The sequence below is a fragment of the Spiroplasma endosymbiont of Melieria omissa genome, from assembly GCF_964031175.1.
Classification (GTDB): domain Bacteria; phylum Bacillota_I; class Bacilli_A; order Mycoplasmatales; family VBWQ01; genus Spiroplasma_E; species Spiroplasma_E ixodetis_A.
Genome location: NZ_OZ035012.1, coordinates 57,672 through 173,014 on the forward strand (window position 1 = coordinate 57,672; position 115,343 = coordinate 173,014).

Sequence of the window (115,343 nt, forward strand, 5' to 3'; positions counted from 1 at the left end):
TAGAATCTAAAATTAATTTTATTGAACTTACAAAATCAGAAATTAACAAGGAATCTTTTAATAAAAGTAATATTAAATCATATAATAATCAAGTTTTTTATAGTAATTAAAATAATTATAGTAAATTATTTTTTCTAACTTCGAAGAGAAAAAAAATATAATATAAATACAATTTTTTTTGGGTACTAAGTTTTCTAAGTTTTTTTATGTTAAAATAATAAAGATTTTATTACTTTACAAGTAATAATAAGTATAAGTAATAATAAAGAAAAAAATGGTGATTTACTTTATGTGAGATCGTAAAATTTTACGAAAAATTAATAAACAAGTTAAGGAAATAATTAGCCTTGATGAAACAATGAGAAAAATTAAAGATGAAGAATTAGCAAATAAAACAGTTGAATTCAGAACCAGATTGGCAGAAGGTGAGACTTTAGATGATATTTTAGTTGAAGCTTTTGCGACAATTAGAGAAGCAGCACGAAGAATTAGTGGATTACATCCATATCCTGTTCAATTAATTGGTGGTATTGTTCTTCATAATGGCGATGTTGCTGAAATGCGAACTGGTGAAGGAAAAACTTTAACTGCTGTGATGCCAATTTATCTAAATGCTTTAAGTAGTAAAGGTGTTCATGTTATTACTGTTAATGAATATTTAGCAGCAAGAGATGCTGAATTAAATCGACCAATTTTAGAATTTTTGGGAATTACTATTGGCGTTAGTCTTCGTGATCATTCTACTAATCAAAAACGTGAAGCGTATTTAAAAGATGTTACCTATACAACTAATTCAGAATTAGGCTTTGATTATTTGCGTGATAATATGGTTAAGGTTTATCCAGAAAAAGTTCAACGTCAGCTTAATTATGCTATCATTGATGAGGCGGACTCTGTTTTAATTGATGAATCAAGAACACCTTTAATTATTTCTGGTGGTTCAAAAAATCGTACTCCTTTATATCAAGCATCAGATGTTTTTGCAAAAACTTTAATACCTGAAGATTATAAAATTGATTGAGAATCACGTCAAATTGCATTAACAGTAACGGGTGTTAATAAAGCTCAAAAACAGTTTAATTTAAAAAATTTATTTGATATTGATAACTCGGAATTATTTCATCATATTCAAAATGCACTTCGTGCTAATCATGTTTTCAAATTAGATGTAGAGTATGTTGTTAAAGATGGTGAAATTGTGCTAGTTGATCAGTTTACTGGTAGATTAATGCCTGGTAGAGTATATAGTGATGGACTTCATCAAGCTTTACAGGCTAAAGAAAATGTTACAATTCAACAAGAAACAACAACAGTAGCTACTATTACTTATCAAAACTTTTTCCGTTTATATAATAAACTAAGTGGTATGACAGGAACTGCTAAAACCGAAGAAGAAGAGTTTGTAAAAATTTATAATATGAGAGTAATTAAGATTCCTACTAATAAACCAATTATTCGAGAAGATAAACCCGATCATGTTTTTGCTTCATTAAATGCTAAATTTAAATCTTTAATTGCAGAAGTTAAAGAACGACATACTAAAGGACAACCAATTTTGATTGGTACTGCTAATGTTGATGTATCAGAACGAATTGCTAATATGTTAACTTTGGAAGGAATTAAGCATGAGATTTTAAATGCTAAAAATCATGCTCGTGAAGCTGATATTATTGCTAGAGCTGGTGAAAAAGGATCAATTACTTTAGCAACCAATATGGCAGGACGTGGAACAGATATTAAACTTGGTAAGGGTGTTATTGAACTTGGTGGCCTTGCTGTATTAGGTACTGAAAGAAACGAAGCACGAAGAATTGATAATCAATTACGCGGAAGAGCCGGAAGACAAGGTGATCCTGGATTTTCACGATTTTATGTTTCAATTGAAGATGATTTGATGTTACGTTTTGGTGGTGAAAAATTAAAAAAAGCTTTTGCAAGTTTAGGTGAAGACTATATTAGATCAAAAATGTTAACTAGATCAATTACTAGAGCACAACAAAAAATTGAAGGTATGAATTTTGATGCACGAAAAAACTTATTAGATTATGATAATGTTATTGCTCAGCATCGTGAAGCTACATATCATCAACGTGATAATATTTTACTTGCTGATGATTTATTAGATTTAATCAAAAATATGCACAGAACAGTAGCACGTGATTTACTAAATATTTTTAATAAAGTTGTTGGTAGAGAACAGTTTATTGATTATGATGAATTAGTTAAAGGTATTGAAAATAAATTAATTAATCCTAATGATTTAATAGCAGAAAAGTTAAATCGATTAAGTACTGAAGAAAATATTGATTTAATTGTTGAAAAATCTTATAATTTTTATCTTGAAAAAAGAGAAAAATTAAATGATGTTATTATAAAACAAATTGAAAATAGTGTTATTTTACAAACTTTTGATCAATATTGAACTAATCACATTGATGCTTTAAGCAAACTGCGTGCAGGAATCCATTTGCGTGGTTATGCGCAGTTAAATCCCTTACAAGCTTATATTGAGGAAGCTTCAAAATTATTTAATCGTATGAAAATCAATGTTGCTCATCAAGTTATTATTATGTTACATAGCATTGATCCAGAACAACATCAGGTTCGTGGTGGTCAAGATGTATTGGATACAGTATTAGCAACTAATGTTGAAACTAAAACTAAAATTGGATAATTAATCTTTATTTAAAAAACTAAGTATTTTAATACTTAGTTTTTTAAATATGTTTTTTTATTCTATTTGATTTTTTTCTTTATGTTTTCATGACTTCTTTTTAAATATGTTTTTATTTTTTTTACTGTCATAAGTGACTGAAGTTGTTCAATGGGGGAAATTATTACCTTTAGTAACAGCATTATTATTATTCATGGGTACTAAATTTTTAATATAATTAGTTCCATCTGCTGTGGTGGGGCGTTCATAAATAATAGTTCAATTTAAACTTTCAATTGGATCATTAAGCTTCGGTTGTGCAATAAAATTATGTCAAAACATTAAGGCACCCGCATAATCTCGACGGTATAATTATGGATTAAAATTATTGATAATTTCTCCTTTATTTCATACTTCTTCAATTTGTTGTGGCGTTCATATTGCTTGTTCATCATCATTATTATTTGTTGAAGAAGTTATGTTTTGATTAATTTCACTTTGTGAATATAGTGCTTTTCCTTCTAGTGACATATAGCTAACTAAAGTAATATTTACTCATAAATAATGTAAAATAATAATATGTAATTTAAACAGTTTTTGAATTTAAAAGTACAATTCAGCAATAATTAAAATAGATTAGGAAGATTAAATTATGCCAAAACCATACAGTGAAGACTTACGAAGAAAAGTAATAGAAGCTTATGAAAGTAAAAATATGAAAATTAAAGAAATTTGTAAAGTGTTCAATATCACTAGAAAGACTTTATTTTTATGAAGAAAAAGAAAAAAAGAAACTGGGCATATAAAACCAATTTTGAATTATCAAAAAGGACATAGCCACAAAATAAAGGATTTAGATGAATTAAAAAATTATTTAGCAGAAAATAAAGATGTTACAGTTCAAAAAGTAATTGATAAATATGGAAATATGACTAAAGAAACAGTTTATAACTATTTTAAAAAACTAAATTATACATATAAAAAAAACTTTTCTATATGAACAAAGAGATAAAAATAAACAAGAAGATTTTTTAAAAGAAATAGCTAAAATAATGAATGAAGATTTAGTATATATTGATGAATCTGGAATTGATGATAATGAATTTTATAAATATGGTTGATCTGAAAAAGGTAAAAGATTATTTGATAATAAACCCGCATATAAAATAAAGAGAATGAGTATAATTGGTTCACTAAATAAAAAGGTAAATTAAAAGCCTTATGAGCATTTGAAGGACATTGCAATAGTAAAATTTTTGAATCATATGTTAAAAATAAACTAATTCCAGTATTAAAGCGTGGACAAATTATAGTTTTAGATAATGCAACGTTTCATAAATCTAAATTAACACAACAATTAATTGAAAATGCTGGATGCAAACTATTATTTCTTCCGCCATATTCTCCTAATTTAAATCCAATTGAACATTTTTGATTTGCTATAAAACATAATATAAGAAAAATATTACCAAATTATTGACCAAATATTAAAAAAGCGATTGATTTTGTTTTTCAAGATATGAGTAAACATTACTTTAGTTAGCTATATATTTCTTTTTTCTACTTTTTTTAATAAAGCATATACAAGAAATTATTAAAACTATAAAATAAAAAAATTCTAATCCTCATGGAATAATGAAAAATAGTTTTTTACGAATAGTTATCACAGAAGCAAATTTATAAAAAGCAGCATATCCACCAAAGGAAAAAAATAAAATTGATCCAATAATAAAAAATAATTATATTCATAACATAATTCTAGTTAATATTAGAGAAATAAAATCATTATTTTTTTAAAAAGATAAAAGGAAAGGCAACAATACCTAAAATTATGAAGCCAAACCCCAATACTGCAATTGTCAGAGTTGGAAAAGTTAAATTGAATTTAAAAAATTTCTTAGTGATTAAATTATCAATAAGGATTAATAAATCAGTAGTTTCTCTTTTAAAGAAAATAATTCATAAAACTCAACTAATTATTAAAGTTATACTTGTTAATCATGAAAAAATTATAATAATTCAATTATTATAATAGTTAATACTTTTCTTTGTTGAATAATTATCATCAACAGTTTCTTTAAATATCTTTTTTTTCATTTTTAAAAACCTTATAATATTTTATTGTTAATCAGTTCTATTAATTTATCTTTTTTCATAATATCTCTCCAAAACTAACTTATTATTTTTATGTATATTTTGTTACTGTATTATTGAATGCTTGTTGATAACATTTACCACTGCAATATATAAATTTATCACGATATAAAGAGTCAAATGTATATTCTTTCTCACATGATGAAATATAGCATTTAGTTGTAATAATTGGCATAATCTAATTAACTCCCTTTAAATTTATATTATACATTTTACATGATTTCTGTTTTATCATTTTATTAATTATTTTTTTATATTTTAAGTGTTTTATATATTAAAATTTATATTATTTTAAATAGTGCAATAGATTTAGTTAATAAGTTATTAGTATACAATTTTATGAAAAAAGTGTTAAAAAATAATTAAAAGTATGTAAAATATATTTATCTTCTTAAACTTAAGAAGTTATTGGTAAAAATTGAGGAGGATTAATTTATGAAAAAATATTTATCATTATTAATTGCAATATCATTAGTGCCGGTATTTTATTTTATTTACTAATTTAATAATAAAAAATAATTTCAATTTAAAAATAGTTTAGTTATCGGTGAACATTTTGCAAGTACATTGATAACTTTTTATTTAATTTAAATTTAAAGATAATTGTAATGCTTTGTTTTTTATAACTTATTGTTTATTTATTTTTTTAAAAAATACTAAAATATATTTATCTTCTTAAACTTTAAGAAGTTATTGGAGAAAACTTGGAGGGTGATTAATTATGAAATCATTATTAACAACATTAAGTATTTTAGCAATTACAGGTAATTTAACTAATGTTATCTTAAATACAAGTTCACAAAAAATTCAACTTTTAGATAATAAAATTCAGCAAGATACAATTTACATTGACAAAGATGGAAAACAAGTGAAAACGAGTGAAGTAGATTTATCAAATATAAATAGCAAAGAGGTTATTCAAATTGGATTTTTTCAAAATCGAGAAGGAATAATTCAAGTTGTTAAAATGCCAGTAACAATAGAAAAAGTATCTGATCAATTACCATCAGAAATTAGATCTTTGAAAAATATGTTTATGGATGCAAGAGAATTTAATCAAGATATTTCAAAATGAAATACATCAAATGTGGTAGATATGAGTTATATGTTTAGTAATGCTTCATCATTTAATCAAAATCTATCAAGTTGAAATATTGCACACGTAACAAATATGAGTTCGATGTTTGCTGGAGCAAAAAAATTTAATCAAGATATTTCAAACTGAGATGTAGTTAATGTAACAACTATGCATGCAATGTTTTATGGTGCTTTATCATTTAATCAAAATTTATCTTGAAATATAATTAATGTGAGAGATATGAGTTCAATGTTTTATGGTGCTTCGTTATTTAATGGTAATATTACAAATTTACTCTATGATAATAATGTAACAAATATGAATGATATGTTTCGAAATTGTTTATCATTTAATCAAGATATTTCAAAATGAATTGTAAATGATGTTACAAGCATGCGTTGTATGTTTGCTGGAGCAGTGGCATTTAATCAAGATATTTCAAAGTGAGATACTTCAAAAGTGGTGGATATGGGTTATATGTTTTATAAAGCTTCGTTATTTAATCAAAACTTATCAAAATGAAATGTAAATGAAGTATTATGACATGGATGATTTGCTAAAAATTCAGGATTTGAAAATGATCCTAACAAATGACCCAAATTTAAAAATTAAAATTTTAAAATAATAAATATTTTTTTGTGCCATTTTATTTAATTAGTAAAGTCACTTGCTAATTAGCATCAGCAATATTTTTGTTTTTAGTTGTAATTTTAATTAGATAAAATTTAATATTATTGTAAAATTAAAATAAACAATAAAGGAGTCATAATTATGGCAAGTAAATTTTATGCAGTAAAAAAAGGTAGAGTCATTGGAATATTTGAAAACTGGAATGAATGTGAAACACAAATTAGAGGTTTTGCTGGTGCTCAGTATAAAAAATTTGCAACTAAAAAAGAAGCTCAAGATTATTTAGATGATAAAATTCAAATAAAATCTGAAAATCACTATAAATATGAAGTAATAGCATATACTGATGGTAGTTTTAAAGAAGAAATTAATCAATTTTCTTATGGACTTGTTTTCTTAAATAATGGCAAAAAAGATATATTTTATGAAAAATTTGATGATGAAAATTGAGCAAAATTAAGAAATGTTGCTGGAGAAATAATGGGTGCACAAAAGGCAATGCAGTTAGCTTTGGAAAATAATATAAAATCAATTTTAATTTGTCATGATTATGTTGGAATTAGTAAATGATGTACTGGTGAATGAAAAACTACTAAAGTAGAAACAAAGGTATATAAAGCATTTTATGATAAAATAGCAAAAGATGTTAATATTTATTTTAAATGAGTTAAAGGTCATAGTGGTAATATATATAATGATGAAGCAGATGCTCTTGCTTGAAAAGCATTTAATTTAAAAAAAATATCTAAACCAATAATTTAAATATTAAAAAGGTGGTAAATAACATGATTAATAAAAAAATAATATTAGCAACTTGTTTAGGAAATATTATTGGAGGTAGTTTGTTTGCTCTTTCTGATTTATATCAAAAAAAAGAACAAAATATTTTTGAATTTGATATTACTTCAGCTGTAACAGTGTTTTCGGGATGTTTTGCTGGTGCTCTTTTTGGCTTTATTTCAGGTCTTTTTTGTTGTTTAAATGATGGAGAAGATAATGGTGATTATAGAGAATTTTTTGAAAGTCAACAAATCATTGATAACACTCATTCTTTTCAATCTTCAAATGAATTTGAGCCTTTATTGCAAGAATATATTCTTGAAATTAATGATGAACAATTCATTCCTAATAATAATGCAGATCTTGTTTTTAATCCTCGTTTAGTTTATTAAATATAATAAAAATTATTCAAAAAATTTAATACTTTGATCATTAATAACTTTATTAATATCAATTTTATTATTAAGGATGTCTCTAATTTTTAAATCAATAGTATTAGCACAATATAAATTAATAATTTCTCTAGTTTTATTATCGTTTAATTGAGTTGGAAAAAAGCGACTTTCAGCTTGCTCATTTTCGGTTGGGTTTAATTCACGATCTAGAAAAATCATAACATCACCTTGATCTAATGTGATACCAACATTAGTAGATTTAATATTACATAAAATAATTTTAACTTTTTTATTTTGAAAATCACTAATAGCTTTAAGTCTTTGTTCATGATTTACTTTACCAGTAATTAATTGATGATTTAATTTATGTTTATCTAAAATGTTACTTAAAATGTTAATTCCTTTATTACTAAAACTACTATAAATAATAATTGAATTATTTTCATTATCATGTAAGTAGTCTAGTAGTCAATTAAATTTTGCTCCTAATTCTTTCATTCCCTCATTAATAGGTGTTGAACAAATAGTTCTTAATTTGGTAAATATTTGTAAAAAAGTTATTTTAGATTTTTTATTATAAAATAATTCTTGTTTCATAGTTTCAAGAGTAGCATAATAAATTGCAGTTTGTGCTTTGGGCATAGTTAAAATTAAATCATTTTTAATAATTTTTGGCATTTCATTACGTACATCAATTTGTTTACGCATAATTGATATTTTTTTAACTAAATAATCAAATTCTACTGCTAGTTGTGGTTTAACATTTGGTTTTGGTATATTAATAGTTACAAAATTGGTAATACGTTTTCTAATTATTCCAAAGTAACGAGCAACAAAATCTCAATAATCAATATTTTTATATAGTTTATTATCAATAATTTTTAATATACCAAAAATATCACTAGGATGATTGTTGGCGGGAGTACCAGTTAAACAATAAACTGATGATACTTTATTTGCAACTTCCAAAATTGTTGAACTTTGTGCAGTTTTGTAGTTTTTTAAAAAATGTGCTTCATCAATAACTAATGTAAAATCAAATTTAGTTAATAATTTATTTTTTATATCATTTTTAAAAGTGTTTTTAGAAACTACTAAAATACAATTATTACTATTTTTAAATTGATTATATTTTTCTGTTCGCACTTTAGTAATATCATCTTTAATAGTAATACAATTATAGGTAGTTCATTTTTTAATTTCAGGAACCCACGTTAATAAAATAGTTGACTTAGGAACAACAAATAATATTTTATTAGTTTTCATTTCTGATAATGCTGTTAAAATAGTCGGTGTTTTACCAGTACGCATTTCATTAAATAAGCCAAATCTTTTATTTGCTTTTAAAATTGCAACATCAACACGTTGATAATGTCTTAGTTTAGGATTACCTGGATAATCATTTAAGTTTTTTTCTTGTTGGATTTTTTTTCATGATATTAGTGAGTGTTCATATATTTGTTTTAATTTATCATTATTATTTGTATATTTAAGTAGTATTTCAAGAGCAAACGGAGTATTAAATATTTTAAATTCATTAGTATTATTGATATCAATAATACCTAGTGCATTTAAAATTTCTTTTTTATTTTTTTTCACTTTAATTGTAATATGTTCATTATTAAGACTTATGATTTCTAACATTATTAACCTACTTTAGTGTTTGTATATGATATTAAATATTATAATAAAATTAATATAAATTAAAAAATAATTTATTTTTGTTAGTAAATATTAGATTATTAATAATTTATTTTAAAAGAATTATAAGTTATTGAATTGTATATAGAAAATAGTATTAATGTATATATCATGTAAATTTATTATATTGGAATGGCAACTGGTAAAAGATATACAAATCAAATTATGGGAATGGAATTTTATGAAAGTGGAATGGCAACACTTTTTAGGACTATTTTTTGGTAGACATTTGTTTTTGATAATTAACTGGAGTTAAGTAGTTTAAAGTGCTGTGGATTCTTATGTTGTTGTATCAATTGATGTAATCAAATAATTCTAATTTTAATTGGATTAATGATCTAAAATTTTTATCATTAATAAATTCAGTTTTGAAAGTTTTAAAAGTTGCTTCAGCAACAGCATTGTCATAAGGACAACCTTTTTTGCTTAAAGAGCGAGTAATATTGAATGCTAGTAAAAGTTTATCAATAATTTTATTATTAAATTCATTACCACAATCACTATGAAATATTTGAATATCTTTTAAACAGCGATTTGATTGCATAAATGCTTGATGTACTAATAAGGCATCTTTTCTAGTACCTACACTATGTCCAATAATTTCGCGGTTAAATAGGTCAATTAATAAGCAAATATAGTTTCATTTACCATTAACTTGAACATAAGTTAAATCACTGACAATAACTTCATTTTTAAGCCTATTATTAAAGTTTCTATTCACAAGATTAGTGATTTTTTCATCATTTACTTTGTTATTATGATTTTTGAATGATAATTTAGTGTATTTTGATATTAAATTATGCTTATTCATAATTTCTTTAATTTTTCGTCTTGATAAATAAATTTCTTGGTTTTCTAATATTACTTTTAATCTTCTTGTTCCATAAACACATTTATTTTCTTTAAAAGCACTAATAATAGCTTCATCATAAATATTATTTTGAATTTTATTTTCTTTTTTCTTTAAATTAAAATAATATGTTGATTTAGAAATTTTTAAAAAATGACACATTGTGCGAATTTTATATTTAAACTTATTGTTTGTAATAATTTCTATTTTCTGCCTATTATTAGTGCTGCTTGCTTTAAAATATCATTTTCCATTCGTAATTGTTTTAATTCTTTTCTTAATTTAATTAATTCATTTTCTTCAACAGAACGATTATCTTTAGCTTTAAAACTACCTGAATTAGTAAATTGCTTAATTCAATTATAAGTAGCTGCTCTTGTAACATTATATTCTTTAGCAAGGTAAGATACTGATTTGCCGCTTTGATATAAAGCTACTATTTGTTTTTTAAATTCATCGGTATATGAATTAATATTGGCCATAATTATAGTTCCTTTCTTTCAACTAATTTGTTCACTTGTCTACGTAATTAGTGTCCAATAAAGTGTAACCCATCCAAAGTTTTTATTTAGAACAAGATTTTATTCATGATACTGTTTCTGGTATGCATTTAGAAAAAGATTATAAATTATTAGATTTATTTGGAGTAGTTTATAACAGATATATGTGAGGTATGCCTATTTCATTTACTAAAGTAAGAAATAAATTAGATAATGCTACAGATAATATTCGTATTATTGGTAAAGCATTATATTCATTACCAGCAGCAATAAGACCTAATTTAATGTATATAATTCAAGAAAAAATGCCTACACTTGATGAAATTAAAGAAGCAAGAGCAAAAAATTATAAAGTTGATGCAACTAATATTAATGCAACTTATCAATCAACTGATTATGATAATATGAATATTTTAGATTTACAAGATGTAATTTATTATAAAAATTTAGGAAAAATTACTATGGCAGGAACTACTCCTACTAATGATGAATTAGAAACTGTAATATTAAATATTGGTAATAATGGTTATGAAAAAGGTAAAGTAACATTTAGTAATATTACATCAACAAGTGCTACTATTTCTGGTAATAATAAAGATTATTATGGAACAATAAAATTAGAATTTACTAAAAAATAATTATGGAATTTATATATAAATATTTTGATGAAAAAGCACATATTACTATTTATTCACCAAAACCAGAAGATTTAACTACAAGTAATGATTTAAGAGCAATTTTATTAGATGAATATCCTAAATTAAGAAATGATTATTTTATTGTTAGTGATGTACATGATAGTTATGCAATATGTGTTGGAGATAATATACATTGTGAAGGTAAAGTAATTATTAAAATAGAAAAACAAACTAATTTATTAAAAGGAGTAAATGAAAATGCCAAATGATATCACTATACAATCAAGTAATTATACTTTATTAAAGATAATTCGTTCTTCAATAAGTCCATTATCTGCAATGATAGGTACAAGTGCTTATTATGGTCAATTTATAGGCAATCCAGTATTATAGCTAACTAAAGTAATGTTTACTCATATCTTGAAAAACAAAATCAATCGCTTTTTTAATATTTGGTCAATAATTTGGTAATATTTTTCTTATATTATGTTTTATAGCAAATCAAAAATGTTCAATTGGATTTAAATTAGGAGAATATGGCGGAAGAAATAATAGTTTGCATCCAGCATTTTCAATTAATTGTTGTGTTAATTTAGATTTATGAAACGTTGCATTATCTAAAACTATAATTTGTCCACGCTTTAATACTGGAATTAGTTTATTTTTAACATATGATTCAAAAATTTTACTATTGCAATGTCCTTCAAATGCTCATAAGGCTTTTAATTTACCTTTATTTAGTGAACCAATTATACTCATTCTCTTTATTTTATATGCGGGTTTATTATCAAATAATCTTTTACCTTTTTCAGATCAACCATATTTATAAAATTCATTATCATCAATTCCAGATTCATCAATATATACTAAATCTTCATTCATTATTTTAGCTATTTCTTTTAAAAAATCTTCTTGTTTATTTTTATCTCTTTGTTCATATAGAAAAGTTTTTTTTATATGTATAATTTAGTTTTTTAAAATAGTTATAAACTGTTTCTTTAGTTATATTTCCAAATTTATCAATTACTTTTTGAACTGTAACATCTTTATTTTCTGCTAAATAATTTTTTAATTCATCTAAATCCTTTATTTTGTGGCTATGTCCTTTTTGATAATTCAAAATTGGTTTTATATGCCCAGTTTCTTTTTTTCTTTTTCTTCATAAAAATAAAGTCTTTCTAGTGATATTGAACACTTTACAAATTTCTTTAATTTTCATATTTTTACTTTCATAAGCTTCTATTACTTTTCTTCGTAAGTCTTCACTATATGGTTTTGGCATAATTTAATCTTCCTAATCTATTTTAATTATTGCTGAATTGTACTTTTAAATTCAAAAACTGTTTAAATTACATATTATTATTTTACATTATTTATGAGTAAACATTACTTTAGTTAGCTATAAATATCTTAAAGTCATTACTAGTCTATCTTCTATTGACATTTTATATGGCCTTCCACCAGTGGTATTTTTTAGATTTTGATGATCTAATAAAATATTTAAAATTTCATTAAAAACTAGTTTATTAATACCAACTATTTTACGAAAATATTGATCCGGTTTATCTTTTAATTCAAAATATGTCATAAAATTTATCCTTAACTATTCAAATTTTATTTTAATAATAACAAAAAAATGAAAAGTTAACTAGTTATGCAGTAAGTCTAATATAGAAACTCATAATCAAAAAATATTTTATTTAAAGTATTAAAGGAAATTAAATATAGCTAACTAAAGTAATATTTACTCATAAATAATGTAAAATAATAATATGTAATTTAAACAGTTTTTGAATTTAAAAGTACAATTCAGCAATAATTAAAATAGATTAGGAAGATTAAATTATGCCAAAACCATATAGTGAAGACTTACGAAGAAAAGTAATAGAAGCTTATGAAAGTAAAAATATGAAAATTAAAGAAATTTGTAAAGTGTTCAATATCACTAGAAAGACTTTATTTTTATGAAGAAAAAGAAAAAAAGAAACTGGGCATATAAAACCAATTTTGAATTATCAAAAAGGACATAGCCACAAAATAAAGGATTTAGATGAATTAAAAAATTATTTAGCAGAAAATAAAGATGTTACAGTTCAAAAAGTAATTGATAAATTTGGAAATATAACTAAAGAAACAGTTTATAACTATTTTAAAAAACTAAATTATACATATAAAAAAAACTTTTCTATATGAACAAAGAGATAAAAATAAACAAGAAGATTTTTTAAAAGAAATAGCTAAAATAATGAATGAAGATTTAGTATATATTGATGAATCTGGAATTGATGATAATGAATTTTATAAATATGGTTGATCTGAAAAAGGTAAAAGATTATTTGATAATAAACCCGCATATAAAATAAAGAGAATGAGTATAATTGGTTCACTAAATAAAGGTAAATTAAAAGCCTTATGAGCATTTGAAGGACATTGCAATAGTAAAATTTTTGAATCATATGTTAAAAATAAACTAATTCCAGTATTAAAGCGTGGACAAATTATAGTTTTAGATAATGCAACGTTTCATAAATCTAAATTAACACAACAATTAATTGAAAATGCTGGATGCAAACTATTATTTCTTCCGCCATATTCTCCTAATTTAAATCCAATTGAACATTTTTGATTTGCTATAAAACATAATATAAGAAAAATATTACCAAATTATTGACCAAATATTAAAAAAGCGATTGATTTTGTTTTTCAAGATATGAGTAAACATTACTTTAGTTAGCTATAATTGAATATAAACTAAAAAGCAAAAAAAATATGGAAAAAAATAAAAAAAAATAAAAAAAAGTAAAAAAAAATAAAAAAAAGTAAAAAAAATAAAAAAAAGTAAAAAAAAATAAAAAAAAATAAAAAAAAGTAAAAAAAAATAAAAAAAAGTAAAAAAAAATAAAAAAAAGTAAAAAAAAATAAAAAAAAGTAAAAAAAAATAAAAAAAAGTAAAAAAAAATAAAAAAAAGTAAAAAAAAGTAAAAAAAAATAAAAAAAAATAAAAAAAAATAAAAAAAAATAAAAAAAAATAAAAAAAAATAAAAAAAAATAAAAAAAAATAAAAAAAAATAAAAAAAAATAAAAAAAAATAAAAAAAAATAAAAAAAAATAAAAAAAAATAAAACTATTAAAGAAGATATCATAAAGAAATGTAATCAAAATAAATATAAAATAATGATAAAAAATCAGAAAAAAATTTCAGACAAAGTAGTTCAAATATTAAAAATAATTTAATCATTAGATTCTTTAATATCATTAAACAATTATGCCGGTGAATTCAATTATCATCATAGGCTGTTTGATTTGCTTGTATTTTAATAAAAAACAATTCTGGGTACCCAGAATTGTTTTTAAAGAAAAATTAAAAGTTATTAACGATCGTCACCATTATTAATAGTACCTTTAACAATAACATAATCACATTTTGTTAATGCAGATAAATCTTTACCGCCAGCATAAGAAATAGCAGATTGTAAATCTTCTTCCATTTCTTTATAAGTATCAGCAATTGAACCTTTATATGGAACAAGTATTTTTTTACCTTCAATATTTTTCGCTTCCGCTTTGTTAAAAATACTTGCTGATCCAAAATATTCTTTGTAAGATTGACCATTTATTGTAACAATTTTGCCAGGTGATTCATCATAACCCGCTAAAATACTTCCTGCCATAATCATAGTGGCACCAAAAGCTATTGCTTTAGCAATATCACCATTACATCTAATACCACCATCTGCAATTAATGGTTTAGTGGTGCTATTGGCAACATCTTGTAAAGCATTTAATTGTCAACCACCTGTACCAAATCCAGTTTTTAGTTTAGTAATACAAGCTTTTCCTGGACCAACACCAAATTTAATTGCATCAGCGCCTCATTTTTCTAAATCTTTAACAGCGGTTTTTGTCATAACGTTACCAGCAATAATAAAAGGTTTAGTATTTGTTTTAGCAAAAGTAGTTTTTATAAATTTAATCATTTTTTCCATAGCATTACTATGACCATGAGCAATATCAATAGTAATAAATTCAGGAATTAGATTCAGTTTGATTAATTGTTCAAGTAACTCTTTATCCTCTTTTTTAACACCAATGCTAATTGAAACATATAACTTTTGTTCATGCATACTTTTAATAAATTTAATTTGATCGATATTAAAACGGTGCATTACATAAAAGTAATTATTTTTAGCCAATCAAATACATAATTCTTGGTTAATGACAGCACTCATATTTGCCGGAATAATTGGAATTTTAAAAGTAAAACCATTTAGTTTAACACTGGTATCACATTCTTTTCGTGATTTAACTATTCCTTTATTTGCAATTAGATTTATATCTTCAAAATCAAATTTCACATTCATTTTTTATTTATTCTCCTTAGTCTTTACTAATTGTAATAGTCAAAATATGTACATATTATTTTATAACGTTTTAAATAAAATGCTAAAGGACTAAAACACCATTAGTATTATATATTATTTTTTTGCAATTTAATTATCTTTATTATTAATTAAGTCTGATAATTGGTTAATCATTTTCTTTAAATTAGTAATTAATGGGTTATAAACATCAATTTGTGTTAAATCAACACCCGCATCTTTTAAAATATCTAATGGATATTTGCTGCCACCAGCTTTTAAAAAGTTAAGTAAATTTTCTTTTTTACCATTTTTAACATCTTCATAAAGCTTATAAGAAACGGTAATTGAAGTAGCATATTTATAAACATAATAAGGTGAGTGGAAAAAATGAAGAATTCGTGGTCATGAGTATCCTTTTGCTTTTTCTTCGTATTTATCTAATGCTTTTTGTCCATATTTATTAGCTGTATTTTCAAATAAATCAGCCAAAATATCGGCGTTTAATGGCACTTCTTTTTCTACTAATTTATGTGCTTCTCATTCAAATTCAGCAAATTGAATTTGACGAAAAAAAGTACCAATTACAGTTTCAATATGAGTTTGTAGTAAGTAAATGCGTTCTTGATTATTTGACGCTTTATTATATAAATAATCAAATGCTAGATGTTCATTAACTGTTGAAGCAACTTCAGCTAAAATAATTGGATAGTCAGCATTTGGATATTTTTGATATTTTTCTGAAAATAGGGTGTGAACAGAATGACCTAATTCATGAGCTAGTGTATTAAGTGAATTAATAGTATCATCTCAATTCATTAAAATAATGGGCTCTACGCCATTACCACCTGTTGAATAAGCACCAGTTCGTTTATTTGTGTCTTCATAATAGTCAATTCTACCTGGTAATAATGCTAAGTTTAATTGTTCTAAATATTCATCACCTAAGATACTTAAAATTTCTTTGATTGAATTAATACCTTCTTCAACACTGAATTTTTTGGTTGGTATTGTTGTCATTTTTAAACTAGTATCGGTACTATAAAATTTTTTAAATTTAAAAAATTTACGTTTTAAATTATAAAATTCTTCTACTAAAATAGCGTGTTTCTGTCCCGTTTTTATTAAATTTTCATATAGTATTAATGGTACATCATCACTTAATAAATTATATTCTAAAGTAGTTAAATGTTTTTTATTATCTTTTTCTTTATCGTTGTTACGAATTTTTATTTCTTCAACAGCTACTTCTAAAATACTTTCATAAACTTGTGCTAATGAATGTTTTTTATTTTTAATATCTTCATAAAATTTTTTTGAAATATCAATTCTTAATTGTTGATCTTTTACTGGATTGCTATTTTCTAAAATGTCTAAATATAAAGTTTGTGTTAATTCTTGTTCTTTATTTTGATAATTAAACATTGTTTTTTGTTTATCAGCATAAACCAAACTGTCATATAAACCACCACCAGCACTTCTTGATTTACTAACTTTGCTTAGTAAAGTTTCATCGTGCTCACTTAAAATAAATTTTTCAAATTTAAAGAAAACTTCCATATCATGTTTATATATCATTAATGAGGGATCATTATTAATCCAGTTTTTAATAGTTTGTAAACCAATAGTTTTAATTTCTGGTTCAATCCATGCTAACTTTTCCGATAACTTACTTTGTTGAGTCGCAAATAAACTAGATAATTGTTGCAATTCTAAGTTAGTTTGATCTAAATCTCCATAATGTAAATATTGTACAACTTTGGAGCCTAACATTGATATTTTTTTGCTAATTGCTAAATATTTTTTAAAGTTATCAATATTATTTAATTTTCCTTTAAAAGTTAAAAGTTGATTGGCAAATTTATCAAACTCAGGTAAAGCTTTTTTTCAAGATTCATTATTAATAAATAAATGCTTAAAATCTCAGCAGTACTTTTTTTTATCTTTTTCATTTAATTCAGAACGCTTCATAGTTTTTGCTCCATTCTATGGTAATATTACAATACAATAATAATACAATAATATTGTTTAACTTATCTATTTTTGTTGTAATTTTCGAAAATATTAATTCAGATATATTGTAATTATTTTAATATTACCATTTAGGAGTGAAAATATGGATAAAAATATTCTACTTAATGTTAGTAGTAAACTTGAATTAAAATTAAAATTAACAGCGGTATTTGCTGATAAAGTTCCTCATGAATTGATTGCTAAAGAAAAAAATAAATTAACATTAATTTCTGAAGATAAAACTTATTACCTATATTTAGGTGATAGTAAGGGCTTAACTCGTAATGATGTTTATAATTTTTTTGTAAATTTTAGTAGTAATAATAGTCAAGATTTGGATATTGATGTCAAATCTTTTGTTACGAGTAATTTAGATGAAAGTATATTTTTACAAACTATATATGAAGCATTATGATTCGGTACTTTTAAAGAATATACTTTAAAAAGTAAAAAAAATGAAGAAAAAAAAGTTAAATATAATGTTGTTTCAACAGCAAAATTCCCTAACTATACTTCACAACAACAAATCGAAATTCAAGGAGAAAGTATTAATTTAGCACGTAATTTGCAAGATATGCCACCTAATTTATTATATCCCGAAGTTTTTGCAAAAAAAATTCAAGATGCAGCAAAAGGTATTAAAAATTTATCAGTAAAGGTTTTAGGGCAAAAAGAAATAACAGAACTAAATATGAATTTATTATTAGCAGTTAATGCTGGAAGTAATTTTGATGCTCGTGTTGTTGTTTTGGAATATAAAGGTGATTCACAGCATGCCGATGATATTTTGGGATTAGTTGGTAAAGGAATTACTTTTGATAGTGGTGGTTATTCACTAAAACCTTCTTCAGCAATGAAAGGTATGAAATTTGATATGTCGGGTGCAGCTAGTGTCTGTAATGCTGCCATTGCTGCTGCTAAATTACAATTAAAAATAAACTTTGTCGCTGTTGCTTGTTTAACAGAAAATAAGATTGGTGGTCATGCTACTTTAGTAGAAACAGTCTTTACTTCAATGAATGGTAAAACTGTAGAAATTAATAATACCGATGCAGAAGGAAGGTTGGTATTAGCAGATGGTATGACATATGCTTTACGTAAAGGAAAAGCAAATCGTATTATTGAATTATCAACTTTAACTGGCGCAATGCTAGTGGCATTAGGTAGCTATATGACTGGTGCTTTTGCTACTGATGATAAATTATTTAATGATTTTGATTTATCATCACAACAAACTAATGAGGAAATTTGAAGAATGCCAATTCATCAACAAAATATTTTAAATATGCGTTCATCTAAAATAGCTGATTTAAGTAATCTTTCTAAAGATCCATATGGTGGTTCATCAAATGCTGCTGCATTTTTAAAAGAATTTAGTGAAGATAAACCATTTTTACATTTAGATATTGCGGGAACTGCTTATAAAAATGATCGTGGTATGGGTGTATTAATTAAAACATTAGTTCAATATATGAAAAATTATAGTACAAGTAAATAAAGTTATAAAAAGGAATAATCATAACAATTATTCCTTTTTTATTTTATAAAAAAGTTATTTGACAATATTTTTAGTTAATTGGTATTGAAAAAATATTTGATTCTATTTTTTGTAGTGTTTTTAATAATGGTGGTAGTTGAGAATTATTAATTTTATTAATATTTAATCGATTACTTGTATTAATAGTATCATTTAATTTAATATTTATTTTTTCTAAGATTTTAATATTTTTATCAAATTTTTCATAATAATTTTTTTGACTAATTTTTCTAAATTTTCTTCAGTAATATTTGAATTTAATTGGAAAATTGAATTGTTTGAATAAACAGACTGATAATATTTTAGGAAAATTACATATAGCTAACTAAAGTAATATTTACTCATAAATAATGTAAAATAATAATATGTAATTTAAACAGTTTTTGAATTTAAAAGTACAATTCAGCAATAATTAAAATAGATTAGGAAGATTAAATTATGCCAAAACCATACAGTGAAGACTTACGAAGAAAAGTAATAGAAGCTTATGAAAGTAAAAATATGAAAATTAAAGAAATTTGTAAAGTGTTCAATATCACTAGAAAGACTTTATTTTTATGAAGAAAAAGAAAAAAAGAAACTGGGCATATAAAACCAATTTTGAATTATCAAAAAGGACATAGCCACAAAATAAAGGATTTAGATGAATTAAAAAATTATTTAGCAGAAAATAAAGATGTTACAGTTCAAAAAGTAATTGATAAATTTGGAAATATAACTAAAGAAACAGTTTATAACTATTTTAAAAAACTAAATTATACATATAAAAAAAACTTTTCTATATGAACAAAGAGATAAAAATAAACAAGAAGATTTTTTAAAAGAAATAGCTAAAATAATGAATGAAGATTTAGTATATATTGATGAATCTGGAATTGATGATAATGAATTTTATAAATATGGTTGATCTGAAAAAGGTAAAAGATTATTTGATAATAAACCCGCATATAAAATAAAGAGAATGAGTATAATTGGTTCACTAAATAAAGGTAAATTAAAAGCCTTATGAGCATTTGAAGGACATTGCAATAGTAAAATTTTTGAATCATATGTTAAAAATAAACTAATTCCAGTATTAAAGCGTGGACAAATTATAGTTTTAGATAATGCAACGTTTCATAAATCTAAATTAACACAACAATTAATTGAAAATGCTGGATGCAAACTATTATTTCTTCCGCCATATTCTCCTAATTTAAATCCAATTGAACATTTTTGATTTGCTATAAAACATAATATAAGAAAAATATTACCAAATTATTGACCAAATATTAAAAAAGCGATTGATTTTGTTTTTCAAGATATGAGTAAACATTACTTTAGTTAGCTATATAATTTAGTTTTTTAAAATAGTTATAAACTGTTTCTTTAGTTATATTTCCAAATTTATCAATTACTTTTTGAACTGTAACATCTTTATTTTCTGCTAAATAATTTTTTAATTCATCTAAATCCTTTATTTTGTGGCTATGTCCTTTTTGATAATTCAAAATTGGTTTTATATGCCCAGTTTCTTTTTTTCTTTTTCTTCATAAAAATAAAGTCTTTCTAGTGATATTGAACACTTTACAAATTTCTTTAATTTTCATATTTTTACTTTCATAAGCTTCTATTACTTTTCTTCGTAAGTCTTCACTGTATGGTTTTGGCATAATTTAATCTTCCTAATCTATTTTAATTATTGCTGAATTGTACTTTTAAATTCAAAAACTGTTTAAATTACATATTATTATTTTACATTATTTATGAGTAAATATTACTTTAGTTAGCTATATATTAGTTTAAATGCTTATGGTATTTCAAATATTATTAGTGGAATTCTAGAATTAATACCTAATAGGTTTCAAAATATAAGAAAGATAGCAAATATGGGTACTGGTGGGTGTTTGATTTCAACTGGTGTAGCAATGGGTATTAATAATGATTTTAATAATGCTTATGCAATTCCTACTATTGTTGCTGGTGCTTCTGAAATTATTCATAATTTACTTCCAATAGAAACAAATCATAATAGAGAAATGCAAGAAACTTTATTTACAAATGAAACTGCAAGATTAATTAATGATAATAGATTCACAATTAATAGTGAAACAAGTAGTCAATATGGAAGCGATTTACATGAAGTACCATTAAATAATGATAATGCTTCATTAACTTGAGATTATAATCACATGAGTTTATAAAGGAGGTGAATAATTTATGAATAAAGAAAAATTACTTGAATATTATGATGTTAAATTAAAACAACATGAAAAAGATTTAGAAGACATACGACTAAATGAACGTTTAATTGCAAATCTTTTAATGGATGCAAAATGTATAATTGAAAGAATTAATAAAGGTGAATTTGATGAATAATCAAAAATAAACAATAAATAATTGAAAGGAAAATATTCAAATGAAAGAATTTTTACATGAATTAATAATTATTGGAACAAGTGTTGGAACATTAATTTGCAGAGAAATTATTGTTTTATTAAAAAGATTTATCACAACTCCAAAACATGTTAGAGCAAATAACAAAATTATTAAACATCAAAAAAAATTAGCAAAATTAAATGAAAAGATTAATAAAGGAGAAAAATAATATGACAAAAATCGAATTTAATGAAAAATATAGAAAACAAGATATCAGTATTGATAGAGATTTTGATTTACATATTGATAATTGTTTTAAATTTTCTGATATTGATATATTAGAAAATGCAGTTAATGATTATAAAAAACTAATAAGTGAAATGCCAGAATTAGTTAAAGATTGATTATTGGGATAAGATTAGGAGAATGTTAAATGTTAGAAAATGAAAATAATGTTCAACAAACAACTGAACCTTTAACTGAAAACAATGCTTCTTCACAAGAAATAGAAAATAAAGTTAATGAAGCAGAAAATAAGTTAAATAAACTTAATCAAGAAATTAAAGAAAAAGAAATGATTAATATATTTAAAAAATATCAAGTTAAAACTGAATTTTATGATTATTTAAAATTTAAAACTAATAATCTAGAAAATTCAAAAATTGAAGAAACTATTAAAAAAATGATTAAAGAACAACCAGTATTTAAAGAAACAATTAATACAGGTGGCAATAAACAAATAATTATTAATAATAAAACAAATGATAAAGAAAATTTTTTAATTAATTATAAAAAGAAAAATTATTTATAAACGAAAGGAAGAAATAAAATGTCAGTACCATTTAATCAAAATTTAGACAATACAGAGAGATTAGTAGAAGCGCCAGAATTTATAGAGTTTTTTAAAATTTCAAATAGTCCATGGGCAAACTTTTTCCCTACTGAAATTGTTGACTCAGTAAATATTGAGTTTATTGTTAAAAAACCAAAAAAACCAGAAGTAAAAATTATTGCTTGAGATGATAAAAGTAAAAGATATGAATTACCATATGTTGATACAGATAAAATTAGTAAAAAAATAACTAAAAAATATCTTGCAGGAGAAATTATTGCAGATGTAGATTTAAAAGCAAATAATGGACAAAATTTATTAGATAGTATGCAATATGAAGTTGCAAATGATTTAGCAGATAAATTGGCAATTGATGATACACAAGCAATTGCAAAATTTGCTACTAAAATCGATATTGAAGATACAACACCAGTAGGCTATTTAAAATCAATGTTATCTGCTTGAAATACTTTGTTTCAATTTAGAAACATTGCAAATAGTAAATTTTTTATTACTAATGGTCTTTATGATAGTTTAGTTTATTTAGCAGATAATAAAGGTTTAATTACCGATAATCAGTTGGCACAACAATTACGTTTAAATGGAAATAATTTATATGTAAAAGGTGTATTATGTGAAATCGTTCTTGATGACTATATGATTTTTACTAATGATAAAAATGAACAACAATTAATGACCTTTATTTTAGCAACACCAAGAGCGATGAAAAGATACATGATAGAAAATACAGTTATTTATGTAGATTTTATTAAAGATGATAAAGCAGGAAGAGCATATAAAGTTGCTGGTGAAGTTGTTGGAGAAGCAATACCATATATTTCTAATAATGAAACAACATCAAGATGAATGTTATGTGGAATTATTAAAACAGAAAAAACTGATTTAAAAACTAAAATTACAAATTTAACAACAAATATTACTGCAAATGTTAATAACAATAATAAAGAATTAGATACACAAATAAAAAGTACAGATGAACTTAAATCATTAAATCCAAATTTAACAAATCCAACTATTAAATATTTTAGTGATGCACAAGGTAAAACTAATGTAAGTAATCAAAAACAAAAAGCAGGTGACTTATATATAGCTAACTAAAGTAATATTTACTCATAAATAATGTAAAATAATAATATGTAATTTAAGCAGTTTTTGAATTTAAAAGTACAATTCAGCAATAATTAAAATAGATTAGGAAGATTAAATTATGCCAAAACCATACAGTGAAGACTTACGAAGAAAAGTAATAGAAGCTTATGAAAGTAAAAATATGAAAATTAAAGAAATTTGTAAAGTGTTCAATATCACTAGAAAGACTTTATTTTTATGAAGAAAAAGAAAAAAAGAAACTGGGCATATAAAACCAATTTTGAATTATCAAAAAGGACATAGCCACAAAATAAAGGATTTAGATGAATTAAAAAATTATTTAGCAGAAAATAAAGATGTTACAGTTCAAAAAGTAATTGATAAATTTGGAAATATGACTAAAGAAACAGTTTATAACTATTTTAAAAAACTAAATTATACATATAAAAAAAACTTTTCTATATGAACAAAGAGATAAAAATAAACAAGAAGATTTTTTAAAAGAAATAGCTAAAATAATGAATGAAGATTTAGTATATATTGATGAATCTGGAATTGATGATAATGAATTTTATAAATATGGTTGATCTGAAAAAGGTAAAAGATTATTTGATAATAAACCCGCATATAAAATAAAGAGAATGAGTATAATTGGTTCACTAAATAAAGGTAAATTAAAAGCCTTATGAGCATTTGAAGGACATTGCAATAGTAAAATTTTTGAATCATATGTTAAAAATAAACTAATTCCAGTATTAAAGCGTGGACAAATTATAGTTTTAGATAATGCAACGTTTCATAAATCTAAATTAACACAACAATTAATTGAAAATGCTGGATGCAAACTATTATTTCTTCCGCCATATTCTCCTAATTTAAATCCAATTGAACATTTTTGATTTGCTATAAAACATAATATAAGAAAAATATTACCAAATTATTGACCAAATATTAAAAAAGCGATTGATTTTGTTTTTCAAGATATGAGTAAACATTACTTTAGTTAGCTATATTTTAAAATCAGAGGTATATATTATGCATAAAAATTATCCAAGTCATGTCACCAAAGAACAATTTGAGAACATAAAATCAATTTTAGAAAATAGCAAAAAGAAAACAAAACCAAGAAGTTTAGATTTATATGAAGTATTTTGTGCAATTTTATATGTATTAAAAAGTGGTTGTCAATGAAGAATGCTACCAAAAAATTTTCCAAAATGACAAACTGTATATTATTATTTTCAAATTTGAAGTAAAAATAACGGTAAAGAAGCTAGTGTATGGCAATTAATTTTAAAAAAAATTGGTTAAAAAAGTTCGTATCAACAATAATCGCAAAGAACAAACTAGTTTTTGTATAATTGATTCGCAAAGTGTTAAAAATACAGATACTACTGAAAATAAAGGTTATGATGCTGGTAAAAAGATTTCAGGAATAAAGCGTCATATTATTGTTGATTCTCAAGGTTTACCACATGCAATTTACATAACCACAGCAGAAAAAACAGATCGTAATAGCGCTATAATAATGATTGAAAATGAAAAAGAAAATCTTTCTGCAGTTCAAAAAATAATAGTAGATGCTGGTTATACTGGTGAAAAATTTGCTTCTGAAATCAAAACAATCATAAATGCAAATGTTAAAGTTATAAAACGCAATGAACTACATACTTTTGTAGTATTACCAAAAAGATGAATTGTAGAACGAAGCTTTGCTTGATTAGAAAAATACAGAAGATTATGAAAAAATTGTGAAAGAAAACTAAATACTAGTTTACAAATGGTTGTTCTTTCCTTTATTTCAGTTTTATTAAAAAGATTTTATCATTTGAAAACTTATCGACTAAAAATCTATTTTTTATTATAAAATAACCATTATAATATAAATTTTATTAAAAATTAATCAAAAAAGATCCTAAACAGGTTCTAAGATAAAAATAAATAAAAATTGAGTAAGATTTGTAAACTTACTCAATTTTTTTATCTTGAATATCTTAATAATCCCATGATTTGGGCACGTTTTATATTTTTAGCAATTAAACGTTGATACTTTGGATTAGTACCTGTTGTTCTTGCTGGCAAAATTTTGTTATTATTACCCATAAATTTACTTAGTAATTCAATATCTTTATAATCAATATAAGTAATATTATTTTTAGTAATAAAACAAGATTTTCTTCTTGTAAAATTTCTTGGTTTACCAGTGTTCATAATTATCCTCCTTTAATTATTTAAATCTCAAATGATATCTTCTTCATCAAATTCTATATTTTGAATAGCCGCTTCTTTTTCTTGAAGCTGATTAGTATTAGTAAAGGCAATATCAGTACTATAATTAGGACTTTTAAAAGCATCATCTAAATGAATTTTATTCTCATCTCTTGGTTTTGAATAATTAATATTAGTATTATTACCACTACTATCTTTTTTACGATTATCTAAAAAAGTAACAGTTTGTGCAACCACTTCAGTAATATATAGTTCTTTTCCATTTTGATCGGTTGATTTTCTTACTGACAGTCTTCCTGAAACTGAAATTAAAGAACCTTTAACTAAATAATTAGTCATATTTTCAGCAACTTTATTTCAAGCCACACACGAAATATAATCAGCTTGATTTTGAATATTATTAACTGCAAGTGTAAAAAAAGTAAAAGGTTTTCCTGTTGAAGTTTGATGTAACTTTAAATCACGAGTGATTCTACCAATTAATGTAACAATATTCATTTTTTATCCTCACTTTTAAATTAGATTTTATTAATCTTTTTGTTCAGTATTCGATGCATTATTATTAATATTTGTTTTTGAATTTTGGTAATTATTTTTTGTACGATAAGATGATTCAGTACCAGTGATTGGTCTTGGTTTTCTTTCACCATTTTCATCACGATTATAAGAAGGACGATTTCCTGGTCTTGTTGGTCGAGAGAAAGAATTAGATTCTACTTGACGTTTTGGTTTAAACTTATTAATTTTTTCACTATCTAAATTAATAACCAAAAAACGCATTACGTCTAATTGTCTTTGTTTATTTAAAGCTACACGATTAAAGTTAGCAATGTTTTCTGGTGAAGTTAGCACTTCAATAATAAAATAATGACCCTTAACTTTTTTGTTAATAGGATAAGCAAATTGACGAATAGAATCTTGTTCTTTAGTAATTTTTCCAGCATTTTTAGTTAAAATTTCACAAAATTCTTTTTTAATTAATTGTGCTTTTTCTTGATTTTGATCATCAACGATGTACATAATTTCATAATTATGCTTTTGTTTTAAATCTTCCAATGTTCGAAGACCTCCTTTTGGGCATATGGCTCTGATGAGCAAGGAGTAAATATATTAAGTTTGATTTTTAAATATTTGACTCATACAATATTATAACGTAATTACCTTTAAAGTAAAGGAAAAATAACAATAATTATTAATATAACATGAGAAAAAATGACTAAATAAAAATTTGATTTCAATAAGAAATTTTATTTTATATAATCAATTATTTTTTGCACTATTTCCTTAGGAGTTAAATCATTAGTGTCAATTACTAAAAAATTAAAGTTATTTTTTTCTTTTTCATATCACTGTTCATATTTTTTATTTAATAAACTTCAGTATTCATGAGGTACATGTTTTTCTGATTCACGACCACGAAGGTTTATGCGTTCAATTGTGTTTTCAAGATTTGCTTTTAAATAGACAATTAAATCGGGCTTAATTTGTGGATCAAAATAAAGTGATGAAATAATAACATTATTATAAAAATTTAAATACACTTCATAATCTCTATCATTCATATTATTTTGAGCTTTTAATACTTCAACGAAAATAGGATCTTCTAAAATACTGCGATCAAAAATAACATTGTTAAAATTTTGTGCTTCTTTTAATTGTTTACTTCGTGCCATCAACATAAATACTTGCATTTTAAAAGCATATTCCAAAGGATTTTGATAAAAATCATCTAAATAGGGATTACTAGTAACTGGCTCGTCCATAATTTTATATTTTAATAATTTTGCTAATTCTCTACTAATAGTGCTCTTACCAACACCAACTACACCAGATAATACAATTTTCATTTTTTGCCTCCCATAGTATATGATTACAATTAATTTATCTTAATATATAAATTTTCTCCCTCCAAATAAAAAAACATTTAATAAATTAAATTTTACTTTTACTAAAACTCGTTGCTTATATTTTCAAAGATTAACGTAATATCAATTACATTTTTGAAATTATTGATAATACACTTTCTTGATTCTATATACCCTTTAATAACTATATTTATCATAACATATAAATTTTACTCTAACTTAAATCTATTATTTTTAGTTAACTTCCATATTATTATTTTTAAATTTATTATTTATAGCTAACTAAAGTAATGTCTACTCATATCTTCAAAAACAAAATCAATCGCTTTTTTAATATTTGGTCAATAATTTGGTAATATTTTTCTTAGAACCTGTTTAGGATCTTTTTTGATTAATTTTTAATAAAATTTATATTATAATGGTTATTTTATAATAAAAAATAGATTTTTAGTCGATAAGTTTTCAAATGATAAAATCTTTTTAATAAAACTGAAATAAAGGAAAGAACAACCATTTGTAAACTAGTATTTAGTTTTCTTTCACAATTTTTTCATAATCTTCTGTATTTTTCTAATCAAGCAAAGCTTCGTTCTACAATTCATCTTTTTGGTAATACTACAAAAGTATGTAGTTCATTGCGTTTTATAACTTTAACATTTGCATTTATGATTGTTTTGATTTCAGAAGCAAATTTTTCACCAGTATAACCAGCATCTACTATTATTTTTTGAACTGCAGAAAGATTTTCTTTTTCATTTTCAATCATTATTATAGCGCTATTACGATCTGTTTTTTCTGCTGTGGTTATGTAAATTGCATGTGGTAAACCTTGAGAATCAACAATAATATGACGCTTTATTCCTGAAATCTTTTTACCAGCATCATAACCTTTATTTTCAGTAGTATCTGTATTTTTAACACTTTGCGAATCAATTATACAAAAACTAGTTTGTTCTTTGCGATTATTGTTGATACGAACTTTTTTAACCAATTTTTTTTAAAATTAATTGCCATACACTAGCTTCTTTACCGTTATTTTTACTTCAAATTTGAAAATAATAATATACAGTTTGTCATTTTGGAAAATTTTTTGGTAGCATTCTTCATTGATAACCACTTTTTAATACATATAAAATTGCACAAAATACTTCATATAAATCTAAACTTCTTGGTTTTGTTTTCTTTTTGCTATTTTCTAAAATTGATTTTATGTTCTCAAATTGTTCTTTGGTGACATGACTTGGATAATTTTTATGCATAATATATACCTCTGATTTTAAAATATATAATCATTTTACATTATTTTCGAAAAGATTCTAAACAGGTTCTAAGAACCTGTTTAGAATCTTTTTAATAAAACTGAAATAAAGGAAAGAACAACCATTTGTAAACTAGTATTTAGTTTTCTTTCACAATTTTTTCGATTAATCTTCTGTATTTTTCTAATCAAGCAAAGCTTCGTTCTACAATTCATCTTTTTGGTAATACTACAAAAGTATGTAGTTCATTGCGTTTTATAACTTTAACATTTGCATTTATGATTGTTTTGATTTCAGAAGCAAATTTTTCACCAGTATAACCAGCATCTACTATTATTTTTTGAACTGCAGAAAGATTTTCTTTTTCATTTTCAATCATTATTATAGCGCTATTACGATCTGTTTTTTCTGCTGTGGTTATGTAAATTGCATGTGGTAAACCTTGAGAATCAACAATAATATGACGCTTTATTCCTGAAATCTTTTTACCAGCATCATAACCTTTATTTTCAGTAGTATCTGTATTTTTAACACTTTGCGAATCAATTATACAAAAACTAGTTTGTTCTTTGCGATTATTGTTGATACGAACTTTTTTAACCAATTTTTTTTAAAATTAATTGCCATACACTAGCTTCTTTACCGTTATTTTTACTTCAAATTTGAAAATAATAATATACAGTTTGTCATTTTGGAAAATTTTTTGGTAGCATTCTTCATTGACAACCACTTTTTAATACACCTGAATTGTAAAATTAAAAAGGACACTTATATAAAAATTAAATTGTGTTAATTCTATAATTAAGAAAAGAAAGGAATTAACACAATGTATAAGTATCTAACTATTGAATCAATAATAGCAATAAAAGAATATAAAGGTTATCGATTTTCGATTCGTAAAATAGCAAAAATGGTTGATTATAGTAAATCAACAGTACATAGAGTTTGCAGATTATTAAATAAAAACTTATTACCATTAGAAATATTAAATCAATTTAAAAAAAATAAACAAAATGCAGGTAGAAAATTAATAATTTTAAATTTAATAGAAATTAATACTATTAATAATTTGTTAATTACTAAAAATTATGCTCTTGATATAATTGCTAATTTTTTAAAGGAAAATAAAATAAAAAGTATTTCAACAAAAACCTTATATAACATGTTTAAAACAAATCGAATGGGTTTTGATGAAAATAAATTGTTGAGAAAAGGAAAAAATAAATCTCACAAACAAAAAGAAACTAGGGGCAGAATTAATAATTGTAAGTCTATTCATGAAAGAAATTTAATCATTCCTAATATTAAAAATATACAAGAATTTGGTCATTTAGAAGGTGATACTATCATTGGTAAAGATCATAAAAGTTCTATTATTACTTTGGCTGATATATGATCAAAAACCACAATTCCTTTAGCAACTAAAAATAATAAATCAGAAAATATTATGAAAAATATAATAAAATTTATTTCAAAATTACAAAAAGGAACAGTTAAAACCATTACTTTTGATCGTGGCAAAGAATTTAGTAAATGAAGATTAATCGAAAAAATTTGTAATGTCAAAATTTATTTTGCAGATCCTGGTAAACCTTGTCAAAGGGGTTTAAATGAAAATAATAATGGTATTTTAAGAAGATATTTACCAAAATCCATTGATTTATCTAATTTTAATCAAAAATCATTGAATCAAATAGCATTTCAAATTAATTCTACACCAAGAAAATCACTCTCTTATAAAAGACCAATAGATTTAATACAATTATTTTAAAAAAATGTCCCATTTATATTTACAATTCAGGACATATAAAATTGCACAAAATACTTCATATAAATCTAAACTTCTTGGTTTTGTTTTCTTTTTGCTATTTTCTAAAATTGTTCTTATGTTTTCGAATTGTTCTTTACTAATATTACTAGGATAATTTTTCATCATATAGCTAACTAAAGTAATGTTTACTCATATCTTGAAAAACAAAATCAATCGCTTTTTTAATATTTGGTCAATAATTTGGTAATATTTTTCTTATATTATGTTTTATAGCAAATCAAAAATGTTCAATTGGATTTAAATTAGGAGAATATGGCGGAAGAAATAATAGTTTGCATCCAGCATTTTCAATTAATTGTTGTGTTAATTTAGATTTATGAAACGTTGCATTATCTAAAACTATAATTTGTCCACGCTTTAATACTGGAATTAGTTTATTTTTAACATATGATTCAAAAATTTTACTATTGCAATGTCCTTCAAATGCTCATAAGGCTTTTAATTTACCTTTATTTAGTGAACCAATTATACTCATTCTCTTTATTTTATATGCGGGTTTATTATCAAATAATCTTTTACCTTTTTCAGATCAACCATATTTATAAAATTCATTATCATCAATTCCAGATTCATCAATATATACTAAATCTTCATTCATTATTTTAGCTATTTCTTTTAAAAAATCTTCTTGTTTATTTTTATCTCTTTGTTCATATAGAAAAGTTTTTTTTATATGTATAATTTAGTTTTTTAAAATAGTTATAAACTGTTTCTTTAGTCATATTTCCAAATTTATCAATTACTTTTTGAACTGTAACATCTTTATTTTCTGCTAAATAATTTTTTAATTCATCTAAATCTTTTATTTTGTGGCTATGTCCTTTTTGATAATTCAAAATTGGTTTTATATGCCCAGTTTCTTTTTTTCTTTTTCTTCATAAAAATAAAGTCTTTCTAGTGATATTGAACACTTTACAAATTTCTTTAATTTTCATATTTTTACTTTCATAAGCTTCTATTACTTTTCTTCGTAAGTCTTCACTGTATGGTTTTGGCATAATTTAATCTTCCTAATCTATTTTAATTATTGCTGAATTGTACTTTTAAATTCAAAAACTGTTTAAATTACATATTATTATTTTACATTATTTATGAGTAAACATTACTTTAGTTAGCTATATATACCTCTTATTTTAAAATATATAATCATTTTACTTTATTTCTAAAAGATTCTAAACAGGTTCTTATATTATGTTTTATAGCAAATCAAAAATGTTCAATTGGATTTAAATTAGGAGAATATGGCGGAAGAAATAATAGTTTGCATCCAGCATTTTCAATTAATTGTTGTGTTAATTTAGATTTATGAAACGTTGCATTATCTAAAACTATAATTTGTCCACGCTTTAATACTGGAATTAGTTTATTTTTAACATATGATTCAAAAATTTTACTATTGCAATGTCCTTCAAATGCTCATAAGGCTTTTAATTTACCTTTATTTAGTGAACCAATTATACTCATTCTCTTTATTTTATATGCGGGTTTATTATCAAATAATCTTTTACCTTTTTCAGATCAACCATATTTATAAAATTCATTATCATCAATTCCAGATTCATCAATATATACTAAATCTTCATTCATTATTTTAGCTATTTCTTTTAAAAAATCTTCTTGTTTATTTTTATCTCTTTGTTCATATAGAAAAGTTTTTTTTATATGTATAATTTAGTTTTTTAAAATAGTTATAAACTGTTTCTTTAGTCATATTTCCAAATTTATCAATAGACTTACTGCATAACTAGTTAACTTTTCATTTTTTTGTTATTATTAAAATAAAATTTGAATAGTTAAGGATAAATTTTATGACATATTTTGAATTAAAAGATAAACCGGATCAATATTTTCGTAAAATAGTTGGTATTAATAAACTAGTTTTTAATGAAATTTTAAATATTTTATTAGATCATCAAAATCTAAAAAATACCACTGGTGGAAGGCCATATAAAATGTCAATAGAAGATAGACTAGTAATGACTTTAAGATATTTATATGAAAATCGTACATATCATAGTATTGGTGCTGAGTATGATATGGTTGATACTACTGCTTTACGAAATATTCGTTCAATTGAAGACATTTTAATAAATAATAATAAGTTTAATAATTTAACAAATAAAAATATTTTTTTAAAAAGAAGAATTCAAAAATAAAATTTTGATAATTGATGTAACAGAAGTAGAAACAGAACGACCAAAATATAATCAAAAAGATTGATTTTCTGGCAAAAAATGAATGCATACTGTTAAGTTTCAAACCATAATTAATGCACATACTAATGAAATTTTAAATATTTTTCCTGATACTGGTAAAAATCATGATTTTAAAACTTTTAAAAATTCAAAGTTAGAATTTTTGTCAGAAACTGTAATTCTTGCAGATAAAGGTTATCAAGGTTTACAAAAAATTCATAGTAATACATTTTTACCCATTAAAACTAGTAAAAATAATCCTAAAACAAGTAAAATTAAAATTTTTAATAAGATTATTAATAAAACTCGCAGAAAAATTGAACATGTTTTTGCATTTTTAAAATGTTTTAAAATTATTGGTTATAAATTTAGAAAAGGTAGAAAACGAATATTTTTAAGATTTAATTTAATTGCAGGATTTTATAATTTATCATTAAAACTTAAAAACGTTATGCAGTAAGTCTAATTACTTTTTGAACTGTAACATCTTTATTTTCTGCTAAATAATTTTTTAATTCATCTAAATCCTTTATTTTGTGGCTATGTCCTTTTTGATAATTCAAAATTGGTTTTATATGCCCAGTTTCTTTTTTTCTTTTTCTTCATAAAAATAAAGTCTTTCTAGTGATATTGAACACTTTACAAATTTCTTTAATTTTCATATTTTTACTTTCATAAGCTTCTATTACTTTTCTTCGTAAGTCTTCACTGTATGGTTTTGGCATAATTTAATCTTCCTAATCTATTTTAATTATTGCTGAATTGTACTTTTAAATTCAAAAACTGTTTAAATTACATATTATTATTTTACATTATTTATGAGTAAACATTACTTTAGTTAGCTATATATTTATCATTGTAAAAATCATATTAAAAATTAATCAAATATTTTAAAAAAGGTGGTGAATATTATGTTAAGTTTATTTAAAAGAAAAGATAAAAGTAATATTAATGATAATCAAAATGAAAAAGTAAAATTTTTAACCAATAAAAATAAAAGTACTCATGCTTCAATTTTAAATTATTTTGGTTTTAATGATTTTAATCATGAAACTTATTTTACTGATTTTGTAGCAGAAAATAATGCTAATTTATATAATGCTCCATTGGAAATAAATAATGAAACTATTAAACAATATTTAATTCAACAAGAATTTTATAGAAAAAATTGAAATTCTATTTTTAAATTAAGTAAATTAGGAATTAGTGGTTATTTAATTTATATTGCTAATGATGACTTATATTTTCAAGTAGTAGATATACAACAAAGAGTTTATGATATTATTGATAAATTAATTCAATGTACTATTTTTTATGATAGTTATGAACAAAATGCACAAATGGTAAGATTATTTGAAATTTATACATTAAATAATGAACAAGTAACTATTAATCGTGCAATTTATAGTATTAGTGATAATAAAAAACAATTTCCATTAGATTTTAAATCATACATTAATAATCCTAATTTAGCACAAGAACAAACATTAAATATTAACTATATACCAATAGCAATTATGCGAAATAAAGCAAATGAGTTAGCAGATTGTGATAAAGTAATGGATAAAATTAAAGCATTAGATGTCATCTTTGAACAAATTGTTTTAGATACTATTTTAAACTCACCTAAATTTATTTTTAGTCAAACTTATGGTAATGTTCAATCAACATTAGAAGAAGCAGTAAGAACTTTGGTTACTAAAAACTACATATTTAAAAGTGGTGGAGATAATAACGAACAAAACGAAAATATCAATATGACAAATAGTAACTTTAAAGGTAAAAACTTAACTGATATATACGATTGATTAGTTAATGAAATATCTAAGCGTTGTGGTATTCATATACCAAGTCAAAAGAAATCTGCACAACAATCAGTTCCCGAAAGTACAGCAGTAAATATTTCAACTATTAATTATATTGAACAAAAATTATGACAATTTAATATTGATATTCTTAAATTTATTCAAATATTAGTACGTATAGATAAAGATTTATTAAATAGTAAAACATTTAATATTAATGATGAACAAGAAATTAATAATTTAACTGTTAAATTAAAATTATTTAATCCCGAAAATAACCAATTAATAGGAGAGAACAATGGAAAACAACAACAAACCACAAACGAAGTTTCCACAGAAACAAACTAAACTTAATCAAGCAGAAGTAGAAAATGATTATTTAATTGATAATATTCCTTATGATTTTACAAATATGATGGGTGCTACTAGTGACCCAGATATTAATAGAGCATATGATGAATTTAAAAAAAGAACAATTTATATTTATGAAATTGAACGTTTATTTAAAAATAATGAAAATAATACTTTAAAATTTTCTGCAAATACTATTAAAATTGGTTTTATTGATATTGATAAAGTATTAAAAACTACTGCTGTTGAAACATCTGACTTTACTATGCAATTAAATCAAAGAGCTAGTACTAATATTAATGATAATACAATCGAATATAGTATGACTGATATTAAAAATTTAATTTTTCAAGAAATAAATTTATTAAATCAATTTAAGTTATATGCAGTTAGTATAAATGAACCTTTAACTGAAAATAATATTGATAATTTATATATCATTAATAATTATTCACAACCTTATCAAAATCCAAAAACAAGAAGTACTAAAAGTATTACTATTATTAAAATTAAAGATTTTAAAACAAGAGATGGTTATCCAATCATTATTAAATTACAAAAACCATTAGATAAGGATACCAAAGTTATTGGTTTAAAAATTAAAGCCCCTAGAAGCATGATTTTTGGCAATATAAAGGTACTTGGTGAAGTTGACAATATGGAAGTATACCCAAAGTTATTTGTTAAAAACAAGATAGCATTTCCACTATTATCAATGCCTATTGAAACTCAACCAAAAGTTAGAATTTTACAACAATGATTTAGTGAACAAATATTACCTTGAAATTTAGCAAAACAATTTATTGGACAAGAAAAATCAGTTTTAGATTTAATTGCTATTGGTGGTGGAACTCAAACAAGAAAAGAAATTATTAATAATGCAAGAGTAACTAATGCTAAACTAGGTTGTGATCTTTATTATAAGCAACCAACATGACCATTAACTGACGAAAAAGAATTAAAAGATAAAGAAATATGGATATGAGGTTTAATACCTAAGGGTAGTATATGTATTACTACAACAAATAAATTTCATGATGTAGAAATTGAAATAAATGATAAACCACTAATTGACAGTTTACAACAACTATTATTAGATATGTTAAGTTATACATATAACTATAATAGAAATTTTGATGGTTTTAAACCAGATACTTTAAATACAAAAATAGCAGAATTACGTGCTAAATTTGAAGGACAAAAACCAGAAGAAGTTATTACAAATTTATTTAAACAATGGGAATTAGATTACCCAAATTATGTAAAATTACAACAAGTACAAATTCTAAAAAAAATAATAAATATGCTTTCAAAATATATTTATTCTACTGTTTCAATTAATAAAGGTTTAAATGATGATTATAAACTTTTATTACCATATTATTTTCAATTAAAATCAAATCCAATTCATACAAATCCAACTGATGTTTGAGAATTTAAGGATGTAAAAGTAGTATTAAAATCTGCATATTTTGATTTTATAGATATAAACAATATTAAATTAAAAAATAATGATATTAGTCAAAATGAATTATTTAAACTTGATGATAATCAATTTAACTGATTATCTATTACAAACGAATTAGAAAGTAATAATATACCTTCATTAATTCCTGCTGACTGAACATTAGGTAATGGTGAATATGGTAAATATTTTACAAGAGCAATTATTGATAAAAGTAAAATTGAAAATTGTTTTAATTTATATGGTTCAAATAAATCTCAACTATTTTCTAAATTGGAATTTTATAAAGAAATATTAAAAATAGATAATAATAATGAATTTGAATTACAAATTGAAAACCCGATTAATAACTTAAATCGGGTAGAAATTAGTGGTATATTCGGTGCTGGTAATTATGATTTAATTTTAATAACAGATAAGCAAGAAATAAGTTTAACTAATATTAGTTTATTTGATAAATATAATGAAAATATTTCTTATATAAATTTAGAAATTTAGATTTTTTTATTAAAATATCCATCTGGATAAATTCCGTCTCACTTTATATCAACATTAGGATAAGTAGGATTAATAGATAAATATAAAGTTTCTTATGAATATCATCTGTTTTTCTTTCTCATATCGTCGTACAAGCCCCCCCCAGTGAACATTACCATCATAATCTAAATAATATTGTAAATCATTTATTTTATGATGTGCTATTGAACCAATTATTAAACCAGTTACTCCACTTACAGCACCAGTTAGTGCTAATGCTAATGTTATTTTACTTAAATTTGTTTTTATTCATGTTTTCATAATAAATTTCTCCTTTTTATTTTTTCTTTAATTTTTGACAAGTTTTTAATCATTTTGGTAATAATACATGTTTTAAATTAATTGCATGATTTTTACAAAGAAAAAGACTAAATGTTGTTGATTTTAATTCTAATAATACAATATTACTTCATTTGTTATTACAATTTTTACTTTGACAAACAACATTCATTTTGTAAAATCTTTTTTAAAGATTTCAAATTATTTACAACTTTTAATGATTTTTCTTTATTCATCATAATTTACTCCTTAATTTTTAACATTTTATTGCTTAATTGTAACCATTTTTTGACTTTTTTACAAGTATGCTTTTAAATGCAAAATAACGCCTAAATTAAAGGCGTTTATTTTATGATACCTATACTATTAATTATATTGAAATTGTTTATTATATTTTAAATATGAAAGCATTTTTTAAAATATTTTTTATTTTATTTAAAATAACACTTATATATTTATATAATAATTAAGTAAATTAATTTTTTAAATATATTTACAATAAATTTAGATTTTTTTAAAATAGTTAGGAGAAGTAAATGTGAATTTTAATTATAAATGAAATTTTAGAGAACAAAGTGCAAAAATTGATAAATTAGTTTTAGAACATATAACAAAGAAATGAGAAAAATGAGATTGAAGAATAAAAAATACAAGAGATAAAAAGAAATATAAAATTGTTGATTATCAATATCGAACAAGAAAAATAATGTATGGATTAGTAACTTATAAAAGAAGAATTTATGAATATTTTGATGAAAAATTACAAAAATGAGTTCGTGTTTGTTTAGTTGATGAATGACTAGAATTACCTAAATATAAAAGAATTGGTGAAGATATTGAAGACACTATTATTGAAAATTTTGCTGATGGAAAAAGATATCGTGATATTTGTGCTATTTGTAAAAAAGCAGGTATTAGTGTTAGTAGTGTTCATAGAGTTTTTAAAAATTTTGAAATAGTTGAAACAAATCCAGTAAAAGTAAAATTAGAAAAAAATCAACCTATTTTTGTAGCAATTGATGATGGTCATCGAAAATTTTGAAATTTTAAACGTAAAGGTATAAAACACTCTATGCGTTTAATAGTAACATATACAGATAATATTAATCACAAAGTACAAAATAAAAGAGTAAAAGCAATTATTAGACCAACAAAAACAAAAATTGGAGTTAAAAAAACTGCTGAATTTGTTAAAGAACATTGTCAAAAATTTTATGAAAATATTGAACAAGCAAAAATTATTATTTGTGGTGATAGTGCAGGATGAATTAAAGAAGTTGCTGATTATTTAGGTGCACAGTTTGTTTTAGATAAATTCCATTTAATTAGAACATTATATCTTGGTATAATGGCTGGAAATAAAGGAAAGTATGTAAAAGAATATAATCATTGTAAAAATTTAATTAATAATGGTCAATATGAACAATTAATTGATTATTTATATAAAGAATTAGATAATCATAAAAAATTAAAGAAAAAATATTTTAAAAATAATAAACAAGGTATTGAAAATCAAGGTGCAAAATGAAATATTGGTTGTTTTACAGAAACAAATATTTGACATGTTTTAAAAGAAATGCTTGGTAATAGAACATATAATATTTTAATTTATATTAAAATGGTTATTTTTAAATGTAATAAGATAAATTTAGAAACATAGTTTTAATGAACATAGTAATTATTAATTATTTCACAATTTTGTATTGCATCTCAAAAATTATTATTGTTTATTTTTACTTTTAAACCAATAATGAAAAAAGTTAATGATAAAGTTATTATTGCTAAAATTGGTACTAAAATTACACAAAAAATAACTCCAATTTGTAATTGAATTCAATTGTAATAATTTCCATTACAATTAGTTATTGAACATACAGATTTGGGAGAACAACCTAAAATATGGATTATACTGGTTCTACTTAATATTTCAAATCCATTTTTTTCTAGGTTTATATATTTTTTTGTTAATAAATTGTAAATATGAGAATGATAATCACAAGAACCTATAATAGTTAAACCTATAATCATAATTAAAATAGTAAAAATAAATAATAATACAGTTAATAACTGTAATTTTTTCAGTGTTTTAATTTTCATCTTTAAATTCTCCTTAACTTTACTTCATAAGTTTAACATTTAACAAACTTAATTATAAGTATTTTAGTTGCAATTAATTGAAAAAAAATTATATTATTTAAATACAATTTCATAAAAATCCAAATTATTTCTTGTCTAAAAAATAATAAGACTATATGAATTAATTTATATTCCGGATTTTTGACAACCGCCCAAGCAGGAACGTATCATAATGAAGGGAAAATTAGTTATCCAGTAAATTTAACTGATACTATTAGTTATTCATATTATTGATCACAAACAGGTCAATGAAGTAAAAGTGATTATACTATTAAAGATTTGATTAAACTTTTAGTTGATAACGGTTATAAAGAACAACTTAAAATTGGTTCTAACACTTATTCAATTATTTCAACAGATAATCCCGATAACCCAAATACTGTTTTTTTAAATTTACCTATTTCTTGAGATTCACAGGGTGGAAAATTAAATGTAACATTTGATGAAAAATCTTTATAGTTTAATATGAATATAATCTTAGTTAATCATTAACTTTTTTAATAAAATTGAAGTTTAAACTTCAATTTTATTTTTTTGTATTAGTAAATAATTAATACTTTTATTTTGTTTAATGAATTTTTCTTCATATTCAGTTTTAATAAATGCTTCATCATTTTTTATTATATTATTATCTTGATGTAGATTGATTGTATATTCTAGTAAATTTCATTTATTTTTTTGAAATTCTAAGAACCTGTTTAGGATCTTTTTTGATTAATTTTTAATAAAATTTATATTATAATGGTTATTTTATAATAAAAAATAGATTTTTAGTCGATAAGTTTTCAAATGATAAAATCTTTTTAACAAAAAAATGAAAAAGAAAATAAATTATTGGTTAAGTACCTATTTATAAATGATTATTTCTTGTTTTAGTTAAATTCTATTAAAAAGATCCTAAACAGGTTCTAAAAGTGAATAATTAAATAAATTGTTATTATCTGTTTTAAAGTGAAGTTGACCATTTTTTATTAAAATTTTTGGTATGTTAATCTTCTTTTAAAATGTCTTTTTTTAGGTCATGGATCAGAAAAATTTAAATAAATTTTATTAATTTCATTATTGGCAAAAAAATCTTTTAAATTTATGGTATCTTCTATAATTATTTTTAAATTACATAATTTGTTTTCAATTAATTTTTTTAATAATATAGTTACAATAGAAATGTTTTTTTCAATAGCAATATAATTTTGATTTGAATTTTGTTTAGCAAGATTTATAATGAAATTTCCTTTGCCACTTCCAATTTCAATATTGATTGGGTTTTTATTTTGAAATATTTTTTTATTTCATTTCCCTTTGTAATTATAGGGATCATTAATACATAAATTATTATGTGTTAAAATAAATTCTTTTGCTCATGGCTTATTTCTTACTCTCATTGTAATTCCTTTTCTAATTTAATCAACATAGTTGTTATAAAAGTGTAACTTACTAATTTTAGAATTATATCAAAATTGAAGTTTAAATATCTTTTGCTAAAAGAATTTCATTATTATATTTATATCATGTAATATTTTTATTTAAATAAATTTTGTGAAATATTATAATTATATATTACCTTTTACTTTTTTAAAGTAAGAAAATAATAAAAAAATAATGGTATTTTATTATTTTTTTAATAAAAATCTTTATTTTTTACAATTAAATTAATAGTTAAAAGATTATGAGTAAAAAACCCATTATTTTTTTTGTTTTTTTTGTATTTTGCTATTCCCTTTTACCATTACACTATGTTATACTTACAAGGCGTGATTGTTATGTATAAATGCTGATACACTGATATCAGTTGTCATTATATCACATGTTTTGTTCTTTATTTTATTAAAAATCGTTCTAAGGAGGATATAGCCAATGGCAATCATAGGAGACAAAGTAAAAATTCGTTTAGAAAGTTATGATCACTCAGCTATTGACCAAATAGCACAGAAAATTAAAGATGTGTTAAAAAAAGAAGGTGCTGAAGTGGTAGGTCCAATTCCATTACCAACTCATAAAGAAATTTTCACTATTCTTCGTTCACCGCATAAACATAAAGATTCACGTGAACAATTTGAAAAGAGAACTCACAAAAGAATTATTGGTGCTCAATTATCACCAAAATCTTTAAATGCTCTAAGTGGACTTACTATCCCTAATAGTGTTAGTATCTCTTTGATAATCGAATCTAAAGATGAAAAAAAATCAACTTTAAATCAAGTATCAAAAAAGATTAAGAAAAAAGATTATTAAAATCGATAAATATTAATTATTTACAACATATTCCAAGGAGGAAATTATGAAAGGAATCTTAGGTAAGAAACTAGGAATGTCACAAGTTTTCTTAAACAACGGACAACTAGTTCCAGTAACAATTATCGAAGTACAACCAAATGTAGTAAGTCAAGTTAAAACAAATGTAAAAGACAAATATAGTAGTTTACAACTTGCAACGTTCGATCTTCGTGTTACTTTATCAAACAAACCAACAATCGGACACTTTAAAAAAGCCGACAGTCAACCTAAGCGCTTCGTGAAAGAAATTCGTAACATGAACGGATTTAATCATAAAGATCTTATTAATGTTGCTGACGTATTCACAGCAGGTGAATTCGTTGATGTTCAAGGAACTTCTAAAGGTAAAGGATTTACAGGACGCATTAAACGTCATAATCAATCACGTGGTCCAATGGGTCATGGATCAGGTTTACATCGTCAAATGGGTTCAACAGGTTCTATTAATGCTAACCGTGTGTTTAAATCACAACCAATGCCAGGGCAAATGGGAAATGTTAAACGTAGTGTTGCTAACTTAGAAGTTATTAAAGTAGATAAAGAAAATAATTATCTTTTAGTAAAAGGTTCAGTTCCAGGACCAAAACAAGGCTTTCTTGTTATTAAACAAGCAGTTAAAAAACCAATTCTCAAAACCCCAGTATCATTAGTTGTTAGAAATCAAAATACTACAACCGAAGTTACTGATGGTCAATAAAGTTAATTATGGAGGATAGCAAAATGAAAATTAATGTTGTTAACAACGCTGGAACAAAAGTTAGCGAATTAACTTTAAACGAAAAAATTTGAGGAATTGAACCCCACAAGCAAGCGCAGTTTGATAGTTTATTAAGTTATAATGCTACAAAACGTCAAGGAACACACGCTGTTAAAAGTCGTGCTGAAGTTGCTGGCGGTGGTAGAAAACCATGAAAACAAAAAGGAACAGGGAATGCGCGTCAAGGCTCAATTCGTTCACCACAATGAAAAGGTGGGGGGATTGTTTTTGGACCAAATACTGATCGTATTTATTTAATTGGATTACCAAAAAAAGTAAGAAGATTGGCAATAAAATCAGCATTGGCTGCCAAATTCCAAAATAAAAACATAGTTGTAATTGATGAATTAAACTTTGAAAAACCTTCAACTAAAATTATGTTAGAAACTTTAAAAGTTTTAGAATTAGCAAACAATAAAACACTAATTGTTTCAGGAATAAGCAATAAAGAAACAGTTATTAAATCAGGTCGCAATTTACCTAGAACAACAACAATCGCTGCTAATAGTATTAATATTTACGATTTATTAAATGCTAAAAAAGTATTGTTTACTACTGAGGCAATTAAAATCGTTGAGGAGGCTTTAATTTAATATGCATTTAAGTGAAGTTATAGTAAAACCAGTATTAACTGAGAAAACTTATAAACAAATGGCTGAAGGTATCTATACATTTACTGTTAACCGTAAAGCTAATAAAAGTCACGTTAAAAAAGCCTTTGAACAGATTTTTGAAGTTAAAGTAGCAGACGTTAATATTATTAATAGTAAACCAAAAACTAAAACTGTTGGTAGATTTGTTGGAAAAACATCGGCAGTAAAAAAAGCTCTTATTAAATTAGCTCCTGGTGAACAATTAAGTTTGTTTAGTTCTGAAGAACAAAGCTAATGAGATTGGAAGGAGAAAAAAACAATGGCAATTAGAAAAATTAATCCCACTACTGCAGGAAGACGTAATATGACCGTTCTAGATTACAAACAGAACTTAACTATTGGTAATAGCCCTGAAAAATCTTTATTAGTAAATTTAGTTAAACAAGCTGGTAGAAATAATCAAGGTAAAATTACAGTAAGACATCAAGGTAATGGTCATAAGGTTAAATACCGTATTATTGATTTTAAACGTAACAAAGACAATGTAGTTGGAACAGTTAAAACAATTGAATATGATCCAAATCGTAATGCTAACATTTGTCTTATTTCTTATCTTGATGGTGAAAAGCGTTATATCTTAGCACCAAAAGGAATCAAAGTAGGAGATAAGTTATTAAGTGGTGAAAACAGTGATACTTTTAAAATTGATATTACTGTTGGTAACTCTTTACCATTATCACAGATTCCACAAGGAACAGTTGTTCATAATGTTGAATTAAAACCAGGTAAAGGTGGACAAATGGCACGAAGTGCTGGTGGTAGTGTTCAAATTCTTGGTCGTGATGAAACAGCTAAGTATACATTATTAAAATTAACATCAGGTGAAGTTAGAAAAGTATTAAGTAATTGTCGAGCTACAATTGGTACAGTTGGAAATGATGATCATAACTTAGTAAACATTGGTAAAGCAGGAAGAAATCGTTGAAAAGGAATTAGACCTACTGTTCGTGGTAGTGTTATGAATCCAAATGATCACCCACATGGTGGAGGAGAAGGTAAAGCCCCAATCGGAAGAAAAGCTCCAGTAACACCATGAGGTAAAAAAGCATTAGGTTTAAAAACTCGTGATAGTAAAAAAGCATCAAATAAATTAATTGTACGAAGAAGAAATGCAACAAAGTAGGAGGAAAGTAATATATGTCAAGATCTTTAAAAAAAGGACCCTTTGCTGATAGTCATTTATTAAACAAAGTGGAAACTCAAAATAAAAATAAATCAAAAAAAATTATTCAAACTTGATCTCGTCGTTCAACAATTTTCCCACAATTTGTTGGACATACATTCGGTGTACATAATGGCAAAACACATTTACCTGTATATGTAACAGAAGATATGGTTGGTCATAAATTAGGAGAATTCGCACCCACACGTAAGTTTGGTGGTCACGGTTCTGACAAGAAAAAGCATTAGGAGATAGAAATTATGGAAGCAAAAGCTCATTTAGATAAATTACGCATTAGTCCAAGAAAAGTGTGTTTAGTAGCCGATTTAGTTCGTGATAATGCTGTTGCCAAAGCTCTAGTAATTCTAGCTCATGAAAAAAAACGCGCAGCACAGCCAATTATAAAATTAATTAATTCAGCAGTTGCTAATGCTGCTAATAACTATGGAATGGAAGCCAACAAATTACGTATTAAGGAAATATTTGTAAATGAAGGTCCAACTATGAAAAGATTTATGCCCCGTGCTCATGGTAGAGCATATCAAATCTTAAAAAGAACAAGCAAAATCACTATCGTGGTTAGCGATAATTAGGAGGTAAATAAGTAATATGAGTCACAAAGTTAGTCCAAATGGATTAAGATATGGTATCAATAAAGATTGACAATCACGTTGATATGCAACTAGTAATGAAGATTTAGCAAAATGAATTTTAGAAGACCACAAAATTAGAAAAGCACTATTTGCGCATTTAAAAACTTCTGGTGTTTCTAAAATTGAAATCGAAAGAACTAAATCACAAATTACCTTATTTATCCACTGTGTTCGTGTTGGTTCAGTTTTAGGGCAAGGCGGTTCAAACATTGAAGTATTAACAACACTAGTTCGTAAAACAATTAAAAATCGTAAAATAGGTATTAGAATTAATGTTGTTGAAATTAAAAATCCTGATATTGATGCGCAAACAATTGCTAATACATTAGCACAACAAATAAGCAATCGTATGTCACATCGTACAATACAAAAATTAGCAATTCGTAAAGCACTTCGTGCTGGAGCAAAGGGAATTAAAACTCGTGTTTCAGGAAGACTTGGTGAAGCGGATATGGCACGTGTTGAAGGCTATTCAGAAAGTAGTGTTCCTCTAGCAACATTACGTAGTAATATTGATTATGCTACTGCTGAGGCAAAAACAACTTTTGGTCAAATTGGTATTAAAGTTTGAGTATATAAAGGTGAAATTTTATCAGGAACTGACTCAACTCAACCTGAAATTATTTCAAAATATAATCAAAGAAATAATAACAATCGCCGAAATAATTACCCACAACAACCACGTAAGGAGGTAAAGTAAGATGGCTATACCTAAGAGATATAAACACTCTTGCGTCCACCGTTTAAGTTATGAAGGAACTGCAAAAGGTTGTAAAACAGTTGCTTTTGGAACTTACGGACTTCGTGCTGAAGAAGGTTCTTACATTACTGAAAGACAAATTGAAGCAGCCAGAGTAGCAATGACACGTTACATGAAACGTGGTGGAAAAGTTTGAATTAGAATCTTTCCACATTTACCAATTACTAGAAAACCAGCGGAAGTACGTATGGGTTCAGGAAAAGGTTCAATTGATCATTGAGTCTCAGTAGTAAAAGCAAAAACAGTTATGTTTGAAGTATCATATCCTAATGAAGCAACAGCACGTGAAGCATTGCGTCTTGCAATGCACAAGTTGCCAATCAAATGTAAAATTGTTACTAGAGAAATAAAACCAACAGAAGAAGTAAAGGTTGCTAAAAATTTAACAACAGAATTGGGTGAAGCAAATGGAAATGCAAGTAATTAAAAATAAATCAACTTTAGAATTACAACAACACGAAGAAACTCTTCGTGCACAATTGTTTGCTTTACGAATTCAAAGTTCGTTAGGTAAACTAGAAACTCCGCATATGATAAATAATCTTCGTAAGGATATTGCTCGTATTAAAACTGAATTAACTATCAGAATTAATAATGGTGAAAAAATCAAACCATTACATATTAATAAAATGGTATTACCAGAAGAAAGTAAAGAAAGCAAAAAAACTAAAAAAGTTGCTAAAGTTGATGATAAAAAAGATATTAAAGTTAAAACAATAACTAAATCAGAAGTTATTAAAGAATCAGATAAAATTGCTAAAAAAGAAGTTACTGAAAAAACAACTAAAGCAAAACCATCAAACAAAGAAGTTAAAAAAGTTACTGCTACTAAAGTAGAAAAACCATCTAAAAAACCTACAGTTAAGAAAACTGTGACACCAGTTAAGGAGGACAAAGAATAATGACAAATATTATTCCAAACAAACAACGTAAAACTTTTGTTGGAATTGTAAGTTCTGACAAAAATGATAAAACAATTACTGTTGTTGTTGAAACTTCAAAACGACATCCAATGTACCATAAAAGTTTTAAGTCAACTAAAAAGTATCATGCCCATGATGAAACTAACCAAGCTAAAATTGGTGACAAGGTTGAAATCATTTCAACTCGTCCACTTTCAGCTCTAAAACGCTTCCGTTTGTTAAAGATTATTGAATCTAAAACAAATAAAAAAGCTTAATTAACCAGGAGGATAAGAAAGATGTTACAAAATCTATCGTGAGCCAATGTGGCTGACAACACTGGTATTAAAGAAGTTATGGTTATTAGAGTTTTGGGTGGTAGTACTAAAAAATTTGCTAAAATTGGTGATATTGTTGTTTGTTCAGCAAAATCAGTAACACCTAATAGTGCAATGAAAAAAGGACAAGTTGTTAAAGCAGTTGTCGTACGTAGTAAATTTGGTATAAAACGTAATGATGGTTCTTGTGTAAAATTTGATGATAATGCAGTAGTAATTATTAAAGAAGATAAAACGCCACGTGGTACTAGAGTATTTGGTGTCTTGGCTCGTGAAGTTAAAGAGCGTGGTTATAATAAAATTGCTTCTTTAGCAGAAGAAATTGTTTAGGAGGATGAAATAAATGGCAAGCAAAAAGAAACCAGTTATTAGTCTTGATACTAAATTAAAAAGAGGCGACCAAATTAAAATCATTGCAGGAAAGCATAAAGGTCATACCGGACCAATTATCCAAGTACTTCGTGAAAAAAATCGTGTTATTATTGAAGGTATTACTGCTAAGAAAAATAAAAAACCTACTCAAAATGATCAAGAAGGTGGAATTGTGGAAGTAAAAACTAGTGTTCACATTTCTAATGTAATGATCCTTGATGGTAAAAAAGATAAAAAAGTAACAAAAATTGGCTACAAAATTGATAAAGATGGCAAAAAAGTTCGTATTGCACGAAGATCTGAAACAGAATTACGATAATAAAGGAGTAACAGCATAAAAATGAATCGTTTACAAGAAAAATATAATAAAACTATTATTCCCCAATTGCAAAAAGAATTAAATTTTACATCAATAATGCAAGTACCCAAAATTGAAAAAGTTGTTATTAATATTGGTGTTGGAGATGCAAGTAGTAATCCAAAAGCCATTGATAATTCAGTATCTGAATTATCAAAAATTACTGGTCAAAAACCAATTATCACTAAAGCGAAAAAATCAATTGCCGGCTTTAAATTAAGAGCAGGAATGCCAATTGGTTGTAAAGTTACATTACGTGGCGAAAAAATGTATGATTTCCTTGATAAATTTATCTCAATTTCTTTACCAAGAATTCGTGATTTTCAAGGTTTATCAGTTAAAGCATTTGATCAAAATGGTAATTACACTGTTGGTATTAAAGAACAAATTATTTTTCCTGAAATTAATTATGAAGAAGTAGATAAAGTTCGTGGTATGGAAATCTCAATTATTACCACAACATCAAATAATGCAACAGCATTATTGTTATTTAAAAAAATAGGATTACCGTTTAAAAAACAAGGAAAGCAGGTGGCATAAGATGGCAAAAACTTCATTAAAAGTAAGACAAGCCCGTAAATCAAACTTTAGTACGCAAGCATATACACGCTGTCAAAAGTGTGGCCGTCCTCATGCGGTTATTCGTAAATTTATGTTATGCCGTATTTGTTTTCGCGGTTTAGTATACCAAGGACAAATTCCTGGTATTAGAAAAGCATCATGATAGGAGGTATATAATTATGATGACAGATCCAATAAGTAATATTTTAACAGTTATTCGTAATGCTATTAGCGCTGCGGATAGCAGTAAACATCGAGTAGTTAGTGTACCTTCTTCAAAACAACTAGTTAAGATAGCCGATATCTTGCAAAAAAATGGTTATATTGAAAAATATCGTGTTACTAAAGAAAATCCTAGCAAACCTAAATTAGAACTTTTATTAGTTCATACTGGTAAAAGTTCAATTCTTGGTTTAAAAAGAATATCTAAACCAGGATTAAGAATGTATGCAAAATGTGAAGACTTACCAAGTGTGTTAAATGGTTATGGAATTGCAATCATTTCTACATCAAAAGGTATTATGACAAATAAACAAGCAAAAAAACTTGGTCTTGGTGGCGAAGTTCTTGCTTATGTATGATAAGGAGGAAACTATATGTCACGTATTGGTAACCGTATCCTTACCATTCCAGTAAATACTTCAATAACGCTAGATGCAAGTAACTTGTTAACTGTTACAGGAGCAAAAGGTTCTTTAAAAAAACTATTACCAAATGTTATTAAAATTAACGTTGATGAAGAGAAAAAAACAATTACTACAACAAGACCTGATGATAACAAAAAAAATAAACAACTTCACGGAACAACTAATTCATTAATTAATGGAATGTTAGTTGGTGTATCAACAGGTTTCATGAAAGAATTAGAAATAAATGGTGTTGGATATCGTGCTGCTGTCCAAACTAATATCTTAAATTTAACATTAGGATATTCTCATCCTATTAAGTTTGAAATTCCGCAAGGAATTACCATTGTTGCTCCTAAACCAACAGTATTACAAATTAGTGGTATTGATAAACAATTAATTGGAGAAGTTGCAGCCAAAATTCGTAAATTCCGTAAACCAGAACCATATAAAGGTAAAGGAATTAAATATAAAAATGAACACATTCGTCGTAAGGAAGGAAAAGCTGCTGGTAAAGGTAAATAATCTTATACTGGCACTTAAGGAGAATAGAAAATGATTAATAAACAACAAGCTCGTAAAGTTCGTCATTATCGTATTCGTAGTAAAATTATGGGTACTAGTGAAAGACCACGCTTAAATATCTTTAAATCTAATAATAGTTTTTATGCTCAAATTATTGACGATACTGCTTCAAATACAATTATTGGTGTATCAACATTAACATTTAAAGATTTAGCATCAAAAAGCAATATAGATGCTGCTACTAAACTTGGAGAAACAATTGCTAATTTAGCTATTAAGAAAAAAATTAAAAAAGTGGTTTTTGATCGTGGTGGATATTTATATCATGGTAAAGTGAAAGCATTCGCAGAAGCAGCGCGTAGTGCTGGATTAGAATTCTAAAAAAGGAGAATTAAAAGTATGAGTTTAGAAAATAAAAAAACAATTATTGATGATAAAGAAAATACTGAAGTTCAAAAATCAGTAGCAAAACCTTCTGTTAAAGCAGAAGTAAAAAATCCTACTGGTAATGAAAATAAAATTAGACATACTAATTCATCACAACCAAGAAATAGCCACGATAAAAAAGAAAATAAAGTTCGTGAACCACGTAAAAATTTTGAACGTAAACCAAAAACTCCAAGTGAATTTATTGAAAAAGTGATTTGAATCAGAAAAATTAACAAAGTAACAACTGGGGGAAGAAGATTGCGTTTCTCTGCTGCTGTTGCTATTGGTAATGGTAAAGGAGTAGTTGGTTTTGGTATATCTAAAGCCAATGAAGTTCCTGATGCAATTAAAAAGGCAATTGAAGCTGCTCACAAAAATTTAACAACAATTACGATAACTAAAAACAATAATTCTATTGTTCATGAAGTTAAAGGTAAATATTGTGGAAGTGAAATTTTATTAAAACCAGCTAAAGAAGGAATCGGAATTAAAGCTGGTGGATCTGCTCGTGATATTTTAGAATTAGCTGGTATTCATAATATTTATTCAAAAGCATTTAGATCTAGAAATAAAATTAATTTAGCTAGAGCAACAATTGCAGGTCTTGGCAATGTTAAACCAGCAGAATATTTTATAAAAAATAAAAATCTTACTACTAAGCGTAGTAATGGTTAGAGGTGGATTATGGAAACAACATTACATAACTTAAAACCAACACCAGGTTCTCGTAAAGACATTAAACGTTTAGGTAGAGGAACTTCATCTGGAAAAGGTAAAACGGCTGGTAAAGGGACAAAAGGACAAAATGCCCGTACCGGTGGTGGAACAAGACCCGGATTTGAAGGAGGACAAACACCACTGTACCGTCGTATTTCAAAACGAGGATTTACTAACTTTACTACAACCAATTATAGTATTATTAACTTAGAACAAATTGATTTAATTAAAGAGCATGAAATAACACCTGAACTTTTATTTCAATTAAAATTGATTAGAAGTAAAAAAGATGGTATTAAAGTTCTTGGTAAAGGTAAATTAACAACACCAAAAACAATTAAAGCTCATAAATTTTCAAAATCAGCAATTACTGCTATTGAACAAGCCGGAGGAAAAGCGCAGGTGATCTAAGTGTTCACAACAACCCGTGAATTAATAAAAAAGTATAAAGAAGTTATAATTAGAATTTTATTTACCATTTTTATTTTATTTATCTTTCGTGTTGGATCATTTATTACAGTTCCAGGAGTAACTTTGAATGAAGATTTAAGTAGCAGTAATAGTAGTGGTATTGAATTCTTTAATTTAATTTCAATGTTAGGTGGTGGTGCTATTAGCAGATTTTCTGTTTTTGCACTTGGAGTGTCACCTTACATTACTGCATCAATTATTGTGCAGTTATTATCAACTGATGTTGTTCCTACTTTAACAAGATGAGCTAAATCAGGAGAAAAAGGTAAGAAAAAATTAGAGTTAATGAATCGAGTATTAACTGTCCCCTTTGCTATTATGCAAGGTTTTGCCACAATCTTTGGTTTACAATCTCAACATATTATTAGTGTTGATTGAAATTCGGGATCGGGAGCAGCTGGACCAGAAGTTTTCTATTATGTATTGATTCCAGCTATTTTACTAGCAGGGACAATGTTATCATTATGAATGGCTGATCAGATTACTAATCGTGGTATTGGTAATGGAATTTCACTAATTATTTTTGGTGGAATTGCTGCTAATTTACCATTTAACTTAGCTTCAACTTTTAAGTATTGAGTAGGACCAGATACTAATCAAGGTGTTATTTTTCAAGGGGCTTTAAAATTTGCTCTTTATTTTGCAGCCTTCCTACTGATTATTCTTGTTGTTGTATTCTTTAGTGAATCAGAGCGACACTTACCAATTCAACAAACTGGTAGTGGTTTAACTTTAAAGGGTGATAAAAGTTCTTATTTACCTTTAAAAGTTAACTCAGCCGGAGTAATTCCTGTTATTTTTTCTTCGGCACTAATTACTGCTCCAATGACAGTGGCGCAAATTGTTGATCAAAATAGTAGTTTTGCTAATTTTGCTAAAAATTATTTATCTTTACAGTCGTGGCCGGGAATTAGTATTTTTGCTATAATGACGATTATGTTTACTTTTTTATATGCACAAGTGCAAATTAATCCCGAACAAATGGCTAAGAATTTTCAAAAATCAGGAACTTATATTCCTGGCGTTCAGCCAGGGAAGGAAACAGAAGTTTATATTAAAAGAATGTTAAATCGTTTAAGTACGATTGGTTCCTTTTTCTTAACTGCTGTTGCAGTAACCCCATTTTTAATTTCTAAATTTACTAATCTACCTTCTTCATTAGCAGTTGGTGGAACTGGATTAATAATTATGGTTGGAGTAGCACTAGATACAACAAAACAAATTAAGGGACGAATTACTCAACATTCATTCTTAAATTATAAGGAAAACAAAGATGTTAAAGAACACTTATGGTCTTAGGAGGTAACGATGAATTTAATTATTTTAGGTCCACCAGGATCGGGGAAAGGGACACAGTCACAGTTTCTGAAAGAACAATATAATTTAATGCATTTATCAACTGGTGATTTGTTTCGTGATGAAATCACAAAACAATCACCAGTAGGTAAAAAAGCTCAAACTTATGTTAATAAGGGTCAATATGTTCCTGATGAGATTACAAATGAGATTATTAGTAATACTTTAAAAGATATTAAACATAATTTTATTCTTGATGGTTATCCAAGAACAATCTCACAAGTAGCATCATTAGATAAAGTATTAACAAGTTTGAATGAAACGCTTTCAATGGTATTGTATCTAGATATTAATGAAGAAACAGTTATTAAACGTTTGTCTTCAAGAGTTACTTGTCCTCAATGTAAAGCAATTTATAATCTTAATTTCCTACCACCAAAGATTACTGGAATTTGTGATAATGATGGGGTAAAATTAATTAAGCGAATTGATGATAGTGATGAAAAGACAATTATCAATCGTTTAAAAACTTACAAAGTAGCAACGGCACCATTGGTAGATTCTTATCAAGAACGTGGACTGTTAAGAACAGTGGATGCCAACCAAGATAATAGTGATATTAAAAAACAAATTAAATCATATTTATCATCATTAAAAGGAAATAAAAATAATGGTTAGCATTAAAAGTCAAAGTGAAATTCAAAATATCAAAGCCGCTAGTCAAGTTGTAGCACTTATTCATAAAGAGTTAGCAAAGATAATAAAAGTTGGAATAACTGGTAAAATGCTTGATAAAGTGGCAGCACAAATTATTAAAGAAAATAATGCTATACCTTCTTTTTTAAATTATCATGGTTTTCCTGCCACGATTTGTGTTTCAGTTAATGAACAATTAATTCATGGCATTCCTAATGATAAACCTTTTAAAATGAATGATATTGTGAAAATTGATGCTGGTGCTGCTGTTAATGGTTATCATGCAGATGCTGCCTTTACAATGTGTGTTGGTGGTAAACCAACACCAGAACAAGCAAAACTTATTAATGTGACTAAAGAGTCATTAAATAAAGCAATAGCAATTATTGCACCAGGAGTTAGAATTGGTGATATTAGTAACACCATTCAAACTTATGTAGAAAGCGAAGGCTTTTATTTACCAACATCATATACTGGGCATGGTATTGGTAAAAAACTCCACGAAGACCCAGCTATTCCTAATGTTGGTAAGCCCAACATCGGAATAAAATTGCAGTCAGGAATGACAATTTGTATTGAACCAATGGTTCAAACAACAACTGATAAAATTCTGGTTTTAAGTGATAAGTGAACAGTAGTTGCTGCTGATAAACAGCAAACCGCTCACTTTGAACACACTATCCTAGTAACTAATGATGGATGTGAAGTACTAACAATACTTAATGAAAATCAAAAAAATAATGAGGAATGTAATTAATGGCTAAACCAAAACAAGTAGTTAAACCCAAAGTTCAAAAAGTAAAAAAAACTAATGATAGTACTATTGAATGTGAAGGTATAGTAATAGAAGTCTTACCTAATGCTAGATTTAAAGTAAAGTTGAATGAATATGACTTTACTCCTATTGTAAGACCATCGGGTCGTATGCAAACACATAAAATTAAAATTATCAAAGGTGATCATGTAAAAGTTGAATTATCAACTTATAATTTAACTGAAGGACGAATTACTTTTCGTAACAGAATGGCTACTACACATTTACCGATAAATAAAGATGATGAAAACAAAGAAAACTAATAGTTTAACAGGAGGAAAATGATGAAAGTACAAGCATCAGTTAAAAAAATTTGTGACAAATGTCAACCAATCAAACGTAAAAAACGTAATGTAATCATTTGTGAAAATCCTAAACATAAGCAACGTCAAGGATAGAAATATTAAGGAGGAAAAATAAATATGACATCAAATACTAACAATGCAAGTCGAAGAATTGCGCAAGTAAATATTCCTGGAAATCAACATACAGTAATTGGTTTAACAAGAATTTATGGAATTGGTCGCAGCAAATCTTCAGAAATATTAAAAGAACTAAAAATTGAAGAAACTAAAAAAATTAATGAATTAACAGAAAAAGAATTAAGTTCAATTAGTCAATTAATTGAAAAGAAATATAAAACTGAAGGTGAACTAAGACGTGAAGTGTCTTTAAACATTAAGAGATTAATGGAAATTGGATGTTATCGTGGTATTCGTCATCGTAAAGGATTACCAGCGAGAGGACAATCAACAAAAACTAATGCAAGAACTTGCAAGGGACCACGTAAAACGGTTGCTAACAAGAAAAAAGCAAGTTAATTAGGAGGAAAAAAATAATGAATATAAAAACAACAGTAAAGAAAAAAATTAAAGTTAATCCTAATTTTATTAAAGCAAAAGCATTTATTAAAGCAAGTTTTAATAATACTATTGTTACTATTACTGATCTTAATGGTAATGTTATTGCTTGATCAAGTGCTGGAGCAGTAGGTTTCAAAGGAACTCGTAAATCAACTCCTCACTCAGCACAGTTAGCAGCTGAAGCTGCAGGTAAAACTGCTATGGAACACGGAGTTAAAATTTTAAGTGTTTTTGTTAATGGAACAGGACCAGGAAGAGAACCATCAATTCGTAGTTTACAAGCAGTAGGTTTTGAAATCAAAGATTTAAATGATGTGACACCAATCCCTCATAATGGTTGTCGTCCACCAAAAAAACCAAGAAAATAAAGTAGGTGAAAATAAAACATGGAACAACAATTTTTAAAACCAAAATTTAGTTTAAACAGTGAAAATAGTGCTATTAATTACAGTGAATTTATTGTGAGTCAATTAGAACGTGGTTATGGAACAACTTTAGCTAATGCCTTAAGAAGAACATTATTATCTTCAGTACCAGGTATTTCTGTATATGCAATTAGAATAAGTGGTGTATCTCATGAATTTACTGCAGTTAAAGGTGTAATTGAAAATGTTTCTGAAATAATTTTAAATGTTAAGGACTTAGTTTTAGCCTTTGATGGTGATATTCAAAAGGACGAAAAAATTGCTAATTTAAAAATTAGTATTACTGGTGAACAAGATATTACTGCTGGAGATATTATTTGTCCAACTGATGTTAGAGTAGTTAATCCAGAATTAATTATTGCTCGAACAACTTCAAGAAATGTTCTTTTTGAAATGGAATTAATGGTAAAGAAATCTCGTGGTTATTCTTCATTTGAGGAAAATAAAAAAGAAATTGCTAATAGTTCAGGCATTATTGCTATTGATTCAAACTTTTCACCCGTTGAAAAAGTTGATTATAAAATTGAACCTGTAACTAAAACATTAAAAGGTATTGAATATGAAAAATTAATTCTTGGTGTACAAACTAATGGTTCAGTTAAAGCAGCATCAGCTATTGCAATGGCAGCTAAAATTTTAATGAGTCATATTGAATTTTTTGTTAATTTAGATGATAATGTTAAAAACTTTGAAGTTATTTCAATTACTAATGAGCAAGAAAATAATGATTTAAACAAAGCCTTAGAAGAATTGAATTTAACTGTTCGTTCATACAATTGTTTAAAACGTGATGGTTATAAAACTTTGGGTGATATTGTAAGTAAAAGTTTAGATGAAATTAAACAAATTAAACATTTAGGTTCAAAATCAATTAAAGAAATTGAAGATTGTGTATCAAAACATAATTTAGAGTTTTCTATTAAAAACTAAAAAGGAGGATAAGAAAAAATGTCATATATTAACGATATCGGAAGAAATAGTGCTAAAGTAGATGCTGAAATCCGTAATTTAGCAAGTGAATTAATTGTTCATGGAAAATTAGTTTTGTTAGAAAAAAGAGCAAAAAGATTACAAACATTTATTGAACCTTTAGTAACATTAGCTAAACGTGGTGATTTGCATTCAAGAAGAATGGCAATTGCTAAATTGCGTAAAATTACAACTAAAGAGCATCCAAAGGATGGTGTTATTCCAACATTATTTGGCAATATTGCTGAAAGATATAAAGACCGTAAAGGTGGATATACAAAGTTAATTAAAGTAGATAATAGAACTGGTGATAATGCGCCAATGGTATTAATTACTTTTGTTTAATTAAAAATATTAAAGCAAGAAAATTTTTGGAAAGAGTAAAGCATTTTTATGTTTTCTCTTTTTTATTTTGTCCCACTTTTAGTTATTTTTAATAATTAATTTATAGTTAATATTTAAAAATTTTTTATTTTGTCCCAAAATATTTAATTTTGTCCCAAAAATAAAAAAAATATATTATAATTTAATAGAATTACGAAAAAATTTTGGTAAATATGATCCAAACAAAGTTGTTATTGATCAAAATTTTAGTAATAATAAAGGAATTAAAATTAATAAAGATTTTGATAGTTTTTCGTTAGTTGCTACGAGAGTGGATTTATTTGATCATATATCAAAGCCAATAAAATATGGAGCAATTATTCATTTAAAAGAAACAGAGAAAGGTTCATTAAATGATTTTATAAAATTAAATTTCGAAAATATAATTGAAGTAATCACAACACAGGAAATTGAACTTGATGCATAGTAATTTTGATTTTTTTGGTTTTATTTTTTATATAGTAAAATTTAGTTTTTTTATATATTTTTTAAAATTATATAAAGTTAGAAAACCTTTATGATATTATTAATTCATAATTTAATAAATGTTTAGTACTAATATGGATATTTTATCTATATTAGTTTCTTTTATGTTTATTAAATTTTACTTTTAATTTGAATAAAAAGGAGAAAATGAAAGATGATATCTATAGAAAATATTAGTAATTTAGATATAGAGATATTTATTAAGAATGTAAAAAAAATATTTTAAGAAAAAATTAATACTTATCAACTTATTGATAAATCTTTTAAAGAACTAGAAAATTTTAAAATTATAGAAGAGATAAAATTAAAATTACAAGATAATCTTAAAATAATAAAAGAAAGATTAATTAACTATGAATATGCTAAAGATGGGGATAGTTTAAAAGATTCTGTAGAATTAAAAAAGTTAGAATTGTTTTTAGAAGAATTAGAAAATATAATAGTAAATAATTATGATATTAATATTAGTTATAAATGTGCTAATTTTCTTATTATGAATGATGAAAAGGAACAATTAGTAAAATTATTTAAAGTTAATGATTCAATTTTATTTAAAAGTAAATTAAGTTTTGCATTAGCAAAAAAATTAATTGAAGAAGGAAATATCAAAGGTATAAAATTATTAACTAATATTATTAGTTTAGAAGAAATAATTGATAATGAGAGTAATCTTTTTCATATTGCTGCAAATAATGGTCAAATTGATATTTTAAAATATTTATTATCAATTAATAAAGAATTAATTAATAATAAAAATAAAAATGGAGGAACACCTATTGAATGTGCTTTCGAATATGCTGCCAAACGTTTTATCAAATATGGTGAATTTGATAATGAAGTTATTGAATTTTTAATTAATAATTCTAATGTTAATTTATTGTTTACTAATAATGAATTATGAAAATCATTAGATCCTAACTGAAATATTAATTCAATTAAAGGATGAAATATATTCCATATAGCAACACTTTTTGGAAATGTAGATATTGTAAAATTATTAATACAAAAATTAAATGATCAATCATTAATAAATTATGCAGCAGAAAAAATTGGTACTCCTTTACAATGTGCAATTGTAGGTGCTAGTGTTGATACAACGGGCCTACCTAAAGAGGGAATGCCTTGAGTTAATCCATTAGGTTACTTTAGATTTATATCAAATAATGATATGGGTATAAAGGACAGTAGAACTAAAATTTTAGTTGAAAATTATAAAGAAATTGTAAAAACATTGCTTTCTATTTTGTCTTATGATCAAATTAATTCTAAGAACCTGTTTAGGATCTTTTTAATAGAATTTAACTAAAACAAGAAATAATCATTTATAAATAGGTACTTAACCAATAATTTATTTTCTTTTTCATTTTTTTGTTAAAAAGATTTTATCATTTGAAAACTTATCGACTAAAAATCTATTTTTTATTATAAAATAACCATTATAATATAAATTTTATTAAAAATTAATCAAAAAAGATCCTAAACAGGTTCTAAGGACACTGAAGGAGATAGTCCAGTTCATGATTGTGTACTAAGATCTAATGTTGAATTATTAAAATTAGTATTAAACGCAGGTGGTGAAATAAATATACAAAATAATTTAGGATATACTCCCTTGCATCAAGCAGTTCTTTATTCTAGATTTGAAGTAATAGAAGAACTGTTACAAATACCTAATATTGATTTAACAATAAAAGATAAAACTGGATTAACTGCATATGATTTAATTGTGAAAAAAAGTAATAGAAAAGATAAAATTAAAATAATAAATTTAATAGAAAATTATCTCTTAAGTAAAAATATTAAATTTGAACGTTTTGTTGAAGTTATTATTGATAATAATATATAGCTAACTAAAGTAATGTTTACTCATATCTTGAAAAACAAAATCAATCGCTTTTTTAATATTTGGTCAATAATTTGGTAATATTTTTCTTATATTATGTTTTATAGCAAATCAAAAATGTTCAATTGGATTTAAATTAGGAGAATATGGCGGAAGAAATAATAGTTTGCATCCAGCATTTTCAATTAATTGTTGTGTTAATTTAGATTTATGAAACGTTGCATTATCTAAAACTATAATTTGTCCACGCTTTAATACTGGAATTAGTTTATTTTTAACATATGATTCAAAAATTTTACTATTGCAATGTCCTTCAAATGCTCATAAGGCTTTTAATTTACCTTTATTTAGTGAACCAATTATACTCATTCTCTTTATTTTATATGCGGGTTTATTATCAAATAATCTTTTACCTTTTTCAGATCAACCATATTTATAAAATTCATTATCATCAATTCCAGATTCATCAATATATACTAAATCTTCATTCATTATTTTAGCTATTTCTTTTAAAAAATCTTCTTGTTTATTTTTATCTCTTTGTTCATATAGAAAAGTTTTTTTTATATGTATAATTTAGTTTTTTAAAATAGTTATAAACTGTTTCTTTAGTCATATTTCCAAATTTATCAATTACTTTTTGAACTGTAACATCTTTATTTTCTGCTAAATAATTTTTTAATTCATCTAAATCCTTTATTTTGTGGCTATGTCCTTTTTGATAATTCAAAATTGGTTTTATATGCCCAGTTTCTTTTTTTCTTTTTCTTCATAAAAATAAAGTCTTTCTAGTGATATTGAACACTTTACAAATTTCTTTAATTTTCATATTTTTACTTTCATAAGCTTCTATTACTTTTCTTCGTAAGTCTTCACTGTATGGTTTTGGCATAATTTAATCTTCCTAATCTATTTTAATTATTGCTGAATTGTACTTTTAAATTCAAAAACTGTTTAAATTACATATTATTATTTTACATTATTTATGAGTAAATATTACTTTAGTTAGCTATAGAAGAAAATCAGCAACAACAAATACAAGAAAATATAACAAAATTAAAAGAAAATAAACAAGAAATAATAAATGAATTAGAAGAATTCAAAAAAAATGAGAAAGAAATGGAGGAAGAAATAGGAAAATTAAAAGAAACCATAGTTGATGATAGTAATGTGAATCTTTTGATTAAAGAAAAAGAAATATTAGAAGTAAGATTAAAAATTGCTAATTTATCTGCTAGTTTAAAAAGAAAAGAGAAAGAAGTAACATTATTAGAATTTGAAGAATTTAAACATAAACAAATTATTTTAGAAAATAAAGAACAATTAATAAAAGCAAATCATAAATCATATTCAAATAAAAAAACAGAAAATGAAGTTAAAGTAGCAGAATTGGAGATCAAAAAAAACAAGAAAATTTGTGAAATATATGAATTACGGGATAAACTAAATATAGTGGTTATAGATGATGCAAATATTAATACAAAAATTTTAAGTTTACTTTTGACAATATGTAGGCTTGAAAAATCTTCTATAAAAATTGCCAAAGAAATTACAACAAAAAAAGATGTCTTAGAACCTGTTTAGGATCTTTTTAATAGAATTTAACTAAAACAAGAAATAATCATTTATAAATAGGTACTTAACCAATAATTTATTTTCTTTTTCATTTTTTTGTTAAAAAGATTTTATCATTTGAAAACTTATCGACTAAAAATCTATTTTTTATTATAAAATAACCATTATAATATAAATTTTATTAAAAATTAATCAAAAAAGATCCTAAACAGGTTCTTAAAACAAATAAAAAATAATTCATTAGAAGAATCAATAGTAATTTCACCAGAAGAAAACGCCACTTCTGTTCAGCAAAATGAAAAACCATGGTTTAAACGTATATATAAACCATTTACTAAACTTTATAGAGGTAGTAAACAAAAACTTACATTAGGATATTATCAAAGAAAAGAAAAATCTTTAGAAGCGGAAATTAGGAAATTAGAAGCTGAAAAATTAAAAGATTTTTGAAATAAATTTTGATTACTTATGAGCTGTGGTTGTTATAATAATCATGGCAAAACAACATGAAAAATAGAAGAAAAAAAACGAGAATTAAAAGATATTAAAAAAGAACTAGAAAAATTATCAAAAAATAATGTTTCAAATAATCACTCGCAACCTTCAACTTCATCAGCAGTACCCAGCTCATCTAAAAGTTGAAGTGACAAATTATTGAAATCAACAGAAGAAGTAACAAAAAATGATTCTTTATTAAAAGAAAATTCTAAAAATCCGGATATTTCTTTACATTAATTTTATAGAATAGAAATTTATATAACTTTAATTTATAAACTAAATTTTATTAGAAAATGAACAATAATTTTACTTCAATTTTGAACAGATATTGTTCATTTTTTTCTTTTTTTATAATTTTTATAAATTATGTAAGGTAGTACAGACATTTTGGACTATTTTTTATCTAATAAAAGTTTATCAAAATAATCCATAGGAGTCATTAATCCTAATGATTTATGTGGTTTAGAATTGTTATAATATTCTTGAAAAGAATTCACTAATTTTTGAAATAAACTAAAATCACTATTTAAATATGGTTTTATTTCAAATAAATTACTTCAATTTCTGTGAAATCTTTCAATCTTACCATTACTCTGTGGTGATCTAAACGGTGTAGTTTCATGAACTATACCTTTTTTATTACAAAAATTTGTAAATCAACGATTCCTTTGTGGTTTTCCACAAGATGTATTAGTATATTGACTACCATTATCAGTTCTAATTCTTTTAATTTTAATTCCTAATTTTTCATAGAAATTTAAAGCATTTTTAGTAGCATTTACAATATCTCTGCTTTGTGCTTGTTCAGATGGATAACAATAAGTAATTCGAGTTTTTTCATCAATAAAATCAATAATATATAGCTAACTAAAGTAATGTTTACTCATATCTTGAAAAACAAAATCAATCGCTTTTTTAATATTTGGTCAATAATTTGGTAATATTTTTCTTATATTATGTTTTATAGCAAATCAAAAATGTTCAATTGGATTTAAATTAGGAGAATATGGCGGAAGAAATAATAGTTTGCATCCAGCATTTTCAATTAATTGTTGTGTTAATTTAGATTTATGAAACGTTGCATTATCTAAAACTATAATTTGTCCACGCTTTAATACTGGAATTAGTTTATTTTTAACATATGATTCAAAAATTTTACTATTGCAATGTCCTTCAAATGCTCATAAGGCTTTTAATTTACCTTTATTTAGTGAACCAATTATACTCATTCTCTTTATTTTATATGCGGGTTTATTATCAAATAATCTTTTACCTTTTTCAGATCAACCATATTTATAAAATTCATTATCATCAATTCCAGATTCATCAATATATACTAAATCTTCATTCATTATTTTAGCTATTTCTTTTAAAAAATCTTCTTGTTTATTTTTATCTCTTTGTTCATATAGAAAAGTTTTTTTTATATGTATAATTTAGTTTTTTAAAATAGTTATAAACTGTTTCTTTAGTCATATTTCCAAATTTATCAATTACTTTTTGAACTGTAACATCTTTATTTTCTGCTAAATAATTTTTTAATTCATCTAAATCCTTTATTTTGTGGCTATGTCCTTTTTGATAATTCAAAATTGGTTTTATATGCCCAGTTTCTTTTTTTCTTTTTCTTCATAAAAATAAAGTCTTTCTAGTGATATTGAACACTTTACAAATTTCTTTAATTTTCATATTTTTACTTTCATAAGCTTCTATTACTTTTCTTCGTAAGTCTTCACTATATGGTTTTGGCATAATTTAATCTTCCTAATCTATTTTAATTATTGCTGAATTGTACTTTTAAATTCAAAAACTGTTTAAATTACATATTATTATTTTACATTATTTATGAGTAAACATTACTTTAGTTAGCTATATCATCTTTTACTTCCTGTTATATAATCTGATACTACTTTAATATCAGTTTGTAATAATCCAGTTTCTTTTACTTCATATCTCAAATGTTTTTTCTTAATAACTTTTTGTGAACAAAAACCAAAACGTTTTAATCAACGATATATAGTTTTAACCGAGGGTTTTGGCAAAAAATTAAACCTAATATCATCAATATGCCTTATTAAATAACAAAATTGAAAAGCACCTATACCAAACTCTTCTTTATACTGAACAAAATAATTTATAAATTTTTCTGATAATTCCAACTTATAGAAATATTTAATATTTTTAGGTTTTGTTGACTTAAATAATAATTCTTCAAAAGGTTTATTTCTGTAAAAAACATCATAAAAACGTTTAGCTCAATAATAAAAGGTTTGCTTTGGCATATGTAATTGAGAAATTATTTCTTTACAAGTATTTTTATTTTTAAAAATAAAACAAAATTTTCTAAATTTACGATAATAAATATTAACTTTATTAATATTTTTATCATTTTTATACTTTTCTACAAATTTGTTAAATTTATAATCAAATTTAGTAAAATCAGCACTATTAATTAAATATTTCATTTTAAACTACACCTCAACTAATAATATAAAGTTATAAAAACTTTTATTAGTCCAAAAAGTGTGTCTAATCTACAAATTTTTATAAATTATAAATTGATATATATAAAATTACTGTTATAATTTTACTAGCATAATATTTAAAATGGAGTTAGAAGTAATATGAGTAAATCTAAAATTTCATTAAGTTTAAAAAATGTTGAATTTCGTTATAAACCAGAATACAATAACGCTGTTGATAATGTTAGTTTTGATATTAATCATGGTGAATATATTACTATAATTGGTCATAATGGTAGTGGTAAGTCAACACTTTCAAAAATTATTATTGGTGTTTTACACAAACAAAAAGGTACAATTCAATTATTTGGTGAAACAATTACTAATAAAAACATTAAACAATTACGTCGTCACTTAGGTATTGTTTTTCAAAATCCTGATAATCAATTTATAGGTTCAACTGTTCGTGATGATATTGCTTTTGGCTTGGAAAATCATTTAGTTGAACCCAGTGATATGCCAGCAATTATTGACAGAGTTTCTAGGGCAGTGGGTATGGAAAAATATTTAGATCATGAACCACTATGATTATCTGGTGGTCAAAAACAACGTGTAGCTATTGCTTCAGTTTTAGCTTTAGAACCTGATATTATTATTTTTGATGAGGCAACTAGTATGCTTGATCCAAAAGGTAAACGAGAAGTTAAAGAAATTATGTTAAAATTACAAGAACAACGCAATAAAACTATTATTTCTATTACTCATGATATGGATGAAATTATTAATGCCGATAAAATTATTGTTATGAATAAAGGTAAGTTAGTTCGTTATGGAACTCCATCTGAAATATTAAAAGAATGAGAGTTTTTACAAAGTATTCATTTAGATATTCCTTTTGTTTTAAAAGTATCGTTAGGTTTAAAAAATAAAGGGATTAATATTAATGAAACATTAAGTGAAGAGGAGCTGATTTCTAGCTTATGTCAATTAAATTCAAAGAAGTAAGTTATACTTATTCTCCAAAAACCCCTTATCAATATCAAGCATTAAAAGATATTACTATTGAAATTGTTGAACAAAAAATAGTTGCTATTATTGGTGAAACTGGTAGTGGTAAATCAACTATGATTCAACATATTAATGGTTTATTAGTTCCAATGGCAGGTTCAGTTGCTATTAATGATTTTATTATTAAGGCTAATCAAAAAAAAATTCGTGATATTAAAAAAATACGTAAACAAATTGGCTTAGTCTTTCAATTTCCCGAATATCAGTTATTTGAAGAAACTATTGAACGAGATATTATGTTTGGACCAGTTAATTTTGGTGAGAAAAAAGATAAAGCACGAGAGTTAGCAAAAAAATATATTAATTTGGTTGGATTAGACGAAACATACTTATCAAGAAGTCCATTTGATTTGTCTGGTGGTCAAAAACGAAGAGTTGCTATTGCTGGTATTTTGGCATTACAAGGTCATACTTTAATTTTAGATGAACCAACAGCAGGACTTGATCCCGATGGTGAAAAAGAATTAATTAATTTATTTTATGATTTAAATCATAAAGAAAATAAAACTATTATTTTAGTAACTCATAATATGAATCATGTACTAATGGTTGCTGATGAAGTTATTGTATTACATAATACACAGATTTATAAAAAAGCAGATCCAATTACTATTTTTAGAGATAAAAAATTAATTACCGAAACCGGAATTGAACCACCAAAAATTTATAGTTTTTTATATAAATTAGAAGCAGCAGGATTTGATACATCAAAAATTACTGCTAGAAGTGATTCAGAATTAATTGACCAGCTATCAAAAATATTATCCAAAAAAAATAGCAATAAAAAGTAAGGAGTAATAAATAATGAAAGTTAGTTTTGGTCGTTATTTACCTTTAAATTCAATCATTCATCGTGTAGATCCAAGAATTAAATTACTAGTTTTAATTTGTTTAATTGCTTCACTTTTTTTTCATACTGGTTTTGAAGGTTACGCTCTTATTGGTTTTACTGTTATAACAATTTTCTTTTGTGCAAAATTACCTTTTATGATGTTATTGAAATTAATGCGCCCCATTTTATTTATGGCATTTATTTTATTTATAATTAACTGTTTTTTAACTGATGGCCCTAATGTTGGAATGATTTGACGTTGGCACGGTATTAAGGTATCATATAAAGCTATATTTGTTAGTATTTATATTGCTCTTAGAATTTATTTAATGATTTTAATTACAACAATTTTAACAACCACAACACAACCATTAGATTTAACATTAGCATTAGAAGATTTAATGTTACCACTAAAATTAATTAAATTTCCAGTACATATTATTTCAATGATTATTTCTATTGCTCTTCGTTCAATTCCTACATTATTAGATGAAGCCGGTAGAATTTTAAAAGCGCAAGCATCACGTGGTGTAGATTTAAAAAATGGTCATTTTAAAGAAAAAGTTAAATCGTTAGTATCATTAATTATTCCCTTATTAGTTTCTTCATTTCAAAAAGCAGAAGATTTAGCGTACGCTATGGATTCAAGGGGTTATGATCCACAAGGTAAAAGAACACGTTTTCGTCAATACCATATTGATTTTAAAGATATATTTTTCTTTATTATTGGTGTAGGATTGTTAGCATTTCTTATATCTTATACTTATCATCCAGAAATTTTTTGAAGAATTCCATTTATTGATGTTTATTATTCACAATAATAAACGTATATGAATTAGCTTTACTAATTTTAAATGTTATTAATATTAAATTTAATTAAAAATTTTGCAACAAGCATCATAATATTTATCATTTTTATTTTTTCTTATACTCACTATTATTTTTTTTAATTAAAAATTCTTAATTTAAATTTAAAATATATTAATAATTAAAATTAATTAAGGAGTAAGTCCGGTTGATAAATTATAATCATAAATATCACTATCAAAGTTACTTGTAACTACAATACTGTTATTTCATTCAACATTTTGCTTTATCAATCATATTTTTTGCACTAACAAATTTAATTGATCTAATTCTAAATTATTTAATACATTTTTTATAACCTGTTCATCATATAGCTAACTAAAGTAATATTTACTCATAAATAATGTAAAATAATAATATGTAATTTAAACAGTTTTTGAATTTAAAAGTACAATTCAGCAATAATTAAAATAGATTAGGAAGATTAAATTATGCCAAAACCATACAGTGAAGACTTACGAAGAAAAGTAATAGAAGCTTATGAAAGTAAAAATATGAAAATTAAAGAAATTTGTAAAGTGTTCAATATCACTAGAAAGACTTTATTTTTATGAAGAAAAAGAAAAAAAGAAACTGGGCATATAAAACCAATTTTGAATTATCAAAAAGGACATAGCCACAAAATAAAGGATTTAGATGAATTAAAAAATTATTTAGCAGAAAATAAAGATGTTACAGTTCAAAAAGTAATTGATAAATTTGGAAATATGACTAAAGAAACAGTTTATAACTATTTTAAAAAACTAAATTATACATATAAAAAAAACTTTTCTATATGAACAAAGAGATAAAAATAAACAAGAAGATTTTTTAAAAGAAATAGCTAAAATAATGAATGAAGATTTAGTATATATTGATGAATCTGGAATTGATGATAATGAATTTTATAAATATGGTTGATCTGAAAAAGGTAAAAGATTATTTGATAATAAACCCGCATATAAAATAAAGAGAATGAGTATAATTGGTTCACTAAATAAAGGTAAATTAAAAGCCTTATGAGCATTTGAAGGACATTGCAATAGTAAAATTTTTGAATCATATGTTAAAAATAAACTAATTCCAGTATTAAAGCGTGGACAAATTATAGTTTTAGATAATGCAACGTTTCATAAATCTAAATTAACACAACAATTAATTGAAAATGCTGGATGCAAACTATTATTTCTTCCGCCATATTCTCCTAATTTAAATCCAATTGAACATTTTTGATTTGCTATAAAACATAATATAAGAAAAATATTACCAAATTATTGACCAAATATTAAAAAAGCTATTGATTTTGTTTTTCAAGATATGAGTAAACATTACTTTAGTTAGCTATATATTAAAATGGCTACATTTAGGTGTAATCAAATAAATTTAAAAACATAATTTAATGTATATAATAATTGTAAATTATTTCACAATTTTGAATTGCATCTCAAAAATTATTATTTTTTAATTTTATTTTTAAACCAATAATTAAAAAGATTAATGACATAGTTATTGATGAAAAAATTGGAACTAAAATTACACAAAAAATAACTCCGATTTGTAATTGAATTCAATTATAGTATAGTTCATAATTTCTATTTATTAAACATATAAAATTTGCAGAGTGATTTAAAATATAAATTATACTTATATATAGCTAACTAAAGTAATGTTTACTCATATCTTGAAAAACAAAATCAATAGCTTTTTTAATATTTGGTCAATAATTTGGTAATATTTTTCTTATATTATGTTTTATAGCAAAGCAAAAATGTTCAATTGGATTTAAATTAGGAGAATATGGCGGAAGAAATAATAGTTTGCATCCAGCATTTTCAATTAATTGTTGTGTTAATTTAGATTTATGAAACGTTGCATTATCTAAAACTATAATTTGTCCACGCTTTAATACTGGAATTAGTTTATTTTTAACATATGATTCAAAAATTTTACTATTGCAATGTCCTTCAAATGCTCATAAGGCTTTTAATTTACCTTTATTTAGTGAACCAATTATACTCATTCTCTTTATTTTATATGCGGGTTTATTATCAAATAATCTTTTACCTTTTTCAGATCAACCATATTTATAAAATTCATTATCATCAATTCCAGATTCATCAATATATACTAAATCTTCATTCATTATTTTAGCTATTTCTTTTAAAAAATCTTCTTGTTTATTTTTATCTCTTTGTTCATATAGAAAAGTTTTTTTTATATGTATAATTTAGTTTTTTAAAATAGTTATAAACTGTTTCTTTAGTCATATTTCCAAATTTATCAATTACTTTTTGAACTGTAACATCTTTATTTTCTGCTAAATAATTTTTTAATTCATCTAAATCCTTTATTTTGTGGCTATGTCCTTTTTGATAATTCAAAATTGGTTTTATATGCCCAGTTTCTTTTTTTCTTTTTCTTCATAAAAATAAAGTCTTTCTAGTGATATTGAACACTTTACAAATTTCTTTAATTTTCATATTTTTACTTTCATAAGCTTCTATTACTTTTCTTCGTAAGTCTTCACTGTATGGTTTTGGCATAATTTAATCTTCCTAATCTATTTTAATTATTGCTGAATTGTACTTTTAAATTCAAAAACTGTTTAAATTACATATTATTATTTTACATTATTTATGAGTAAACATTACTTTAGTTAGCTATACTTTAATAAATTAAATCCATTACTTTTTCTTAAAACTAATTTTGAACTCCAATTAATATGTATATAATTAAAATTTGAAATACCAATTAGTATTAAACCAATAGTCATAATTGAGATACTTAAAATAAATAACGATACAGTTATTAACTGTAATTTTTTAGTTTTCATCTTAAAAATCTCCTTTTATGTGCATTATTCTAACATATAGTAAAATTTAATATAAGTACTTTAGTTGCAATTAATTTTTATTAGTAGTACTATTAATTTACAATTACATAACAAAAGTCTTAATTTATTCTCGTCTAAATGATAATAAAGACATTATTGAAAAAATTATTCCGCATTTTTGTTACCCGCCCTTTTTACTTTCATAAGCTTCTATTACTTTTCTTCGTAAGTCTTCACTGTATGGTTTTGGCATAATTTAATCTTCCTAATCTATTTTAATTATTGCTGAATTGTACTTTTAAATTCAAAAACTGTTTAAATTACATATTATTATTTTACATTATTTATGAGTAAATATTACTTTAGTTAGCTATATATAAATTATACCAATTTTAAATGTTTTTTCAATCTGTAAATCAGGGTATTTGTTTTGTTTTTGGTGTTCTTAATTAAAATTAATTGAGAAAGGAATGAGTATATTGCTAAATTTTTAATCATAAGTATTAGTATCTAAATTACTTGTAAGTTAGTATTGTCAATAAAGTTTGATTAATAAATTGATTTAATAAGATATTATCTATTACATTTTATGCGTTTTATTAAGGGCATAAAACTTTATTTTAAGAGTATTTAAATTAATAATTATGGTTAATTATTAATTTTAAATTGTGTTCTAATTGTTAATAGTAGCATTGTTTTTTATTATTGTTACTGTTATATACGAAAATTAGATGATTATTTTTGTAGTTTTATGAAAAAAAATATTAAAAAATCATAAATTTATTGTATAATATTTAACGGTTTTACTTATAGAAACTAATATGGCGACTGTGGCGTAGCGGTCTAGCGCATCAGTTTGTGGAACTGACATTCGCGGGTTCGAATCCCGTCAGTCGCCCCATTTAATAAAATTATGTTTTTTACTACTCCTTTTTGGAGTTTTTTCTTTTTTAAATAAATATTATTATAAATTTATTTTTCGCTTTTTATTTACTAAATAAATAATGGTATAATTATTATGTTTTATGATTTGCAGAAAGTTGAGGTTTAAATGTATATGTACCTTAAAGAAGGGCAAATACTTTCAATTCATGCATATAAGCATAATGGCGATTTATATCGTAGTTGAAATAATTCAATTGTTTTAGAAGATACTGAAAAATATTTAGTTTTAGTAAATGAGAATGTAACAATTACTGAAATTAATGGTCGTAAATGAACAACCGTTGATCCAGCAATTTGGTTATTTTTTAAAAATGATTGATACAATATTATTTGTATGATTCGTAATGATGGTGTTCATTATTATTGTAATATTGCCAGTCTCTTTATTTTAGATTCGCAAACAGTTAAATACATTGATTATGATTTAGATGTTAAAGTATTTCCTAATCGTTCTTATAAACTGTTAGATTTGAAAGAATTTAAAACTAATCGTCGAATATGAAAGTATCCAATACCTTTACAAAATATATTATGACAAAATATAAATAAATTAAAAAAAGGAATTAAAAAAAATGAAATTAATTTATTTAATGATGATGTAATTTTAAATTATTGAAAAAATTACCAAAACCAAAGTTTACAAAAATAGTAAGAACATATAGCTAACTAAAGTAATGTTTACTCATATCTTGAAAAACAAAATCAATCGCTTTTTTAATATTTGGTCAATAATTTGGTAATATTTTTCTTATATTATGTTTTATAGCAAATCAAAAATGTTCAATTGGATTTAAATTAGGAGAATATGGCGGAAGAAATAATAGTTTGCATCCAGCATTTTCAATTAATTGTTGTGTTAATTTAGATTTATGAAACGTTGCATTATCTAAAACTATAATTTGTCCACGCTTTAATACTGGAATTAGTTTATTTTTAACATATGATTCAAAAATTTTACTATTGCAATGTCCTTCAAATGCTCATAAGGCTTTTAATTTACCTTTATTTAGTGAACCAATTATACTCATTCTCTTTATTTTATATGCGGGTTTATTATCAAATAATCTTTTACCTTTTTCAGATCAACCATATTTATAAAATTCATTATCATCAATTCCAGATTCATCAATATATACTAAATCTTCATTCATTATTTTAGCTATTTCTTTTAAAAAATCTTCTTGTTTATTTTTATCTCTTTGTTCATATAGAAAAGTTTTTTTTATATGTATAATTTAGTTTTTTAAAATAGTTATAAACTGTTTCTTTAGTCATATTTCCAAATTTATCAATTACTTTTTGAACTGTAACATCTTTATTTTCTGCTAAATAATTTTTTAATTCATCTAAATCCTTTATTTTGTGGCTATGTCCTTTTTGATAATTCAAAATTGGTTTTATATGCCCAGTTTCTTTTTTTCTTTTTCTTCATAAAAATAAAGTCTTTCTAGTGATATTGAACACTTTACAAATTTCTTTAATTTTCATATTTTTACTTTCATAAGCTTCTATTACTTTTCTTCGTAAGTCTTCACTGTATGGTTTTGGCATAATTTAATCTTCCTAATCTATTTTAATTATTGCTGAATTGTACTTTTAAATTCAAAAACTGTTTAAATTACATATTATTATTTTACATTATTTATGAGTAAATATTACTTTAGTTAGCTATATGTTCTTACTATTTTTTATATTAAAACTTTTTATAATTAAATTTTTTTATAAAATAGGTAATTTTTTTGCATAATTATGTTCTCTCATAATACTGTTTATATTACTTTTTTTACTTTTATTTTCAATACCATTATTTATATTTTGAATATCTATATCATTAAATTGTATGTTTTTTTTATAATTATGATAATTAATAGCATATGTTCTTAATTTTTTTATTTCTTTAAACATTAAGTTTTTTATTTCTTGTTCAATTTCTTTATTCATTTTTTACTCCTTTTAAAAATAAAAACCTATTTACTTTGTTTCTCAAAGTAAATAGGTTAAAAACAATATTTAGTTTATAGTTATTTTTAACATCTTTTTGAAAATTTACAATTAATATATATATATATATATATATAGCTAACTAAAGTAATGTTTACTCATATCTTGAAAAACAAAATCAATCGCTTTTTTAATATTTGGTCAATAATTTGGTAATATTTTTCTTATATTATGTTTTATAGCAAATCAAAAATGTTCAATTGGATTTAAATTAGGAGAATATGGCGGAAGAAATAATAGTTTGCATCCAGCATTTTCAATTAATTGTTGTGTTAATTTAGATTTATGAAACGTTGCATTATCTAAAACTATAATTTGTCCACGCTTTAATACTGGAATTAGTTTATTTTTAACATATGATTCAAAAATTTTACTATTGCAATGTCCTTCAAATGCTCATAAGGCTTTTAATTTACCTTTATTTAGTGAACCAATTATACTCATTCTCTTTATTTTGTGGCTATGTCCTTTTTGATAATTCAAAATTGGTTTTATATGCCCAGTTTCTTTTTTTCTTTTTCTTCATAAAAATAAAGTCTTTCTAGTGATATTGAACACTTTACAAATTTCTTTAATTTTCATATTTTTACTTTCATAAGCTTCTATTACTTTTCTTCGTAAGTCTTCACTGTATGGTTTTGGCATAATTTAATCTTCCTAATCTATTTTAATTATTGCTGAATTGTACTTTTAAATTCAAAAACTGTTTAAATTACATATTATTATTTTACATTATTTATGAGTAAATATTACTTTAGTTAGCTATATATAGTTAACTAAAGTAATGTTTACTCATATCTTCAAAAACAAAATCAATCGCTTTTTTAATATTTGGTCAATAATTTGGTAATATTTTTCTTATATTATGTTTTATAGCAAATCAAAAATGTTCAATTGGATTTAAATTAGGAGAATATGGCGGAAGAAATAATAGTTTGCATCCAGCATTTTCAATTAATTGTTGTGTTAATTTAGATTTATGAAACGTTGCATTATCTAAAACTATAATTTGTCCACGCTTTAATACTGGAATTAGTTTATTTTTAACATATGATTCAAAAATTTTACTATTGCAATGTCCTTCAAATGCTCATAAGGCTTTTAATTTACCTTTATTTAGTGAACCAATTATACTCATTCTCTTTATTTTATATGCGGGTTTATTATCAAATAATCTTTTACCTTTTTCAGATCAACCATATTTATAAAATTCATTATCATCAATTCCAGATTCATCAATATATACTAAATCTTCATTCATTATTTTAGCTATTTCTTTTAAAAAATCTTCTTGTTTATTTTTATCTCTTTGTTCATATAGAAAAGTTTTTTTTATATGTATAATTTAGTTTTTTAAAATAGTTATAAACTGTTTCTTTAGTCATATTTCCAAATTTATCAATTACTTTTTGAACTGTAACATCTTTATTTTCTGCTAAATAATTTTTTAATTCATCTAAATCCTTTATTTTGTGGCTATGTCCTTTTTGATAATTCAAAATTGGTTTTATATGCCCAGTTTCTTTTTTTCTTTTTCTTCATAAAAATAAAGTCTTTCTAGTGATATTGAACACTTTACAAATTTCTTTAATTTTCATATTTTTACTTTCATAAGCTTCTATTACTTTTCTTCGTAAGTCTTCACTGTAGGTTTTGGCATAATTTAATCTTCCTAATCTATTTTAATTATTGCTGAATTGTACTTTTAAATTCAAAAACTGTTTAAATTACATATTATTATTTTACATTATTTATGAGTAAATATTACTTTAGTTAGCTATAATAAGGATATTTTTCTTTCTGCTGATTCTTGTCAAATTATTGATTGTAACACTTTTAAATCATAAATATTGTTATTTTTATAACATCCAATAGCGCTTAAACTTGTACTTGTAATAATTATTAAACCACTTATTATTTTTAATATTTTTTTCATGTTTTTTCTCCTTTTAAAAATAAAAACCTATTTACTTTGAGAAACAAAGTAAATAGGTTAAAAACTATATTTAGTTTGTAGTTTTTTTAACATTTTTTTTGAAATTTTACAATCAATAAAGATAATATATTTATTTTTAAAATTTAAAAGACAAGATATAATTATTTTTAACTATTTAAATTACGTATTATTGTTGATTTATATTGGCTAAATGTTAAGATAAATGTAAAATTAGATACTTAATTATTAATTACATTTAGTTTTTAATAATTTTAAAAATGATTGATAAATAAAATTATTGTTTATAGATTTTAAATTTTTTTTGCATAAGATGTTAAAAATAAAGTACGAATAGTTTACTAGAAATATTGCGAAATAATAATTATAAAGAGGTAAAAAGGATGTTAAAATTTTCAAAAACATTATCTAACATTGGTATTTATCTACTTTTGACAACATTAATGCCGGTAATGGTTATTTCTATAATTATGATTTCTTTAAAAGGATTAATGGAAAGTTCTTATGAATTATTATGGAAGTTTGGAGAATGATTACAAGAAGTTTTTGATTCTGGATTAAGTACTATTCAATGATTAGGATGAATTATATTGATAGCTTGTCTAACAACTTATGGTATTCTTATATTTATTTTAGTTATGATAAATTCAAGAAAAGCATTTGAACAAAGAATTGGTTATATTCTTGGTTTAGTAATTGGAGTTGGTTCAATTGTTGTTACATTATTACCATTAATTATTGTTAGTATTGCTAGTCTTGGCAATGGAGTAATAACTTTAGTATTAGGATTATCATTTGTTTTTATTGGATTGAATGGTGGTTTAGTTGCTTGTGGATCATTATTTGGTTTAATTAGTGCAAAAAAACATTATAAATTTATTAGATGCAAAGAAAAAGTAGATTATATCTACTTTTTATTATTTATATATTTACTTCATGATAATTGTAAATTTGTTAATGTATAATGCATTAATTGTCGATGTATGCTAATAATTAAAACGTTAAATATTGTTACAATAAGTAAAATTCATCAATGATCATTTAAAGTATTAAAATAATCAAGTTTGCTTTTAAAAACGGCAGTTTCAACTAACATAAATAATGCATTTAAAATGAAAAAAATTAATCAACCAAAACTAAACAGAATAATTAGATAACGATAAAATTTAGTTTGAAAAGTACTACCTTTGACTTTAATTTGATAAACTGTTTCATAAGTATAATGGTTAATAGAAAAAGCAAACAAAATTAATAGAATTAAACTATTTATGCCAACTATTAATAAAATATTAATTATTTTTTCGCTAGTAGTATTTATTAAAATTGAACCTATTATTATAAATATAATTTGAACAATTAATCACAAAATGCTAACATAAAAAAAACTTTTTTTTGTTCAGTATTTAATTAATTCATTTTCCATTTTGTATCACCATATTAATTTTAGTATATTTTATGCAAATATAGAATAAAATTTATCTTTTTATAATTTTTCATAACATAATAAGTGGATGGGTTACACTTTATTGGACACTAATTACGTAGACAAGTGAACAAATTAGTTGAAAGAAAGGAACTATAATTATGGCCAATATTAATTCATATACCGATGAATTTAAAAAACAAATAGTAGCTTTATATCAAAGCGGCAAATCAGTATCTTACCTTGCTAAAGAATATAATGTTACAAGAGCAGCTACTTATAATTGAATTAAGCAATTTACTAATTCAGGTAGTTTTAAAGCTAAAGATAATCGTTCTGTTGAAGAAAATGAATTAATTAAATTAAGAAAAGAATTAAAACAATTAAGAATGGAAAATGATATTTTAAAGCAAGCAGCACTAATAATAGGCAGAAAATAGAAATTATTACAAACAATAAGTTTAAATATAAAATTCGCACAATGTGTCATTTTTTAAAAATTTCTAAATCAACATATTATTTTAATTTAAAGAAAAAAGAAAATAAAATTCAAAATAATATTTATGATGAAGCTATTATTAGTGCTTTTAAAGAAAATAAATGTGTTTATGGAACAAGAAGATTAAAAGTAATATTAGAAAACCAAGAAATTTATTTATCAAGACGAAAAATTAAAGAAATTATGAATAAGCATAATTTAATATCAAAATACACTAAATTATCATTCAAAAATCATAATAACAAAGTAAATGATGAAAAAATCACTAATCTTGTGAATAGAAACTTTAATAATAGGCTTAAAAATGAAGTTATTGTCAGTGATTTAACTTATGTTCAAGTTAATGGTAAATGAAACTATATTTGCTTATTAATTGACCTATTTAACCGCGAAATTATTGGACATAGTGTAGGTACTAGAAAAGATGCCTTATTAGTACATCAAGCATTTATGCAATCAAATCGCTGTTTAAAAGATATTCAAATATTTCATAGTGATTGTGGTAATGAATTTAATAATAAAATTATTGATAAACTTTTACTAGCATTCAATATTACTCGCTCTTTAAGCAAAAAAGGTTGTCCTTATGACAATGCTGTTGCTGAAGCAACTTTTAAAACTTTCAAAACTAATTTATTAATGATAAAAATTTTAGATCATTAATCCAATTAAAATTAGAATTATTTGATTACATCAATTGATACAACAACATAAGAACCTGTTTAGGATCTTTTTTGATTAATTTTTAATAAAATTTATATTATAATGGTTATTTTATAATAAAAAATAGATTTTTAGTCGATAAGTTTTCAAATGATAAAATCTTTTTAACAAAAAAATGAAAAAGAAAATAAATTATTGGTTAAGTACCTATTTATAAATGATTATTTCTTGTTTTAGTTAAATTCTATTAAAAAGATCCTAAACAGGTTCTAAGAATCCACAGCACTTTAAACTACTTAACTCCAGTTAATTATCAAAAACAAATGTCTACCAAAAAATAGTCCTAAAAAGTGTTGCCATTCCAAAGTTTGGGAATAACTAAAATTAGAGAGGGAAATAAAATGGCAATTGAAGTAGAAATTAGGCGTATACGTCTAAGAACCTGTTTAGAATCTTTTTAATAAAACTGAAATAAAGGAAAGAACAACCATTTGTAAACTAGTATTTAGTTTTCTTTCACAATTTTTTCATAATCTTCTGTATTTTTCTAATCAAGCAAAGCTTCGTTCTACAATTCATCTTTTTGGTAATACTACAAAAGTATGTATAGCTAACTAAAGTAATATTTACTCATAAATAATGTAAAATAATAATATGTAATTTAAACAGTTTTTGAATTTAAAAGTACAATTCAGCAATAATTAAAATAGATTAGGAAGATTAAATTATGCCAAAACCATACAGTGAAGACTTACGAAGAAAAGTAATAGAAGCTTATGAAAATAAAAATATGAAAATTAAAGAAATTTGTAAAGTGTTCAATATCACTAGAAAGACTTTATTTTTATGAAGAAAAAGAAAAAAAGAAACTGGGCATATAAAACCAATTTTGAATTATCAAAAAGGACATAGCCACAAAATAAAGGATTTAGATGAATTAAAAAATTATTTAGCAGAAAATAAAGATGTTACAGTTCAAAAAGTAATTGATAAATTTGGAAATATAACTAAAGAAACAGTTTATAACTATTTTAAAAAACTAAATTATACATATAAAAAAAACTTTTCTATATGAACAAAGAGATAAAAATAAACAAGAAGATTTTTTAAAAGAAATAGCTAAAATAATGAATGAAGATTTAGTATATATTGATGAATCTGGAATTGATGATAATGAATTTTATAAATATGGTTGATCTGAAAAAGGTAAAAGATTATTTGATAATAAACCCGCATATAAAATAAAGAGAATGAGTATAATTGGTTCACTAAATAAAGGTAAATTAAAAGCCTTATGAGCATTTGAAGGACATTGCAATAGTAAAATTTTTGAATCATATGTTAAAAATAAACTAATTCCAGTATTAAAGCGTGGACAAATTATAGTTTTAGATAATGCAACGTTTCATAAATCTAAATTAACACAACAATTAATTGAAAATGCTGGATGCAAACTATTATTTCTTCCGCCATATTCTCCTAATTTAAATCCAATTGAACATTTTTGATTTGCTATAAAACATAATATAAGAAAAATATTACCAAATTATTGACCAAATATTAAAAAAGCGATTGATTTTGTTTTTCAAGATATGAGTAAACATTACTTTAGTTAGCTATATGTATTTGGCATTTTTAATAAAATAGTTTCTATATATAGTTCTTTAATAATATGATTTAATTTTTTAAAAAATATTATAGGATTATCATTTAAAATTTCTAAAATTGTTATTGTATGAAAAATACTTGAGTAGATTATTTTTTCTTCATCAAATTTTTCTTTTTCTTTTCAATCTTTTTTTTCAAAATTTGATTTTTTTGGCATATTCAATTTTCCTTTCAAAATAAAAACCCATTTACTTTCATAAAAAGTAAATGGATTAAAAACTAATATTTAGTTATATACAGTATAGAAAATAAAAAAAATTTGTCAACTTTAGAATCTCTTATATTATTTCAAAATAAGTCAAATTTCAAAAAAAGTAATAATAATAACTTTAATAGTGTTAAAAGCATTTTTTATGTTTTTTAGATAATCATTTATTATTATTATTTATAGTTTATTTTAAAAATTAAAATAAATGAATTTTTTTGAAAAGAAAAAAATGAGAGAAGAACATTTAAAAGAGATAAATGAAAAAATATTAAATATAAAAGAATTATATAAACGTAATAATGAAATTTTAAATGAAATCATATTTAATAAAAATAACTATTGTGAAGAAAATATAGATATGATAAAAGATTCAATTTTAGAAAAAAATTATAATTTTCAAGAAATAAAAATTCAACTTTTAGATCATCAAAACTTTTTATTAAGTAAAAATATAAATAATGAATTCTTATTTAATAATCTTGAGTTAGAATTATCAATAAATAAATTCTGATATAAATTTTCTATTAAACTTTATAAAAAAGAAAAAGAAATAGTTAAATATTGAAAAGAACAGTATTTTGAATGTTATAAAAAACAATTTTTTATAAAGAAAAACTTAGAAAATGATAATAAAATATCAAATTTTGTTATTAATAAAATTAATAAAGATGTACAAAATATTTCAGTTTCAACTTCTTCATTAAAAGTACATACATTAAAAATGTAAAATATATAACACGCTTTTTTTAATAAAATCATTTAAAAATCTAGAATTTAATTTTTTTTAAATTATGATATAATCACTTTAAAATAATTATTAATTTTTTACAATATTTAAATGAGGTATATATATGAAAAAACCATTATCATTTATGGGCGCATTATTATTATCAAGCGCAGTCACTGCTAGTACAACGGCATGTAATAATCTAACTATATTCAAAAAAGATTTAAAAAAAGATTTAACACAAACAGATTTAAAAATTGTACCAGAGGAACATAGAGGAACAATACCTACAGATTATGAATTAAAATCACAACTATTTATTTTAAATCATGAACTTCATACTGATAATATTAAAATTATTAATAAAACCACTAATTATGCTTTTGTTGTTGGTGATGGTATTTTTTACAATCAAGATAAAATTAAAATTACTTATCAAATCCAAACTATTGATATTAGAACAAATAATTGTTGATGGAGCATCCATTGGTAATTTTAGTACTAATGGTCAAAAACCTACTGTGGAAGCTGTTTACAGTCGTATTCAAGAAAAATATTCTAATTTAGAAATGGATCGCCTTAAAATTGATGTTATTTCTAATAAAGAAGCAACTATTACAGGTATTACGGGTGATGATGTTATTCCTCTTTATACTGGTAAGGTAACAGTTACATTTAGTACTAATGATAGTGTTGATTTAAGTACTATTATTAATAAAAAAGATTTAATGGTTAAGACTAATGGTCATGATATACCATCAAATAATGATGTAATGAGAGCATTACGTGATACTTACCAAGAAAAGTTAGATACTTCTTTTATTGCAATAGAAATTACTGCTACTAATAGTGCCACTATTACTAGTACAAATCAAAAAAAATATACCGGTAAAGTAATACTAAATTTAAATCTTGATATTAGAATTGCTCTTAAAGACGTTATTAATAAGGGATTAGATAAAATTGCTATTATAGGTAAAGTAATAACTTTAGAAGATGTTAATAGTGCATTGAAAAAACAATATTCAAGGTTAAATATGAATGCTATTCAAGTAACGTTGCAAAATAATAGTGTTACTATTAAATCTATTAATCAATATGTATACACTAGTGCTGATGTAGTAATTAATAATTTACTTATTGATTTAAATAGTGTTTTAAATAATAAATTACCAACTTTGAATATTCCTGGACAAAATACACCAAGTAAAGAGCAATTAATTTTAGCACTTAAAACCGCTAACTATAATCTTGATGTAAGCAAAATTATAGTTGATAAAATTACTGATAATAGTGCAGTTATTAATGGTGATGGTAAATTTTATAGCAATGATAGTATTGTTGTTAGTTATGATTGTGATAAAACAGAGCTTTTAAGTGATGTTTTTAAAAATTTAAATTTAGGAACAATTAAAACTAATGGATTATCAAAACCAAATATTGAAGAAATTAAAACTGCGATTAGTAAAAGTAATCCAAATGTAAAGCTAGATGCAATTAAATTTAGTGAAGATGATATTACTAATCAACAAGTAACTATTAGTGGTGATGAAACTATTTATAAAGGAAAGATAGTTGCTGATTTTACTGTTGATAGTAGTAGTATTAATAATGATCAACTAAATTATAATTATAGTGAAACTAATAGTGTTGGTTCATTAAAAAGTACTTGAACGAGCTCTGATATTACTATATTATCTAATTGAACAAATTATGCACCAGATTGAGATAGTTTTTCTAATAAGTTTAGTAAATTGAGTTTTGGTGATAATTCGTATTTTAGTCTTTATTGTAATACTTATACTGATCAAAAATTAAAAGGTTCGCAATTAAGTATTAGTACTAATGATATTAGTAATGATAGAAACAAAAATATATTTGAGCTTAGTTACTATTATGATGATGGATTTTGAGGAGCCTTTCTTGAATTACATGGTTATATTCATATTTGACATGATGAAGAAAATGTTTATGTAAGCATTAATTGAAGCATTGATACAGTTAAATGTTTCCGTGATCGAGTATGGAATATTAACTTGCAAGGTGTAACTTTTAGTTAGAATTTAATAGATTATATTTATTTAGATTTACTGTTAATTATATAAGTTTGTAATATTAATTTTATTAAAAAAATAAATGAGAGATAATACTCTCATTTTTAATATCTTTTTATATAAATTAAGTAAATAACTAAAAAAGGATATACAAAGTAAGTTAAAAAATTAAAATTAAAAATTATTAATTTATAATTATTATAAACTTAATATAGTTTTTATTTTAAAATAAATGAGTTTAGATTGAAAGGAAAAAAAGATGAATAGAGAGCAAGAAATAAATATATTAAATGTAGAAATAAATTTAATTGAACAAAAAATGGCTATTATTAAAAGTAATTTAGAAACTTGTATCAAAAATATAAGTGATAATCAAAGACAAGTATCTAATTTTTTAGAAGAACTTAAAAGAGAAGATTCAGAACATAAAAAATTATTATCTTCACCATGCTTAGAAAAAAATGGAAATTGTCAAGAAAATAGAGCAATGAGAGAAAGAATTACATTTCATTGAAGACATATTAAATATATTGAAGGAAAAATTATTAACTTAGAATTTTTAATTAAAAATCAAGAACAAGAAAAAAACAATTTAAAATCTGAAATGAATTTATTAAGGATAGAAAAAGATAAAAAAATTAGAATTTTAGAACAACAAAAAAATAATTTCAATAACATTAAGAGTATTGTTAATCATGAAAAAAAGTATAATGATAGTAATAAGCCCAATACAAGTTATAGTAAATTAACATAATTGAAGTAATTATATAAGATTTATATTTAATTTATTTACAAAAAAGTTATCATTTCTGATAACTTTTTGTATGTTTATTTATATTATTAGACTTACTGCATAACGTTTTTAAGTTTTAATGATAAATTATAAAATCCTGCAATTAAATTAAATCTTAAAAATATTCGTTTTCTAGCTTTTCTAAATTTATAACCAATAATTTTAAAACATTTTAAAAATGCAAAAACATGTTCAATTTTTCTGCGAGTTTTATTAATAATCTTATTAAAAATTTTAATTTTACTTGTTTTAGGATTATTTTTACTAGTTTTAATGGGTAAAAATGTATTACTATGAATTTTTTGTAAACCTTGATAACCTTTATCTGCAAGAATTACAGTTTCTGACAAAAATTCTAACTTTGAATTTTTAAAAGTTTTAAAATCATGATTTTTACCAGTATCAGGAAAAATATTTAAAATTTCATTAGTATGTGCATTAATTATGGTTTGAAACTTAACAGTATGCATTCATTTTTTGCCAGAAAATCAATCTTTTTGATTATATTTTGGTCGTTCTGTTTCTACTTCTGTTACATCAATTATCAAAATTTTATTTTTGAATTCTTCTTTTTAAAAAAATATTTTTATTTGTTAAATTATTAAACTTATTATTATTTATTAAAATGTCTTCAATTGAACGAATATTTCGTAAAGCAGTAGTATCAACCATATCATACTCAGCACCAATACTATGATATAGCTAACTAAAGTAATGTTTACTCATATCTTCAAAAACAAAATCAATCGCTTTTTTAATATTTGGTCAATAATTTGGTAATATTTTTCTTATATTATGTTTTATAGCAAATCAAAAATGTTCAATTGGATTTAAATTAGGAGAATATGGCGGAAGAAATAATAGTTTGCATCCAGCATTTTCAATTAATTGTTGTGTTAATTTAGATTTATGAAACGTTGCATTATCTAAAACTATAATTTGTCCACGCTTTAATACTGGAATTAGTTTATTTTTAACATATGATTCAAAAATTTTACTATTGCAATGTCCTTCAAATGCTCATAAGGCTTTTAATTTACCTTTATTTAGTGAACCAATTATACTCATTCTCTTTATTTTATATGCGGGTTTATTATCAAATAATCTTTTACCTTTTTCAGATCAACCATATTTATAAAATTCATTATCATCAATTCCAGATTCATCAATATATACTAAATCTTCATTCATTATTTTAGCTATTTCTTTTAAAAAATCTTCTTGTTTATTTTTATCTCTTTGTTCATATAGAAAAGTTTTTTTTATATGTATAATTTAGTTTTTTAAAATAGTTATAAACTGTTTCTTTAGTCATATTTCCAAATTTATCAATTACTTTTTGAACTGTAACATCTTTATTTTCTGCTAAATAATTTTTTAATTCATCTAAATCCTTTATTTTGTGGCTATGTCCTTTTTGATAATTCAAAATTGGTTTTATATGCCCAGTTTCTTTTTTTCTTTTTCTTCATAAAAATAAAGTCTTTCTAGTGATATTGAACACTTTACAAATTTCTTTAATTTTCATATTTTTATTTTCATAAGCTTCTATTACTTTTCTTCGTAAGTCTTCACTGTATGGTTTTGGCATAATTTAATCTTCCTAATCTATTTTAATTATTGCTGAATTGTACTTTTAAATTCAAAAACTGTTTAAATTACATATTATTATTTTACATTATTTATGAGTAAATATTACTTTAGTTAGCTATATATGGACAAAAACTTAATATTAATGAACCATTTTTGTTTAAGTTAGTTTCAATTATTATAAAAGTTATAGGTCAACATTATCAAGAATTACATGAAAAAGTCGATTTAGTAACTAATATTATTAAAAGCGAAGAATTAAAATTTTGAACAACATTAATAACAGGAAAACAATTATTATTACAAGTTATTAGTGATAATAAAAAAGTAGATGCAACTGCGGCTTTTAAATTATTTGATACCTATGGTTATCCTATTGAATTAACATTAGAGATTGCAAATGAAGAAAATGCTACTGTTGATTTAAAAGGTTTTCAAAAGTTATTGGATAACAGTAAAGATAATACAAGAAAAGTAAGAATTAATCATCAAGCATTAACAATTCAATCTTCATTACTAACTAATTTAAAAGTTCCTTCAACCTTTGTTGGTTATGATAAAGAACAAATAAATACAAATATTGTTTTTATGTTTAAATCAGAGCATGAGGTAAAATTTTTAAAAAATGAAAAAGGTTATTTAATTTTAAATGAAATGCCTTTTTATGCAGAAAAGGGGGGGCAAGCATCTGATGATGGTATTATCAAAGGAGAAAATGGAACGGCCTCTGTTATTGATGTACAACAAGGACCACAAAAACAGCATATTCATCAAGTGGAAGTAAAAGGTGAATTAACACAAACAGAAATTGTTGAAGCACAAATTAATAGTTCACATCGTTTTTATACAAGAAAAAATCATTCAGGAACTCATTTATTACATGCTGCTTTAAGAAAATTATTGGGTTTACATGTTATGCAATCTGGAAGTTTTAATAATTATCAATATTTACGATTAGATTTTAGTCATTATCAAATGTTAACTTTAGAACAAATTATAAGTATAGAACAACAAGTAAGTAAATGAATTAAAGGTAAATATCCTTGTGAAATTATTTATTGTACATATGAAGAAGCAATCAAAATTGGAGTTTTAGCTTTTTTTGGTGAAAAATATGAAGAAAAAGTTCGAGTAATTAAGTTTGGTGATTTTTCAATTGAACTTTGTGGGGGTACTCATTGTTATAATTCACAAGAAGTAGAACAATTATTAATAACTAATGTTGAATCAAAAGGATCTGGTTCTTATCGAATTCATGCTTTAATATCATTAAAAACTATTAATGAATACTTAACACAACAAATAATGATGATTAAAGAACAAAGCAATAATTTATTTATTCAATAGACTACTGCATAACTAGTTAACTTTTCATTTTTTTGTTATTATTAAAATAAAATTTGAATAGTTAAGGATAAATTTTATGACATATTTTGAATTAAAAGATAAACCGGATCAATATTTTCGTAAAATAGTTGGTATTAATAAACTAGTTTTTAATGAAATTTTAAATATTTTATTAGATCATCAAAATCTAAAAAATACCACTGGTGGAAGGCCATATAAAATGTCAATAGAAGATAGACTAGTAATGACTTTAAGATATTTATATGAAAATCGTACATATCATAGTATTGGTGCTGAGTATGATATGGTTGATACTACTGCTTTACGAAATATTCGTTCAATTGAAGACATTTTAATAAATAATAATAAGTTTAATAATTTAACAAATAAAAATATTTTTTTAAAAAGAAGAATTCAAAAATAAAATTTTGATAATTGATGTAACAGAAGTAGAAACAGAACGACCAAAATATAATCAAAAAGATTGATTTTCTGGCAAAAAATGAATGCATACTGTTAAGTTTCAAACCATAATTAATGCACATACTAATGAAATTTTAAATATTTTTCCTGATACTGGTAAAAATCATGATTTTAAAACTTTTAAAAATTCAAAGTTAGAATTTTTGTCAGAAACTGTAATTCTTGCAGATAAAGGTTATCAAGGTTTACAAAAAATTCATAGTAATACATTTTTACCCATTAAAACTAGTAAAAATAATCCTAAAACAAGTAAAATTAAAATTTTTAATAAGATTATTAATAAAACTCGCAGAAAAATTGAACATGTTTTTGCATTTTTAAAATGTTTTAAAATTATTGGTTATAAATTTAGAAAAGCTAGAAAACGAATATTTTTAAGATTTAATTTAATTGCAGGATTTTATAATTTATCATTAAAACTTAAAAACGTTATGCAGTAAGTCTATTGAAGAATTTTATTTAAGTAAGGCTATTGAAAGTTGATTTTAAAAATTTTGAAAGTAATGAAAATCGAATTTAATTTATTCTGTAGGAGCTATTCCACAATCAATTCTATGGATACTTACATTACCAAAATGGATTTCTAAAAAAACTTTTGAGTTTGGAAAATTTCCTGTTACTGGTGTTCAATTATTAATATGACTAAAAAATTGTGTAGAAATTTTTGTATTTAGTAATTTAACTAGTTCATCAAATTGCTTTTGTTTATCATCACTTTTAAATTTTAATTTAAAACTAGTAATTGGATTACCTTGTCTAAAACCTTCTTCTGTTGTTAATTTTAAAGTACTTTTATTAAATATAATATTAGTAATAATTATATTATTAATGCCTAATTCATTATTTTTGCTTGTATTGATAGTATAAGAACCTGTTTAGAATCTTTTCGAAAATAATGTAAAATGATTATATATTTTAAAATCAGAGGTATATATTATGCATAAAAATTATCCAAGTCATGTCACCAAAGAACAATTTGAGAACATAAAATCAATTTTAGAAAATAGCAAAAAGAAAACAAAACCAAGAAGTTTAGATTTATATGAAGTATTTTGTGCAATTTTATATGTATTAAAAAGTGGTTGTCAATGAAGAATGCTACCAAAAAATTTTCCAAAATGACAAACTGTATATTATTATTTTCAAATTTGAAGTAAAAATAACGGTAAAGAAGCTAGTGTATGGCAATTAATTTTAAAAAAAATTGGTTAAAAAAGTTCGTATCAACAATAATCGCAAAGAACAAACTAGTTTTTGTATAATTGATTCGCAAAGTGTTAAAAATACAGATACTACTGAAAATAAAGGTTATGATGCTGGTAAAAAGATTTCAGGAATAAAGCGTCATATTATTGTTGATTCTCAAGGTTTACCACATGCAATTTACATAACCACAGCAGAAAAAACAGATCGTAATAGCGCTATAATAATGATTGAAAATGAAAAAGAAAATCTTTCTGCAGTTCAAAAAATAATAGTAGATGCTGGTTATACTGGTGAAAAATTTGCTTCTGAAATCAAAACAATCATAAATGCAAATGTTGAAATTATAAAACGCAATGAACTACATACTTTTGTAGTATTACCAAAAAGATGAATTGTAGAACGAAGCTTTGCTTGATTAGAAAAATACAGAAGATTATGAAAAAATTGTGAAAGAAAACTAAATACTAGTTTACAAATGGTTGTTCTTTCCTTTATTTCAGTTTTATTAAAAAGATTCTAAACAGGTTCTAAGACTTGGTTGAACGCAAGCATATTTGGGGAAATTAGTAGGTGTTCGTCAAGCAACAATTAGTAGAATTGAGAGTAATGCTAAAAATTCTTCATGAGGAATAATTCATAAAATTCTTTTAGCATTATTAGTAGATATGAATGATATAAAAGGTTTTACGCATGATTTTGTATTAAAAGAAAATGATTTTGAACTATTTATTAAATTGTTAATGGCTAATTCACAATTAAAAACTAATATTTTATATAATCCTGTTCATTGCGCACGAATTATTATTGATGCATATAATAGAGGAATTATTAATTTTGATGAAAAATATGGTAAAAATAAAGTATAAAAAAATTGTAAATAAATATTAATATTTTTACTGTAGTACATTTTTTTATTTATAGGAGAAATTTATGAAATATTTTTTAAAATTATTAATTATTACTTTGTTAATAAATAGTTCATCAGTAGGATTAATTGGATGTAGTATTCCTAGTGTTGGTGATATTTGAATAATTACTGATGGTGGTGATTTATTTGATAAAGCTTTTAATCAGCAAGTATTAGAAGGTTCAAAAGAGTTTACTAAAACATTTAATGATAATCGTATTATGATTAGTAATTTACCCAGTAATGAAGTTTGAAAAAATAAAAAAATGAAAACGCGTTGAATTATTTCACGAGATAGTACTGTTTCAACTTTACAAAATAATTATAATTTAGCAACATTTGCTGGCGCTAAAACAATTATTGTTGTTGGGTTTAATCATCTTGGTGCATTAACACCAGCTATTCAAAATCAATATAAAAAGTTAGGTGTTCGTTTTATTTTAGTTGATGCTAAATTAGAAAAACCAGTTGATGTAGCGTGTTTAAGTTATTCAGCAGAACAATCAGGGTTTTTATCAGGATTAGTAGGAGCAATATGATTAGCTGCTAATCATGAAACATATGATGATAATGGTTTAAAAATGTCAACTTTTGGTGGTTTACCAGCTGATACTATTGTTAGTTATATGATGGGTTATTATTGAGGTGTATATTATTTTAATAAATATCGTAATAGCAATGATAATTTATTGGAAATGACTAATGCCATTAGAATTAAAGAGGGTAAGGAAAAAATTGAAAAATGAACTAATAAATTTGATATTCATTTTGATAAAATTGCTAAACAATTTACAGGTAGTTTTGAATCCGGTATAAAATCATCAAAAGCAATAACTTCACAATTAATTGATGGATATAAAGATGATATTGTAATGCCTGTTGCAGGAGCACAAACAATTGATTTAGTATCAGCTGTTAAAAACTCTACTACTAATAGCAAAGCAAAAATTATTGGTGTCGATGTTGATCAAAGTGTTCAATATAGTTATGCTAAAGATATTTTTATTACATCAGCTTTAAAAGGAATTCATAAGTCAGTTAATACTTGATTATGACATTCTTTTAATTTAGATTATAATAAGGATGATCAACATTCAGTTATTAAACCTATTAATGGTGAACAATACTTTGATGGCAGCATACCACAACCAGCATTAGGTGGTCAGCAATATCTTGGAATTGCTAATAATGATTCTATTAGTGCTATTTATAATAACTTAATTATTGATAGTAATGATTATTGACGTTTAGCACAAAAAGTAACTGATGCTTATAATAAATTAGTTGCTGATTTAGCTAATGATTCTACTCGTGATAAGTGAGAAAATGCTTGAAAAAATTATGTTGATGAAAGTGTTGAAAAGTATAAACCACAGTTTTAATAAAACTTTACTATATATTTTAAAAAAATTATAATTATTCTTGAATTTTTAAAGAATAAGTTTTATTATCTTATATAATGGTAGTTATGCCATTAAAGGAGAAACTAGTGTTTAGAGTTAATTGTGAAAATAAGAAAATAATTAATATTAAATACATATATATTGTATTTTTTAATAGTAAGTTATTCCCACCTATTTATTTTCAAAATTTATTTATACACAGTTTTATTTTATTTTGAATAATTGAATTAAGAAAGCAATGTTTTTGCTTTCTTTTTTTATATTTTTTTTATATAAATATTTATATATAATTGTAGGAGGAATATAATAGTATGCGTAAAATTTTTACTGTATTTAGTGCAATATCATTGTCAGTAATAATGATATTACCAATCATTGCTTGCAATAGTCAGTTTAATGATCCAAATATTTATCGAATAACTGTTGTAACTGATGGACATACTATTAATGATGCTTCTTTTAATGAATCATCATATAATGCTGCCCTCAAGTTTAAGCAAGAGTTTAATGATTGAACACATAGTGATTATGTTGATCCTCAATATAAAAATAAAAGAGTTGAGGTTTCTTGAGATAATCCCCAATTAACTAATACTGATGATTTAATGACATCATATAATAAAGCCGTTTTCATAAATAGTAAAGTAATTATTGCTTCAGGATTTTTACATCATAATGCTTTGGTTAAAGCACAAAATACTATTTTAAAACATAAAGTGAAATTTATTTTTATTGATGGTGATACTCCAAATAAAGAAGTACCAAAATCTAATAAACAATTGGCTGGCTTACTTTACAAAGCAGAACAATCAGGCTTTTTAGCCGGATTGGCGGGGGCAATATGGTTAACTGCGCATGCTAATCAATATGGTGGACTTGATAATTTAAAAATGTCAACCTATGGTGGACTTGATATTCCAGCAGTTACTAATTATATGTATGGTTATTATTGAGCCATACAGTTTTTTAATAATAAATTTAAAAATAAAGAAGATGAAGAAAAATTAATATCATGGGTTAAAATTTTAAATTCAGATTTTAAAGAACCATTACCAAATATTAAATTTATAAATTCAGGTACTCAATTTAGTGGTGATTTTACTCAAGGTTCAAAAGGTTCACAAGCAATTAATGATGATCTTGCTCGACAAAAAACTAATGTTATTTTTCCAGTAGCAGGACCACAAACCGAAGATACTTTATCATCATTAAAAAAATCTGGTCAAGGTAAAATTATTGGTGTTGATACAGATCAACAACTTCAATATCCACAATCTGCAGATAGATTTATTACTTCTGCAGAAAAAGATTTAATTAGTTCAATTAAACTTATGCTCTGAAAATCAGTTGGTAAAACTAATCAGAATCCAGAGCATCCAACTGATCCAACTGCCGATCAAACATTTATTGATGATGCACCATACAGAGGTGGACCTAATTTTACTGGAATAGCACCAAATAAAGCAATTAAAGATGGTGATAAAGATATTTACACACCATTAATGACAGAAACTACTAATTGATTAGATAAAATTTCTGCTGGATGACAAAAAGTACTCAATTTAAAAGATCATTATTGAATTAATGGTATTAAAAAAGAATATGATCCATTTAAATAATTAAGAGGGGTGATAAAATGCAAGTAAATATTGAAAAACAGAACTTACAATATGCTGTTGAAATGGAAGGTATTACTAAAGTTTTTTTAGATACTATTATTGCTAACAATAATATTTCTATTAAAATTAAAAAAGGAGAAATTCATGCTTTGGTTGGTGAGAATGGTGCAGGTAAATCGACACTAATGTCAATCTTATTTGGACTATATCAACCAACAAAAGGTATTATTAAAATTAATGGTAAAGAAGTAGTAATATCAGGACCAATTAGAGCAGGTGAATTAGGTATTGGAATGGTACATCAACATTTTAAATTAGTTGATAACTTCACTATTTTACAAAATATTATTTTAGGTAGTGAACCAGTTCATAAATGACAGTGAATTAATTATAAAAAAGCTAAATCTAAAATTTTAGAAATTTCAAAAAAATATAAATTAGACATTAAACTTAATTTAAAAATTGAGAATGCTAGTGTTGGTATGCAACAACGTGTTGAAATTTTAAAAGTTCTTTATCGTGGTGCTAGTATTATTGTACTTGATGAACCAACCGCGGTTTTAACACCACAAGAAATTACTAGTTTATTAACAATTATTGAAGAACTTAGACGTGATGGTAAAACTATTATTTTTATTAGTCATAAATTAGAAGAGGTTAAACAAGTTGCTGATAATGTTACAGTAATTCGTTTAGGTAAAGTTATTGAAACTTTTGAATCTAAGAGTAAAACTAAAGAAGAAATTGCTACTTTGATGGTTGGTAGAGATTTAGTTGATATTAGAAATCAAGGTAATGTTGTATTAGGGCCAGTATTATTAAAAATTGATAATTTATTTGTTCATAAAATTGGTAATAAGAAATCAATAATGGGTCTTTCTGATTTTAGTTTAGAAGTTAAGTCACGAGAAATTGTGGCTATTGCTGGTATTGAAGGTAATGGTCAAACCGAATTAATTTCAGCAATTACTGGTTTAATTAAGCCAGAAAAAGGTGATATTTTTTTTGGTAATAAAAATATGAAACACAGTTCAATTCAAAGTTTATATAAAAGTGGTTTAAGTCATATTCCTGAAGATCGTCATAAATATGGACTTGTTTTAGACTATAATGTTATTGAAAATATGGTTTTACAAAATATTAGCGAATATCCTTTTTCTAAGTATGGTTTGATTCGCAGTAAAGCTATTCAATCTTATGCACAAAATATTATTAATAATTATGATGTTCGTGGTAGTAAAAGTGGTTTTGCTTTAGTTAGAGGTTTGTCGGGTGGTAATCAACAAAAAGCGGTTGTTGGTAGAGAATTAACAAGAAAACATAAAATTTTAGTTGTTGCTCAGCCAACACGCGGCTTGGATATTGGTGCTATTGAATATATTCATAGTCGTATTCTTGATGAAAAAAATGAAGGTAATGCAGTATTATTAATTTCTTATGAATTATCAGAAGTTATGTCATTAGCAGATCGAATTGTTGTTTTACATGCTGGTAAAATTACTGGTAATGTTAGTGCTAAAAATGTTACTCGTGAACAGTTAGGATTAATGATGGCGGGACAAAAAATGTTAATGGAAGGAAATGAAGATAATGTTTAAACAAAAAACATGATTTTTAAAACGACGAAGTCGTTTATATCTTGGTTCAAAAGAAATGAATAGTAGTCTTACTAAATTTAAGGGTTCAATTTTTGCCATTATTTTTGGATTAATTATTGCTTGTTTTGTTATAATTGGTTCAGGTCAAAATGCTTTTACTTATTTTCAGTTGTTATTAACATATGCTTTTACAAGTTGGCCAGCTAATAATTGAGATAATACTTTAGTTTGATGAGCAATTTATATTGTAGCAGGATTAGCACTAGTTATTTCTTTCCGCTCAGGAATGTTTAATATTGGAGTTGCTGGTCAAATGTTAGCAGCAGGAGCTGTTGTTATCGCAATTGGTGTTCGTTATGACTTATCACAACCATTAGCTATAATTAGCGCGTTTTTTGCTGGAGTATTAGCAGCAATATTGGTGGCGTTGGTAACAGTATTATTAAAAGTTTTTTTTAATGTTCATGAGGTCGTTACTTCTATTTTATTAAATTGAACAATTTGATATTTAGTAAAATGACTATTTAAAATCAATAAAGATTTATATAATGCTGATCACGGAACATCAGCAACTATTCATGATAGTATGAGTATTAATGGTTATAATTGTATACTACCATTATTAATTTCTATTATTTTAATAATAACAGTTTGATTCTTATTGAAAAAAACAACTTTAGGTTATAAAATTCGAACAGTAGGTTTAAATCCATTTGCTGCGGTTTATAGTGGTATTAATCATAAACATTATTGCATAACATCATTTGTTATTTCAGGAGCATTAGCAGGAGTAATGGCTGTTATTTATTACATTGCCAAAAATCCTTCAATTAGTTTTTTAACTGATGATTTGCCGACTATTGGTTTTGATAGTATAGCTGTTGCCTTAGTTGGTCAAATTAATCCAATAGGTGTTGTGGGTTCTGCTTTTCTTTGGGGTTTAATTAAGAGTGGTGGTTCAATTGGTTCAGTATTAACATTACCAACAGCAACTGGTGATATTATTTTTGGTGTTATTATTTATTCAGCTGCCTGTGCAGTTTTATTATCTCGTTTACAGCCAATTAAATTTTTAATTCGTTATTTAAATATAGCCTTTGATGGAGAAAAACGAAAAGTTACAAATAGTTTTATTGCCAAGATGTACTATCATTTTATTGAAAATTTTAAAATAAAGAGACAATATAATAAGTTAAAATCAGATTTAATTAAAGAAAAAAATAATAAAATTAATCACTTAAAGATAGAATATAATAAATCATTATCAGATTATAAGTCAAAAGTTAAAAATTTAAAACAAAATCTTTCACAAGAAATTAATAAATTGAAACAAGAATTAAGTGATCAATTAAAGTCATTAAAAAATCAATTAGTTAAAACTAATGATAAAAAATTAAAAGAACAATTAATTTTAAAAAAATGTCAACTTCAAATTACTTATAAAGTTGAAATTAAGGAATTAATTAAAAAATATAAAATTGATAAAGAACAATTAAAAGGAAAATATAATAAAATACTATGAGATGATAAGTCAGTAGTTAAAAATTTAAAACAAAATCTTTCGCAAGAAATTAATAAAGTTAATAGTGATATCAACTTACAGTTACAAGCAGTTATTAATAATAAAAATGATAAAGTTGGTGTTAATTGAGCACAATTTTTCCAAGAAAATAAAGCTTTAAATCATTATATATATAAACAATATAATGCAATTTGAAAAAAAGGTAAAATTGGTAATTGAAATAATTTTCAACAAGAAATAAAAACGATTTATGGTGAAAGTTTAAATATGTATATTAATGAAAAAATGAAATATGAAAATAATGTTTATAACTATAAGCAAGATTTAATTCGAGAAATAACATTATTAAAAAAACAAAAAGCAATATTAGATAAGTCAAGAGTAAAAGACTTAAAATTAAATCTTTATCGAGAAATTAATAAATTGAAACAAGAATTAAGTGATGAATTAAAGTCATTAAAAAATCAAAAAGTTAAAACTGACGATAAAAAAATAAAAAAACAATTAATTTTAGCAAAACATCAACTTCAAACTAATTATAAAAATAATGTTAAAGAGTTAATTAAAAATTATAAAATTAACAAACAGCAATTAAAAAGTCAAATTATCCCAATTAATAGTAATATTAATATATTAACCAAACAATTTACTAAAAAAGCGGAAATTGAAAAGACAACTTTTATTAATAAATTTACTGATATATTTAAAAATGAACAACAAGCAATTATGAAAATAAAAACCGAAAGAACAGGAGGAAAAAGTTAATGGAAGCACTCAAAATAATTCTTGAACATTCTAGTTTAATTTTTGTTGTTTTAGTACTTGGTGCATTATCTGGATTAATTTCAGAACGTGCTGGTGTTGTTAATATTGGTATTGAAGGAATGATGACAATTGGTGCTCTTGCTTTTTCTTCATTTGGGAAAAATATAGGTGTTAATTGAGGTAATTGATCACAAATTATTGCTTTATTAGTAGGTGGATTAGCGGGAATGGGATTTGCTTGTTTCCATGCTTTTGCATCAGTTACTTTAAAATCTGATCAAATTATTTCTGGCGTTGCAATTAATATTTTAGCAGCAGCAATTGCAGTTTTTGTTGTTCAGTTACCAGGGAATAATGGTTTTATTTCATTAACAAATATTTATCAATTACCAAAAATTGGTAATAATGAATTTTTTAATTTATATTTATTTTTAGCAATTATAGTTTTAGTAAGTATTGCTATTATTTTGAAATATACTAAATGAGGATTACATCATGTTGCGACTGGTGAAAATCCCAATGCAGTTGATGCTGCGGGAATTAATGTTATTAAACAACGATATGTTGCTGTATTATTATCTGGTTTTTTAGCAGGAATTGCTGGTGGTATTTTTCCAATGTATGCTAGTCAAACTTTTCGTGGGACAGTTAGTGGAAATGGTTTTATTGCTTTAGCTATTTTAATTTTTGGACAATGAAGGGTACCATTGATTACAATTGGTGCTGCCTTATTTGCTATTGTTGAAACAACAGGTGCCAGAATTACGTTTTTACCAAATATTCCTCAATGAATATCAAGTAATTCTGATATATGGAATATATTGCCTTTTGTAACATCTTTATTAGTTTTAGTGTTTACATCAAAATGAAGTAAAACACCAAAAGCATTGGGTATTGCTTTCAATAAATCTAAACGATAAAATTAGTTATTAATAATTTTAATGATGAATTAATTTTGAAATTAAATTTTACTTTTTTAGTAATATTTTCCAAGACTTAATTAAAAATATAATAAAAAATAAAAAATTTTATGGTTATTTTATACTATAAAATTTTTTATTTTATTAAGAATTTGAAAAAAATTCGCAATAATACAGTTTTATTTATCAAAAAAAATAAATATAATTTTTGATAGATAGAAAAATGTGGTAAAAGTTTAAATTAAATTTAATTAATTATATTTAGAGGGGAAAAACATGAATAATGGAAGGAAGTATAGTTATTAATACAGTTTATTCATTTCAAATTAATGAAATAGTTAATAAACAATCTAATAAAGAAAAACAACAAAAATATGATCAAAAACCTGAAGTAAAAGCAAAAATAAAAGAATATAATCAAAAACCCGAAGTAAAAGCAAGAAAGAAAAAATATGCTCAAAGGCCTGAAGTGAAAGCAAGAAATCAAGAATATAAACAAAGACCTGAAGTGAGAGCAAGGAGGAGAAAATGTGATCAAAAGTTATATCAAAAGAATAAATAAAAAATGAGAGAATATGCTCAAAAACCTGAAGTAAAAGCAAGAAAGAAAAAATATGCTCAAAGGTCTGAAGTAAAATTGAAAAAGAAAGAATATACTCAAAGATCTGAAGTAAAATTGAAAATGAGAGAATATGCTCAAAAACGCGAAGTAAAAGCAAGAAAGAAAAAATATGCTCAAAGGTCTGAAGTAAAATTGAAAAAGAAAGAATATACTCAAAGACCTGAAGTAAAAGCAAAAAAACAAGAATATGATAAAAAAAGATATCAGCTTATTAAAGAAAAACAGCGAGAATATAAAAAAAATGATATCAACGCAATAAAGAAAGGCAAAAAGAATATAAACAAAGACCTGAAGTGAAAGCAAGGAGGAGAGAATATGATAAAAAAAGATACCAAGTTAATAAGCAAGAAAAGCAAAAACAAAGAGAATTGCAATCTGATTATGTTTTTAGTTCAAAACAAAATTTTGAGTTAAGCAGTTTTAATTGTGATGATATGTGTAGTGAACAAATAAAAAATATTGCATGAGATGTTTTAGAATCACAACTTTATTCAGAAACACAAGAAACAGAATTAGATAAGTTGTTAGAGAAAATAGAGTTTGAATATATGGTTAATGAAGAACAAAGTTCAGTAATGAGTAGTGAAAATTTGTCATCTAATTTAATTTTTGATGATGTGTATGGTGAAGAAATTGTAAAAGATATATCAAATAATTTAGAATTAGATCAATTAAATTTATTAGATAAAGCTATTGAACAATTGTTAGTTAATGAAAAAATAGCAAAACAAAATATTGAATGAAATAATAGTATTGTAGTTACAAGTAATTTAGATAGTGATATTTATGATTATGATTTATCAACCGGACTTATTCCTTAATTAAATATTAATTTTAATTGTTAATTTTTACTTAAACTTAAAAAAATAAAATTTTATAGTTGAATTTTTGGGAAACACAAAGTACTTTTTTAATTACAAAACAAGTCTAGTGTAAAATAATTAGGTATAAGAATATTGGGGGTGTTTATTTTATGGCATTATTAGTGGCACATCGTGGATTTCGTTCTACAGAAGGTGAAAATCGAATCATTGATTTCCAAAATGCTTTGAAAATTTGCCAAGCAGTAGAGTTTGATATTCGATTAACAAAAGATAATAAAGTAATTATTTTTCATGATGATACATTTGAAAGAATTGCCAATAATAAAAGTGAGGTTAGTAGTTTATTATATGAAGAAATTATTAATTTGGAATTTTTTAAAAATAATAAAGATTGAATTCCACCATTATTTAATGATTTTATGAGGCTTTTATGTAATCTGTGTATCTTTGTTTTACAAAGTTACTAGTTCAGATTAATTCAATCTTCAAATTTTATCATAAAATGAGCAATTGCTGTATTTCAATTTTGAATGGGCATTGTTCATTTTTTTGTTATATTTTCAATTGCTAAGTAAAATATTTTGAAAACTGCCATATCATTAGGAAAAACTTTTTTATTTCTGATAACTTTTCGTAATTGACTATTAACAGATTCAATAGCATTTGTAGTATAAATCACTCTTTTAATTTCTGGTGGATAACTAATAAAAACCATTAAATTATCTCAATTTTTATATCAAGATTTAGTAATTTGCGGATATTGTTTATTTCATTTACTTTCAAATGATTCTAAAGCTTGCATTGCTTGTTCTTCACTACATGCACTATAAATTGGTTTTAAATCTGCAACTAAGGTTTTTCGATGTTTGTATGAAACATATTTTAAACTATTTCTAATTTGATGAACTATGCATAATTGATGTTCAGTTTTAGGATAAACTGCTTGTATTGCTTCTGACATGCCTGTTAAATTATCACTACAAGCAATCAAAATATCATTTAAGCCTCGATTTTTCATTTCTGTAAAATTAGCTAGTCAAAATTTAGAACCTTCATTTTCACTAATTCATAAACCTAAAACATCTTTTTTGCCTTCTAAATCCACTCCTAATGCTATATAAACTGATTTGTTAATAATGCGTTTATCTTGCCGTACTTTAACTACTATACAATCAAAATAAACAATAGAATAAATACTTTCTAATGGTCGATTTTGCCACGCCTTGACATCATCTATCACATCATCAGTAATTTGACTAATAACACTTTCACTAATATCTGCACCATGATATAACTCTTGCAACTGCATTCTAATATCTGATAAAGTCATTCCTTTGGCATATAGTGAAAGAACTTGTTGATCAAAGCCATCAAATCTTCTCTGTCTTTTTGCAACTATTACAGGAGTAAAATCACTATTACGATCTCTTGGTACATTAATTTCAATTTTACCTTGTTGAGTTATTAATTTTTTTGAACTTATACCATTACGAGCATTTTCACTATTACTATGTTGATTTTTTTCATACCCTAAATAATTTTGCATTTCAGAATTTAACATCTTTTCTACTAATCTTTTTGTTAATTCTTTATATAGCTAACTAAAGTAATGTTTACTCATATCTTGAAAAACAAAATCAATCGCTTTTTTAATATTTGGTCAATAATTTGGTAATATTTTTCTTATATTATGTTTTATAGCAAATCAAAAATGTTCAATTGGATTTAAATTAGGAGAATATGGCGGAAGAAATAATAGTTTGCATCCAGCATTTTCAATTAATTGTTGTGTTAATTTAGATTTATGAAACGTTGCATTATCTAAAACTATAATTTGTCCACGCTTTAATACTGGAATTAGTTTATTTTTAACATATGATTCAAAAATTTTACTATTGCAATGTCCTTCAAATGCTCATAAGGCTTTTAATTTACCTTTATTTAGTGAACCAATTATACTCATTCTCTTTATTTTATATGCGGGTTTATTATCAAATAATCTTTTACCTTTTTCAGATCAACCATATTTATAAAATTCATTATCATCAATTCCAGATTCATCAATATATACTAAATCTTCATTCATTATTTTAGCTATTTCTTTTAAAAAATCTTCTTGTTTATTTTTATCTCTTTGTTCATATAGAAAAGTTTTTTTTATATGTATAATTTAGTTTTTTAAAATAGTTATAAACTGTTTCTTTAGTCATATTTCCAAATTTATCAATTACTTTTTGAACTGTAACATCTTTATTTTCTGCTAAATAATTTTTTAATTCATCTAAATCCTTTATTTTGTGGCTATGTCCTTTTTGATAATTCAAAATTGGTTTTATATGCCCAGTTTCTTTTTTTCTTTTTCTTCATAAGACTTACTGCATAACGTTTTTAAGTTTTAATGATAAATTATAAAATCCTGCAATTAAATTAAATCTTAAAAATATTCGTTTTCTACCTTTTCTAAATTTATAACCAATAATTTTAAAACATTTTAAAAATGCAAAAACATGTTCAATTTTTCTGCGAGTTTTATTAATAATCTTATTAAAAATTTTAATTTTACTTGTTTTAGGATTATTTTTACTAGTTTTAATGGGTAAAAATGTATTACTATGAATTTTTTGTAAACCTTGATAACCTTTCTTTATCTGCAAGAATTACAGTTTCTGACAAAAATTCTAACTTTGAATTTTTAAAAGTTTTAAAATCATGATTTTTACCAGTATCAGGAAAAATATTTAAAATTTCATTAGTATGTGCATTAATTATGGTTTGAAACTTAACAGTATGCATTCATTTTTTGCCAGAAAATCAATCTTTTTGATTATATTTTGGTCGTTCTGTTTCTACTTCTGTTACATCAATTATCAAAATTTTATTTTTGAATTCTTCTTTTTAAAAAAATATTTTTATTTGTTAAATTATTAAACTTATTATTATTTATTAAAATGTCTTCAATTGAACGAATATTTCGTAAAGCAGTAGTATCAACCATATCATACTCAGCACCAATACTATGATATGTACGATTTTCATATAAATATCTTAAAGTCATTACTAGTCTATCTTCTATTGACATTTTATATGGCCTTCCACCAGTGGTATTTTTTAGATTTTGATGATCTAATAAAATATTTAAAATTTCATTAAAAACTAGTTTATTAATACCAACTATTTTACGAAAATATTGATCCGGTTTATCTTTTAATTCAAAATATGTCATAAAATTTATCCTTAACTATTCAAATTTTATTTTAATAATAACAAAAAAATGAAAAGTTAACTAGTTATGCAGTAAGTCTATAAAAATAAAAAAAGAAACTGGGCATATAAAACCAATTTTGAATTATCAAAAAGGACATAGCCACAAAATAAAGGATTTAGATGAATTAAAAAATTATTTAGCAGAAAATAAAGATGTTACAGTTCAAAAAGTAATTGATAAATTTGGAAATATGACTAAAGAAACAGTTTATAACTATTTTAAAAAACTAAATTATACATATAAAAAAAACTTTTCTATATGAACAAAGAGATAAAAATAAACAAGAAGATTTTTTAAAAGAAATAGCTAAAATAATGAATGAAGATTTAGTATATATTGATGAATCTGGAATTGATGATAATGAATTTTATAAATATGGTTGATCTGAAAAAGGTAAAAGATTATTTGATAATAAACCCGCATATAAAATAAAGAGAATGAGTATAATTGGTTCACTAAATAAAGGTAAATTAAAAGCCTTATGAGCATTTGAAGGACATTGCAATAGTAAAATTTTTGAATCATATGTTAAAAATAAACTAATTCCAGTATTAAAGCGTGGACAAATTATAGTTTTAGATAATGCAACGTTTCATAAATCTAAATTAACACAACAATTAATTGAAAATGCTGGATGCAAACTATTATTTCTTCCGCCATATTCTCCTAATTTAAATCCAATTGAACATTTTTGATTTGCTATAAAACATAATATAAGAAAAATATTACCAAATTATTGACCAAATATTAAAAAAGCGATTGATTTTGTTTTTGAAGATATGAGTAAACATTACTTTAGTTAGCTATAAATAAGGACTTGTAATAATAATTGGTATTGTTATTAATGCATATTTAATTAATTTTCCATAATTACCTAATTTAGTCACTAAATTTAATCCAATATGACCAAACATAGGAAATAAAGTTAATATTAAATGGTCAGGTCAAGTAAAATTATATTGATTAGTATAATTACCTATTCCCATTGATATTGGTATTTTAGGTATTAATCATGGTGTTATTGTAAAAAATAATGTTATAAACATACCAATAATATGACTTGTTATTTTTAAAATATTTGATATTAAAATTTTAATTTTATCAATATGAGTACTATTTTTATTAAATCAAATCTTATTTAATCTTTTATATTCTTTATTATCTTTACTTAATGGATTAATAGTATTTCATATACCAATTGCTTTAATTGGTTTATCTAATTCAATAATAATTACCACCTACTTTCATGTTTTATATTTACTTTTATTTTTATAAATTGAAATACCAATATTTTTATTTAAATTATTAATTTTATGAAAAGTTAAATATTCTTTTCTTTCTACTCTTCATGCTCTACTACCTAATTCAGTTTTTGGTAAAGTTTTAAATTCTTTAAGTTTAAAAAATCTACGCTCTAATCTATTAATAAATGCAGTTGTTGGATGGGTTACACTTTATTGGACACTAATTACGTAGACAAGTGAACAAATTAGTTGAAAGAAAGGAACTATAATTATGGCCAATATTAATTCATATACCGATGAATTTAAAAAACAAATAGTAGCTTTATATCAAAGCGGCAAATCAGTATCTTACCTTGCTAAAGAATATAATGTTACAAGAGCAGCTACTTATAGCTAACTAAAGTAATATTTACTCATAAATAATGTAAAATAATAATATGTAATTTAAACAGTTTTTGAATTTAAAAGTACAATTCAGCAATAATTAAAATAGATTAGGAAGATTAAATTATGCCAAAACCATACAGTGAAGACTTACGAAGAAAAGTAATAGAAGCTTATGAAAGTAAAAATATGAAAATTAAAGAAATTTGTAAAGTGTTCAATATCACTAGAAAGACTTTATTTTTATGAAGAAAAAGAAAAAAAGAAACTGGGCATATAAAACCAATTTTGAATTATCAAAAAGGACATAGCCACAAAATAAAGGATTTAGATGAATTAAAAAATTATTTAGCAGAAAATAAAGATGTTACAGTTCAAAAAGTAATTGATAAATTTGGAAATATGACTAAAGAAACAGTTTATAACTATTTTAAAAAACTAAATTATACATATAAAAAAAACTTTTCTATATGAACAAAGAGATAAAAATAAACAAGAAGATTTTTTAAAAGAAATAGCTAAAATAATGAATGAAGATTTAGTATATATTGATGAATCTGGAATTGATGATAATGAATTTTATAAATATGGTTGATCTGAAAAAGGTAAAAGATTATTTGATAATAAACCCGCATATAAAATAAAGAGAATGAGTATAATTGGTTCACTAAATAAAGGTAAATTAAAAGCCTTATGAGCATTTGAAGGACATTGCAATAGTAAAATTTTTGAATCATATGTTAAAAATAAACTAATTCCAGTATTAAAGCGTGGACAAATTATAGTTTTAGATAATGCAACGTTTCATAAATCTAAATTAACACAACAATTAATTGAAAATGCTGGATGCAAACTATTATTTCTTCCGCCATATTCTCCTAATTTAAATCCAATTGAACATTTTTGATTTGCTATAAAACATAATATAAGAAAAATATTACCAAATTATTGACCAAATATTAAAAAAGCTATTGATTTTGTTTTTCAAGATATGAGTAAACATTACTTTAGTTAGCTATATAATTGAATTAAGCAATTTACTAATTCAGGTAGTTTTAAAGCTAAAGATAATCGTTCTGTTGAAGAAAATGAATTAATTAAATTAAGAAAAGAATTAAAACAATTACGAATGGAAAATGATATTTTAAAGCAAGCAGCACTAATAATAGGCAGAAAATAGAAATTATTACAAACAATAAGTTTAAATATAAAATTCGCACAATGTGTCATTTTTTAAAAATTTCTAAATCAACATATTATTTTAATTTAAAGAAAAAAGAAAATAAAATTCAAAATAATATTTATGATGAAGCTATTATTAGTGCTTTTAAAGAAAATAAATGTGTTTATGGAACAAGAAGATTAAAAGTAATATTAGAAAACCAAGAAATTTATTTATCAAGACGAAAAATTAAAGAAATTATGAATAAGCATAATTTAATATCAAAATACACTAAATTATCATTCAAAAATCATAATAACAAAGTAAATGATGAAAAAATCACTAATCTTGTGAATAGAAACTTTAATAATAGGCTTAAAAATGAAGTTATTGTCAGTGATTTAACTTATGTTCAAGTTAATGGTAAATGAAACTATATTTGCTTATTAATTGACCTATTTAACCGCGAAATTATTGGACATAGTGTAGGTACTAGAAAAGATGCCTTATTAGTACATCAAGCATTTATGCAATCAAATCGCTGTTTAAAAGATATTCAAATATTTCATAGTGATTGTGGTAATGAATTTAATAATAAAATTATTGATAAACTTTTACTAGCATTCAATATTACTCGCTCTTTAAGCAAAAAAGGTTGTCCTTATGACAATGCTGTTGCTGAAGCAACTTTTAAAACTTTCAAAACTGAATTTATTAATGATAAAAATTTTAGATCATTAATCCAATTAAAATTAGAATTATTTGATTACATCAATTGATACAACAACATAAGAATCCACAGCACTTTAAACTACTTAACTCCAGTTAATTATCAAAAACAAATGTCTACCAAAAAATAGTCCTAAAAAGTGTTGCCATTCCAAAATATTAACTTTATTAATATTTTTATCATTTTTATACTTTTCTACAAATTTGTTAAATTTATAATCAAATTTAGTAAAATCAGCACTATTAATTAAATATTTCATTTTAAACTACACCTCAACTAATAATATAAAGTTATAAAAACTTTTATTAGTCCAAAAAGTGTGTCTAATCTACAACAATATTTTTATATTATATTGACTTTATTTTTTCTTTAAAGTATTTTTTAGATAATGATTCACTTTTAACTTCATGCATATAATGTGAAGTCCTAGAATTATATTTTTTCAATCAACATCTAGGCTAACATTAAAAATTTAAACAACATAATTAACATTTTTCGCTGATTTATCGCTTTCAATAATTTTTTTAGCATCTGCTAATTTAATGGCTACCATTTTCGTAATTCCTTGATTTTGCATAGTTGTACCATATAATACATCACAATTTTCCATTGTGCCTGGACGATGAGTAACAATAATAAATTGCGTATATTGTGAAAAACTACGAACATATCTAGCAAAACGCTCTAAATTTGCTGGATCCAATGGCGCTTCAACCTCATCTAATATTGTCAATGGCAATGGCTTGACTTTTAAAATAGCAAATAATACTGCTAATGCAACTAATGATTTTTCACCACCTGATAATAAGTTTAAATTACTAATTCTTTTACCAGGAGGATTAGCAAGCACTTCCACACCTGTATTTAAAATATCATCAGGTGATGTATATCGTAAACTACAAGTTCCTCCAGCAAATAAAGTTTGAAATGTTTCGGGCAATACCATATTAATAGCTTTGATTGTTTCATCAAATTGCGTTACCATAACATTATCCATTTCATCAATGGCTGTTAACAACGATTGTGATGCTAATTGCAATTCATCATGTTTAGTTTTTAAACGTAAATAACGTTCATTTTCATTTTCAAATTCTTCAATAGCATTAATATTTACAAATCCTAAATCTTCAATTTCACTACGTAATTGTTGTACCAAATTACGTGCTTGTTGTTCATCTGCTAATGGTTCACTATAATGTTCTCTAGCATATTCATAAGTTAAATTATAAGTTTCAACTAAACGTCTTAAATTTTGTTCTACTTTTGACTCCATTTTTACTTGCTCAAGTTTTTGATTATTTAATTTATTACTAGTCATAAAATGTTCTTGATTTAAACTATATAATTCATTTTCTAAAGTTTGCATTTGTTCTAATAATTGATGTTTCTGTTTACGAATTAATTGTAATTGACTTTTTATTGTCGCTTGATCATATTTAGAATTTTCATATTGAATAAAAATATCATTTAATTGATTTGTAGTATCAATATCTAATTTTTTACCAGTCAATGTTTGATATTGAGTAGTTAATAATTGTGATTGATTAGTGATATCACTAATTTCACTAATCAATTTATTTATTGTTAAAGTAATTGTCAACTTTTGACCTTGATAATTATTTAATTCGCTTTCAATACTTGTTCTTTGGACATTTATATTAACTAATTGTTGTTCTAATGATTTAATTTCTTCTTTTAATTCAGAAACTATTAACTTTTCTTTAAAAACATTAATACTATTTTGATGTTGATAACCTCCAACAATAGCACCTCCAGCTTTAATTAATTGACCATCTAAAGTTACACATTGATATTTAGCAGCAATTAATTGTGAAATAACTCTTGCGCTTTCTAAGTCTTCACAAATAATAGTACGACCTAAAAGAAAATTAATAATCGGCTGAATTCTATTATCAACTGCTGTAACTAAATGATGAGCAAAACTTAAATAACCCGATTTACTATTAACAATAATTTCATCTTCTTTAGTCGCTGTTCGAACTTGAATTGAATTTAAAGGTAAAAAAGTCGCAATTCCCGCTTTATTTTGTTTTAAAAATTCAACAGCCTTGGTTGCATCTTTGTTAGTCGCCGTAACAATGTTTTTTAAAGTATTGCCCAATACTTTAACAATCGCTTCACTATAAAGATCGGGCACCGAAATTAAATCACTCACTACTCCAATGATGCCATATAGTTTATCTTTATTATTTAAAATTGTTTGAACACCCAAATATTTTTGATTTTGTCGTTGTTGATAATTAATTACCGATTCTAATTGTGCTTTTTTTTCGCCTAAACCACGATGAATATTATTTTGTTCTAAAATTAAATCTTGATGTTGAACATTTAGTTCTTCAAATAAATTATTAATTTTATCAAAATTTTCTTGTTCTTTTTTTTGTAAAAAAGTTTTTTGTTCAATAATAGTAAGCAAAGTTTCAATTTCATTTTTTAATTTTTCAACTTCTGTTTGATCTTTTATTTCACTTTGTTTTGTTTTCATTAACGATTTTTGTTGTTCTAAAACTTGCAATAAACTATTAACATTAGATAAATTCATTTCTAAACTATTAATGTTTTTATCTAAATCATAACTTTTATTTTTTAAAAATTTTAATTGTTGTTCATTCTTACTAATATTTAAATTAAGTTGTTGTTGTAAAATTTCATTATCATTTATACTGACTGTTGTAAGTTTTAATTGATTATGATATGTCTCCAAATCTTTAACAATAATAGTAATTTCATATTTTTTTAAATTATCACGTAATTCAACATAAGTTTTAGCTTTCTGTGCTTGTTTTGCTAATGGTTCAATTTTTCTACTTATTTCACTAATAATATCATTAACTCGAACTAAATTTTCATTAGTACGCTCTAATTTACGTAATGACTCTTCTTTCCTCTTTTTGTATTTTGAAACACCCGCAGCCTCTTCAAATAAAGTTCTTCTTTCTTCTGGTTTAGAATCAGCAAATCATGAAACATTACCTTGACTAATAATTGCAAGTGAACCTTTAGCTAAACCTGTACCCATAATAATTTCTTGTACATCTTTTAAACGAACACGAGCTTTATTAATGTAATATTCATTTTCTGAACTATTACGAAAAGTTTTTCTAGTAATTTGTACTTCATTAAAATCAACTTTAAATATTTTATTAGTATTATCAAAAACTAAAGTAACTTGAGCACTATTTAATGGTTGTTTACCTTTAGCACCATTAAAAATTATATCTTTGCTATTTTCACCACGTAATGATTTAACTGATTGTTCACCTAAAACTCAACGAATAGCATCATTAATATTAGACTTTCCAGAACCATTAGGGCCAACAATACCTACAATATTAGTATCAAATTCTATTGTTAAAGGCTCTGCAAATGACTTAAAACCATATGCTTCAATTCTTTTTAAGAATGCCATCTTACCTCACCTATTTTAAAATATATATTTATATTTTACCATGAATCAGTTTAATATTTATTGTTAAGATTTAGCAGAAATATTACTTTATTTGCATTATTATTTGTTCTTTAATTGTTTTATAATAAAATTTATTAATTCACAAATAAAATAATGTAGTACTAATAATAGTACTAATAATTAACATTATAACTAAGATACTATTAATTCATAATGGAATTCCAATAATTGAATAATTAAAGTTGAGAATATTATAAGGATAAATAAAATTTTTAACATCATTTGCTTGTAAAAATACTGGCTCTAATATAAATATAAGTTAGATAAATAATTGGATAAATAACTACTAATATAAATTGTTTTTTAATATTGATATTAAATTTATTTTTTCTAAAAGTTAAAATTAAAAAAGTAATCATCAATATTGGTGATACTAAATGATCTAAAAAGGAACAAAATAAAGATAAATTATTCAATTTTCAAAATCAATTAAGTTCTAAATCTAACTTTGAAACACTATCAATAAATATCCCCACTCAAAAAATAAGGGCAGTAATAGTGATGTATAGCTAACTAAAGTAATGTTTACTCATATCTTGAAAAACAAAATCAATCGCTTTTTTAATATTTGGTCAATAATTTGGTAATATTTTTCTTATATTATGTTTTATAGCAAATCAAAAATGTTCAATTGGATTTAAATTAGGAGAATATGGCGGAAGAAATAATAGTTTGCATCCAGCATTTTCAATTAATTGTTGTGTTAATTTAGATTTATGAAACGTTGCATTATCTAAAACTATAATTTGTCCACGCTTTAATACTGGAATTAGTTTATTTTTAACATATGATTCAAAAATTTTACTATTGCAATGTCCTTCAAATGCTCATAAGGCTTTTAATTTACCTTTATTTAGTGAACCAATTATACTCATTCTCTTTATTTTATATGCGGGTTTATTATCAAATAATCTTTTACCTTTTTCAGATCAACCATATTTATAAAATTCATTATCATCAATTCCAGATTCATCAATATATACTAAATCTTCATTCATTATTTTAGCTATTTCTTTTAAAAAATCTTCTTGTTTATTTTTATCTCTTTGTTCATATAGAAAAGTTTTTTTTATATGTATAATTTAGTTTTTTAAAATAGTTATAAACTGTTTCTTTAGTTATATTTCCAAATTTATCAATTACTTTTTGAACTGTAACATCTTTATTTTCTGCTAAATAATTTTTTAATTCATCTAAATCCTTTATTTTGTGGCTATGTCCTTTTTGATAATTCAAAATTGGTTTTATATGCCTAGTTTCTTTTTTTCTTTTTCTTCATAAAAATAAAGTCTTTCTAGTGATATTGAACACTTTACAAATTTCTTTAATTTTCATATTTTTACTTTTATAAGCTTCTATTACTTTTCTTCGTAAGTCTTCACTGTATGGTTTTGGCATAATTTAATCTTCCTAATCTATTTTAATTATTGCTGAATTGTACTTTTAAATTCAAAAACTGTTTAAATTACATATTATTATTTTACATTATTTATGAGTAAATATTACTTTAGTTAGCTATATATTGTTAAATTAATTTGACTATAAATATTAGTGAATCTATTTGTCTGCTCTTTTTGATGATAAATTAAAGAAAATAAAAATCAAATATTAACAATAAATATTGTTTGAGAAGACCAAAATGATAACATTATATCAAAGTTTTGTAATACTATAGAATTATAGAAATTATCTTTATTAGTACTATTAACATATCAAAATTCAGTAAATACAGAAAAGATGATAGTTAATATTGATAAAATAAAAATTAATATACAACTTAAAAATTTATATAAAAATCTTCAATTTTTAAATTTTTGCTTATATAATAAAAACACAAATTATTCCTCTTCGAAAAACAAAATCATATTTAATAAATATAATAATAACATTTTTTTTGCTAATTTAACAAAAAATAAGTATTAATTAAATTTTGACATGAATATTTTAATAAGAAGTAAGCGAAGTTGAAGATAAATTTCTACTAGAATCACTTTCTTTACTTTGTTAAAGTCCATCAAAATTGTTTTCTAAAATTGGTAAAAATTCTAAATCACATTGCTCTTTTATATCATTAAAACTCACAATTGGACTATCTTTTTTAGGTAGCACATTTTTTAATTGTGTCTCTAGTTGTGCAATTTTTTCTTCTTTTTCTTCAAGAATTTTTTTTAAATGTTCAATTTCAGTATCTTTTTTTTCAAAATCAGATTTGAAAGCAGTAGTTATTGCTTCAACTGCATCTCAATCTTCATCTTCAGTTTCTTCTCATTCTTTTTCAACTTTTGCTTTAATTTTTGGAATTAAATCTTCTATATATAGCTAACTAAAGTAATGTTTACTCATATCTTGAAAAACAAAATCAATCGCTTTTTTAATATTTGGTCAATAATTTGGTAATATTTTTCTTATATTATGTTTTATAGCAAATCAAAAATGTTCAATTGGATTTAAATTAGGAGAATATGGCGGAAGAAATAATAGTTTGCATCCAGCATTTTCAATTAATTGTTGTGTTAATTTAGATTTATGAAACGTTGCATTATCTAAAACTATAATTTATCCACGCTTTAATACTGGAATTAGTTTATTTTTAACATATGATTCAAAAATTTTACTATTGCAATGTCCTTCAAATGCTCATAAGGCTTTTAATTTACCTTTATTTAGTGAACCAATTATACTCATTCTCTTTATTTTATATGCGGGTTTATTATCAAATAATCTTTTACCTTTTTCAGATCAACCATATTTATAAAATTCATTATCATCAATTCCAGATTCATCAATATATACTAAATCTTCATTCATTATTTTAGCTATTTCTTTTAAAAAATCTTCTTGTTTATTTTTATCTCTTTGTTCATATAGAAAAGTTTTTTTTATATGTATAATTTAGTTTTTTAAAATAGTTATAAACTGTTTCTTTAGTCATATTTCCAAATTTATCAATTACTTTTTGAACTGTAACATCTTTATTTTCTGCTAAATAATTTTTTAATTCATCTAAATCCTTTATTTTGTGGCTATGTCCTTTTTGATAATTCAAAATTGGTTTTATATGCCCAGTTTCTTTTTTTCTTTTTCTTCATAAAAATAAAGTCTTTCTAGTGATATTGAACACTTTACAAATTTCTTTAATTTTCATATTTTTACTTTCATAAGCTTCTATTACTTTTCTTCGTAAGTCTTCACTGTATGGTTTTGGCATAATTTAATCTTCCTAATCTATTTTAATTATTGCTGAATTGTACTTTTAAATTCAAAAACTGTTTAAATTACATATTATTATTTTACATTATTTATGAGTAAATATTACTTTAGTTAGCTATATGTATCAATATATTTAATAATCGTTTCAAATAATAAAGAATCTTCATTTTTAGTTGCTACATTTTCATTATTATCAATTGTCTTTCAACTATTAATAACTTTTAATCTTTCAATAGGAAGAATTTCTTTTAATGATGTTATAAGTGACTGATGTTGTTCTTCAATTTTTTGAAATTCTATCTTCTATTGACATTTTATATGGCCTTCCACCAGTGGTATTTTTTAGATTTTGATGATCTAATAAAATATTTAAAATTTCATTAAAAACTAGTTTATTAATACCAACTATTTTACGAAAATATTGATCTGGTTTATCTTTTAATTCAAAATATGTCATAAAATTTATCCTTAACTATTCAAATTTTATTTTAATAATAACAAAAAAATGAAAAGTTAACTAGTTATGCAGTAAGTCTAATTAAAAATTGTTTTCTTTTCATCACATTACTAACTAATGCGACTTGTTCACTACATTCTTTAACTTTTTCTAGATTTCTTTTATGATTTAAAATAAATTCTTGATAATCTTCACCAATAATTTTAAATTTTTTAATATTTTTTTCAAAATTAATAAAAACGTTACACAACTCAGCAATTTTTTCTTTTCACTCTACCGATAAAAACTGTTCTAGATTTTCTTCTTGTATAATTTGTTTTCAAAAATTAATCGCATTATCGGGAAGTTTTAATTCAGGAAAAAAGTAATCAAAATTAATTCGCGCTTGTTCTTGTTTAAATTTTATAATTTCAAAATATTGTTCTGGAAATGCTTCTTTAGCTATATTTTTTAATTCAGTAATTAAATTATGTTCTTCATTAAAAATTTGCTGTTCTTTTTCAATTCATTGTCATGAATTTTTTAAATTTTCTAATAAAAGTTCATCAAATACTAAAAACTTTTTATTATTATAAAGAGAAAATAACTCTTGATAAAGATGATGAACAATATTTAAAAATCAAAATAATGAATCTGCTTTAATTAAACTATTAAAAAATATAGCAAGGTCATCACTATTAATTGTTTGCAATACTTTCTTTCTATTTTTGCACTTGTAATCTTAGAAATTATTTCTTTTCTAAAATCCTTAATATTTTTTTGCTTTTTATTATCAGAACCTATTTCTTGACTTTCTGTAGGCACTTTTTTACATCCTTTCAAATAAAAAGCCCATTTATTTTATTAAAAATAAAACAATGGGCTTGAAAAACATATTTTTTTAATTTTTTTATTTTAAATTTTAATTAAAATAAGCAAAGGAACAATTCTAAAATAAATTAGTTATAATTTATTTGAAAAAGTTAATTAACAATCTCTAAAATCTCTTGTTAATTACCTATAATAATGCATATAGTTTATCTCTAATATTTAAGATAACTATTATTAAATAATAGCATTTATAAAACGTATTGCAAATAATATACAAAAATCATACTTTATATTACATTAATTTTACTAATTAAAATGATAAATAAAAACATCATTGATATTATATAAAAATAATAAACACTGTTATTATGAAATAAATTTTATTATTACATGAAAAAATAACAAATATGCAAATTAAAACAATAAATCCCTTCTAATTTAGAAGGGATTTTTATTCTAAAATTAATGTAAGAACCTGTTTAGAATCTTTTCGAAAATAATGTAAAATGATTATATATTTTAAAATCAGAGGTATATATTATGCATAAAAATTATCCAAGTCATGTCACCAAAGAACAATTTGAGAACATAAAATCAATTTTAGAAAATAGCAAAAAGAAAACAAAACCAAGAAGTTTAGATTTATATGAAGTATTTTGTGCAATTTTATATGTATTAAAAAGTGGTTGTCAATGAAGAATGCTACCAAAAAATTTTCCAAAATGACAAACTGTATATTATTATTTTCAAATTTGAAGTAAAAATAACGGTAAAGAAGCTAGTGTATGGCAATTAATTTTAAAAAAAATTGGTTAAAAAAGTTCGTATCAACAATAATCGCAAAGAACAAACTAGTTTTTGTATAATTGATTCGCAAAGTGTTAAAAATACAGATACTACTGAAAATAAAGGTTATGATGCTGGTAAAAAGATTTCAGGAATAAAGCGTCATATTATTGTTGATTCTCAAGGTTTAATAACCACAGCAGAAAAAACAGATCGTAATAGCGCTATAATAATGATTGAAAATGAAAAAGAAAATCTTTCTGCAGTTCAAAAAATAATAGTAGATGCTGGTTATACTGGTGAAAAATTTGCTTCTGAAATCAAAACAATCATAAATGCAAATGTTGAAATTATAAAACGCAATGAACTACATACTTTTGTAGTATTACCAAAAAGATGAATTGTAGAACGAAGCTTTGCTTGATTAGAAAAATACAGAAGATTATGAAAAAATTGTGAAAGAAAACTAAATACTAGTTTACAAATGGTTGTTCTTTCCTTTATTTCAGTTTTATTAAAAAGATTCTAAACAGGTTCTAAGAACAATTTAAAAAATAAATAATTTTATTTCTTTATTATTAGAAAGAAATAAAAACCTATTTGTTCAAGATTAACTTAATTCATTTTTAAATTCATAAATATGAATATCAGTTTTATCAACAACAAAACCAATAACATACGAAATACCACAAAGAAAATCTATAATTCTTCTTCGATCATTTTCAACAGTTGTTGTTAAATTAACTTTAATTGGTTTTTGTAAAATCATAGCATTAGCAATTGATTCAATTTCTTGATAATTTTTAGGAGCAAATTCTTGTATTTGTTCTTGAAAACTGGTTTTATAATTACTATTTTCATCATTGTCTTTATATTTTTTACTTCTTCATCCCATAATTAATTAAACTCCCTTTCGTCTTCGTAAAAATGATGGTAAATCATCATCTGCTTCCATTGCTGCTTCTTGGACTAAATTTTGTTGTTCTTCTTCTTTTTTCTTTGTTTGTTCTTTAATTTCTTCACTTAAATATTGAGTCTTATTAGTAATAAATTCATGATTATCAACTTTTGAACTATAAACAAAATTATTAGCATTAGCACCTTCTTCATCAAAACCAGTGGCAATAACTGTTACAATCATTTCATCATTTAAATTTTCATTAACAGCAACACCAAAAATGATATTAACATCATTACCCGCAGCATCACGAACTAAATCAACAGCAATATTAGCATCAGTTAATGTCATTGTTGTTCCACCAGTAACATTAACAATAGCATTTTTAGCACCCTTAATTGTCACATCATCAAGTAAAGGAGAAGAAATAGCTTTTGTTGCGGCTTGTTTAGCTTTATGTTCACCCTTTGACATTCCAATACCGAATAAGGCATTACCTTTATTTTCAATAATAGTACGAACATCAGCAAAATCTAAATTTATTAAAGCAGGAACAGCAATTAAGTCAGTAATAGTCTGTACACCTTGACGTAAAATATTATCTGCTTCTTTAAACGAATCTTTAAGAGGAATATTACCAATTACTTGTAATAATTTATCATTAGAAATAATAATAATTGCATCAACTTGTTTCTTTAAATTTTCAATTCCAACTACGGCATGAGCATTACGATTACGTCCTTCAAATTTAAATGGTTTAGTAACAATAGCAATTGTTAAAGCACCCCATTCTTTAGCAATTCTTGCAACAATTGATGCAGCACCAGTACCAGTACCACCACCCATACCAGCAGCAATAAAAACCATATCTGCACCATCTAAAGCACGTTTAATCTCTGCTTCACTTTCAATTGCGGCTTGTTTACCAATTTCGGGATTAGCTCCCGCTCCAAGTCCCTTTGATAATTCTTTGCCCAAAATAATTTTATTTTCAGCTGGTGATGCATTAACTACTTGTGCATCAGTATTAGCAACATAAAAATCAACACCTTGTACCTCTGCTTCAATCATTCTATTAACAGCATTATTACCAGCACCACCAATACCAATTACCCGAATTGATGCTATTGGTTTAAATTGTGAATTATTATGTTCCATTTTATTTTCCTCCTGATTAATCAAATTGTCTTCTTCTATTTACTACCATCATTATACTGATAATTTGGTTGAAAGGGGGAATTATAATGCTTATTATCATGATTATTAGAATGCGTATAATGATTTAATTTTGATACAATTTCTGGTTTATGTATTGATGAAATATAATTATTACTAAAAACATTTACTAAATGTTGGTAGTGAGTATTACCGATTAAAGTAGTTCACTGATAACTATATGCACCAGGAGTTTGGCTAAGCATATATTTTACTTCTTTTAATTTGCTATTATTTTTAAAATAGTTGGCAAAACCACATAAACCAATAGTAATTCCCGTAAAAATAATTTCCATATCTGAACTATTATTATCACTAACTTCATCCAGAAAATATTCAATACAAGCAATAATTTCATTAATTTGGTTTTTAACTGTTGCTTGTAAATCAGTTTTTGTTAAACGAACAATAGATTTTGTCTGCTCATCAACATACTTATCAACAACAACATCGCATAAATAATTACTACTTATATTAATAATTTTTTGTAAATATCTTTCAGCTTTATCATAACCACAATGCATTTGCTTCATTAATGATTGAATTATTTGATTTCAACCAATTTTAATATTGGTTGTTGCAAATAATACTGAATTACTAAAAACACTAATCTTAGTACTATTAATATTTCAATCAACTAAAACTGTATTACGATTAAAATCAGTATTTTTAATATTACATACTAATGCAAATTGATCTAAAGTAACCGTTAACAATTCTGTTTCGGCATTAGTTAATACTTCGAGGTGAGAATTATATAAACTTTTAGGTAATGAATAAACTAAAGCATCAACATGCATAACTTGTCCTTTTTTAGCAATTGGTAATTGTTCATTACCAATTGCATGATCAACTTTAAAATTATATGGTTTAGTTAAACAAATAATTTCACTATTATCAATAGTAATGTTTTTAGCCATTTCAATCACTTTACTACAATCTTCATCAGTAATAATGTGGTTAG

General features: G+C 24.0%; 159 protein-coding genes, 1 tRNA gene and 6 pseudogenes (1 of these 166 only partly in view). 101 read left to right on the plus strand and 65 right to left on the minus strand.

Going from position 1 to position 115,343, the window contains the following annotated elements; all coding sequences use genetic code 4:
• Nucleotides 1-289 precede the first annotated feature (289 nt).
• Nucleotides 290-2,674: a preprotein translocase subunit SecA gene (secA, locus tag ACQH26_RS00340; RefSeq protein WP_425382511.1), complete on the plus strand. Its 2,385-nt coding sequence runs from the start codon at nucleotides 290-292 to the stop codon at nucleotides 2,672-2,674.
• 57 nt (nucleotides 2,675-2,731) lie between these two features.
• Here secA and ACQH26_RS00345 read toward each other — a convergent pair whose 3' ends face one another.
• Together ACQH26_RS00345 and ACQH26_RS00350 are read right to left on the minus strand one after the other, a co-directional pair.
• Nucleotides 2,732-2,995, minus strand: a complete 264-nt coding sequence (locus ACQH26_RS00345) for a hypothetical protein (protein WP_425382512.1) — start codon at nucleotides 2,993-2,995, stop codon at nucleotides 2,732-2,734.
• A gap of 30 nt (nucleotides 2,996-3,025) precedes the next feature.
• Nucleotides 3,026-3,184 carry a hypothetical protein gene (locus ACQH26_RS00350; RefSeq protein ID WP_425382513.1) on the minus strand — a complete coding sequence of 53 codons (159 nt, stop codon included), beginning with the start codon at nucleotides 3,182-3,184 and terminating at the stop codon, nucleotides 3,026-3,028.
• A gap of 121 nt (nucleotides 3,185-3,305) precedes the next feature.
• On the opposite strand from ACQH26_RS00350, the gene ACQH26_RS00355 reads away from it, so the two are divergent.
• The 3 genes from ACQH26_RS00355 to ACQH26_RS00365 are packed head-to-tail and all read left to right on the plus strand — an operon-like array spanning nucleotide 3,306 to nucleotide 4,196.
• The gene (locus ACQH26_RS00355) at nucleotides 3,306-3,665 is read left to right on the plus strand and encodes a helix-turn-helix domain-containing protein (protein ID WP_425381993.1); all 360 of its coding nucleotides are present in this window, start codon (nucleotides 3,306-3,308) and stop codon (nucleotides 3,663-3,665) included.
• A gap of 40 nt (nucleotides 3,666-3,705) precedes the next feature.
• Complete coding sequence (locus ACQH26_RS00360) at nucleotides 3,706-3,867, plus strand: transposase (protein WP_425382514.1); 162 nt, start codon at nucleotides 3,706-3,708, stop codon at nucleotides 3,865-3,867.
• A 5-nt stretch (nucleotides 3,868-3,872) separates the two neighbouring features.
• Complete coding sequence (locus tag ACQH26_RS00365; protein WP_425383049.1) at nucleotides 3,873-4,196, plus strand: transposase; 324 nt, start codon at nucleotides 3,873-3,875, stop codon at nucleotides 4,194-4,196.
• Between the two features lie 642 nt (nucleotides 4,197-4,838).
• Here ACQH26_RS00365 and ACQH26_RS00370 read toward each other — a convergent pair.
• Entirely contained in the window at nucleotides 4,839-4,982 is a 144-nt protein-coding gene (locus ACQH26_RS00370) for a hypothetical protein (protein ID WP_342257844.1), read from the minus strand.
• 546 nt (nucleotides 4,983-5,528) lie between these two features.
• Here ACQH26_RS00370 and ACQH26_RS00375 point away from each other — a divergent pair.
• From ACQH26_RS00375 to ACQH26_RS00385, 3 genes are all read left to right on the plus strand, one after another.
• Complete coding sequence (locus ACQH26_RS00375; RefSeq protein WP_425382515.1) at nucleotides 5,529-6,497, plus strand: BspA family leucine-rich repeat surface protein; 969 nt, start codon at nucleotides 5,529-5,531, stop codon at nucleotides 6,495-6,497.
• Nucleotides 6,498-6,656: 159 nt separating this feature from the next.
• Complete coding sequence (locus tag ACQH26_RS00380) at nucleotides 6,657-7,277, plus strand: viroplasmin family protein (RefSeq protein ID WP_425382516.1); 621 nt, start codon at nucleotides 6,657-6,659, stop codon at nucleotides 7,275-7,277.
• 23 nt (nucleotides 7,278-7,300) lie between these two features.
• On the plus strand, nucleotides 7,301-7,687 hold the full coding sequence (locus ACQH26_RS00385) for a hypothetical protein (RefSeq protein ID WP_425382517.1): 387 nt from the start codon (nucleotides 7,301-7,303) through the stop codon (nucleotides 7,685-7,687).
• 12 nt (nucleotides 7,688-7,699) lie between these two features.
• Here the strand turns inward: ACQH26_RS00385 and ACQH26_RS00390 are convergent, their stop codons facing one another.
• Together ACQH26_RS00390 and ACQH26_RS00395 are read right to left on the minus strand one after the other, a co-directional pair.
• Nucleotides 7,700-9,289 carry a DEAD/DEAH box helicase gene (locus ACQH26_RS00390; RefSeq protein ID WP_425382518.1) on the minus strand — a complete coding sequence of 530 codons (1,590 nt, stop codon included), beginning with the start codon at nucleotides 9,287-9,289 and terminating at the stop codon, nucleotides 7,700-7,702.
• 313 nt (nucleotides 9,290-9,602) lie between these two features.
• Nucleotides 9,603-10,723, minus strand: a protein-coding gene (locus ACQH26_RS00395; RefSeq protein WP_425381867.1) for an IS3 family transposase whose coding sequence is annotated in 2 segments (ribosomal slippage) — nucleotides 9,603-10,453 and nucleotides 10,453-10,723 — 1,122 coding nt in all. Because the reading frame shifts where the segments join, the coding sequence is not laid out codon by codon here.
• Nucleotides 10,724-10,845: 122 nt separating this feature from the next.
• Here ACQH26_RS00395 and ACQH26_RS00400 point away from each other — a divergent pair.
• Together ACQH26_RS00400 and ACQH26_RS00405 are read left to right on the plus strand one after the other, a co-directional pair.
• A complete protein-coding gene (locus ACQH26_RS00400; RefSeq protein WP_425382519.1) occupies nucleotides 10,846-11,379 on the plus strand; it encodes a hypothetical protein in 534 nt (177 codons plus the stop codon).
• A gap of 2 nt (nucleotides 11,380-11,381) precedes the next feature.
• The gene (locus ACQH26_RS00405) at nucleotides 11,382-11,669 is read left to right on the plus strand and encodes a hypothetical protein (protein WP_425382520.1); all 288 of its coding nucleotides are present in this window, start codon (nucleotides 11,382-11,384) and stop codon (nucleotides 11,667-11,669) included.
• Nucleotides 11,670-11,772: 103 nt separating this feature from the next.
• Here the strand turns inward: ACQH26_RS00405 and ACQH26_RS00410 are convergent, their stop codons facing one another.
• The 3 genes from ACQH26_RS00410 to ACQH26_RS00420 form a co-directional block, all read right to left on the minus strand.
• On the minus strand, nucleotides 11,773-12,261 hold the full coding sequence (locus ACQH26_RS00410) for an IS630 family transposase (RefSeq protein WP_425381862.1): 489 nt from the start codon (nucleotides 12,259-12,261) through the stop codon (nucleotides 11,773-11,775).
• A 40-nt stretch (nucleotides 12,262-12,301) separates the two neighbouring features.
• Nucleotides 12,302-12,661 (minus strand): helix-turn-helix domain-containing protein, encoded by a 360-nt coding sequence (locus ACQH26_RS00415; RefSeq protein WP_425382298.1) that lies wholly within the window; start codon nucleotides 12,659-12,661, stop codon nucleotides 12,302-12,304.
• 117 nt (nucleotides 12,662-12,778) lie between these two features.
• Complete coding sequence (locus ACQH26_RS00420) at nucleotides 12,779-12,967, minus strand: hypothetical protein (protein ID WP_425382148.1); 189 nt, start codon at nucleotides 12,965-12,967, stop codon at nucleotides 12,779-12,781.
• Between the two features lie 257 nt (nucleotides 12,968-13,224).
• Between ACQH26_RS00420 and ACQH26_RS00425 the strand changes: the two genes are divergently transcribed.
• Nucleotides 13,225-13,584, plus strand: coding sequence for a helix-turn-helix domain-containing protein (locus tag ACQH26_RS00425; RefSeq protein WP_425382298.1), 360 nt, complete (start codon nucleotides 13,225-13,227; stop codon nucleotides 13,582-13,584).
• A gap of 40 nt (nucleotides 13,585-13,624) precedes the next feature.
• Nucleotides 13,625-14,113 (plus strand): IS630 family transposase, encoded by a 489-nt coding sequence (locus tag ACQH26_RS00430; RefSeq protein ID WP_425381862.1) that lies wholly within the window; start codon nucleotides 13,625-13,627, stop codon nucleotides 14,111-14,113.
• A 637-nt stretch (nucleotides 14,114-14,750) separates the two neighbouring features.
• On the opposite strand, the gene ACQH26_RS00435 is transcribed toward ACQH26_RS00430, so the two are convergent.
• Nucleotides 14,751-15,740 carry a GMP reductase gene (locus ACQH26_RS00435; protein WP_425382521.1) on the minus strand — a complete coding sequence of 330 codons (990 nt, stop codon included), beginning with the start codon at nucleotides 15,738-15,740 and terminating at the stop codon, nucleotides 14,751-14,753.
• A gap of 129 nt (nucleotides 15,741-15,869) precedes the next feature.
• Complete coding sequence (gene pepF, locus ACQH26_RS00440; RefSeq protein ID WP_425382522.1) at nucleotides 15,870-17,708, minus strand: oligoendopeptidase F; 1,839 nt, start codon at nucleotides 17,706-17,708, stop codon at nucleotides 15,870-15,872.
• A 145-nt stretch (nucleotides 17,709-17,853) separates the two neighbouring features.
• On the opposite strand from pepF, the gene ACQH26_RS00445 reads away from it, so the two are divergent.
• The 3 genes from ACQH26_RS00445 to ACQH26_RS00455 all read left to right on the plus strand — a co-directional run bounded on the left by ACQH26_RS00445 (nucleotide 17,854) and on the right by ACQH26_RS00455 (nucleotide 20,614).
• A complete protein-coding gene (locus tag ACQH26_RS00445; protein WP_425382523.1) occupies nucleotides 17,854-19,248 on the plus strand; it encodes a M17 family metallopeptidase in 1,395 nt (464 codons plus the stop codon).
• Between the two features lie 477 nt (nucleotides 19,249-19,725).
• Complete coding sequence (locus tag ACQH26_RS00450) at nucleotides 19,726-20,085, plus strand: helix-turn-helix domain-containing protein (protein WP_425382298.1); 360 nt, start codon at nucleotides 19,726-19,728, stop codon at nucleotides 20,083-20,085.
• A gap of 40 nt (nucleotides 20,086-20,125) precedes the next feature.
• On the plus strand, nucleotides 20,126-20,614 hold the full coding sequence (locus tag ACQH26_RS00455; protein WP_425381862.1) for an IS630 family transposase: 489 nt from the start codon (nucleotides 20,126-20,128) through the stop codon (nucleotides 20,612-20,614).
• Here ACQH26_RS00455 and ACQH26_RS00460 read toward each other — a convergent pair.
• Nucleotides 20,607-20,939: an IS630 transposase-related protein gene (locus ACQH26_RS00460; protein WP_425382524.1), complete on the minus strand. Its 333-nt coding sequence runs from the start codon at nucleotides 20,937-20,939 to the stop codon at nucleotides 20,607-20,609. The genes ACQH26_RS00455 and ACQH26_RS00460 overlap by 8 nt on opposite strands.
• Before the next feature lie 216 nt (nucleotides 20,940-21,155).
• Between ACQH26_RS00460 and ACQH26_RS00465 the strand changes: the two genes are divergently transcribed.
• From ACQH26_RS00465 to ACQH26_RS00505, 9 genes are all read left to right on the plus strand, one after another.
• Nucleotides 21,156-21,470 carry a hypothetical protein gene (locus ACQH26_RS00465; RefSeq protein WP_425382525.1) on the plus strand — a complete coding sequence of 105 codons (315 nt, stop codon included), beginning with the start codon at nucleotides 21,156-21,158 and terminating at the stop codon, nucleotides 21,468-21,470.
• 16 nt (nucleotides 21,471-21,486) lie between these two features.
• Nucleotides 21,487-21,645 carry a hypothetical protein gene (locus ACQH26_RS00470; protein WP_342217590.1) on the plus strand — a complete coding sequence of 53 codons (159 nt, stop codon included), beginning with the start codon at nucleotides 21,487-21,489 and terminating at the stop codon, nucleotides 21,643-21,645.
• 40 nt (nucleotides 21,646-21,685) lie between these two features.
• On the plus strand, nucleotides 21,686-21,874 hold the full coding sequence (locus tag ACQH26_RS00475) for a hypothetical protein (protein ID WP_174481134.1): 189 nt from the start codon (nucleotides 21,686-21,688) through the stop codon (nucleotides 21,872-21,874).
• 1 nt (nucleotide 21,875) lies between these two features.
• The gene (locus tag ACQH26_RS00480; protein ID WP_342217592.1) at nucleotides 21,876-22,061 is read left to right on the plus strand and encodes a hypothetical protein; all 186 of its coding nucleotides are present in this window, start codon (nucleotides 21,876-21,878) and stop codon (nucleotides 22,059-22,061) included.
• A 17-nt stretch (nucleotides 22,062-22,078) separates the two neighbouring features.
• The gene (locus tag ACQH26_RS00485; protein ID WP_342217593.1) at nucleotides 22,079-22,456 is read left to right on the plus strand and encodes a hypothetical protein; all 378 of its coding nucleotides are present in this window, start codon (nucleotides 22,079-22,081) and stop codon (nucleotides 22,454-22,456) included.
• Nucleotides 22,457-22,474: 18 nt separating this feature from the next.
• On the plus strand, nucleotides 22,475-23,596 hold the full coding sequence (locus tag ACQH26_RS00490; RefSeq protein WP_425382526.1) for a hypothetical protein: 1,122 nt from the start codon (nucleotides 22,475-22,477) through the stop codon (nucleotides 23,594-23,596).
• Nucleotides 23,597-23,705: 109 nt separating this feature from the next.
• Nucleotides 23,706-24,065: a helix-turn-helix domain-containing protein gene (locus tag ACQH26_RS00495; RefSeq protein WP_425381863.1), complete on the plus strand. Its 360-nt coding sequence runs from the start codon at nucleotides 23,706-23,708 to the stop codon at nucleotides 24,063-24,065.
• Nucleotides 24,066-24,105: 40 nt separating this feature from the next.
• Complete coding sequence (locus tag ACQH26_RS00500) at nucleotides 24,106-24,594, plus strand: IS630 family transposase (RefSeq protein ID WP_425381862.1); 489 nt, start codon at nucleotides 24,106-24,108, stop codon at nucleotides 24,592-24,594.
• A 28-nt stretch (nucleotides 24,595-24,622) separates the two neighbouring features.
• A protein-coding gene (locus ACQH26_RS00505) for an IS5 family transposase (RefSeq protein ID WP_425382527.1) occupies nucleotides 24,623-25,454 on the plus strand; the annotation gives its coding sequence in 2 pieces (ribosomal slippage) (nucleotides 24,623-24,892 and nucleotides 24,894-25,454; 831 coding nt in all).
• Between the two features lie 113 nt (nucleotides 25,455-25,567).
• Here the strand turns inward: ACQH26_RS00505 and rpsR are convergent.
• From rpsR to ACQH26_RS00535, 6 genes and pseudogenes are all read right to left on the minus strand, one after another.
• Complete coding sequence (gene rpsR, locus ACQH26_RS00510; protein ID WP_174481285.1) at nucleotides 25,568-25,798, minus strand: 30S ribosomal protein S18; 231 nt, start codon at nucleotides 25,796-25,798, stop codon at nucleotides 25,568-25,570.
• A 12-nt stretch (nucleotides 25,799-25,810) separates the two neighbouring features.
• On the minus strand, nucleotides 25,811-26,314 hold the full coding sequence (locus ACQH26_RS00515) for a single-stranded DNA-binding protein (protein WP_174481286.1): 504 nt from the start codon (nucleotides 26,312-26,314) through the stop codon (nucleotides 25,811-25,813).
• A 30-nt stretch (nucleotides 26,315-26,344) separates the two neighbouring features.
• Complete coding sequence (gene rpsF, locus ACQH26_RS00520) at nucleotides 26,345-26,872, minus strand: 30S ribosomal protein S6 (protein WP_425382528.1); 528 nt, start codon at nucleotides 26,870-26,872, stop codon at nucleotides 26,345-26,347.
• A 191-nt stretch (nucleotides 26,873-27,063) separates the two neighbouring features.
• Entirely contained in the window at nucleotides 27,064-27,663 is a 600-nt protein-coding gene (locus ACQH26_RS00525) for a deoxynucleoside kinase (RefSeq protein WP_252320085.1), read from the minus strand.
• Between the two features lie 445 nt (nucleotides 27,664-28,108).
• Nucleotides 28,109-28,940 (minus strand): IS5 family transposase gene (locus ACQH26_RS00530; RefSeq protein WP_425382529.1). Its coding sequence is split into 2 segments (ribosomal slippage): nucleotides 28,109-28,669 and nucleotides 28,671-28,940, totalling 831 coding nucleotides; the frame shifts between segments, so codons are not numbered across the junction.
• Nucleotides 28,941-29,020: 80 nt separating this feature from the next.
• A pseudogene (locus ACQH26_RS00535) lies at nucleotides 29,021-29,680 on the minus strand (IS5 family transposase); the annotation flags it as partial.
• 86 nt (nucleotides 29,681-29,766) lie between these two features.
• Here ACQH26_RS00535 and ACQH26_RS00540 point away from each other — a divergent pair.
• On the plus strand, nucleotides 29,767-30,711 hold the full coding sequence (locus tag ACQH26_RS00540) for an IS30 family transposase (protein WP_425381880.1): 945 nt from the start codon (nucleotides 29,767-29,769) through the stop codon (nucleotides 30,709-30,711).
• A gap of 9 nt (nucleotides 30,712-30,720) precedes the next feature.
• Here the strand turns inward: ACQH26_RS00540 and ACQH26_RS00545 are convergent.
• From ACQH26_RS00545 to ACQH26_RS00560, 4 genes and pseudogenes are all read right to left on the minus strand, one after another.
• A pseudogene (locus tag ACQH26_RS00545) lies at nucleotides 30,721-30,876 on the minus strand (IS5/IS1182 family transposase); the annotation flags it as partial.
• A gap of 4 nt (nucleotides 30,877-30,880) precedes the next feature.
• The gene (locus ACQH26_RS00550; RefSeq protein WP_425381862.1) at nucleotides 30,881-31,369 is read right to left on the minus strand and encodes an IS630 family transposase; all 489 of its coding nucleotides are present in this window, start codon (nucleotides 31,367-31,369) and stop codon (nucleotides 30,881-30,883) included.
• A gap of 40 nt (nucleotides 31,370-31,409) precedes the next feature.
• Nucleotides 31,410-31,769 carry a helix-turn-helix domain-containing protein gene (locus tag ACQH26_RS00555; protein WP_425381863.1) on the minus strand — a complete coding sequence of 120 codons (360 nt, stop codon included), beginning with the start codon at nucleotides 31,767-31,769 and terminating at the stop codon, nucleotides 31,410-31,412.
• Nucleotides 31,770-31,899: 130 nt separating this feature from the next.
• Nucleotides 31,900-32,358, minus strand: coding sequence for an IS630 family transposase (locus ACQH26_RS00560; RefSeq protein ID WP_425382530.1), 459 nt, complete (start codon nucleotides 32,356-32,358; stop codon nucleotides 31,900-31,902).
• Nucleotides 32,359-32,579: 221 nt separating this feature from the next.
• Between ACQH26_RS00560 and ACQH26_RS00565 the strand changes: the two genes are divergently transcribed.
• The gene (locus tag ACQH26_RS00565) at nucleotides 32,580-32,927 is read left to right on the plus strand and encodes a transposase family protein (RefSeq protein ID WP_425381897.1); all 348 of its coding nucleotides are present in this window, start codon (nucleotides 32,580-32,582) and stop codon (nucleotides 32,925-32,927) included.
• A 4-nt stretch (nucleotides 32,928-32,931) separates the two neighbouring features.
• Entirely contained in the window at nucleotides 32,932-33,426 is a 495-nt protein-coding gene (locus tag ACQH26_RS00570; protein ID WP_425381872.1) for a transposase family protein, read from the plus strand.
• Here ACQH26_RS00570 and ACQH26_RS00575 read toward each other — a convergent pair.
• Nucleotides 33,416-33,691, minus strand: coding sequence for an IS630 transposase-related protein (locus ACQH26_RS00575; protein ID WP_425382531.1), 276 nt, complete (start codon nucleotides 33,689-33,691; stop codon nucleotides 33,416-33,418). The genes ACQH26_RS00570 and ACQH26_RS00575 overlap by 11 nt on opposite strands.
• A 186-nt stretch (nucleotides 33,692-33,877) precedes the next feature.
• Here ACQH26_RS00575 and ACQH26_RS00580 point away from each other — a divergent pair, with 186 nt between their 5' ends.
• Together ACQH26_RS00580 and ACQH26_RS00585 are read left to right on the plus strand one after the other, a co-directional pair.
• Nucleotides 33,878-35,119 (plus strand): hypothetical protein, encoded by a 1,242-nt coding sequence (locus ACQH26_RS00580; protein WP_425382532.1) that lies wholly within the window; start codon nucleotides 33,878-33,880, stop codon nucleotides 35,117-35,119.
• Nucleotides 35,070-37,085: a hypothetical protein gene (locus ACQH26_RS00585; protein ID WP_425382533.1), complete on the plus strand. Its 2,016-nt coding sequence runs from the start codon at nucleotides 35,070-35,072 to the stop codon at nucleotides 37,083-37,085. Before ACQH26_RS00580 ends, ACQH26_RS00585 begins: the two co-directional genes overlap by 50 nt.
• A 69-nt stretch (nucleotides 37,086-37,154) precedes the next feature.
• Here ACQH26_RS00585 and ACQH26_RS00590 read toward each other — a convergent pair whose 3' ends face one another.
• Together ACQH26_RS00590 and ACQH26_RS00595 are read right to left on the minus strand one after the other, a co-directional pair.
• Nucleotides 37,155-37,385, minus strand: a complete 231-nt coding sequence (locus tag ACQH26_RS00590; protein WP_425382534.1) for a hypothetical protein — start codon at nucleotides 37,383-37,385, stop codon at nucleotides 37,155-37,157.
• A 16-nt stretch (nucleotides 37,386-37,401) separates the two neighbouring features.
• On the minus strand, nucleotides 37,402-37,575 hold the full coding sequence (locus ACQH26_RS00595) for a hypothetical protein (protein ID WP_342217629.1): 174 nt from the start codon (nucleotides 37,573-37,575) through the stop codon (nucleotides 37,402-37,404).
• 366 nt (nucleotides 37,576-37,941) lie between these two features.
• On the opposite strand from ACQH26_RS00595, the gene ACQH26_RS00600 reads away from it, so the two are divergent.
• Entirely contained in the window at nucleotides 37,942-39,063 is a 1,122-nt protein-coding gene (locus tag ACQH26_RS00600; protein WP_342217630.1) for an Mbov_0401 family ICE element transposase-like protein, read from the plus strand.
• A gap of 2 nt (nucleotides 39,064-39,065) precedes the next feature.
• Here the strand turns inward: ACQH26_RS00600 and ACQH26_RS00605 are convergent, their stop codons facing one another.
• Entirely contained in the window at nucleotides 39,066-39,500 is a 435-nt protein-coding gene (locus tag ACQH26_RS00605; RefSeq protein WP_425382535.1) for a hypothetical protein, read from the minus strand.
• A 180-nt stretch (nucleotides 39,501-39,680) separates the two neighbouring features.
• Between ACQH26_RS00605 and ACQH26_RS00610 the strand changes: the two genes are divergently transcribed.
• Nucleotides 39,681-39,998: a hypothetical protein gene (locus tag ACQH26_RS00610; protein ID WP_425382536.1), complete on the plus strand. Its 318-nt coding sequence runs from the start codon at nucleotides 39,681-39,683 to the stop codon at nucleotides 39,996-39,998.
• A 512-nt stretch (nucleotides 39,999-40,510) separates the two neighbouring features.
• Here ACQH26_RS00610 and ACQH26_RS00615 read toward each other — a convergent pair.
• Entirely contained in the window at nucleotides 40,511-40,921 is a 411-nt protein-coding gene (locus tag ACQH26_RS00615) for a hypothetical protein (protein ID WP_425382537.1), read from the minus strand.
• A 478-nt stretch (nucleotides 40,922-41,399) separates the two neighbouring features.
• On the opposite strand from ACQH26_RS00615, the pseudogene rpsJ reads away from it, so the two are divergent.
• The 32 genes and pseudogenes from rpsJ to ACQH26_RS00775 all read left to right on the plus strand — a co-directional run.
• Nucleotides 41,400-41,702 (plus strand): annotated as a pseudogene (gene rpsJ / locus ACQH26_RS00620) (30S ribosomal protein S10); the annotation flags it as partial.
• A gap of 115 nt (nucleotides 41,703-41,817) precedes the next feature.
• Nucleotides 41,818-42,510, plus strand: a complete 693-nt coding sequence (gene rplC, locus ACQH26_RS00625) for a 50S ribosomal protein L3 (RefSeq protein ID WP_174480934.1) — start codon at nucleotides 41,818-41,820, stop codon at nucleotides 42,508-42,510.
• Between the two features lie 23 nt (nucleotides 42,511-42,533).
• Complete coding sequence (gene rplD, locus ACQH26_RS00630; RefSeq protein ID WP_425383050.1) at nucleotides 42,534-43,163, plus strand: 50S ribosomal protein L4; 630 nt, start codon at nucleotides 42,534-42,536, stop codon at nucleotides 43,161-43,163.
• A 1-nt stretch (nucleotide 43,164) separates the two neighbouring features.
• Entirely contained in the window at nucleotides 43,165-43,458 is a 294-nt protein-coding gene (gene rplW, locus ACQH26_RS00635; RefSeq protein ID WP_252319250.1) for a 50S ribosomal protein L23, read from the plus strand.
• Nucleotides 43,459-43,482: 24 nt separating this feature from the next.
• Complete coding sequence (gene rplB, locus ACQH26_RS00640; protein WP_425382538.1) at nucleotides 43,483-44,346, plus strand: 50S ribosomal protein L2; 864 nt, start codon at nucleotides 43,483-43,485, stop codon at nucleotides 44,344-44,346.
• A 14-nt stretch (nucleotides 44,347-44,360) separates the two neighbouring features.
• Nucleotides 44,361-44,633: a 30S ribosomal protein S19 gene (gene rpsS / locus ACQH26_RS00645; RefSeq protein ID WP_425382539.1), complete on the plus strand. Its 273-nt coding sequence runs from the start codon at nucleotides 44,361-44,363 to the stop codon at nucleotides 44,631-44,633.
• Between the two features lie 12 nt (nucleotides 44,634-44,645).
• Nucleotides 44,646-44,978 (plus strand): 50S ribosomal protein L22, encoded by a 333-nt coding sequence (gene rplV / locus ACQH26_RS00650; RefSeq protein ID WP_425382540.1) that lies wholly within the window; start codon nucleotides 44,646-44,648, stop codon nucleotides 44,976-44,978.
• A 16-nt stretch (nucleotides 44,979-44,994) separates the two neighbouring features.
• Complete coding sequence (gene rpsC, locus ACQH26_RS00655) at nucleotides 44,995-45,738, plus strand: 30S ribosomal protein S3 (protein ID WP_425382541.1); 744 nt, start codon at nucleotides 44,995-44,997, stop codon at nucleotides 45,736-45,738.
• A 1-nt stretch (nucleotide 45,739) separates the two neighbouring features.
• A complete protein-coding gene (gene rplP, locus ACQH26_RS00660) occupies nucleotides 45,740-46,225 on the plus strand; it encodes a 50S ribosomal protein L16 (RefSeq protein WP_281748520.1) in 486 nt (161 codons plus the stop codon).
• Nucleotides 46,206-46,700, plus strand: coding sequence for a 50S ribosomal protein L29 (gene rpmC / locus ACQH26_RS00665; protein ID WP_425382542.1), 495 nt, complete (start codon nucleotides 46,206-46,208; stop codon nucleotides 46,698-46,700). The genes rplP and rpmC overlap by 20 nt, the downstream gene beginning before the upstream one ends.
• Nucleotides 46,700-46,978: a 30S ribosomal protein S17 gene (rpsQ, locus tag ACQH26_RS00670; RefSeq protein ID WP_252319243.1), complete on the plus strand. Its 279-nt coding sequence runs from the start codon at nucleotides 46,700-46,702 to the stop codon at nucleotides 46,976-46,978. Before rpmC ends, rpsQ begins: the two co-directional genes overlap by 1 nt.
• A 21-nt stretch (nucleotides 46,979-46,999) precedes the next feature.
• Entirely contained in the window at nucleotides 47,000-47,368 is a 369-nt protein-coding gene (gene rplN / locus ACQH26_RS00675; RefSeq protein WP_425382543.1) for a 50S ribosomal protein L14, read from the plus strand.
• Nucleotides 47,369-47,381: 13 nt separating this feature from the next.
• Nucleotides 47,382-47,729 carry a 50S ribosomal protein L24 gene (rplX, locus tag ACQH26_RS00680; RefSeq protein ID WP_338974153.1) on the plus strand — a complete coding sequence of 116 codons (348 nt, stop codon included), beginning with the start codon at nucleotides 47,382-47,384 and terminating at the stop codon, nucleotides 47,727-47,729.
• Nucleotides 47,730-47,750: 21 nt separating this feature from the next.
• Complete coding sequence (gene rplE / locus ACQH26_RS00685; RefSeq protein ID WP_425382544.1) at nucleotides 47,751-48,308, plus strand: 50S ribosomal protein L5; 558 nt, start codon at nucleotides 47,751-47,753, stop codon at nucleotides 48,306-48,308.
• A gap of 1 nt (nucleotide 48,309) precedes the next feature.
• Entirely contained in the window at nucleotides 48,310-48,495 is a 186-nt protein-coding gene (locus ACQH26_RS00690; protein WP_425382545.1) for a type Z 30S ribosomal protein S14, read from the plus strand.
• A gap of 13 nt (nucleotides 48,496-48,508) precedes the next feature.
• On the plus strand, nucleotides 48,509-48,913 hold the full coding sequence (gene rpsH, locus ACQH26_RS00695) for a 30S ribosomal protein S8 (RefSeq protein ID WP_425382546.1): 405 nt from the start codon (nucleotides 48,509-48,511) through the stop codon (nucleotides 48,911-48,913).
• A gap of 12 nt (nucleotides 48,914-48,925) precedes the next feature.
• Nucleotides 48,926-49,480, plus strand: a complete 555-nt coding sequence (gene rplF, locus ACQH26_RS00700) for a 50S ribosomal protein L6 (protein WP_425382547.1) — start codon at nucleotides 48,926-48,928, stop codon at nucleotides 49,478-49,480.
• Nucleotides 49,481-49,510: 30 nt separating this feature from the next.
• Entirely contained in the window at nucleotides 49,511-49,861 is a 351-nt protein-coding gene (gene rplR, locus ACQH26_RS00705; protein ID WP_174480918.1) for a 50S ribosomal protein L18, read from the plus strand.
• An 18-nt stretch (nucleotides 49,862-49,879) separates the two neighbouring features.
• On the plus strand, nucleotides 49,880-50,584 hold the full coding sequence (gene rpsE / locus ACQH26_RS00710) for a 30S ribosomal protein S5 (RefSeq protein WP_338974152.1): 705 nt from the start codon (nucleotides 49,880-49,882) through the stop codon (nucleotides 50,582-50,584).
• A 9-nt stretch (nucleotides 50,585-50,593) separates the two neighbouring features.
• Nucleotides 50,594-51,037: a 50S ribosomal protein L15 gene (rplO, locus tag ACQH26_RS00715; RefSeq protein WP_174480916.1), complete on the plus strand. Its 444-nt coding sequence runs from the start codon at nucleotides 50,594-50,596 to the stop codon at nucleotides 51,035-51,037.
• Nucleotides 51,038-52,396, plus strand: coding sequence for a preprotein translocase subunit SecY (gene secY / locus ACQH26_RS00720; protein WP_425382548.1), 1,359 nt, complete (start codon nucleotides 51,038-51,040; stop codon nucleotides 52,394-52,396). It begins immediately after the preceding gene.
• Between the two features lie 9 nt (nucleotides 52,397-52,405).
• Nucleotides 52,406-53,071, plus strand: a complete 666-nt coding sequence (locus ACQH26_RS00725; RefSeq protein ID WP_281748525.1) for an adenylate kinase — start codon at nucleotides 52,406-52,408, stop codon at nucleotides 53,069-53,071.
• Nucleotides 53,064-53,846, plus strand: a complete 783-nt coding sequence (gene map / locus ACQH26_RS00730; RefSeq protein WP_425382549.1) for a type I methionyl aminopeptidase — start codon at nucleotides 53,064-53,066, stop codon at nucleotides 53,844-53,846. Before ACQH26_RS00725 ends, map begins: the two co-directional genes overlap by 8 nt.
• Nucleotides 53,846-54,166, plus strand: coding sequence for a translation initiation factor IF-1 (gene infA / locus ACQH26_RS00735; RefSeq protein ID WP_348774424.1), 321 nt, complete (start codon nucleotides 53,846-53,848; stop codon nucleotides 54,164-54,166). Before map ends, infA begins: the two co-directional genes overlap by 1 nt.
• Nucleotides 54,167-54,187: 21 nt before the next feature.
• On the plus strand, nucleotides 54,188-54,301 hold the full coding sequence (rpmJ, locus tag ACQH26_RS00740) for a 50S ribosomal protein L36 (protein WP_174480911.1): 114 nt from the start codon (nucleotides 54,188-54,190) through the stop codon (nucleotides 54,299-54,301).
• Nucleotides 54,302-54,325: 24 nt separating this feature from the next.
• Nucleotides 54,326-54,724: a 30S ribosomal protein S13 gene (gene rpsM, locus ACQH26_RS00745; protein WP_174480910.1), complete on the plus strand. Its 399-nt coding sequence runs from the start codon at nucleotides 54,326-54,328 to the stop codon at nucleotides 54,722-54,724.
• Nucleotides 54,725-54,741: 17 nt separating this feature from the next.
• On the plus strand, nucleotides 54,742-55,134 hold the full coding sequence (gene rpsK / locus ACQH26_RS00750) for a 30S ribosomal protein S11 (protein ID WP_252319229.1): 393 nt from the start codon (nucleotides 54,742-54,744) through the stop codon (nucleotides 55,132-55,134).
• A gap of 18 nt (nucleotides 55,135-55,152) precedes the next feature.
• On the plus strand, nucleotides 55,153-56,121 hold the full coding sequence (locus ACQH26_RS00755) for a DNA-directed RNA polymerase subunit alpha (RefSeq protein WP_342218613.1): 969 nt from the start codon (nucleotides 55,153-55,155) through the stop codon (nucleotides 56,119-56,121).
• Between the two features lie 18 nt (nucleotides 56,122-56,139).
• Nucleotides 56,140-56,505, plus strand: coding sequence for a 50S ribosomal protein L17 (gene rplQ / locus ACQH26_RS00760; RefSeq protein WP_252319218.1), 366 nt, complete (start codon nucleotides 56,140-56,142; stop codon nucleotides 56,503-56,505).
• A gap of 310 nt (nucleotides 56,506-56,815) precedes the next feature.
• Nucleotides 56,816-56,971, plus strand: coding sequence for a hypothetical protein (locus ACQH26_RS00765; RefSeq protein WP_425382550.1), 156 nt, complete (start codon nucleotides 56,816-56,818; stop codon nucleotides 56,969-56,971).
• A 471-nt stretch (nucleotides 56,972-57,442) separates the two neighbouring features.
• A complete protein-coding gene (locus ACQH26_RS00770; protein ID WP_425382551.1) occupies nucleotides 57,443-58,336 on the plus strand; it encodes a hypothetical protein in 894 nt (297 codons plus the stop codon).
• Nucleotides 58,337-58,528: 192 nt separating this feature from the next.
• A pseudogene (locus ACQH26_RS00775) lies at nucleotides 58,529-58,876 on the plus strand (ankyrin repeat domain-containing protein); the annotation flags it as partial.
• On the opposite strand, the gene ACQH26_RS00780 reads toward ACQH26_RS00775, so the two are convergent.
• Together ACQH26_RS00780 and ACQH26_RS00785 are read right to left on the minus strand one after the other, a co-directional pair.
• A complete protein-coding gene (locus ACQH26_RS00780) occupies nucleotides 58,877-59,365 on the minus strand; it encodes an IS630 family transposase (protein ID WP_425381862.1) in 489 nt (162 codons plus the stop codon).
• Between the two features lie 40 nt (nucleotides 59,366-59,405).
• The gene (locus ACQH26_RS00785; RefSeq protein ID WP_425381863.1) at nucleotides 59,406-59,765 is read right to left on the minus strand and encodes a helix-turn-helix domain-containing protein; all 360 of its coding nucleotides are present in this window, start codon (nucleotides 59,763-59,765) and stop codon (nucleotides 59,406-59,408) included.
• Between the two features lie 227 nt (nucleotides 59,766-59,992).
• Here ACQH26_RS00785 and ACQH26_RS00790 point away from each other — a divergent pair, with 227 nt between their 5' ends.
• Together ACQH26_RS00790 and ACQH26_RS00795 are read left to right on the plus strand one after the other, a co-directional pair.
• Entirely contained in the window at nucleotides 59,993-60,457 is a 465-nt protein-coding gene (locus ACQH26_RS00790) for a hypothetical protein (RefSeq protein WP_425382552.1), read from the plus strand.
• 459 nt (nucleotides 60,458-60,916) lie between these two features.
• Nucleotides 60,917-61,183 carry a hypothetical protein gene (locus tag ACQH26_RS00795; protein ID WP_425382553.1) on the plus strand — a complete coding sequence of 89 codons (267 nt, stop codon included), beginning with the start codon at nucleotides 60,917-60,919 and terminating at the stop codon, nucleotides 61,181-61,183.
• A 155-nt stretch (nucleotides 61,184-61,338) separates the two neighbouring features.
• Here ACQH26_RS00795 and ACQH26_RS00800 read toward each other — a convergent pair whose 3' ends face one another.
• The 4 genes from ACQH26_RS00800 to ACQH26_RS00815 form a co-directional block, all read right to left on the minus strand.
• Nucleotides 61,339-61,803: an integrase core domain-containing protein gene (locus ACQH26_RS00800; RefSeq protein WP_425383051.1), complete on the minus strand. Its 465-nt coding sequence runs from the start codon at nucleotides 61,801-61,803 to the stop codon at nucleotides 61,339-61,341.
• Nucleotides 61,804-61,809: 6 nt separating this feature from the next.
• Nucleotides 61,810-62,298 (minus strand): IS630 family transposase, encoded by a 489-nt coding sequence (locus ACQH26_RS00805; protein WP_425381862.1) that lies wholly within the window; start codon nucleotides 62,296-62,298, stop codon nucleotides 61,810-61,812.
• Between the two features lie 40 nt (nucleotides 62,299-62,338).
• Entirely contained in the window at nucleotides 62,339-62,698 is a 360-nt protein-coding gene (locus tag ACQH26_RS00810) for a helix-turn-helix domain-containing protein (protein WP_425381863.1), read from the minus strand.
• A 113-nt stretch (nucleotides 62,699-62,811) separates the two neighbouring features.
• The gene (locus ACQH26_RS00815) at nucleotides 62,812-63,411 is read right to left on the minus strand and encodes a hypothetical protein (protein WP_425382154.1); all 600 of its coding nucleotides are present in this window, start codon (nucleotides 63,409-63,411) and stop codon (nucleotides 62,812-62,814) included.
• Nucleotides 63,412-63,570: 159 nt separating this feature from the next.
• Here ACQH26_RS00815 and ACQH26_RS00820 point away from each other — a divergent pair, with 159 nt between their 5' ends.
• The 5 genes from ACQH26_RS00820 to ACQH26_RS00840 all read left to right on the plus strand — a co-directional run bounded on the left by ACQH26_RS00820 (nucleotide 63,571) and on the right by ACQH26_RS00840 (nucleotide 67,495).
• Nucleotides 63,571-64,413 carry an energy-coupling factor transporter ATPase gene (locus ACQH26_RS00820; protein ID WP_252320168.1) on the plus strand — a complete coding sequence of 281 codons (843 nt, stop codon included), beginning with the start codon at nucleotides 63,571-63,573 and terminating at the stop codon, nucleotides 64,411-64,413.
• A complete protein-coding gene (locus ACQH26_RS00825) occupies nucleotides 64,389-65,267 on the plus strand; it encodes an energy-coupling factor transporter ATPase (protein ID WP_281748539.1) in 879 nt (292 codons plus the stop codon). The genes ACQH26_RS00820 and ACQH26_RS00825 overlap by 25 nt, the downstream gene beginning before the upstream one ends.
• 13 nt (nucleotides 65,268-65,280) lie before the next feature.
• Nucleotides 65,281-66,129: an energy-coupling factor transporter transmembrane component T family protein gene (locus ACQH26_RS00830; protein ID WP_425382554.1), complete on the plus strand. Its 849-nt coding sequence runs from the start codon at nucleotides 65,281-65,283 to the stop codon at nucleotides 66,127-66,129.
• Between the two features lie 477 nt (nucleotides 66,130-66,606).
• The gene (locus ACQH26_RS00835; RefSeq protein WP_425381863.1) at nucleotides 66,607-66,966 is read left to right on the plus strand and encodes a helix-turn-helix domain-containing protein; all 360 of its coding nucleotides are present in this window, start codon (nucleotides 66,607-66,609) and stop codon (nucleotides 66,964-66,966) included.
• 40 nt (nucleotides 66,967-67,006) lie between these two features.
• The gene (locus ACQH26_RS00840) at nucleotides 67,007-67,495 is read left to right on the plus strand and encodes an IS630 family transposase (RefSeq protein ID WP_425381862.1); all 489 of its coding nucleotides are present in this window, start codon (nucleotides 67,007-67,009) and stop codon (nucleotides 67,493-67,495) included.
• 313 nt (nucleotides 67,496-67,808) lie between these two features.
• Here the strand turns inward: ACQH26_RS00840 and ACQH26_RS00845 are convergent, their stop codons facing one another.
• Together ACQH26_RS00845 and ACQH26_RS00850 are read right to left on the minus strand one after the other, a co-directional pair.
• A complete protein-coding gene (locus ACQH26_RS00845) occupies nucleotides 67,809-68,297 on the minus strand; it encodes an IS630 family transposase (RefSeq protein ID WP_425382269.1) in 489 nt (162 codons plus the stop codon).
• 40 nt (nucleotides 68,298-68,337) lie between these two features.
• The gene (locus tag ACQH26_RS00850; RefSeq protein ID WP_425381863.1) at nucleotides 68,338-68,697 is read right to left on the minus strand and encodes a helix-turn-helix domain-containing protein; all 360 of its coding nucleotides are present in this window, start codon (nucleotides 68,695-68,697) and stop codon (nucleotides 68,338-68,340) included.
• A gap of 1,114 nt (nucleotides 68,698-69,811) precedes the next feature.
• On the opposite strand from ACQH26_RS00850, the gene ACQH26_RS00855 reads away from it, so the two are divergent.
• Both ACQH26_RS00855 and ACQH26_RS00860 read left to right on the plus strand, forming a co-directional pair.
• A tRNA-His gene (locus ACQH26_RS00855) sits at nucleotides 69,812-69,888 on the plus strand.
• Nucleotides 69,889-70,044: 156 nt separating this feature from the next.
• A complete protein-coding gene (locus tag ACQH26_RS00860; protein WP_425382555.1) occupies nucleotides 70,045-70,581 on the plus strand; it encodes a DUF402 domain-containing protein in 537 nt (178 codons plus the stop codon).
• A 13-nt stretch (nucleotides 70,582-70,594) separates the two neighbouring features.
• On the opposite strand, the gene ACQH26_RS00865 is transcribed toward ACQH26_RS00860, so the two are convergent.
• The 7 genes from ACQH26_RS00865 to ACQH26_RS00895 all read right to left on the minus strand — a co-directional run bounded on the left by ACQH26_RS00865 (nucleotide 70,595) and on the right by ACQH26_RS00895 (nucleotide 73,869).
• Nucleotides 70,595-71,083 carry an IS630 family transposase gene (locus tag ACQH26_RS00865; protein WP_425381862.1) on the minus strand — a complete coding sequence of 163 codons (489 nt, stop codon included), beginning with the start codon at nucleotides 71,081-71,083 and terminating at the stop codon, nucleotides 70,595-70,597.
• A 40-nt stretch (nucleotides 71,084-71,123) separates the two neighbouring features.
• Nucleotides 71,124-71,483 (minus strand): helix-turn-helix domain-containing protein, encoded by a 360-nt coding sequence (locus tag ACQH26_RS00870; RefSeq protein WP_425381863.1) that lies wholly within the window; start codon nucleotides 71,481-71,483, stop codon nucleotides 71,124-71,126.
• Between the two features lie 168 nt (nucleotides 71,484-71,651).
• Nucleotides 71,652-71,873 (minus strand): hypothetical protein, encoded by a 222-nt coding sequence (locus ACQH26_RS00875; RefSeq protein ID WP_425382556.1) that lies wholly within the window; start codon nucleotides 71,871-71,873, stop codon nucleotides 71,652-71,654.
• Between the two features lie 138 nt (nucleotides 71,874-72,011).
• Nucleotides 72,012-72,578: a transposase gene (locus ACQH26_RS00880; protein ID WP_425382557.1), complete on the minus strand. Its 567-nt coding sequence runs from the start codon at nucleotides 72,576-72,578 to the stop codon at nucleotides 72,012-72,014.
• A 127-nt stretch (nucleotides 72,579-72,705) separates the two neighbouring features.
• Nucleotides 72,706-73,194 carry an IS630 family transposase gene (locus ACQH26_RS00885; protein ID WP_425382141.1) on the minus strand — a complete coding sequence of 163 codons (489 nt, stop codon included), beginning with the start codon at nucleotides 73,192-73,194 and terminating at the stop codon, nucleotides 72,706-72,708.
• Nucleotides 73,195-73,234: 40 nt separating this feature from the next.
• Nucleotides 73,235-73,609, minus strand: coding sequence for a helix-turn-helix domain-containing protein (locus tag ACQH26_RS00890; RefSeq protein ID WP_425383052.1), 375 nt, complete (start codon nucleotides 73,607-73,609; stop codon nucleotides 73,235-73,237).
• Nucleotides 73,610-73,710: 101 nt separating this feature from the next.
• Nucleotides 73,711-73,869 (minus strand): hypothetical protein, encoded by a 159-nt coding sequence (locus ACQH26_RS00895; RefSeq protein WP_425382558.1) that lies wholly within the window; start codon nucleotides 73,867-73,869, stop codon nucleotides 73,711-73,713.
• A gap of 608 nt (nucleotides 73,870-74,477) precedes the next feature.
• On the opposite strand from ACQH26_RS00895, the gene ACQH26_RS00900 reads away from it, so the two are divergent.
• The 3 genes from ACQH26_RS00900 to ACQH26_RS00910 all read left to right on the plus strand — a co-directional run bounded on the left by ACQH26_RS00900 (nucleotide 74,478) and on the right by ACQH26_RS00910 (nucleotide 76,472).
• Nucleotides 74,478-74,852, plus strand: coding sequence for a hypothetical protein (locus tag ACQH26_RS00900; protein WP_425382559.1), 375 nt, complete (start codon nucleotides 74,478-74,480; stop codon nucleotides 74,850-74,852).
• Nucleotides 74,853-75,471: 619 nt separating this feature from the next.
• A complete protein-coding gene (locus ACQH26_RS00905; RefSeq protein WP_425381925.1) occupies nucleotides 75,472-75,750 on the plus strand; it encodes a transposase in 279 nt (92 codons plus the stop codon).
• Between the two features lie 32 nt (nucleotides 75,751-75,782).
• Nucleotides 75,783-76,472, plus strand: coding sequence for an IS3 family transposase (locus ACQH26_RS00910; protein WP_425383053.1), 690 nt, complete (start codon nucleotides 75,783-75,785; stop codon nucleotides 76,470-76,472).
• A 446-nt stretch (nucleotides 76,473-76,918) separates the two neighbouring features.
• Here ACQH26_RS00910 and ACQH26_RS00915 read toward each other — a convergent pair.
• A pseudogene (locus ACQH26_RS00915) lies at nucleotides 76,919-77,080 on the minus strand (transposase); the annotation flags it as partial.
• Between the two features lie 119 nt (nucleotides 77,081-77,199).
• On the opposite strand from ACQH26_RS00915, the gene ACQH26_RS00920 reads away from it, so the two are divergent.
• Together ACQH26_RS00920 and ACQH26_RS00925 are read left to right on the plus strand one after the other, a co-directional pair.
• Nucleotides 77,200-77,559, plus strand: a complete 360-nt coding sequence (locus ACQH26_RS00920) for a helix-turn-helix domain-containing protein (RefSeq protein WP_425382560.1) — start codon at nucleotides 77,200-77,202, stop codon at nucleotides 77,557-77,559.
• A gap of 40 nt (nucleotides 77,560-77,599) precedes the next feature.
• Complete coding sequence (locus tag ACQH26_RS00925) at nucleotides 77,600-78,088, plus strand: IS630 family transposase (protein WP_425381862.1); 489 nt, start codon at nucleotides 77,600-77,602, stop codon at nucleotides 78,086-78,088.
• Here ACQH26_RS00925 and ACQH26_RS00930 read toward each other — a convergent pair.
• A complete protein-coding gene (locus ACQH26_RS00930) occupies nucleotides 78,085-78,297 on the minus strand; it encodes a hypothetical protein (protein WP_425382561.1) in 213 nt (70 codons plus the stop codon). The two genes, ACQH26_RS00925 and ACQH26_RS00930, sit on opposite strands and share 4 nt — an antisense overlap.
• Nucleotides 78,298-78,577: 280 nt before the next feature.
• Between ACQH26_RS00930 and ACQH26_RS00935 the strand changes: the two genes are divergently transcribed.
• The 4 genes from ACQH26_RS00935 (at nucleotide 78,578) to ACQH26_RS00950 (ending at nucleotide 81,883) form a co-directional block, all read left to right on the plus strand.
• Nucleotides 78,578-79,075, plus strand: coding sequence for a hypothetical protein (locus ACQH26_RS00935; protein WP_425382562.1), 498 nt, complete (start codon nucleotides 78,578-78,580; stop codon nucleotides 79,073-79,075).
• A gap of 124 nt (nucleotides 79,076-79,199) precedes the next feature.
• Entirely contained in the window at nucleotides 79,200-79,568 is a 369-nt protein-coding gene (locus ACQH26_RS00940; RefSeq protein WP_425382563.1) for a hypothetical protein, read from the plus strand.
• Nucleotides 79,525-81,135 carry a hypothetical protein gene (locus tag ACQH26_RS00945; protein ID WP_425382564.1) on the plus strand — a complete coding sequence of 537 codons (1,611 nt, stop codon included), beginning with the start codon at nucleotides 79,525-79,527 and terminating at the stop codon, nucleotides 81,133-81,135. Before ACQH26_RS00940 ends, ACQH26_RS00945 begins: the two co-directional genes overlap by 44 nt.
• A 226-nt stretch (nucleotides 81,136-81,361) precedes the next feature.
• The gene (locus tag ACQH26_RS00950; protein ID WP_425382565.1) at nucleotides 81,362-81,883 is read left to right on the plus strand and encodes a hypothetical protein; all 522 of its coding nucleotides are present in this window, start codon (nucleotides 81,362-81,364) and stop codon (nucleotides 81,881-81,883) included.
• 92 nt (nucleotides 81,884-81,975) lie between these two features.
• Here the strand turns inward: ACQH26_RS00950 and ACQH26_RS00955 are convergent, their stop codons facing one another.
• The 3 genes from ACQH26_RS00955 to ACQH26_RS00965 all read right to left on the minus strand — a co-directional run bounded on the left by ACQH26_RS00955 (nucleotide 81,976) and on the right by ACQH26_RS00965 (nucleotide 83,513).
• Nucleotides 81,976-82,470 carry a transposase family protein gene (locus tag ACQH26_RS00955; RefSeq protein ID WP_425381977.1) on the minus strand — a complete coding sequence of 165 codons (495 nt, stop codon included), beginning with the start codon at nucleotides 82,468-82,470 and terminating at the stop codon, nucleotides 81,976-81,978.
• Nucleotides 82,471-82,624: 154 nt separating this feature from the next.
• Nucleotides 82,625-83,113 (minus strand): IS630 family transposase, encoded by a 489-nt coding sequence (locus ACQH26_RS00960; protein WP_425382141.1) that lies wholly within the window; start codon nucleotides 83,111-83,113, stop codon nucleotides 82,625-82,627.
• A gap of 40 nt (nucleotides 83,114-83,153) precedes the next feature.
• Entirely contained in the window at nucleotides 83,154-83,513 is a 360-nt protein-coding gene (locus ACQH26_RS00965; protein ID WP_425382566.1) for a helix-turn-helix domain-containing protein, read from the minus strand.
• A gap of 119 nt (nucleotides 83,514-83,632) precedes the next feature.
• Here ACQH26_RS00965 and ACQH26_RS00970 point away from each other — a divergent pair, with 119 nt between their 5' ends.
• The 14 genes from ACQH26_RS00970 to ACQH26_RS01035 all read left to right on the plus strand — a co-directional run bounded on the left by ACQH26_RS00970 (nucleotide 83,633) and on the right by ACQH26_RS01035 (nucleotide 97,195).
• A complete protein-coding gene (locus ACQH26_RS00970) occupies nucleotides 83,633-84,859 on the plus strand; it encodes an alanine--tRNA ligase-related protein (RefSeq protein ID WP_425383054.1) in 1,227 nt (408 codons plus the stop codon).
• A 76-nt stretch (nucleotides 84,860-84,935) separates the two neighbouring features.
• A complete protein-coding gene (locus tag ACQH26_RS00975; protein WP_425381897.1) occupies nucleotides 84,936-85,283 on the plus strand; it encodes a transposase family protein in 348 nt (115 codons plus the stop codon).
• Nucleotides 85,284-85,287: 4 nt separating this feature from the next.
• Nucleotides 85,288-85,782 (plus strand): transposase family protein, encoded by a 495-nt coding sequence (locus tag ACQH26_RS00980; RefSeq protein WP_425381977.1) that lies wholly within the window; start codon nucleotides 85,288-85,290, stop codon nucleotides 85,780-85,782.
• Nucleotides 85,783-86,278: 496 nt separating this feature from the next.
• Nucleotides 86,279-87,068, plus strand: a protein-coding gene (locus ACQH26_RS00985) for an IS5 family transposase (protein ID WP_425382012.1) whose coding sequence is annotated in 2 segments (ribosomal slippage) — nucleotides 86,279-86,539 and nucleotides 86,541-87,068 — 789 coding nt in all. Because the reading frame shifts where the segments join, the coding sequence is not laid out codon by codon here.
• Between the two features lie 34 nt (nucleotides 87,069-87,102).
• Nucleotides 87,103-87,414 carry a helix-turn-helix domain-containing protein gene (locus ACQH26_RS00990; protein ID WP_252319451.1) on the plus strand — a complete coding sequence of 104 codons (312 nt, stop codon included), beginning with the start codon at nucleotides 87,103-87,105 and terminating at the stop codon, nucleotides 87,412-87,414.
• Nucleotides 87,415-87,478: 64 nt separating this feature from the next.
• Complete coding sequence (locus ACQH26_RS00995) at nucleotides 87,479-88,837, plus strand: BMP family ABC transporter substrate-binding protein (RefSeq protein ID WP_425382567.1); 1,359 nt, start codon at nucleotides 87,479-87,481, stop codon at nucleotides 88,835-88,837.
• A 332-nt stretch (nucleotides 88,838-89,169) separates the two neighbouring features.
• Nucleotides 89,170-90,477: a BMP family ABC transporter substrate-binding protein gene (locus ACQH26_RS01000; RefSeq protein ID WP_425382568.1), complete on the plus strand. Its 1,308-nt coding sequence runs from the start codon at nucleotides 89,170-89,172 to the stop codon at nucleotides 90,475-90,477.
• A gap of 17 nt (nucleotides 90,478-90,494) precedes the next feature.
• Entirely contained in the window at nucleotides 90,495-92,075 is a 1,581-nt protein-coding gene (locus ACQH26_RS01005; protein ID WP_425382569.1) for an ABC transporter ATP-binding protein, read from the plus strand.
• Nucleotides 92,068-94,362 carry an ABC transporter permease subunit gene (locus tag ACQH26_RS01010; RefSeq protein WP_425382570.1) on the plus strand — a complete coding sequence of 765 codons (2,295 nt, stop codon included), beginning with the start codon at nucleotides 92,068-92,070 and terminating at the stop codon, nucleotides 94,360-94,362. The genes ACQH26_RS01005 and ACQH26_RS01010 overlap by 8 nt, the downstream gene beginning before the upstream one ends.
• Nucleotides 94,362-95,282, plus strand: coding sequence for an ABC transporter permease (locus tag ACQH26_RS01015; RefSeq protein ID WP_425382571.1), 921 nt, complete (start codon nucleotides 94,362-94,364; stop codon nucleotides 95,280-95,282). The genes ACQH26_RS01010 and ACQH26_RS01015 overlap by 1 nt, the downstream gene beginning before the upstream one ends.
• A gap of 283 nt (nucleotides 95,283-95,565) precedes the next feature.
• A complete protein-coding gene (locus tag ACQH26_RS01020) occupies nucleotides 95,566-95,844 on the plus strand; it encodes a hypothetical protein (protein ID WP_425382572.1) in 279 nt (92 codons plus the stop codon).
• 3 nt (nucleotides 95,845-95,847) lie between these two features.
• Entirely contained in the window at nucleotides 95,848-96,318 is a 471-nt protein-coding gene (locus ACQH26_RS01025; protein WP_425382573.1) for a hypothetical protein, read from the plus strand.
• A 20-nt stretch (nucleotides 96,319-96,338) separates the two neighbouring features.
• Nucleotides 96,339-96,725 (plus strand): hypothetical protein, encoded by a 387-nt coding sequence (locus ACQH26_RS01030; protein ID WP_425382574.1) that lies wholly within the window; start codon nucleotides 96,339-96,341, stop codon nucleotides 96,723-96,725.
• 152 nt (nucleotides 96,726-96,877) lie between these two features.
• Nucleotides 96,878-97,195, plus strand: coding sequence for a glycerophosphodiester phosphodiesterase family protein (locus ACQH26_RS01035; RefSeq protein WP_425382575.1), 318 nt, complete (start codon nucleotides 96,878-96,880; stop codon nucleotides 97,193-97,195).
• Here the strand turns inward: ACQH26_RS01035 and ACQH26_RS01040 are convergent.
• The 6 genes and pseudogenes from ACQH26_RS01040 to ACQH26_RS01065 form a co-directional block, all read right to left on the minus strand.
• Nucleotides 97,192-98,325: pseudogene (locus tag ACQH26_RS01040) on the minus strand (IS256 family transposase); the annotation flags it as partial. The gene ACQH26_RS01035 and the pseudogene ACQH26_RS01040 overlap by 4 nt on opposite strands.
• Entirely contained in the window at nucleotides 98,326-98,814 is a 489-nt protein-coding gene (locus ACQH26_RS01045) for an IS630 family transposase (protein ID WP_425381862.1), read from the minus strand.
• A 40-nt stretch (nucleotides 98,815-98,854) separates the two neighbouring features.
• Nucleotides 98,855-99,052, minus strand: coding sequence for a hypothetical protein (locus ACQH26_RS01050; protein WP_425382576.1), 198 nt, complete (start codon nucleotides 99,050-99,052; stop codon nucleotides 98,855-98,857).
• Between the two features lie 48 nt (nucleotides 99,053-99,100).
• Nucleotides 99,101-99,382, minus strand: a complete 282-nt coding sequence (locus tag ACQH26_RS01055) for a hypothetical protein (RefSeq protein ID WP_425382577.1) — start codon at nucleotides 99,380-99,382, stop codon at nucleotides 99,101-99,103.
• Nucleotides 99,339-99,599, minus strand: a complete 261-nt coding sequence (locus tag ACQH26_RS01060) for a transposase family protein (RefSeq protein ID WP_425382578.1) — start codon at nucleotides 99,597-99,599, stop codon at nucleotides 99,339-99,341. The genes ACQH26_RS01055 and ACQH26_RS01060 overlap by 44 nt, the downstream gene beginning before the upstream one ends.
• A 4-nt stretch (nucleotides 99,600-99,603) precedes the next feature.
• A complete protein-coding gene (locus tag ACQH26_RS01065; RefSeq protein WP_425381897.1) occupies nucleotides 99,604-99,951 on the minus strand; it encodes a transposase family protein in 348 nt (115 codons plus the stop codon).
• Nucleotides 99,952-100,069: 118 nt separating this feature from the next.
• Here ACQH26_RS01065 and ACQH26_RS01070 point away from each other — a divergent pair, with 118 nt between their 5' ends.
• Nucleotides 100,070-100,267, plus strand: a complete 198-nt coding sequence (locus ACQH26_RS01070) for a hypothetical protein (RefSeq protein ID WP_425382576.1) — start codon at nucleotides 100,070-100,072, stop codon at nucleotides 100,265-100,267.
• A gap of 40 nt (nucleotides 100,268-100,307) precedes the next feature.
• Nucleotides 100,308-100,796, plus strand: coding sequence for an IS630 family transposase (locus tag ACQH26_RS01075; protein ID WP_425382141.1), 489 nt, complete (start codon nucleotides 100,308-100,310; stop codon nucleotides 100,794-100,796).
• Here ACQH26_RS01075 and ACQH26_RS01080 read toward each other — a convergent pair whose 3' ends face one another.
• Nucleotides 100,797-101,231, minus strand: a complete 435-nt coding sequence (locus ACQH26_RS01080; RefSeq protein ID WP_425382579.1) for a hypothetical protein — start codon at nucleotides 101,229-101,231, stop codon at nucleotides 100,797-100,799.
• Nucleotides 101,232-101,508: 277 nt separating this feature from the next.
• Between ACQH26_RS01080 and ACQH26_RS01085 the strand changes: the two genes are divergently transcribed.
• The 4 genes from ACQH26_RS01085 to ACQH26_RS01100 all read left to right on the plus strand — a co-directional run bounded on the left by ACQH26_RS01085 (nucleotide 101,509) and on the right by ACQH26_RS01100 (nucleotide 103,643).
• A complete protein-coding gene (locus tag ACQH26_RS01085; RefSeq protein WP_425382580.1) occupies nucleotides 101,509-101,634 on the plus strand; it encodes a transposase in 126 nt (41 codons plus the stop codon).
• A 113-nt stretch (nucleotides 101,635-101,747) separates the two neighbouring features.
• On the plus strand, nucleotides 101,748-102,107 hold the full coding sequence (locus ACQH26_RS01090) for a helix-turn-helix domain-containing protein (RefSeq protein WP_425381863.1): 360 nt from the start codon (nucleotides 101,748-101,750) through the stop codon (nucleotides 102,105-102,107).
• 40 nt (nucleotides 102,108-102,147) lie between these two features.
• On the plus strand, nucleotides 102,148-102,636 hold the full coding sequence (locus ACQH26_RS01095; RefSeq protein ID WP_425381862.1) for an IS630 family transposase: 489 nt from the start codon (nucleotides 102,148-102,150) through the stop codon (nucleotides 102,634-102,636).
• Between the two features lie 107 nt (nucleotides 102,637-102,743).
• The gene (locus ACQH26_RS01100; protein WP_425383055.1) at nucleotides 102,744-103,643 is read left to right on the plus strand and encodes an IS3 family transposase; all 900 of its coding nucleotides are present in this window, start codon (nucleotides 102,744-102,746) and stop codon (nucleotides 103,641-103,643) included.
• A 342-nt stretch (nucleotides 103,644-103,985) separates the two neighbouring features.
• On the opposite strand, the gene ACQH26_RS01105 is transcribed toward ACQH26_RS01100, so the two are convergent.
• From ACQH26_RS01105 to ACQH26_RS01145, 9 genes are all read right to left on the minus strand, one after another.
• On the minus strand, nucleotides 103,986-106,943 hold the full coding sequence (locus ACQH26_RS01105; protein ID WP_425382581.1) for an AAA family ATPase: 2,958 nt from the start codon (nucleotides 106,941-106,943) through the stop codon (nucleotides 103,986-103,988).
• Nucleotides 106,944-107,512: 569 nt separating this feature from the next.
• Nucleotides 107,513-108,001: an IS630 family transposase gene (locus tag ACQH26_RS01110; RefSeq protein WP_425381862.1), complete on the minus strand. Its 489-nt coding sequence runs from the start codon at nucleotides 107,999-108,001 to the stop codon at nucleotides 107,513-107,515.
• Nucleotides 108,002-108,041: 40 nt separating this feature from the next.
• Nucleotides 108,042-108,401, minus strand: a complete 360-nt coding sequence (locus ACQH26_RS01115; protein WP_425382453.1) for an IS630 transposase-related protein — start codon at nucleotides 108,399-108,401, stop codon at nucleotides 108,042-108,044.
• A 921-nt stretch (nucleotides 108,402-109,322) separates the two neighbouring features.
• On the minus strand, nucleotides 109,323-109,559 hold the full coding sequence (locus ACQH26_RS01120; RefSeq protein WP_425383056.1) for a transposase: 237 nt from the start codon (nucleotides 109,557-109,559) through the stop codon (nucleotides 109,323-109,325).
• On the minus strand, nucleotides 109,560-109,811 hold the full coding sequence (locus ACQH26_RS01125) for a transposase (protein WP_425382582.1): 252 nt from the start codon (nucleotides 109,809-109,811) through the stop codon (nucleotides 109,560-109,562).
• A 40-nt stretch (nucleotides 109,812-109,851) separates the two neighbouring features.
• Complete coding sequence (locus tag ACQH26_RS01130) at nucleotides 109,852-110,211, minus strand: helix-turn-helix domain-containing protein (protein ID WP_425381863.1); 360 nt, start codon at nucleotides 110,209-110,211, stop codon at nucleotides 109,852-109,854.
• Between the two features lie 213 nt (nucleotides 110,212-110,424).
• Nucleotides 110,425-110,670 carry a hypothetical protein gene (locus ACQH26_RS01135; RefSeq protein ID WP_425382583.1) on the minus strand — a complete coding sequence of 82 codons (246 nt, stop codon included), beginning with the start codon at nucleotides 110,668-110,670 and terminating at the stop codon, nucleotides 110,425-110,427.
• Between the two features lie 64 nt (nucleotides 110,671-110,734).
• A complete protein-coding gene (locus ACQH26_RS01140; protein ID WP_425382584.1) occupies nucleotides 110,735-111,361 on the minus strand; it encodes a hypothetical protein in 627 nt (208 codons plus the stop codon).
• Nucleotides 111,313-111,474: a hypothetical protein gene (locus ACQH26_RS01145; RefSeq protein ID WP_425382585.1), complete on the minus strand. Its 162-nt coding sequence runs from the start codon at nucleotides 111,472-111,474 to the stop codon at nucleotides 111,313-111,315. The genes ACQH26_RS01140 and ACQH26_RS01145 overlap by 49 nt, the downstream gene beginning before the upstream one ends.
• 546 nt (nucleotides 111,475-112,020) lie before the next feature.
• Between ACQH26_RS01145 and ACQH26_RS01150 the strand changes: the two genes are divergently transcribed.
• Nucleotides 112,021-112,795, plus strand: a protein-coding gene (locus ACQH26_RS01150) for an IS5 family transposase (protein WP_425382586.1) whose coding sequence is annotated in 2 segments (ribosomal slippage) — nucleotides 112,021-112,281 and nucleotides 112,283-112,795 — 774 coding nt in all. Because the reading frame shifts where the segments join, the coding sequence is not laid out codon by codon here.
• 81 nt (nucleotides 112,796-112,876) lie between these two features.
• Here ACQH26_RS01150 and sepF read toward each other — a convergent pair.
• The 3 genes in view from sepF to ACQH26_RS01165 are tightly spaced (at most 35 nt apart) and all read right to left on the minus strand, a layout consistent with a single transcriptional unit that may run on beyond the window.
• Nucleotides 112,877-113,161, minus strand: coding sequence for a cell division protein SepF (gene sepF / locus ACQH26_RS01155; protein WP_286642494.1), 285 nt, complete (start codon nucleotides 113,159-113,161; stop codon nucleotides 112,877-112,879).
• A gap of 6 nt (nucleotides 113,162-113,167) precedes the next feature.
• Nucleotides 113,168-114,322 carry a cell division protein FtsZ gene (gene ftsZ, locus ACQH26_RS01160; protein ID WP_425382587.1) on the minus strand — a complete coding sequence of 385 codons (1,155 nt, stop codon included), beginning with the start codon at nucleotides 114,320-114,322 and terminating at the stop codon, nucleotides 113,168-113,170.
• Between the two features lie 35 nt (nucleotides 114,323-114,357).
• On the minus strand, nucleotides 114,358-115,343 hold the 3' portion of the coding sequence (locus ACQH26_RS01165; RefSeq protein WP_425382588.1) for a hypothetical protein. Its footprint extends 295 nt past the window's final position; the window shows 986 of its 1,281 coding nt (coding positions 296-1,281); the start codon falls outside the window, past its right edge; the stop codon is at nucleotides 114,358-114,360.